The organism is Streptomyces sp. NPDC107765, assembly GCF_055657085.1.
The window spans coordinates 1-84573 of the sequence record NZ_JBVKBL010000026.1 but is presented as its reverse complement, the minus strand read 5'-3'; the positions used below and the strand labels follow the sequence as shown (position 1 = coordinate 84573).

General features: G+C 72.8%; 68 protein-coding genes and 1 pseudogene. 33 read left to right on the top strand and 36 right to left on the bottom strand.

Going from position 1 to position 84573, the window contains the following annotated elements; genetic code table 11:
* Nucleotides 1–489: 489 nt before the first annotated feature.
* Nucleotides 490–1497 (bottom strand): stage II sporulation protein M, encoded by a 1008-nt coding sequence (locus ACZ7MX_RS38310; protein WP_472139142.1) that lies wholly within the window; start codon nt 1495–1497, stop codon nt 490–492.
* A gap of 115 nt (nt 1498–1612) precedes the next feature.
* Here ACZ7MX_RS38310 and ACZ7MX_RS38305 point away from each other — a divergent pair, with 115 nt between their 5' ends.
* Nucleotides 1613–2719, top strand: a complete 1107-nt coding sequence (locus tag ACZ7MX_RS38305; RefSeq protein WP_472139140.1) for an RDD family protein — start codon at nt 1613–1615, stop codon at nt 2717–2719.
* Between the two features lie 21 nt (nt 2720–2740).
* On the opposite strand, the gene ACZ7MX_RS38300 is transcribed toward ACZ7MX_RS38305, so the two are convergent.
* Together ACZ7MX_RS38300 and ahcY are read right to left on the bottom strand one after the other, a co-directional pair.
* Nucleotides 2741–3355, bottom strand: coding sequence for a hypothetical protein (locus ACZ7MX_RS38300; RefSeq protein WP_472139138.1), 615 nt, complete (start codon nt 3353–3355; stop codon nt 2741–2743).
* A gap of 134 nt (nt 3356–3489) precedes the next feature.
* On the bottom strand, nt 3490–4947 hold the full coding sequence (ahcY, locus tag ACZ7MX_RS38295; RefSeq protein ID WP_030816232.1) for an adenosylhomocysteinase: 1458 nt from the start codon (nt 4945–4947) through the stop codon (nt 3490–3492).
* Nucleotides 4948–5639: 692 nt separating this feature from the next.
* Here ahcY and ACZ7MX_RS38290 point away from each other — a divergent pair.
* Entirely contained in the window at nt 5640–7754 is a 2115-nt protein-coding gene (locus ACZ7MX_RS38290) for a fructose-specific PTS transporter subunit EIIC (protein WP_472139152.1), read from the top strand.
* 538 nt (nt 7755–8292) lie between these two features.
* Here the strand turns inward: ACZ7MX_RS38290 and ACZ7MX_RS38285 are convergent.
* From ACZ7MX_RS38285 to ACZ7MX_RS38260, 6 genes are all read right to left on the bottom strand, one after another.
* A complete protein-coding gene (locus ACZ7MX_RS38285) occupies nt 8293–9252 on the bottom strand; it encodes a cation diffusion facilitator family transporter (protein WP_472139136.1) in 960 nt (319 codons plus the stop codon).
* 283 nt (nt 9253–9535) lie between these two features.
* Entirely contained in the window at nt 9536–10765 is a 1230-nt protein-coding gene (gene manA / locus ACZ7MX_RS38280; protein WP_472139135.1) for a mannose-6-phosphate isomerase, class I, read from the bottom strand.
* A 109-nt stretch (nt 10766–10874) separates the two neighbouring features.
* On the bottom strand, nt 10875–12017 hold the full coding sequence (locus ACZ7MX_RS38275) for an SIS domain-containing protein (protein ID WP_472139134.1): 1143 nt from the start codon (nt 12015–12017) through the stop codon (nt 10875–10877).
* 78 nt (nt 12018–12095) lie between these two features.
* Complete coding sequence (locus ACZ7MX_RS38270) at nt 12096–12278, bottom strand: Trm112 family protein (protein ID WP_472139132.1); 183 nt, start codon at nt 12276–12278, stop codon at nt 12096–12098.
* A 120-nt stretch (nt 12279–12398) separates the two neighbouring features.
* The gene (locus ACZ7MX_RS38265; protein ID WP_472139130.1) at nt 12399–13757 is read right to left on the bottom strand and encodes a phosphomannomutase/phosphoglucomutase; all 1359 of its coding nucleotides are present in this window, start codon (nt 13755–13757) and stop codon (nt 12399–12401) included.
* A gap of 517 nt (nt 13758–14274) precedes the next feature.
* Nucleotides 14275–14715, bottom strand: coding sequence for a DUF3499 domain-containing protein (locus ACZ7MX_RS38260; protein ID WP_472139128.1), 441 nt, complete (start codon nt 14713–14715; stop codon nt 14275–14277).
* Nucleotides 14716–15043: 328 nt separating this feature from the next.
* Between ACZ7MX_RS38260 and ACZ7MX_RS38255 the strand changes: the two genes are divergently transcribed.
* Nucleotides 15044–15430, top strand: a complete 387-nt coding sequence (locus ACZ7MX_RS38255; RefSeq protein WP_472139126.1) for a metallopeptidase family protein — start codon at nt 15044–15046, stop codon at nt 15428–15430.
* Nucleotides 15431–15454: 24 nt separating this feature from the next.
* On the opposite strand, the gene ACZ7MX_RS38250 is transcribed toward ACZ7MX_RS38255, so the two are convergent.
* The 3 genes from ACZ7MX_RS38250 to ACZ7MX_RS38240 form a co-directional block, all read right to left on the bottom strand.
* Complete coding sequence (locus ACZ7MX_RS38250) at nt 15455–17017, bottom strand: DUF5719 family protein (protein WP_472139124.1); 1563 nt, start codon at nt 17015–17017, stop codon at nt 15455–15457.
* Nucleotides 17014–20775 (bottom strand): glycosyltransferase, encoded by a 3762-nt coding sequence (locus tag ACZ7MX_RS38245; RefSeq protein ID WP_472139122.1) that lies wholly within the window; start codon nt 20773–20775, stop codon nt 17014–17016. The genes ACZ7MX_RS38250 and ACZ7MX_RS38245 overlap by 4 nt, the downstream gene beginning before the upstream one ends.
* 317 nt (nt 20776–21092) lie before the next feature.
* Nucleotides 21093–21356 (bottom strand): WhiB family transcriptional regulator, encoded by a 264-nt coding sequence (locus tag ACZ7MX_RS38240; protein ID WP_003983763.1) that lies wholly within the window; start codon nt 21354–21356, stop codon nt 21093–21095.
* 704 nt (nt 21357–22060) lie between these two features.
* Here ACZ7MX_RS38240 and ACZ7MX_RS38235 point away from each other — a divergent pair.
* From ACZ7MX_RS38235 to ACZ7MX_RS38225, 3 genes are read left to right on the top strand one after another with little or no spacing between them, the layout of a single operon-like run.
* Nucleotides 22061–22558: a cysteine dioxygenase gene (locus ACZ7MX_RS38235; protein WP_472139120.1), complete on the top strand. Its 498-nt coding sequence runs from the start codon at nt 22061–22063 to the stop codon at nt 22556–22558.
* 42 nt (nt 22559–22600) lie between these two features.
* A complete protein-coding gene (gene cofD / locus ACZ7MX_RS38230) occupies nt 22601–23557 on the top strand; it encodes a 2-phospho-L-lactate transferase (RefSeq protein ID WP_472139118.1) in 957 nt (318 codons plus the stop codon).
* Complete coding sequence (locus tag ACZ7MX_RS38225; RefSeq protein ID WP_472139116.1) at nt 23554–24879, top strand: coenzyme F420-0:L-glutamate ligase; 1326 nt, start codon at nt 23554–23556, stop codon at nt 24877–24879. The genes cofD and ACZ7MX_RS38225 overlap by 4 nt, the downstream gene beginning before the upstream one ends.
* A 33-nt stretch (nt 24880–24912) precedes the next feature.
* Here the strand turns inward: ACZ7MX_RS38225 and ACZ7MX_RS38220 are convergent, their stop codons facing one another.
* The 3 genes from ACZ7MX_RS38220 to ACZ7MX_RS38210 all read right to left on the bottom strand — a co-directional run bounded on the left by ACZ7MX_RS38220 (nt 24913) and on the right by ACZ7MX_RS38210 (nt 28518).
* Entirely contained in the window at nt 24913–25818 is a 906-nt protein-coding gene (locus tag ACZ7MX_RS38220; protein ID WP_472139114.1) for a DNA-3-methyladenine glycosylase family protein, read from the bottom strand.
* A 64-nt stretch (nt 25819–25882) separates the two neighbouring features.
* Nucleotides 25883–26965 carry a mannose-1-phosphate guanylyltransferase gene (gene manB, locus ACZ7MX_RS38215; protein WP_472139112.1) on the bottom strand — a complete coding sequence of 361 codons (1083 nt, stop codon included), beginning with the start codon at nt 26963–26965 and terminating at the stop codon, nt 25883–25885.
* A 212-nt stretch (nt 26966–27177) separates the two neighbouring features.
* Nucleotides 27178–28518 (bottom strand): N-acetylmuramoyl-L-alanine amidase, encoded by a 1341-nt coding sequence (locus tag ACZ7MX_RS38210; protein WP_472139110.1) that lies wholly within the window; start codon nt 28516–28518, stop codon nt 27178–27180.
* Between the two features lie 129 nt (nt 28519–28647).
* Between ACZ7MX_RS38210 and ACZ7MX_RS38205 the strand changes: the two genes are divergently transcribed.
* From ACZ7MX_RS38205 to ACZ7MX_RS38190, 4 genes are all read left to right on the top strand, one after another.
* Entirely contained in the window at nt 28648–29412 is a 765-nt protein-coding gene (locus ACZ7MX_RS38205) for a TIGR03089 family protein (protein WP_472139108.1), read from the top strand.
* A gap of 188 nt (nt 29413–29600) precedes the next feature.
* Nucleotides 29601–30836 (top strand): LCP family protein, encoded by a 1236-nt coding sequence (locus tag ACZ7MX_RS38200; protein WP_472139151.1) that lies wholly within the window; start codon nt 29601–29603, stop codon nt 30834–30836.
* A gap of 238 nt (nt 30837–31074) precedes the next feature.
* Nucleotides 31075–32844: an LCP family protein gene (locus tag ACZ7MX_RS38195; protein WP_472139106.1), complete on the top strand. Its 1770-nt coding sequence runs from the start codon at nt 31075–31077 to the stop codon at nt 32842–32844.
* Between the two features lie 70 nt (nt 32845–32914).
* A complete protein-coding gene (locus ACZ7MX_RS38190) occupies nt 32915–34615 on the top strand; it encodes an LCP family protein (protein WP_472139104.1) in 1701 nt (566 codons plus the stop codon).
* A 92-nt stretch (nt 34616–34707) separates the two neighbouring features.
* On the opposite strand, the gene ACZ7MX_RS38185 is transcribed toward ACZ7MX_RS38190, so the two are convergent.
* On the bottom strand, nt 34708–35742 hold the full coding sequence (locus tag ACZ7MX_RS38185; protein ID WP_472139102.1) for a glycosyltransferase family 2 protein: 1035 nt from the start codon (nt 35740–35742) through the stop codon (nt 34708–34710).
* 216 nt (nt 35743–35958) lie between these two features.
* On the opposite strand from ACZ7MX_RS38185, the gene ACZ7MX_RS38180 reads away from it, so the two are divergent.
* From ACZ7MX_RS38180 to ACZ7MX_RS38170, 3 genes are read left to right on the top strand one after another with little or no spacing between them, the layout of a single operon-like run.
* Nucleotides 35959–37410, top strand: coding sequence for an LCP family protein (locus tag ACZ7MX_RS38180; protein ID WP_472139100.1), 1452 nt, complete (start codon nt 35959–35961; stop codon nt 37408–37410).
* A gap of 22 nt (nt 37411–37432) precedes the next feature.
* A complete protein-coding gene (locus ACZ7MX_RS38175) occupies nt 37433–37888 on the top strand; it encodes a hypothetical protein (RefSeq protein WP_472139098.1) in 456 nt (151 codons plus the stop codon).
* A gap of 43 nt (nt 37889–37931) precedes the next feature.
* A complete protein-coding gene (locus tag ACZ7MX_RS38170) occupies nt 37932–38513 on the top strand; it encodes a VanZ family protein (RefSeq protein WP_472139096.1) in 582 nt (193 codons plus the stop codon).
* Here ACZ7MX_RS38170 and ACZ7MX_RS38165 read toward each other — a convergent pair.
* Nucleotides 38464–39009 (bottom strand): acyl-CoA thioesterase, encoded by a 546-nt coding sequence (locus ACZ7MX_RS38165; protein ID WP_472139094.1) that lies wholly within the window; start codon nt 39007–39009, stop codon nt 38464–38466. The two genes, ACZ7MX_RS38170 and ACZ7MX_RS38165, sit on opposite strands and share 50 nt — an antisense overlap.
* A 1011-nt stretch (nt 39010–40020) precedes the next feature.
* Between ACZ7MX_RS38165 and ACZ7MX_RS38160 the strand changes: the two genes are divergently transcribed.
* The gene (locus ACZ7MX_RS38160; RefSeq protein WP_472139092.1) at nt 40021–41304 is read left to right on the top strand and encodes an LCP family protein; all 1284 of its coding nucleotides are present in this window, start codon (nt 40021–40023) and stop codon (nt 41302–41304) included.
* Nucleotides 41305–41377: 73 nt separating this feature from the next.
* Here the strand turns inward: ACZ7MX_RS38160 and ACZ7MX_RS38155 are convergent, their stop codons facing one another.
* Nucleotides 41378–42553 (bottom strand): acyl-CoA dehydrogenase, encoded by a 1176-nt coding sequence (locus ACZ7MX_RS38155; RefSeq protein ID WP_472139090.1) that lies wholly within the window; start codon nt 42551–42553, stop codon nt 41378–41380.
* Between the two features lie 205 nt (nt 42554–42758).
* Here ACZ7MX_RS38155 and ACZ7MX_RS38150 point away from each other — a divergent pair, with 205 nt between their 5' ends.
* On the top strand, nt 42759–44099 hold the full coding sequence (locus tag ACZ7MX_RS38150; RefSeq protein WP_030416066.1) for a UDP-glucose dehydrogenase family protein: 1341 nt from the start codon (nt 42759–42761) through the stop codon (nt 44097–44099).
* A 627-nt stretch (nt 44100–44726) separates the two neighbouring features.
* On the opposite strand, the gene ACZ7MX_RS38145 is transcribed toward ACZ7MX_RS38150, so the two are convergent.
* Complete coding sequence (locus tag ACZ7MX_RS38145; RefSeq protein WP_472139088.1) at nt 44727–45272, bottom strand: CGNR zinc finger domain-containing protein; 546 nt, start codon at nt 45270–45272, stop codon at nt 44727–44729.
* Nucleotides 45273–45344: 72 nt separating this feature from the next.
* Here ACZ7MX_RS38145 and ACZ7MX_RS38140 point away from each other — a divergent pair, with 72 nt between their 5' ends.
* Nucleotides 45345–45713, top strand: coding sequence for a VOC family protein (locus ACZ7MX_RS38140; protein ID WP_472139086.1), 369 nt, complete (start codon nt 45345–45347; stop codon nt 45711–45713).
* A 9-nt stretch (nt 45714–45722) separates the two neighbouring features.
* Here the strand turns inward: ACZ7MX_RS38140 and ACZ7MX_RS38135 are convergent, their stop codons facing one another.
* Genes ACZ7MX_RS38135 through ACZ7MX_RS38125 form a run of 3 tightly spaced genes read right to left on the bottom strand, consistent with a single transcriptional unit; the run spans nt 45723 to nt 48636 of the window.
* Nucleotides 45723–46910 (bottom strand): dipeptidase, encoded by a 1188-nt coding sequence (locus tag ACZ7MX_RS38135; protein ID WP_472139084.1) that lies wholly within the window; start codon nt 46908–46910, stop codon nt 45723–45725.
* Nucleotides 46907–47446 carry a 5-(carboxyamino)imidazole ribonucleotide mutase gene (gene purE, locus ACZ7MX_RS38130; RefSeq protein ID WP_472139083.1) on the bottom strand — a complete coding sequence of 180 codons (540 nt, stop codon included), beginning with the start codon at nt 47444–47446 and terminating at the stop codon, nt 46907–46909. Before purE ends, ACZ7MX_RS38135 begins: the two co-directional genes overlap by 4 nt.
* Complete coding sequence (locus tag ACZ7MX_RS38125) at nt 47443–48636, bottom strand: 5-(carboxyamino)imidazole ribonucleotide synthase (protein WP_472139081.1); 1194 nt, start codon at nt 48634–48636, stop codon at nt 47443–47445. Before ACZ7MX_RS38125 ends, purE begins: the two co-directional genes overlap by 4 nt.
* A gap of 175 nt (nt 48637–48811) precedes the next feature.
* On the opposite strand from ACZ7MX_RS38125, the gene ACZ7MX_RS38120 reads away from it, so the two are divergent.
* The gene (locus tag ACZ7MX_RS38120; RefSeq protein WP_472139079.1) at nt 48812–49228 is read left to right on the top strand and encodes a protease inhibitor I42 family protein; all 417 of its coding nucleotides are present in this window, start codon (nt 48812–48814) and stop codon (nt 49226–49228) included.
* 114 nt (nt 49229–49342) lie between these two features.
* The gene (locus tag ACZ7MX_RS38115; RefSeq protein WP_472139077.1) at nt 49343–49873 is read left to right on the top strand and encodes a GtrA family protein; all 531 of its coding nucleotides are present in this window, start codon (nt 49343–49345) and stop codon (nt 49871–49873) included.
* 42 nt (nt 49874–49915) lie between these two features.
* Here ACZ7MX_RS38115 and ACZ7MX_RS38110 read toward each other — a convergent pair whose 3' ends face one another.
* Both ACZ7MX_RS38110 and ACZ7MX_RS38105 read right to left on the bottom strand, forming a co-directional pair.
* Nucleotides 49916–51163, bottom strand: coding sequence for an ATP-binding protein (locus ACZ7MX_RS38110; RefSeq protein ID WP_472139075.1), 1248 nt, complete (start codon nt 51161–51163; stop codon nt 49916–49918).
* Between the two features lie 6 nt (nt 51164–51169).
* Nucleotides 51170–51850 carry a response regulator transcription factor gene (locus ACZ7MX_RS38105; RefSeq protein ID WP_030416075.1) on the bottom strand — a complete coding sequence of 227 codons (681 nt, stop codon included), beginning with the start codon at nt 51848–51850 and terminating at the stop codon, nt 51170–51172.
* Nucleotides 51851–52357: 507 nt separating this feature from the next.
* Here ACZ7MX_RS38105 and ACZ7MX_RS38100 point away from each other — a divergent pair.
* Nucleotides 52358–53863, top strand: coding sequence for a peptide MFS transporter (locus tag ACZ7MX_RS38100; RefSeq protein WP_472139073.1), 1506 nt, complete (start codon nt 52358–52360; stop codon nt 53861–53863).
* Between the two features lie 83 nt (nt 53864–53946).
* Here the strand turns inward: ACZ7MX_RS38100 and ACZ7MX_RS38095 are convergent, their stop codons facing one another.
* The 5 genes from ACZ7MX_RS38095 to ACZ7MX_RS38075 form a co-directional block, all read right to left on the bottom strand.
* Complete coding sequence (locus ACZ7MX_RS38095) at nt 53947–55440, bottom strand: hypothetical protein (RefSeq protein WP_472139071.1); 1494 nt, start codon at nt 55438–55440, stop codon at nt 53947–53949.
* The gene (locus ACZ7MX_RS38090; protein ID WP_472139149.1) at nt 55440–56438 is read right to left on the bottom strand and encodes a hypothetical protein; all 999 of its coding nucleotides are present in this window, start codon (nt 56436–56438) and stop codon (nt 55440–55442) included. The genes ACZ7MX_RS38095 and ACZ7MX_RS38090 overlap by 1 nt, the downstream gene beginning before the upstream one ends.
* Nucleotides 56439–57499: 1061 nt before the next feature.
* Nucleotides 57500–58213, bottom strand: a complete 714-nt coding sequence (locus tag ACZ7MX_RS38085; RefSeq protein ID WP_472139069.1) for an LPXTG cell wall anchor domain-containing protein — start codon at nt 58211–58213, stop codon at nt 57500–57502.
* A 231-nt stretch (nt 58214–58444) separates the two neighbouring features.
* On the bottom strand, nt 58445–58948 hold the full coding sequence (locus ACZ7MX_RS38080) for an ATP-binding protein (RefSeq protein ID WP_030416080.1): 504 nt from the start codon (nt 58946–58948) through the stop codon (nt 58445–58447).
* 173 nt (nt 58949–59121) lie between these two features.
* Nucleotides 59122–59490, bottom strand: coding sequence for an STAS domain-containing protein (locus tag ACZ7MX_RS38075; protein ID WP_030416081.1), 369 nt, complete (start codon nt 59488–59490; stop codon nt 59122–59124).
* 262 nt (nt 59491–59752) lie between these two features.
* Between ACZ7MX_RS38075 and ACZ7MX_RS38070 the strand changes: the two genes are divergently transcribed.
* Complete coding sequence (locus tag ACZ7MX_RS38070; protein WP_472139067.1) at nt 59753–60691, top strand: RNA polymerase sigma factor SigF; 939 nt, start codon at nt 59753–59755, stop codon at nt 60689–60691.
* 119 nt (nt 60692–60810) lie between these two features.
* Here ACZ7MX_RS38070 and hutI read toward each other — a convergent pair whose 3' ends face one another.
* The 4 genes from hutI to hutU are packed head-to-tail and all read right to left on the bottom strand — an operon-like array spanning nt 60811 to nt 66258.
* Complete coding sequence (gene hutI / locus ACZ7MX_RS38065) at nt 60811–61992, bottom strand: imidazolonepropionase (protein ID WP_472139065.1); 1182 nt, start codon at nt 61990–61992, stop codon at nt 60811–60813.
* Between the two features lie 17 nt (nt 61993–62009).
* Nucleotides 62010–63368, bottom strand: coding sequence for a formimidoylglutamate deiminase (locus ACZ7MX_RS38060; RefSeq protein WP_472139063.1), 1359 nt, complete (start codon nt 63366–63368; stop codon nt 62010–62012).
* Nucleotides 63359–64576 carry an allantoate amidohydrolase gene (locus tag ACZ7MX_RS38055; protein WP_472139147.1) on the bottom strand — a complete coding sequence of 406 codons (1218 nt, stop codon included), beginning with the start codon at nt 64574–64576 and terminating at the stop codon, nt 63359–63361. Before ACZ7MX_RS38055 ends, ACZ7MX_RS38060 begins: the two co-directional genes overlap by 10 nt.
* A 17-nt stretch (nt 64577–64593) precedes the next feature.
* Nucleotides 64594–66258 carry a urocanate hydratase gene (hutU, locus tag ACZ7MX_RS38050; RefSeq protein WP_472139061.1) on the bottom strand — a complete coding sequence of 555 codons (1665 nt, stop codon included), beginning with the start codon at nt 66256–66258 and terminating at the stop codon, nt 64594–64596.
* Between the two features lie 216 nt (nt 66259–66474).
* On the opposite strand from hutU, the gene ACZ7MX_RS38045 reads away from it, so the two are divergent.
* The 5 genes from ACZ7MX_RS38045 to ACZ7MX_RS38025 all read left to right on the top strand — a co-directional run bounded on the left by ACZ7MX_RS38045 (nt 66475) and on the right by ACZ7MX_RS38025 (nt 70809).
* Nucleotides 66475–66996, top strand: a complete 522-nt coding sequence (locus ACZ7MX_RS38045; RefSeq protein WP_472139059.1) for a hypothetical protein — start codon at nt 66475–66477, stop codon at nt 66994–66996.
* Nucleotides 66993–67376: a transcriptional regulator gene (locus tag ACZ7MX_RS38040; protein ID WP_472139057.1), complete on the top strand. Its 384-nt coding sequence runs from the start codon at nt 66993–66995 to the stop codon at nt 67374–67376. The genes ACZ7MX_RS38045 and ACZ7MX_RS38040 overlap by 4 nt, the downstream gene beginning before the upstream one ends.
* Before the next feature lie 74 nt (nt 67377–67450).
* On the top strand, nt 67451–68338 hold the full coding sequence (locus ACZ7MX_RS38035; protein WP_472139146.1) for an ABC transporter ATP-binding protein: 888 nt from the start codon (nt 67451–67453) through the stop codon (nt 68336–68338).
* Nucleotides 68339–68379: 41 nt separating this feature from the next.
* Nucleotides 68380–69345, top strand: a complete 966-nt coding sequence (locus tag ACZ7MX_RS38030; protein WP_472139055.1) for an ABC transporter permease — start codon at nt 68380–68382, stop codon at nt 69343–69345.
* Between the two features lie 141 nt (nt 69346–69486).
* Nucleotides 69487–70809, top strand: a complete 1323-nt coding sequence (locus tag ACZ7MX_RS38025; protein WP_472139053.1) for a type III PLP-dependent enzyme domain-containing protein — start codon at nt 69487–69489, stop codon at nt 70807–70809.
* Between the two features lie 737 nt (nt 70810–71546).
* On the opposite strand, the gene ACZ7MX_RS38020 is transcribed toward ACZ7MX_RS38025, so the two are convergent.
* Both ACZ7MX_RS38020 and ACZ7MX_RS38015 read right to left on the bottom strand, forming a co-directional pair.
* Complete coding sequence (locus ACZ7MX_RS38020) at nt 71547–72494, bottom strand: MurR/RpiR family transcriptional regulator (RefSeq protein ID WP_467698452.1); 948 nt, start codon at nt 72492–72494, stop codon at nt 71547–71549.
* Nucleotides 72495–73092: 598 nt separating this feature from the next.
* Entirely contained in the window at nt 73093–74577 is a 1485-nt protein-coding gene (locus ACZ7MX_RS38015) for an aromatic amino acid ammonia-lyase (RefSeq protein ID WP_472139144.1), read from the bottom strand.
* A 207-nt stretch (nt 74578–74784) separates the two neighbouring features.
* On the opposite strand from ACZ7MX_RS38015, the pseudogene ACZ7MX_RS38010 reads away from it, so the two are divergent.
* The 4 genes and pseudogenes from ACZ7MX_RS38010 to ACZ7MX_RS37995 form a co-directional block, all read left to right on the top strand.
* Nucleotides 74785–75891, top strand: a pseudogene (locus tag ACZ7MX_RS38010) (ABC transporter ATP-binding protein); the annotation flags it as partial.
* 218 nt (nt 75892–76109) lie between these two features.
* Nucleotides 76110–76805, top strand: coding sequence for an ABC transporter permease (locus tag ACZ7MX_RS38005; protein WP_472139051.1), 696 nt, complete (start codon nt 76110–76112; stop codon nt 76803–76805).
* Between the two features lie 7 nt (nt 76806–76812).
* Nucleotides 76813–77484 (top strand): ABC transporter permease, encoded by a 672-nt coding sequence (locus ACZ7MX_RS38000; RefSeq protein ID WP_472139049.1) that lies wholly within the window; start codon nt 76813–76815, stop codon nt 77482–77484.
* 48 nt (nt 77485–77532) lie between these two features.
* Nucleotides 77533–78456 (top strand): ABC transporter substrate-binding protein, encoded by a 924-nt coding sequence (locus ACZ7MX_RS37995; RefSeq protein WP_472139047.1) that lies wholly within the window; start codon nt 77533–77535, stop codon nt 78454–78456.
* Between the two features lie 733 nt (nt 78457–79189).
* Here the strand turns inward: ACZ7MX_RS37995 and ACZ7MX_RS37990 are convergent.
* Nucleotides 79190–80227: a LacI family DNA-binding transcriptional regulator gene (locus ACZ7MX_RS37990; RefSeq protein WP_472139045.1), complete on the bottom strand. Its 1038-nt coding sequence runs from the start codon at nt 80225–80227 to the stop codon at nt 79190–79192.
* Nucleotides 80228–80584: 357 nt separating this feature from the next.
* Here ACZ7MX_RS37990 and ACZ7MX_RS37985 point away from each other — a divergent pair, with 357 nt between their 5' ends.
* The 4 genes from ACZ7MX_RS37985 (at nt 80585) to ACZ7MX_RS37970 (ending at nt 84174) form a co-directional block, all read left to right on the top strand.
* Nucleotides 80585–81556 carry an amidohydrolase family protein gene (locus ACZ7MX_RS37985; protein ID WP_472139043.1) on the top strand — a complete coding sequence of 324 codons (972 nt, stop codon included), beginning with the start codon at nt 80585–80587 and terminating at the stop codon, nt 81554–81556.
* Nucleotides 81553–82149 (top strand): cysteine dioxygenase, encoded by a 597-nt coding sequence (locus ACZ7MX_RS37980; protein ID WP_472139041.1) that lies wholly within the window; start codon nt 81553–81555, stop codon nt 82147–82149. The genes ACZ7MX_RS37985 and ACZ7MX_RS37980 overlap by 4 nt, the downstream gene beginning before the upstream one ends.
* A gap of 146 nt (nt 82150–82295) precedes the next feature.
* Nucleotides 82296–83717 (top strand): purine-cytosine permease family protein, encoded by a 1422-nt coding sequence (locus ACZ7MX_RS37975; RefSeq protein ID WP_472139040.1) that lies wholly within the window; start codon nt 82296–82298, stop codon nt 83715–83717.
* Between the two features lie 40 nt (nt 83718–83757).
* Nucleotides 83758–84174 (top strand): hypothetical protein, encoded by a 417-nt coding sequence (locus tag ACZ7MX_RS37970; protein ID WP_472139038.1) that lies wholly within the window; start codon nt 83758–83760, stop codon nt 84172–84174.
* Nucleotides 84175–84573 lie beyond the last annotated feature (399 nt).

The window sequence follows — 84573 nt, the reverse complement described above, 5'->3', positions numbered from 1 at the left end:
CGCTTCCCTTCGGTCTTGCGTTTCCGACTCTATCAGATCCTTGCGGCTCCGATTTTCGCCGGTGCGTTTCGGCCTTTCGGCTTCTTCGCGGTTCCAACCTTACCAGATCCGTTTCCGTCTCCGGCGCCCTGTTGGAGCGGGCTCGGCCGTTCGGCTTTCGCTTTTCGGCCTTTCCGACTCTATCAGATCTTGTTCGTTCCGTTTACCGGTCCGAATTCGTTTCCGATTCCCCGTCGGAGGGGGCGCCTTTTGGCTTTTCCGACTTTATCAGAAGCGTTTCGGGCGAAATGAATCGGCCGGGGCTTCCGGTAAGTGGTCGGTTGCGCTTCGTCGAATTCAGGATTCTGGGCGAAGCGGAGAAGAGACTAACCGTCGCTGATGAACTTGTCCAGTTCGTTGCAACCGTTCGAATCTACCTCCCCCGACTGCTCGTGTCAACGGTCGCCGGGGCGAAGAGGAGATTAGCAGGTCAGCGGGGCTGCGCGCACATCAGGCGGCGGTGGGGAGCGTGGCGTCGCGGTCGGCGGGGTCGATGTCCCCGGTGGCGCCGGCGCGTACCGCGCGGCCGCCCAGCACCTGCACGTAGAGCAGGAACGCCAGCTCCGTGGCGGTACCGATGCCGATGCGTGCCCAAGTGGGCAGGCCGGAGGGAGTGACGAAGGCTTCGAGTGCGCCGGAGACGAAGAGAACAGCGGCGAGTCCTATGGCCACGCCGAGGGCCGAGCGGCCTTCCTCGGCGAGCGCCGTGCGGCGGGTGCGGGGGCCCGGGTCGATAAGGGTCCAGCCGAGGCGGAGGCCGATGCCGGCGGCGATGAAGACGGCGGTCAGCTCCAGGAGGCCGTGCGGAAGGATCAGGCCCAGGAAGGTGTCGAGGCGGCCCGCCGAGGACATCAGGCCGATGCCGACACCGAGGTTGAGCATGTTCTGGAAGAGGATCCAGAGGACCGGGAGGCCTAGAAAGGCACCGAGTACCAGGCACATGGCGACGGCCTGGGCGTTGTTCGTCCATACCTGTGCGGCGAAGGAGGCTGCGGGGTGGCTGGAGTAGTAGGTCTCGTACTCACCACCGGGGCGGGTCATGGCGCGGAGGTCGTCGGGGGCGCCGATGGCCGCCTGGACCTCGGGATGGGCGGCTATCCACCAGCCCAGGAGGGCGGCCACCACGGTGGAGAGGACCGCGGTGGGGATCCACCAGTGGCGCAGGCGGTAGACCGCGGCCGGAAAGGCGGTGGTGAAGAAGCGCGCGGTGTCCCGCCAGGAGGCTTTGCGGGCGCCGGTGACCGTACTGCGGGCGCGGGCCACCAAGGAGGTCAGGCGGGTGGTCAGCGCGGGATCGGGGGCGCTGGAGAGGAGGAGGGAGAGGTGGGTGGTGGTGCGCTGGTAGAGGGCGACCAGTTCGTCGGCCTCGGCACCGGTGAGGCGGCGCTTGCGGTGCAGGAGTGCGTCGAGGCGGTCCCATTCGGCGCGGTGTGCCGCGACGAAGACATCGAGGTCCATACGGGGTCGCTCCTCGTAGCGCCGTGGTGGGTGAGTGCGGAGTCAGCTTGGCAGACTGGCCGGGCCCGGCGCGGTGCGGGCGGGGTTTCGGGGAGCGAGAGGGAGTGGGCGCGGCGTGAGTGAACTCGTCACGGGTGAAGCGGTGGTGCTGGGGCTGCGGCCGGCAAGGTTGCCGACCCGGGGGCTGGCGATCGCGGTCGATGTGGCCGTCGCCTGGAGTGTCTACATCGCGGTGACGATGCTGCTGGTCAGCGCGACGTCGTCGATGGACAGTGCGGCGGTGGCTGCCGTGTCGGTGGCGACGTTCCTGTTGGTGCAGGTCGGGATTCCGATCGTGATCGAGACGCTGAGCCACGGGCGGTCGCTGGGCAAGGTGATCTGCGGGCTGCGGGTCGTACGGGAGGACGGCGGGCCGATCCGGTTCCGGCATGCGCTGGTGCGGGGTGCCATGGGGGCCATCGAGATCGTGCTGACCATGGGGGTGGTGGCGGCGATCGCCTCCCTGGTGTCCGCGCGGGGGCGCCGGGTGGGGGACGTGTTCGCCGGGACGCTGGTCATACGGGAGCGGATGCCGGCGGCCGAGGTGGGGACGGCGCTGCTACCGCCTCCTGCGTGGCTGGTGGCGGAGCTCGGGGCCCTGGATCTGTCGCGGGTGCCGAACGCGTGGTGGCTGACCGTCCGGCAGTACCTGGCGCGGATGGGGCAGCTGGACGCGCAGGTCGGGGCGGCGATGGCGGGGCGGCTGGCGGAGGATCTCCGAGGGTTCACCGGGGTACCGGTGCCGGACGGGGCGCATCCGGCGGCGTACCTGGCGGCGGTGGTCGGGGAGCGGCAGGGGCGGGAGTCGCGGCGGGCGTTCGGAACGGCGGCAGCGAGTCATGGGCCGGTCGGTACGGCCGGTGAGGGCGCGGCGGCTTACGGGGCCGGGCCGGGGGCCTCGGTGTCGTATGCCTCGCCGTATGCCTCGGCCCAGGGGCCGTCGTACGCCTCGCCGTATGCGCCGTCGGGGGCTCCGGCTGGGGCTTCGCCGGGGGCTTCTTGGTCGTCGCCGTCCTCGCCCTCGTCTCCCGTTCCCCCTTCGGCTCCCTCGTCCCCTCCTTCCTCCCCTTCTTCCGCTCCTTCTTCGCCGGCGCCTTCCGGGTCGGCTCCTTCGGCGGCTGCGGGGCCGGCTTCCTCGGCGGAGTCACGGCCGCCGCGTAGGGGCTTCGCGCCGCCGATGTGAGGGGCGGGGGCGGCGGCCCGCTCAGGCGAAGGTGGACGGCGGGGAGTCGAGGGATTCGAGTTCGATGCCGGGGGCGGAGAGGACCACGTCGCCGGTGAGATGGACGGAGTGCTGTTCGCCGGTCTCCAGGTCGTTGACCTGGTACTCGTCCGCGATGAGGGGGGCGTTGTCAGTGGCGTGTGGTGTGCTGTTGAGCAGGGCCCAGGACTGATCGAGGGTGCGGGGGGCGAGGACGGGGGGTGTGAAGGCGACGAGGCGGGCGCGGACGGCGCCGGCGCCGAGGGCCGGGCGCAGCAGCCGGGCGGTCGCGACGAGGAAGGCGGGGGACGCGCCGGTGAAGGCGTGGGCGCGGACGTTGCCTTCGGTGGCGTGGGTGCCGGTCGGGTCGGTGCGTACCCAGGTGACGCCGTCCAGGGCGGCGCCGCGGACCTGCCAGGCGGAGGCGTGGAGTTCGAGTCGGATGGGGCGGCCGAGGTCGTCGAGGGTGAGGTCGACGGAGCCGATGTGGTCGCCGGAGGGGTTGGTGATCTGGGAGACGTAGCGCCAGCCGGAGGGGCCGGTGGCGCAGTGGAAGTGTTCTTCGCCGAGGGGGGTGTGATCGTGCGGGTCGTGGAGCGAGTAGTGGCCGCGGGGCATGAGGGGTGCAGTCCTTCGAGCGGCGACGGTTGGGTGCGTCGGGGGCGGTGCGGTAGGGGGCCGGTACGGGCCAGGCCCCCGCCGTGAGTGGCGAGGGCCTGGATCAACCGGCTGCTGGAGCGTGGTGCTCGGTATCAGTAGCGGTAGTGGTCGGACTTGTACGGGCCCTCGACGGGGACGCCGATGTAGGCGGCCTGCTCCGGACGGAGCTCGGTGAGCTTGACGCCCAGCGCGTCGAGGTGGAGACGGGCGACCTTCTCGTCCAGGTGCTTGGGGAGGACGTAGACGTCGGTCGGGTACTGCTCCGGCTTGGTGAACAGCTCGATCTGGGCCAGCGTCTGGTCCGCGAAGGAGTTGGACATCACGAAGGACGGGTGACCGGTGGCGTTGCCCAGGTTCAGCAGGCGGCCCTCGGACAGCACGATCAGGACCTTGCCGTCGGGGTGGGTCCAGGTGTGGACCTGCGGCTTGACCTCGTCCTTGACGATGCCGGGGAGCTCCGCCAGGCCGGCCATGTCGATCTCGTTGTCGAAGTGGCCGATGTTGCCGACGATCGCCTGGTGCTTCATCCGCGCCATGTCGGACGCCAGGATGATGTCCTTGTTGCCGGTCGTGGTGATGAAGATGTCGGCGGTCTCGACGACCTCGTCGAGGGTGGTGACCTGGTAGCCGTCCATGGCGGCCTGCAGGGCGCAGATCGGGTCGATCTCGGTGATGATGACGCGGGCGCCCTGGCCGCGCAGGGACTCGGCGCAGCCCTTGCCGACGTCGCCGTAGCCGCAGACGACGGCGGTCTTGCCGCCGATCAGGACGTCGGTGGCGCGGTTGATGCCGTCGATGAGGGAGTGCCGGCAGCCGTACTTGTTGTCGAACTTCGACTTGGTGACGGCGTCGTTCACGTTGATCGCGGGGAAGAGGAGCTCGCCGTCGCGCTGCATCTCGTAGAGACGGTGCACGCCGGTGGTGGTCTCCTCGGTGACACCGCGGATCTCCGAGGCCAGCTTGGTCCACTTCTGCGGGTTCTCGGCGAGGGTGCGGGTGAGCAGCTCCAGGATGGCGCGGTGCTCGTCGCTCTCGGCGGTCTCGACCGCGGGGACCTTCCCGGCCTTCTCGTACTCGACGCCCTTGTGGACGAGGAGGGTGGCGTCGCCGCCGTCGTCCAGGATCATGTTCGGACCGCCGGTGGGCGAGTTCGGCCAGGTCAGCGCCTGCTCCGTGCACCACCAGTACTCCTCGAGGGTCTCGCCCTTCCAGGCGAAGACCGGGACGCCCTGGGGGTTGTCCGGGGTGCCGTCCGGGCCGACCGCGATGGCGGCCGCGGCGTGGTCCTGGGTGGAGAAGATGTTGCAGGACGCCCAGCGGACCTCGGCGCCGAGGGCGACCAGGGTCTCGATCAGGACGGCGGTCTGCACGGTCATGTGCAGCGAGCCGGTGACACGGGCGCCGGCCAGCGGCTGCGCGGCGGCGTACTCCTTGCGGATCGCCATCAGACCGGGCATCTCGTGCTCGGCGAGGGTGATTTCCTTACGGCCGAAGGCGGCGAGGGACAGGTCGGCGACCTTGAAGTCCTGGCCGGTGGCTGCTGTCGTCATGCGGGCTGCTCCTAGAAGCGTCGCGTGGTTTCGGGCTGGGCAGTCTGCGGCGCGGGCTGGGGTTCGTCAGCCGTAGCTGACAGGCGGTAGCTGACAGAAGGAGCGTACGCAGAGGTCGAGTCGCCTCTCCGGACACACCTGTCCCCTGGCCGCAGCGCAGTCCGTCGGAGGCCCTCTCTCCCTCGGCCGGTCCGCGGGGCGGGCCGACCGACCGCCATCAGCAGCGACGTCTGGCACTGGTCACGAATCTACACCGATCGGCCCAGTGAACCCCAGCCCGGAGGGAGCCGGGAGGGCTGGTTCCGTGCGGTCCCGGCCAGGACGGGGGTGGGTGACTGGGGGGTGGTGCGCGTGGTGCGGGTGGGCGGCGGGGGCGGTAGCGGGGGACGCATGGTGGCGGGGCCGTGCGGGGTGGGCCGGTGGCGGTTTGGCGGGGCAGGGTCGGGTGCAGCAAGGCTCGTAGGGGTGTGGAACGGGGTGTGGAACGGGCTGCGGGAGGGGGCGTGAGGGGGGACGGAAGGTGGGGCCGGAGGGGTTTGCGGCGGCGGGGTCGTCATGCAGGATGCCTGGAGCGCGGGAACCAGAACGTCTGCACGACCGCGCATGTTCGTGAGGAGAACCACGTGACCACGAGTCCAGCTGATCCCCCCAAGGGTGCGGGGACGGACGGGCAGGGGCTGAAGCTGCTCGCAGTGACGGCCTGCCCGACCGGGATCGCCCACACGTATATGGCCGCCGAGAAACTGACCCAGGCGGCCCGGTCGCTCGGCCATCAGATCAAGGTGGAGACCCAAGGTTCCATCGGGGCTGAGAACGTACTGTCTGACAACGATGTCAGAGATGCGGACGGGATCATCATCGCGGCGGACAAGGACGTCGACCGCAGCCGGTTCGCCGGCAAGAGGGTGCTGGCGGTCGGGGTCGCCGAGGGGATCCATCACCCCGAGCGGCTGATCGAGCGGGTGCGGAGCGCGCCGGTGTACGGGGGCGGGGACGGCGATGCCGCCGGTGCCGGTGACCGTGCGGCGGCCGGTTCGGCGACGGCGTCCGGGAGCGGCGGCAAGGAGCGCAGCGTCGCGTACAAGGCGCTGATGAACGGGGTCAGCTACATGATCCCGTTCGTGGTGGTCGGCGGGTTGCTGATCGCGATATCGCTGGCGCTGGGCGGGCATCCGCAGGCGGACGGCGGTCTGGTGATTCCGGACGGCTCGTTCTGGAAGCACGTCAATGACGTCGGAGTCATCGGCTTCACGCTGATGGTGCCGATCCTGTCCGGCTACATCGCCTACGCGATCGGCGACCGGCCGGCGCTGGTGCCGGGCATGATCGGCGGCTGGATCGCCAATACGGGCGCGCTGTACGACTCCAAGGCGGGCGCGGGTTTCATCGGCGCGATCGTCACCGGTTTCCTGGCCGGCTATCTGGTGCAGTGGATCAAAAAGGTCAGGGTCCCGAGGTTCGTCCAGCCGATCATGCCGATCATCGTGATCCCGATCGTGGCAACCACGGCGCTCGGGCTGTTCTTCATCTACGTGATCGGCAAGCCGGTCGCCTGGGTGTTCACGCACCTCACGGGGTGGCTCGGCGGGATGACCGGGTCGAGCGCGATCCTGCTCGGCGCGATCCTCGGGCTGATGATCGCGTTCGACATGGGCGGTCCGGTCAACAAGACCGCGTTCCTGTTCGGCGCGGGACTGATCGCGTCCGGCAACCAGACGGTGATGGGCATGTGTGCCGCGGCGATTCCGGTCATGCCGTTGGGGCAGGGGCTGGCCACGCTGGTCCGCCGTCGGCTGTACTCCGAGCAGGAGCGTGAGACCGGCATGGCGGCGCTGTTCATGGGGCTCTTCGGGATCTCGGAGGGTGCGATTCCGTTCGCCGCGGCCCGGCCCGCCCAGGTCATTCCGGCGAACATGCTCGGTGGCGCGGTGGCCGGTGCGGTCGCGGGGATGACCGGGGTGACGGACGCGGTGCCGCACGGTGGGCCGATCGTGGCGGTGCTGGGGGCGGTCGGCGGGGTGCCGGCGTTCTTCCTCGCCGTGGTGATCGGGGCGGTGGTCACGGCTCTGACGACGGTGACGCTGGTCGATCTTTCGGAACGGCGGAAGGGCGGGGAGGCCGTCGCGGCGAGCCCCGCTTCAGCGGCTGGGGACGGGTCGGCCGGAGTGGACGAGTCGGGTGTGGTGGATGAGGTGGCTGTGGTGGGCGAGCTGGTCGCGACCGGCGGGGCCGGAGTGACTGGGGTGGCTGGGGTGGCTGGCGGGACCGGTGGCGCGTCTGCTGGAGCTGCTGTTGCGGGTGCCGTTGCAGGGTCGTCGGAGGCTGCGGGTCCGGAGGGTCCAGCGGGTCCGGAGGTGCTTTCGGGGTATCTCACCGAAGAGACCGTCAAGACGGAGCTCGCCGCCGACAGCAAGGAAGCGGCGATCCGCGAGATGGCGGAACTGGTGGCGGGCACCGGCCGAGTGACGGACGTGGCCGAGCTGGTGCGGGTGGCGCTGGCCCGGGAGGCGCAGGGCACCACCGGGCTCGGTGAGGAGATCGCCATTCCGCACGCCAAGACGGACGCGGTGAGTGCGCCGGTCGTCGGATTCGCGCGCTCCGCGGAGGGGATCGACTGGGGTTCGCTGGACGGCACGCCGGCCCGGCTGGTTTTCCTGATCGCGGTACCGGAGGCGGCGGCCGGGGACGAGCACCTGCGGATCCTGGCGCTGCTGGCGCGGAAGTTGATGGACGCGGACTTCCGGACGCGGCTGCAGGAGGCGGCGGACACGGAGGCGCTGCTGGGCGTTCTCGGGGAGATCCAGTAGGGGATTTGAGGGCGGAGGTCGGGGAGGTCCCGTAGGGCGGGGTCGAACAGATCCCGTAAGGGGTGCGCGGGCCCCCTCGGGGCCGCCAACGCGGCGGCGACGGGGCGGTATTCCCGGTGTCCGCTGGGGAGTTACCCCCGTCTCTGCCGGGAGGTCATTCCTGGTCTCCGCTGGGCAGTTGTTCCCGCCCCCGCCGGGGAGCTGTTCCCCTCCCCGCCGGGGAGCTGTTCCACCCGCCACGGAGCTGCTCCCGGTCTCCGAGTAAGCCGGCGTCGGGGTCTCGAGGGCAAGCCGGCGTCGGGACCCCGGTATGCGGGTCTCGTTCCCTGGAGTAAGCCGCCGTCGGGGACCCAGCAGGACGTGGGCGAACAGATCCCGTAGGGCGGGGTCGAACAGAACCCGTAAGGGGTGCGTGGGCCCCCTCGGGGCCGTCAACGCAGTGGGGGCGGGGCAGTATTCCCATGGGTGGGCCCCCGCGCTCCGGGCGAGTGGAGTGTGGGGGCCCGTTCGTTGTCACGTTGCAGGCAGCGCCTGGGGGTCAGTGGCCGCCCGGGGTCTTCGTCGGGTCGGGGCCCTTGGCGGCGGTGGCCTCGTGGTAGATGTCCGGTTCGAGGTAGATGACGCGGGCGATCGGGACGGCCTCGCGGATGCGGGCCTCGGCGGCGTTGATGGCGTCGGCGATCTGGACGGCGGTGTCGTCGTGCTGGACCGCGATCTTGGCGGCGACCAGCAGTTCCTCCGGGCCGAGGTGGAGCGTGCGCATGTGGATCACGCGGGTGACGACGTCACCGTCGACCACCGCGGCGCGGATCGCGGCGACCTGCTCGGGACCGGCCGCCTCGCCGAGCAGCAGCGACTTGGTCTCGGCGGCCAGGACGAGCGCGATCAGCACCAGCAGCGTGCCGATGCACATGGTGCCGATGCCGTCCCAGATGCCGTTGCCGGTGAGGAGGGTGAGGCCGACGCCGCCCAGGGCGAGGACCAGGCCGACCAGGGCGCCGAAGTCCTCCAGCAGCACGACGGGCAGCTCGGGGGCCTTGGCGCGACGTACGAACTGGGGCCAGGTCTGCTTGCCGCGCAGCTCGTTGGACTCCTTTATGGCCGTGCGGAAGGAGAAGCCCTCGGCGACCACGGCGAAGACCAGGACGCCGATCGGCCAGTACCAGGCCTCCAGCGGGTGCGGGTCGTGGATCTTCTCGTAGCCCTCGTAGAGGGCGAAGACGCCGCCGATGGTGAACAGGACGATGGAGACCAGGAAGCCGTAGATGTAGCGCTCCCGGCCGTAGCCGAAGGGGTGTTCCTCGGTGGCCGCGCGCTTCGCCTTCTTGCCGCCGAGCAGCAGCAGGCCCTGGTTGCCGGAGTCCGCGATGGAGTGCACGCCTTCGGCCAGCATCGAGGACGAGCCGCTGAAGGCGAAGGCCACGAACTTCGCTGCGGCGATCGCCAGGTTGGCGCCCAGCGCCGCAACGATCGCCTTTGTCCCGCCTGATGCGCTCATAAGTGCCGCATGTCCCTTCCGTCGACGGGGCTCGCCGCTTTACCGCCCCTTTAATGCTGTGCGGCGGTCATTGTTGCAGCCCGGCGTCCGGCGGACGCGAGGAGGCCACCTGGCGGACGGACTCCGCGTGCGGTTCCGGACGGACTCCCATGTGGTTCCGGGAGGTAGTCCGTGCGACCCCCGGGCGAACTCACCGTACGGCCCCCGTCGCGCTGTGCCACCACGGGGTCCCGGGTCCACCAATCCCGCACCCCCTACGGGCGCGCGATCGGCCCCGCCCGCCCTATGCCACCACCGTCGCCCGGAAGAGCGTGCCCTCGCCGGTGAGGGTGAGGGGCTCGGCGGCCGGTACGAAGGCGGATTGGCCGGGGGCCAGGGTCAGTTCGGCCGGTGCGTCGGCCGGTCCGTCGGCCGGTTGTCCGGTCGGGTCGGTGCGGAGGTGGACGGTGCCCGCGGTGCACAGCAGGATCTGCGGGGTGGCGGAGGCGAGCGGGTGCGGGGCGGCGCCGGGGGCGAGGACGAAGCGGGAGAGCCGGAACTCGTCGACGGGGGTGTCGTAGACCTCTTCGCCGCCGATGTCCTCGGGGCGGAGGACGCCGGCGTCACCGGCTTCGAAGCGGACCACCCGCAGGAGTTCGGGGACGTCGACGTGCTTGGGGGTCAGCCCGCAGCGCAGCACGTTGTCGGAGTTGGCCATCAGCTCGACGCCGAGGCCGCTGATGTAGGCGTGCGGGATGCCGGCGCCGAGGAGGAGGGCCTCGCCGGGCTGGAGCCGGACGTGGTTGAGGAGCATGGCGGCGAGCACGCCGGGATCGCCGGGGTAGTGGTGGGCGAGGCCGGCGTAGGCGGCGTAGGCGTCGGCGTGTGGTCCGCCCTTGGCGGCGAGTTGGCCGGCGGCGACGGCGGTGCGTTCGACGGTGCCGGCGATGGCGTGGTGTTCGGCGCTCAGGACGGCGGTGAGGACCTCGCGCAGCGCGTCCGCCTCGGGGCTCGCGCGGAGGATGTCGACGTACGGCGTGAGGTCGTCGACGCCGAGGTCTTCGAGGAGGTCGGCGGTCTGTGCGGGGTGCCGGAAGCCGCACAGGCCCTCGAAGGGGGTGAGGGCGCAGATCAGCTCGGGCTTGTGGTTGGCGTCCTTGTAGTTGCGGTGGGGGGCGTCGATCGGTACGCCGCGCCGTTCCTCTTCGGCGAAGCCCTCGCGGGCCTGGGTCAGGTCGGGGTGGACCTGGAGGGAGAGCGGTGAGCCGGCGGCGAGCAGCTTGAGCAGGAAGGGCAGCCGGGGGCCGAAGGCGCGGACGGCGGCGGGGCCGAGTTCGGCCTCGGGGTCGGCCTCGATGATCTCGGCGAGGGAGCGGGGGCCGGTGCCGCGGTCGAGGCGGGAGGGGGCGCCGGGGTGGGCGCCCATCCACATCTCGGCCTGGGGTTCGCCGGTGGGTGCGGTGCCGAGGAGCTCCGGGATGGCGGTGGTGGAGCCCCAGGCGTAGGGGCGCACGGTATTGGCGAGGCGGTCCATGGGGTGCTTCCTGAGGTCGTCCGGGGCGGCGGGCGGGCTCGCGGGGTGCGGCGCGCGGGCCCGCGGGTGCGGGCCAGCCGGTCCGTGTGGGCGGACCGGCCGTCAATGATCACTCGGTGCCGGCGAGCGCCAGGTAAACGGCGCCGAAATCTGCGATGGCGAGTAGTTCCGCGGCCACCTCCAGGTCGCTGCCGGGCCCGGGCTGGAGTTCGGTGAGGGCGATGTCGCGTTCCTCGGCGAGGGTCTGGGCGGCGCGGGTGGCGGACAGCGTGCCGGGTTCCTGGTCCCGCAGCAGCACGACGCGGGCGTGCAGGGTGGTCGCCGTGGGCTGTTCGACGCGATCGCGGAAGAAGTCGTCCGGGTCGGTGCCGGGGGCGAGGGCGCCGGCGAGCAGGGTGCGGTGGGTGGTGAGCGCCTCGGGGAGTTCGGCGGCGAGGGCGGGGCGGCCGGCGAGGCCGGCGAGTTCGGTGGCGAAGTGCCGGCCGACGGCGTGCGCGAGGGTGCCCTCGGTCCAGATGAGCGGGAGCGCGTCGGCGAGGTGGGCGGCGAGGGCCTTGCCGGGGTTGGAGTAGGTGGGGATGGCCGGGCCGCAGCGTTCGGCGAGGTGGTCGAGGCGGTCGGCGAGTTTGCCGAGGGCGTCCTGCGGGGCGCTGATCAGGCCGGTCCGGTCGGCGAGCGAGAGCAGCGGGATGAGGACGGACCAGAGGGTGCCGGGGGCGGCCGGCGGGGCGCCCTCGACGTCGAACTCGGCGTCGTAGGAGGTGGTGGCGAGCGGTACGGCGAGGCCGCGGGCCTGGATGACGGCGTCGGCGAGCGGGCCGCCGGCGGGGGTGACGGCGACGACGGCGCAGCCGCGGCGGTAGGCCTGTTCGACGAGTTCGGCGAGGCCGGGGTCGGCGGCGTCCGGGCCGGCGAGGAGCAGCAGGTCGAGCGGGCTGGCCCAGCCGGGCAGTGTCCAGCGCAGCGCTCCGGGCAGCGGGGCGACGCCGGTGGGCTGGATGAGGCTGACCGGGCAGCTGCCGCCGCTGAGGGCGCGCAGCAGGTCGGCGACGCCGGCCGCGGCGGGGCCGGGGCCGGCGACGAGGACGGCGCGCGGCCGGCCGTCGGGGGTCAGTTCGGGGATGCCGGATTCGGCGGCGCTGCGGGCTGCGGTGCGGGCCCGGGCGCCGGCTTCGGCGACGCCGCGCAGCAGGCCGAAGCGGTCGGCCCCGGCCAGCGCGTCAGGGGTGTCGAGGAGGGACTCGTCGAGCATGGTGGGCGCGGCCTCCGATCGCCGGTGCGGGCGGGTTGTGCCGGGCGGTGCCGGGCCCGCGGACCCGGCGGGCCCGGGTCAGGCGGGGCGGCGTGCTTCGTCGACGAGGAGTACGGGGATGCCGTCCCGGACGGGGTACGCGAGGCCGCAGTCGCCGGAGGTGCAGATCAGCTCGGCCGGGTCGGTGGCCGTGCGGTCCTCCAGGGGGGCGTGGCACGCCGGGCAGGCGAGGATCTGGATCAAGCTGGCGTCGACCGGCATGGGCGCTGCTCCTTCGGGTGGTTGCGGCGTGGCCAGCGTACCGCCGGTGGGGCGGCGGCGGCCTGCTCGGCGGGGTGTGGCGGCCACGGGCGGGGTGGGTGCCCCGCCCGTGGGAGGGCGTCAGCCGCGGATGATCGCCAGGGCCTCGTCGCGGACCCGGGCGACGGTGTCGGCGTCGCGGGCCTCGGCGTTCAGGCGCAGCAGCGGCTCGGTGTTGGAGGGCCGGACGTTGAACCACCAGTCGTCGGCGGTGACGGTCAGGCCGTCCAGTTCGTCGAGGGTGATGCCCTCGCGGCCCTCGTAGGCGGCCTTGATCGCGGCGAGCCGGCCGGCCTGGTCGTCGACGGTGCTGTTGATCTCGCCGGAGGCGGCGTAGCGGTCGTACTCGGCGACCAGCTGCGACAGCGGGCGGTCCTGGCCGCCGAGGGCGGCGAGGACGTGCAGGGCGGCGAGCATGCCGGTGTCGGCGTTCCAGAAGTCGCGGAAGTAGTAGTGCGCGGAGTGCTCACCGCCGAAGACGGCGCCGGTCTTGGCCATCTCCTCCTTGATGAACGAGTGCCCGACGCGGGTGCGTACCGGGGCGCCGCCGTTCTCCCTGACGACCTCGGGGACGGACCAGGAGGTGATGCAGTTGTGGATGACGGTGGAGCCGGGGTGCTTGGCCAGCTCGCGGGCGGCGACCAGGGCGGTGATCGCGGACGGGGAGACCGGGTCGCCGTTCTCGTCGACGACGAAGCAGCGGTCGGCGTCGCCGTCGAAGGCGATGCCGAGGTCGGCGCCGGTCTCGCGGACCCGGGCCTGGAGGTCGACGATGTTCTTCGGGTCGAGCGGGTTGGCCTCGTGGTTGGGGAAGGAGCCGTCCAACTCGAAGTACAGGGCGTCGAGTTCGAGCGGCAGGCCGGCGAAGACGGTGGGGACGGTGTGGCCGCCCATGCCGTTGCCGGCGTCCACGACGACCTTCAGGGGGCGGATCGCGGTGAGGTCGACCAGGCTGCGCAGGTGGGTTCCGTAGTCGGCGAGCACGTCGCGTTCGCCGATGGTGCCGGGGGTGGCGGCCGGCTCGGGGGCGCCCTCGTCGGACCAGCGCTCGACCAGGGCGCGGATGTCGGCGAGGCCGGTGTCCTGGCCGACGGGGGCGGCGCCGGCCCGGCACATCTTGATGCCGTTGTACTGGGCCGGGTTGTGCGAGGCGGTGAACATGGCGCCGGGCAGGCCGAGGGAGCCGCTGGCGAAGTACAGCTCGTCGGTGGAGCACAGGCCGATCAGGGTGACGTCCGCGCCGCGGGCCGCGGCCCCGCGCGCGAAGGCCCCGGCCAGGCCCGGCGAGGAGGGCCGCATGTCGTGTCCGATCACGATCGCGTCCGCGCCGGTGACCTCGACGAAGGCCGCGCCGAACAGCTCGGAGAGCGGTTCGTCCCACTGGGTGGGAACGACACCGCGTACGTCGTATGCCTTGACGATGTGCGACAGGTCGGTCACGAGTGGTCCTCCTGGGGTGTTCGGGGCACCCCAACCTACCGGGGGCCGCTGTGCGGCGCCTCCGCACGTACCCGTCTCTCCCGCCGTCGGGGTTTCTCGCCGTTGCGCTTTGCGGCGCCCCGTACGTGGCTGTCTGCGGCGCCGCGGGTCGTCTCGCCGTTGCGCCTGCGGCGGGCGGGGTTGTTGTCGGGTGCGGTGACGGGCCTCCGGGGCCGGTTGTGTGGACTGCTGACGCTTTACGTCCACACAACCGGCCCCTCCGGCCCGTCCCCTCCCGTTGGGGAGGAAGTTGAGGCCGGTGGGGATGCAGGTGATGCCTACGCGCGTGCAGACAACGGATCAGGCGCGCCCCCAACCAGCCAACTCCCCCACTCACGGGAGGGGCTGGACCGGAGGACGAAGTCTGGAGGGCCGGCACCGCACCCGAAAACACCACGCCCGCCGCCAGGCGCTACGGCGAGCAACAACCGCGGCGGGACAGACGGGTACGTGGGAGGAAAGCCAAGCGCAGCGGAATTCAGGAGTCCGGGGACCGGAGCACGCGGAGGTGGCCGCGGCGGGCCACTTCCATGGGGGCGCGGTTGCCCGCAGGAGCGTCCGCGCCCGCGGCGCGTTCGCGTTCCTGGGGGCGGGCGGCCTCGCGGACCGCGTTCGCCAGGGCTTCGAGGTCGTCGCCGCTGGGGCGGGCCGGGCCGGAGTCGATGGCGAGGCGGACGACCTCCCAGCCGCGGGGGGCGGTCAGGCGCTCGGAGTGCTCGGCGCACAGGTCGTAGCAGTGCGGTTCGGCGTAGGTGGCGAGCGGTCCGAGCACGGCGGTCGAGTCCGCATAGACGTACGTCAGCGTTGCGACGGCGGGGCGGCCGCACGCAGTGCGCGAACAGCGACGTACAGGGCTCACGACGTTGGACGGTACCGCACTCTTGAGCGGGCCGCGACGACTCTCCCCCGGCTCACCCAACCGTGTCGTCCCGCTTCGTCCGATGCGTCTGACCTGCACCCGCTCGGCCCGTCCTGGGGCGGGCGGGGCGGGACGGTCGGTGTGCGGGAGGGAATACCCTCATGAGTTAGTGCATTTCCGGCCATTCGGCGGGAGTTCCGCGATCTGATGTGGGGAGGGAAACGAAACCGATCCGGACCGGTCCGGTCAGCCTGCGACATGCCGCATCTTGTGGCGGTCTGCGGTTTCCGGCGGTCCGTGACGGCTACGCTCGATGCTGATGGACAGGCCCGTACCTCCCCGACCGGCGGAGCCGCGGCTCCGCCGCCGCGACCGTCACGGCCGCGGCATGCGCGGTCCGATCGCGCCGCCCCAGGTGCCGCTGTCGGTGACCCGCGCGGACGCCTTCGTGGATCTCGTCTACGACTCGCGGGACCGGCTGGAGCGGCGCTGGCCGCAGCTGGCCCAGGTCGACTTCCTGGTGGTCGAGGTGCCCGGGTTCGGACCGGACGGCGCGGAGGGGCCGGTCGACGAGGAGAGCGTGCCGCTGGGGCGGGTACTGCCGGCGGCGGGCGGACATCGCGACCGGATCGTGATCTACCGGCGGCCGGTGGAGATCCGTACGAAGAGCCGGGACGAGCGGGCGCTGCTGGTGCACGAGGTGGTCGTCGAGCAGGTCGCCGATCTGCTGGGGCTGGCCCCGGAGTCGGTGGACCCGCGCTACGGGCAGGAGTAGGCCCGTAGCGCGGGTCCGGTGTCCTCAGTCGGTGAGCAGGGACAGGTCCTGGCCGGCGGTGGGGACGACGACCGAGCCGCGGTCGTCGGGCAGCGGCTGGACGGTGAAGGCGGGGACGCCGCCCTGGGGGCGGGCGAGTGTCCGGGCCGCGTAGACGGGGCCGCTGCCCGGCTCGGGCTCCACGGTGAGGGCGTAGCCGCCCTTGAGGCCCTGCGGGCGGGGCGGGTCGATGTCGAGGGTGGTGCCGCCCTTGACCGTGTACGTCTTGGTGACCGGGGTGCCGCCGCCGCTGCCCGCGGAGGCGGTGACCTTCACCTTGGCGTCCTTGCCCTTCTCGGGGGCGGCCAGGGACAGGGTGCTGCCCTTGGCGCCGTTGTCGGCGGCGGTGGCGCGCTTCTCCACCGGGCGGGTGGCGGGGATGAAGGCCATCTCCTGGTTGCCGCCCTTGCCCCGGGTGACCCGCAGTGCCGCCGAGACGGGGGCCTTGGCGCCGGGGTCGGTGGGGGTGAGCACCAGGGAGCCGGCCTCGCCCTTGGTGACGTCCTTGAGGTCCACCGCGGTGGTCATGCCGCTCTTGAGGTGCAGCGTCTCCAGGCCGGCCGGGGTGATCAGGCCGGTGGGGGTGGCGAGTTGCACCTTCAGGTCGGCGTCGGTGTCGCCGGGGGCGAGGGCGACCAGCCGGACGGAGATGGCGTCCTTGGGGATGCCGGGGAGGACCACGCTCGGGGCGGGGTCGGCGGCGGCCGGCAGCCAGTCGCTGCCCAGCTTGCTGTCGGTGGCCTGGACGGCGGCGCCGACCCGGCCCTCGCGGGCGAGGACGTGCAGGGTGGCGTTGGTGGCGGGGCGGGTGGTGAGGGTGGAGAGCAGGACGGGGACGGTGGTGTGCGGGGGGACGGTGATGTCCTCGCCGGCCGAGCCGCCCAACGAGCCGTCCTTGCCGTGCAGTTCGAGGTCGACGACGGCGGGGGTGGTGTCGGGGTTGGTGAGGTGCACGTAGTCCTGGCGTTCGGTGGCGGTGCTGACGCCGGGGAACCAGAACGTGGTGTCGGGGGTGGGGCAGCTCAGCCCGAGCAGGCCGCGGCCGGCGCCGGCCGCGACGGTGGTGGTCTGCTGGACGGTCCAGCCGGGCGCGAGGGTGCCGTCGGCCGCGCCCACGAGGGCGGGGGCGTCGGCCCGGTCGGTGGTGGTGGTGACCGGCTTGCCGGCCTGCCGGAGGGGGACGACGGGCGTGGTGTCGGCGGGCGGGACGGTGGTGCGGCCGGTGTCCGCGGACGTGGACCTGCCGCCCTTCTTCTTGCCGTTGCCGGCGCCGGCGTCCTTGACGGTCCCGGCGGGCAGCAGCTTCGCGGTGCCCTTCTTGGTGTCGGCGCCGGCTGCGGCGCCCTGGGGGACGAAGGCGGTGTAGGTGGTCTCGCCGACGTCGGAGGAGGTGGGCGGGGGGCAGAGCAGCGCGGAGCGCTGGACGGGCAGCCGGGCGGCGCCGCCGGGGGTTTTCGGGGTGCCGCCGGGGGCCGCGACGGCGGCGATGCCGGTGACGGCGGCCAGCGCGGCGACCGCGCCGATCAGGGACGTCATGGTGCGCTTCACTGCTGGTCGCTCCCGTCACGGCGCGGCTCGGGATAGGAGCCGGGGGGCCCGGAGTACCCCGGGTACGCGGTGCCGTCGTCGTAGGGCTGTTGCTGGGGCTGCGGCGTGCCGTCCGGGTACGGCTGCTGGGCGTAGCCGTACGGGTCGTAGGCGCCGGCCTGGTAGGGGTCGCCGGTGTAGGTGCCGGTCGGCTGGTAGGGGTCCGCCTGCGGGTACTGGCCGCCGTACTGCGTGCCCTGGTACGGGTCGTAGGGCTGCTGCTCGGCGACGTGCTGGCCGGGGGCGGCCGGCCAGTCCTCGTAGGAGGGCTGCTGCGGTACGGCGGCGTACGGGTCGCCGGCCGCGGCGGGTTCCTGGGGGGCCGCCGGGTCGGCGGGCGGGGCGGGCGGCTCCTCGCCGGTGCGGGCGGCCGGGATGCCGGCGTCGGCCGCTTCGGAGGTGCCGGCGGCCTCGGCCTGGGCGCGCAGCCGGCGGGCCCGGCGGCCGTCGCCGGTGGCCGCGGCGGCCTGTGCGGCGACGTCGTCCTCGGGCAGGTCGTCGTCGATCTCGCGGCGGCGGCCGGGCAGGGCGAGGACGACCAGGACGACGGCGAGCAGGCCCTGGGCCCACAGCCACAGGGTGTGGCCGAGCGGGTTCTCGTGGGTGAGGTCGAGCCGGCCGCCGTTGGAGGGCAGGGTGAAGCCCTGGGCCCAGCCGTCGACGGTGACGGGCTTGAGCGGGGTGCCGTCGAGGGTGGCCTGCCAGCCCTCGTCGGCGGCGTCGGCGAGGCGCAGCACCCGGCCGGCGGGCCCGGCGGGCAGCTTGGTGTGCGCCTCGACGGGTCCGGCGGCCACGGCCGTGGGCGCGGCGGCCTCGCCGGCGGTGGTGCCGTCCTGGGCCTGGGGCGGGACGATCGAGACCCGGGAGACCCGGCGGTCGACGCGCCACAGGGCGCTGCCGTCCTCCTGGCTGAGGCGGGTCAGGCCCGGGGTGGCGTCCAGGACGCGGCCCATCTCGCGCGGGGCGCCGTTCCTGACCAGGACGTAGCGGACCGCGTAGCCGCCGAGCTGGTTGGTCTGGTCGGCGCCGGAGCCGGCGACGAGGTTGGCGACGATGCTGCCGAAGCGCTTGTCCTCACCGGCCTCGGCGGCCAGGTCGGCGTCGCCGAGGCGGGCGCCGGAGCCGCGGACGAGGGTGTAGGAGACGTGGCCGGGGGTGCCGTCGAGGACGAGGGTGCGGGGCTGGTCGGCGCTGCCGGACTCCTCGGCGACGAACGCCGGGACCTGTTCGGGGCCGCGCCGTTCCAGCGGGCCGGCCGCGCCGGTGATCATCCAGCTGACCGCGGCGTAGAGCGGGGCGAGCACGGACGCCAGCGCGATCAGCACGGCGACCGGTTGCTTCCAGCCGAAGCCGAGGCTGGCCATGCGGGTGCGGATGCCCTCGGCGCCGAGGGCGGCGGCGCAGAGCAGGGCCAGGCCGTAGACGAGGACGGCGGGGCCGGTCCAGCCGGAGCCGTTGCCGAGCGCGGCGAAGAGCAGGCCGGTGAGGGCGACGGCCCAGGCGGTGCGGATGGCGAGCTGGCGGGCGTCGCGCAGGGTCGCGGCGAGTGCGGCGAGGACGATGCCGAGGAGCAGCAGTCCGCCGGTGGCCTTGGGGCCGCCGGGGCTGAGGCCGATGAGGTCGAGGACGGAGGCGGAGCCGGTGCCGTAGGCGAGGCCGGCCTCCTGGAAGAAGCGGGACGGGTGGGTCAGCAGGGACAGCGACCAGGGGGCGAGCACGACGAGCGGGGCGAGGACCACGGCCAGGAACCGCAGCCCGTAGCCGACGATCTGGTCGCGGCTGCCATCGACAAGCCGCAGCACCAGCAGTCCGATGCCGAGCAGGACGGCCATCGGCCAGACCACCGGGGTGAAGGCCGTGGTGAAGGTGATCAGCAGGGCGTACGCCCAGGTGGCGCGCCAGCTGGGGCGGGTGCCGGCGGGGAGCCGGAGGCCGCTCGCGGCGATCGCGGCGCGCGCCATGAGGGGCAGCAGGATCGCGAGGACGGCGGTGCCCAGCCGGCCGCCGGCCAGTGCGCCGGCCGCGGCGGGCAGGAAGGCGTAGGCGATGCTGCCCCAGGCCCGCAGCAGCCGGGAGGTGACCAGCGGGCGGGAGGCGAAGTAGGCGGTGAGGCCGGCCAGCGGGACGGAGCAGACCAGCAGCAGGGTCAGCGTGAAGCCGGTGGAGCCGAGGAAGACGCTGGAGACCAGGGCGACGACGGCCAGATAGGGCGGTGCGGCGGCGCTGTCGCCGGTGCCGACCGCGTGCCAGCTGTCGAGGTAGGCCGACCAGAGGTCAAAGACGCTGCCGGGGGCGGGCAGCAGTGCGCCGCCGGTGAGGGCACCGGAGCCGAGCAGCCCGCGACAGGCGACCAGGGAGACGACCAGCAGGACGAGGAAGAGCACCGGGGCCGGTTTGCGGGCGATCCGCTTGAGCCGGGCGAACTGCTCGATCTCCAGGAAGTCGGCGTCGTCGCCGCCGGGTCCGGATTCGACGGCGCCGTGCCGGCCGGCCGAGGCCACGTCGGGGGCGGCCCGGCCGGCGAGGTTGCCGGCGATCTGCTCGACGGTGGCCCGGACGGTCGCGCCGGGCGGCGGGAAGAGCGGCCGCAGCTCGCTCGGGTCCACCGCGGGGCGGCCTCTGCGTTTGCGGGCGGCGAGGATCTTGCCGGGCCGCAGCAGGGTGCCGAAGAGGCCGGCGAGTTCGTCGATGGCCTGGCCGGGGACCTTGCCGACGAGGTAGGCGAGGACCCGCAGGAGGGTGCCGAGCAGCAGCCGCAGCAGGACGTACGGCAGGATCCGGCCGCGGGTGTTGGTGAGCAGGGTGTAGACGGCGCCGGCCTTGTCGACGCGGTGCGGGTTGGCCACGCTGCGGCCGACGCAGTCGATGGGGCGGCGTTCGCGGGCGGCGGCCTCGGCGTGCCGGAGAACGGCGTCCGGGGCGACGAGGACCTGGTGGCCGGCGGCCTGGGCGCGCCAGCACAGGTCGACGTCGTCGCGCATCAGGGGCAGCCGGCGGTCGAAGCCGCCCAACTCCTCGTAGACGTCGCGGCGGATGAGCATGCCGGCGGTGGAGACCGACAGCACCGGGCGGACCTGGTCGTGCTGGCCCTGGTCCTGTTCGCGGCGGTCCAGGCCGGTCCAACGGCGGCCGCTGCGGGCGATGCTGACACCGGTTTCGAGGAGCTGGCGGCGGTCGTACCAGCTGCGCAGCTTGGGGCCGACGATGACGGCCGAGGGGCTGGCGTCGGCGACCCGCAGCAGTTCGGCGAGGGCGTCGGGCTCGGGGGCGCAGTCGTCGTGCAGCAGCCACAGCCACTGGACCGGTTCGCCGTGCGGCAGTTCCGGCATGTCGTAGGCCTCGTCGCGCCAGGTGCGGCTGACCGGGTCCCAGCCGCTGGGGCGGCGCAGGTACGGCAGGTCGTCCGGGCCGAGCAGGGGGGCGGTGCGGACCGCCTCGTCGACGGCGGTGCCGAATCCGGAGCGGCGGGCGAGGTGCAGGACGCGTTCGTCGCCGAGGGATTCGGTGAGCAGCTGGGCGGAGTGGTCCGCGCTGCCGGTGTCGGCGCCGATGGCGTTCTGCACCGGGCGTTCCTGGCCGAGCAGGCCGGTGAGCGCGTCGGGCAGCCAGCGGGCGCCGTCGTGGGAGACGATCACGGCGGTGACGACGTGCCGCGGGAACTCTGGCGTGGCGGCTGCATATGAGGCGGCCTGCGCCGCCGACTGGCTGTGCACGGACATCGAGGTACGGGCCCTCCGGACCCGGGAGTTCGAAGGCCCGCGGCGAAGTCGCTTTCAGGCCCCGCCCCCGGAAGACACTGCGACGGACTACGAGGCGACGCGCGCGCCCCGGTGGGCGGCGGCGCATCTCGGACGGGGCCCCACACTAATGGTTCGCGCCGGTGCCCCGACCGGGCCCGTACACAGCAGTCCGCCTCCGGCGCCCGGTGCGCTGGAGGCGGAGTGGTCGCTATAGGGGGATATGGGGAGTTGGGGCGGTGCGGCGGCGGGGTCCGAGAGACCGCGCGCCCTGGGCGGGGGTGGCTGACTCGTCACGGTCAGACGGCGGCCTTCTTGAGCCGGCGCCGCTCGCGCTCCGACAGACCGCCCCAAATACCGAAGCGCTCGTCGTTGGCGAGGGCGTATTCGAGGCATTCGGACCGGACTTCACAGGCGAGACAGACCTTCTTCGCCTCGCGGGTGGAGCCACCCTTCTCCGGGAAGAAGGACTCGGGGTCGGTCTGGGCGCACAGTGCGCGCTCCTGCCAGCCGAGCTCCTCGTCCGCCTCCTCGACCAGCAATTCCTGGAACAGCTCGGTCATGTGCGCCCCTCGTCTGTCTTTACGTCCCCGTGATCAAGCCGTGATCGATTTCGGCTGAACGACACGAGTGAAATTACAAGTGTGGTGATCCGGGCCAGTCAAGCCGAGATCTGCTATTGAGCCTCTTATTCACTCGGCGGAACCAAGCGGATGCGGAAAGTGTTCAAATCAGTAAAAACCAGGACACTTCCCCGGGCGTGCCCCCCGGCACGTCCGCGTCATCGATGAAGACGTGCTCAGGCGGCGTTCGCGTTGCACCCCGCGGGCCGAAGCGGGGAAGATCACAGACGGATCACGGGACCGCAACGGCGTTTGGAGCAGCGGTTGCCGGTCGATGTCTCCGCGTCCGGGGCTGCACAAACCTTTCTCCGGCCGGAGTAACCGGATGCGGTGAAAGATTCGCGGCAAACCAGACGTCCGGTTGACATTGCGCCGGGAACCCGGTCTCCTTGACCCCATGCCAGTGACTGCCGCGCCCCGACTGACCCGTGCCTACGGGTCGCTCTGCGCTGCGCAGGCTCGCTGTCGCTGTTCCAGCTGTTGATGCCACCGAGCTCCGGCTTCTCCGCTCGCACCACCCCGCAGCGCCCCGCATTTCCCGCCCGCGCCGCGCACCCCACAGGGACCGCCCGCGCCGGCCACCCCCCTCCCCCGGCCACGGCGGGGAGGTCCCCCCAGCTCTTCCGCCGAGGAACCCGAAACCGATGAACAGCGACGTCCAGATCGCCGGCGACCCGCTCGCCGTCCCCCACCTCCTGCCGCCCGTCCCCGCGCACCCGGACACCGTCGCCGGCTTCGCCGGGCTCGCCCGCACCATCGCCGCGGACCGCGCCGCATGGGCCCCACTGGTCCGCTACGACGCCACCACCCGCTGGTACCACCGGCTGCGCACCGGGCCCGGTTACGAGGTGTGGCTGCTGAGCTGGCTCCCCGGCCAGGGCAGCGGACGGCACGACCACGGGCCGTCCTCCGGCGTACTGACCGTCCTGCAGGGCGAGTTGACCGAACACGGCACCACCGGACCGCGCCCCCTGACCGCCGGCACCCAGAAGGTCTTCGCCCCCGGCTACGTCCACGAGGTCGTCAACGACTCCCTGACGCCCGCGGTCAGCCTGCACGTCTACTTCCCCGGTCTGACCGAAATGCCCATGCACGACACGGCCCACTGCGCCACGGCGGCACGGCAGACCACCGGGGCCTGACGCCCCGGGCCGTGGGCCTCCTCCGGCTGACACACTGTCTTTATGCGAATCGTGGTTCTGGCCGGCGGTATCGGCGGCGCCCGCTTTCTGCGGGGACTGAAGGCAGCGGCTCCGGACGCGGACATCACCGTCATCGGCAACACCGGTGACGACATCCACCTGTTCGGCCTGAAGGTGTGTCCCGACCTCGACACCGTGATGTACACGCTCGGCGGCGGCATCAACGAGGAGCAGGGCTGGGGCCGCGCCGACGAGACCTTCCGGGTCAAGGAGGAACTGGCCGCCTACGGCGTCGGCCCCGAGTGGTTCGGGCTCGGCGACCGGGACTTCGCCACGCACATCGTGCGCACCCAGATGCTGGCCGCCGGCTACCCGCTCAGCGCCGTCACCGAGGCGCTCTGCGCGCGCTGGCAGCCCGGCGTGCGGCTGCTGCCGATGTCCGACGACCGGGTCGAGACCCACGTCGCGATCGAGGAGGACGGCGAACAGCGGGCCGTGCACTTCCAGGAGTACTGGGTGCGGCTGCGCGCCTCGGTGGACGCACAGGCCGTCGTACCCGTCGGCGCCGAGCAGGCCAAGCCCGCCCCCGGCGTCCTGGAGGCCCTCGGCGAGGCCGACGTCATCCTCTTCCCGCCGTCCAACCCCGTCGTCAGCGTCGGCACCATCCTCGCCGTGCCCGGGATCCGCGAGGCGATCGCGGACGCCGGGGTGCCGGTGATCGGGCTCTCGCCGATCGTCGGGGACGCGCCGGTGCGCGGTATGGCGGACAAGGTGCTGGCGGCGGTCGGCGTGGAGTCCACCGCGTCGGCGGTCGCCCGGCACTACGGTTCGGGGCTGCTCGACGGCTGGCTGGTCGACTCCGTCGACGCCGGCGCGGTGGCCGAGGTCGAGGCGGCCGGGATCCGCTGCCGCGCCGTACCGCTGATGATGACCGACCTGGACGCCACGGCCGCGATGGCGCGCGAGGCGCTCGCGCTGGCCGAGGAGGTCCGGGCGTGACCGGCGACGCCGACGTACCGGCGTACCGGGTCCGGGCGCTGCCCGGGATCCCCGAGGTGCGGCCCGGCGACGACCTGGTGAAGCTGATCGCGGCCGCGGCGACCGCCGACGGCGGGCTCCAACTCGCCGACGGCGACGTGCTGTTGGTGACGTCGAAGATCGTCAGCAAGGCCGAGGGGCGGATCGTCGAGGCCACCGACCGGGAGGCGGCGATCGACCGGGAGACCGTGCGGCTGGTCGCCCGCCGCGGCCCGCTGCGGATCGTCGAGAACCGGCAGGGCCTGGTGATGGCCGCGGCCGGCGTCGACGCCTCCAACACCCCGGCCGGAACGGTCCTGTTGCTGCCCGAGGACCCGGACCGCTCGGCGCGGGCCCTGCGGGACGGACTGCGCACCGAACTCGGCGTGGACGTCGGCGTCGTCATCACCGACACCTTCGGGCGCCCCTGGCGCAGCGGTCTGGCCGACGTCGCCATCGGGGCGGCCGGCGTGCGGGTGCTGGACGACCTGCGCGGCGGCACGGACGCGTACGGCAATCCGCTCAGCGCGACCGTGGTGGCCACCGCGGACGAACTGGCCGCGGCGGGCGACCTGGTGAAGGGCAAGGCGGCCGGGCTGCCGGTCGCCGTGGTGCGCGGACTGGGGCACGTCGTCGAGGAGACCGGTGACGGGGCGCGGGCGATGGTGCGCGGCGCCGCGGACGACATGTTCCGGCTGGGCACCTCCGAGGCCGTACGGGAGGCGGTGACGCTGCGGCGTACGGTGCGGGCCTTCACCGACGACCCGGTCGACCCGGGCGCGGTGCGGCGCGCGGTGGCCGCGGCGGTCACCGCCCCGGCGCCGCACCACACCACGCCGTGGCGGTTCGTGCTGCTGGAGTCCGCCGGGGCGCGGGAGCGGCTGCTGGACGCGATGCGGGACGCCTGGATCGCGGATCTGCGCGGCGACGGCAGGTCGGAGGAGGCCATCGACCGACGGGTGCGGCGCGGCGATGTGCTGCGCAACGCGCCGTATCTGGCGGTGCCGTGCATGGTGCTGGACGGTGCGCACAGCTATCCGGACGCGCGGCGCAACGCGGCGGAGCGGGAGATGTTCGTCGTCGCCCACGGGGCGGGGATCCAGAACTTCCTGGTGGCGCTGGCGGGCGAGCGGCTGGGGTCCGCCTGGATCTCCTCGACGATGTTCTGCCGGGACGTCGTACGGGAGGTCCTGGGCCTGCCCGGCGACTGGGAGCCGATGGGGGCGGTGGCCATCGGCCGGCCGGCCGGGGCGCCGCGCCCGCGGGCGGCGCGGAGCGCGGACGACTTCGTGGTGGTGCGCTGAGGCGAGGAGGCCCGCGGGGCGGTCCCGCCGGCCTCAGAGGCGGGCGATGTCGCCGACCGGGAACCGGGGGGCGCGCCGCGGCGGGGTGATCCCGGAGAGCAGGATCAGCCGGGCGGCGCGGTGCCGCTGCCCGGCGTACGGCGCGAGGAGTTCGAGCATCTCCGCGTCGGTCGTGCCGCGGCGGCCGGTGAGGGCGTAGCCGATGATCTTCGGGAGGTGCAGATCGCCGACCGTGACCGCGTCCGGGGCGCCCAGGGCGCGCTGGAGCGTCTCCGCGGCGGTCCACGGGCCGATGCCGGGTATCGCCGTCAGCCGGCGGGTGGCGTCGGCCAGCTCCATCGCCGCGGCCTCCTCCATCCGGCGGGCCACCCGAACGGCGCGCAGGATCGCGGACGAGCGCTTGGCGTCCACGCCGGCCCGGTGCCACTCCCACGAGGGGATCAGCGCCCAGCCGCGCGGATCGGGCATCACCCGCAGCCGCTCCCAGGGGCCGGGCGCGGGCTCGCCGTGCCGCTGGAGCAGCAGGCGCCAGGCGCGGTACGCCTCGTCGCTGGTGACCTTCTGCTCCAGGATCGAGGGGATCAGCGATTCCAGGACCAGGCCGGTGCGGGCGAGCCGGACGCCGGGGTGGCGGCGGCGCGCCTCATGGACGATGCGGTGCCGGGCGGTCAGCTGCGCCGGGTCGTCGTCCTCCCCCAGCAGTCGGGGCAGCCGGTCCAGCAGCCACTCGGCGCCGGGCCCCCAGGCTTCGGCCGCCACCTCGCCGACGGCCGGGCGGGCCGTGACGCACAGCGTGCCGGGGCCCTGGGGCGTACGGCAGGCGCGCCAGATCTCACCGCCGCGCACCGCGAACGCCGGGTCGCCGGGGCCGCGCTGCAGCACCCCCAGGGTGCGGTGCAGGTCGTACGGGCCGGGCGGGACCCAGGTGCGGGCGGGCATGCGGCCAGATTAGGCGATGCGACCGACAGCGGGCCGGCAGCGGGGTGCGGGGCCCTGGTGGGGGCTACTGGTCGGACGAGAACCGTACCGACCCGGCCGGGATCTGTGCGTCGCACCAGATGCGGATGCCGTCGCGGAGTTCGTTGTCGGCGCCGATGCGGGCGCCGTCGCCGATGACCGCGCCGTCGAGCACCGTACGGGCGCCGATGCGGGCGCCCGCGCCGATCAGGGAGTCGCGGATCACGGCGCCGGGTTCGACGACCGCGCCCTCCAGGACGGCGCTGCCGTCGAGCTCGGCGCCGGCGCCGATGACGGTGCGCGGGCCGACGACCGTACCGCCGGTGAGCTTGGCGTCCGGGGCGACCTCGGCCGTCGCAAGGACCAGGCGGTCGCCGCGGCGGCCGGGCACCGCCGGGGACGGGGCGCGGCCCAGGACCAGGTCGGCGGAGCCGCGTACGAAGGCCTGCGGGGTGCCGAGGTCCAGCCAGTACGTGGAGTCGACCATGCCCTGGAGGTGTGCGCCGTCGGCGAGCAGCCCGGGGAAGGTCTCGCGTTCGACGGAGACCGGGCGGCCGGCCGGGATGGTGTCGATGACCGACCGGTTGAAGACGTAGGCGCCGGCGTTGATCTGGTCGGTGACGATCTCCTCGGGCGTCTGCGGCTTCTCCAGGAAGGCGGTGACCCGTCCGGTGGCGTCGGTGGGGACGAGACCGAAGGCGCGCGGGTCCTCGACCCGGGTGAGGTGCAGGGAGACGTCGGCGCCGGAGGTACGGTGGGTGTCGACCAGGGCCTTGATGTCCAGGCCGGTGAGGATGTCGCCGTTGAAGATGAGGACCGGGTCGCCGGGGGCGGAGTGCAGCCGTTCGGCGACGTTGCGGATGGCGCCGCCGGTGCCCAGCGGCTCCCGCTCGGTGACGTACTCCAGGTGCAGCCCGAGGGCCGAACCGTCGCCGAAATATGGCTCGAAAACCTCGGCGAGGTAGGAGGTGGCCAGGACGATGTGCTCGACGCCGGCGGCCCGGGCGCGGGCCAGCTGGTGGGTGAGGAACGGCACACCGGCCGCCGGGACCATGGGCTTGGGCGTGTGCACCGTCAGCGGGCGCAGCCGGGTGCCCTTGCCGCCGACCAGGAGGATCGCTTCTGTCACCTGTCGTCTCTGCTTCCTGCTGGGGTCGGCCGGTCGGCGGACCAGTGTAGGCAGACGGGCCCCCGGCCGGCCCCGGCGGAGGGCCGGGCCGGCCGGGGCGGACGCCGTGGTCCACGTCGTGGTCCCACGTCCTGGGGCCCATCGTGGTGCCAAGTCGTGGTCGCTAAGACGTGCCTGGTGCAGGAACGGTTCAGTGGTGCCCGGTTCCCCGGTCAGCGCCCCTGGAGTTGTGCGGCGGCGAGCCGGGTGGCGGCGAGTTTGTTGTAGAGGTGGTTGCCGGGGCAGTCGGTGGTGAAGCCGTCGCGGTGGCCGGAGATGACGTGCAGCGGGACCTTGGTTCCCTTGGGATAGCGGTTGCCGCCGGTGGAGACCATCTGTGTGGTGGCGCGCGGATCGGCGTGGGACAGGCCGAGCTTCCAGGCCGTCAGGCGGGCGACCGCGTCGAGGGCGGGCTTGGGCGGTTCGGTGTCGGTGTAGGTGCCGAGGACGGCGATGCCGGTGGAGGCGTTGTTGAAGCCGAGGGTGTGGGCGCCCATGACGGGCTTGGCGACGCCGCCGGCGCGGCCCTCGTAGACCGTTCCGCACTTGTCGATGAGGAAGTTGTAGCCGATGTCCCGCCAGTGGTTGCTCCTGACGTGGAAGCGGTACATGGCGCGGATCAGCTTGGGGGCCTCGGCGCAGGTGTAGTTGTTGCCGGAGCCGCTGTGGTGGACGAAGGCGGCGCGCACCGCGTGGGTGTAGAGGAAGGACTTCTCGCGCAGTTTCTCGTTGGCGCCCCAGCCGGCCCGGGTGACGATGCGGGGGCGCGGTCCGACGTAGGTCGGGCCGGCGGGCCGGCCGCCCGCGGCGGCGATGTCGGCCTGGGACGCGGCACGGTCGAGGGCGGGGATCTCGGTGGCGCCGACCGGGGCGAGGGCGGCGTTGGCGGCGGAGGCCGCGGTGGCGTCGGGGCCGAGCGGGGTCGGCGGGCCCTGGATGCCGCGGCGGGCGGGCGGTGCGCTGCCGGGGTCGACGAGTTCGAGGCGCAGACCGCGCGGGACGGCGACCGGGGCGCGGTTGCGGGTCTGCGGGGTGATGCGCAGCTGGACGGCGTCGGAGTCGCCGACCCACAGGGGCGCGGTGCTGCCGCGGACGTCGCTGTCGTGGCGTTCGGCGGCGTCGAGGTCGGGCGCGTCGTCGTTGTGGGTCAAGACGTCCTGCCAGCCGGTCCAGGCGCCGGTGCGGGCGGCGCGGGTGCGGACCTGGACCCGGCCGTGGAGTGCGGCGCCGGCGTCGTCCCAGACGACGCCGAGCAGGGAGAACGGCCGGACGCTGCGGGCCGGCAGGCCGAGGGTGCGGGGGGCCGGCGCGGTGGCGGTGTCGCGGTCGGTGGGGCGGGGCGCGCCGGGGCCGAGGGCCGCGACCGGCAGGGACTGGGTGCTGCCCGGGAGGTCGGCGGTGCGCGCCGCGGCGGGGCCGGGTGGCCGGCCGGCGGCACCGGCGTCCGGCGCGAAGGGCAGGGCGAGGGCGGCGGTGCACGCCGCGCCGAGACAGCTCGCGAGGAAGGGGCGCATGGACAGCATCGTGAACACGGGCACCGGCAACGCGCCAACGGTGACCTGACGGGGCATCGGCCGATCCGGTGGCCCGGGCCGGCCGGGCCCGACCCGCCGTCAGCGGCCGCCGCGCGTACCCTGGCCGCGATGAACGCCATCGATCGCACCCCCGCCGACCTGCTGGGTTCCGCGCTCGCCGCGGACCCGGCCCGCCCGCTGGTGACCTTCTACGACGACGCCACCGGCGAGCGCGTGGAACTGTCCGTCGCGACCTTCGCCAATTGGGTGGCCAAGACCGCCAACTATCTGCAGGGCGATCTGGCCGCCGAGCCCGGTGACCGGCTCGCGCTGCTGCTGCCCGCCCACTGGCAGACCGCCGTCTGGCTGCTGGCCTGTTCGGCGGTGGGCGTGGTGGCGGAGGTCGGCGGGGATCCGGCGGCCGCCGACCTGGTGGTGGCCGGGCCGGACCGGCTGGCACAGGCGCGGGCCTGTTCCGGGGAGCGGGTGGCGCTGGCGCTGCGTCCGCTGGGCGGACGTTTCCCGCAGCCGCCGGAGGGGTTCGCCGACTACGCCGTGGAGGTGCCGGGGCAGGGCGACCGGTTCGTGCCGTTCGTCCCGGTGGCGGCGGATGCGGTGGCGCTGGTGGTGGCCGGCGAGGAGCTGACCGGTGCCCAGGTCGTGGACCGGGCGCGGGCCGATGCGGCCGCGGCCGGGCTGCCCGCGGCGCCCCGGGTGCTGTCGGGGCTGCCGTACGACACCTGGGAGGGCCTGTCGTACGGGCTGTACGGGCCGCTGGCGGCCGGCGGCTCGGTGGTGCTCTGCCGGCACCTGGGCCGGCTGGCCGCGGAGGCCGAGGAGGCCCGGGAGACCAGCGAGAAGATCACGTTCCGGGCGCCGCGGGCGGCCGGGTAGGGGTGGCGCGGGGGCCGGCCCGGGGTGCCTGCGGGGCCGCTCCCCCGTCCGGCGGACCGTGGGGGCCCAGCGCAGGCCCGGGCGCCGGTTTCCGTTCATGCTCGTGAGATACGTGCGGCCCGGCGCGGGTTCCGTCCGTCCGTCGTGACGCGGGGCCCGCGCGCGGGCGCTACGCCGACTCCGTGAGGATGGACGCAGAGGTGACCGAGACCCCTGAGCCGCCCAGGTTCACCGGCTGGGCCGAGCGCCCGGGCAGGGGGCCGGGGCCGCGGCGCACCCCGCCGGACGGGCGCTGGCGGCGCCGGCTCGCGCTCGGTGCGGCCGGGGTGCTGCTGGCCGGGGCAGGGGCCGGCGGGGTGGTGTACGCCAAGCTCAACGGCAACATCCACACCGACGGCGACGTCGAGGCCGAGCTGCGCAAGTGGGAGTCGGAGCGGCCGCCGGCGGGCCCGCCGAACGCGCAGAACCTGCTGATGATCGGTTCCGACAGCCGGACCGGCGGCAACAGCGCGTACGGCCGGAGCAGCGGCCAGCGGTCGGACACCACGATGCTGCTGCATCTGGCGGCGGACCGGAAGAGCGCCACCGCGGTGAGCATCCCGCGGGACCTGGTGGTGCAGGTGCCGCACTGCAAGGGCACCGACGGCCGGGAGACCGGTCCGCAGACGACCCAGTTCAACTCGGCGTTCGCGTACGGCGGGGCGGCCTGCACGATCCGGACGGTGGAGAAGCTGACCCGGATCCGGATCGACCACTACATGATCATCGATTTCGTGGGTTTCAAGCGGATGGTGGACGCGGTGGGCGGGGTCGAGGTCTGTCTGCCGCGGCCGGTCCGGGACGACGAGGCGCACCTCAGGCTGCCCGCGGGCCGGCAGACGCTGCAGGGCGAGGCCGCGCTCGGGTACGTGCGGGCCCGGAAGAGCCTGGGTGACGGCAGTGACACCGAGCGCATGGAGCGCCAACAGCGATTTCTTGGTGCTCTCGTGAAGAAAGTGCAGAGCAATGGTGTCCTGCTGAATCCGACCCGGCTGTATCCGGTTCTGGATGCCGCGACGAGTTCGCTGACCACGGACGGCGGGCTGGCTTCGCTGCGGGGGCTGTACGAATTGGTGCGCAGCACTCGTGGCATTCCGACCGGCCGGGTGCAGTTCCTGACCGTGCCGCGCCGGGAGTACCGCTTCGATCCCAACCGCGACGAGCTGGTGGAACCGGATGCCGACCGGCTCTTCGCGCGGCTGGGCAGGGATCTTCCGGTGACCGTGCGGCCGGCGCCGGACGGTGCGGAGCGACCGGCCCGGTCCGGGGGCGGTTCGCCGGACGGCGGGACACCGGACGACAAGCCGGGCCCCGGACCCTCGCCTTCGGCGGGTTCAGGGCCTACCTTTCCCGGTACGACGGCGGAACGCGGGACCTGCGAATAAAGATGCCGCAAAGTACGCTCGGCGACTCGAATGGATTGGGCGGATTGCCCAGTTGTAGGGAAGTGGAATTTGTCACGCGCGTCGCGTGGCGCTGAACTGGGCGGATAGTGTGAGCGATCCGGTCCGCACATTGCCGGACCGATGACCATGCACCTTTGACCATGCACTGCACGATCGACCTACCCGAGCGCCTTGAGGGGATGGCGCCGCGTGGCACCGACGGAGGATTCAAGGCACCGTGGACGCGCAAGGCCGTGGGCAGGCGGGCGACAACAACGTGGACCCCGCCGATCAGTGGGTGTTCGATCCGGACACCGGCAATTACGAGCTGCGGCTTGACCCGGCCGGTCAAGCCCCCGCCCGGCCCTCCGACCCCAAGGCCCCCAGGTCGAGACGCGCCGCGCGGCGGCCGGGTGGCGGGGACGACACCGACACCCGGCCGCTGCCGACCCAGCGCGGGCGCCGTGGTGAGCGGGCCGAGGACGGTGCGGACGGGCGTCCGGCCGGCGGCCGGGCGGCGGCGCGGCGGGCGGCCGGACGTACCGCGACCGGCTCGCCCTCGGTGGCGGGTCCGGCGAGCCGCCGCAAGCGGAAGCCGAAGGCGTCCGGGAAGAAGAAGGCGCTGTACTGGACGGCCGGCGTGGTCGGCTTCGTCCTCGTCGCCGGCTGCGGCGGCGCGTACTACCTGTACCAGCAGCTGGACGGGAACATCTCCAAGGTCGACGTCGGCGTGGAGAACCCGGCGGTGTCCGACGGCCCGGTCAACGTGCTGATCATCGGGACGGACGCCCGCTCCGGCAAGGGCAACTCCGGCTACGGCGACGCCGGGAGCGTCGGACACGCCGACACCACGCTGTTGATGCACATCTCCAAGGACCGGTCGAACGCCACCGCGCTGAGCATCCCGCGCGACCTGATCACCGACATCCCGAACTGCACGACCAAGGGGAAGAACGGCTCGGAGAAGCGCATCCCCGGCGAGCACGGGGTGCGCTTCAACACCAGCCTGGGCCAGGAGGACCGGGACCCCGGCTGCACCTGGCGCACCGTCGAGAAGCTCACCGGCCTGAAGATCGACCACTTCATGATGGCCGACTTCAACGCGGTCAAGGAGCTGTCCGAGGCGGTGGACGGTGTCGAGGTCTGCGCCGGCAAGGACATCGACGACCCCAAGTCCCACCTGCACCTGAAGGCGGGCCGGCACGTCGTCAAGGGTGAGCAGGCGCTGGCGTTCGTCCGCACCCGGCACGCCGTGGGGACCGGCAGCGACCTCAGCCGCATCCAGTTGCAGCAGCAGTTCCTCAGTTCACTGATCCGCAAGCTGAAGTCGAGCGCCTTCTCCAGCCCCGGCAAGCTCTACGACGTCAGCCAGGCGGCGACCCGGGCACTCACCGTCGACACGGGCATCGGCACGGTCAGCAAGATGCTGGACTTCGGCAACGACCTGAAGCGGGTCAACATCGACAAGATCACCTTCGCCACGGTGCCGGTGCTGGACAACCCCAACGACCCGGCGACCGTCATCCTGGACAAGGCGAAGGCGGACCCGCTGTTCGCGATGGTCCGGGCCGACCACCAGCTGGCCAAGAAGCACAAGGCCAAGAAGAGTTCCGGGTCCGTCAAGAAGGCCCCGCCGGGACTGGTGCGGGTCGATGTGACCAACGGCGGCGGGCCGATCGGCTCGGCCCAGGAGACCGTGGACTGGCTGCAGAACTCCAAGGGCGCCCGGCTGTCCACCAACGCCGGCAACGCCCCGCAGAAGCTGGCCGCCACGCGTCTGGAGTACGCGCCCAACCAGGCCGACCAGGCTGCCGCACTGGCCGACTGGATGGGCCTGCCCAAGAGCGCGCTGAAGAAGTCCGGGCAGGACGCCGGTGACCGGGTGCCGATGAAGCTGGTCCTCGGCAAGGACTTCACGGCACCGGGCACACCGATCGCGGCGCCGACCGAGATTCCGGACAACGTGCAGAACGTCAACGCGGACGACAAGAACGTCTGCGCCAAGTAACGAGCGGGACCCGGCCGCCCTGTACGGCGGCCGGGGCGCACCACCGGACTGACAACGGGGAGAGGGCCCAATGCGGCAGAGCAGTGCGCGTGGTGAACGATCACGCCGGCGACGACAGCCGGACGCACAGGAGTTGGGCTGGGACGACAGCCTCTACGACAACAAGGGGCTGCCCCCGGACGCGCCCGGCTGGACGCCGCCGGAGGGCGGTGAGGTGCCGCCCGGCGACGAGGACGGGACCGAGGCGGGCGGCGGCCACCGCAAGGGCGGCCGGCCGCGCCGCAAGCAGGGCGGCAAGGGCCGCAAGGCACTCCGCTGGACCGCGATATCCCTCGCCGTCCTGATAGTGGGCACCGCGGGCGCCGGCTACTGGTACTACGAGCACCTCAACGCCAACCTCCGCAAGGCCCCGCGGTCCCTGGGCGACAGCGCCCTGAAGAAGCCGGACCCCAACGCGTTCGGGCAGACCCCGCTGAACATCCTGCTGCTCGGCTCCGACGGCCGGAACAGCAAGAAGAACATCGAGCTCGGCGGCGCCCGGCAGGACGCGGACCGCAAGCCGCTGGCCGACGTCCAGATGCTGGTGCACGTCTCCGCCGACCGCAGCAACATGTCGGTGATCTCCATCCCGCGGGACACCCGGGTGACGATCCCGAAGTGCACCGACCCGAAGACCCACGAGAAATATCCGCAGACCACCGCGCCGATCAACGAGTCGCTCCAGCACGGCGGCCCGGGCTGCACCCTCGCCACCTGGCAGGAGCTCACCGGCATCTACATCGACCACTTCATGATGGTCGACTTCTCCGGTGTGGTGGACATGGCGGACGCCATCGGCGGCGTCCCGGTCTGCGTCCGGGCCAACGTCTACTCGCACGACAGCAAGGGCCACGGCAGCGGCCTGAAACTCACCAAGGGCACCCACAACGTCAAGGGTGTCCAGGCGTTGCAGTGGCTGCGCACCCGCTACGGCTTCGAGGACAACACCGACATCGGCCGGGCCAAGGCCCAGCACATGTACATGAACTCGATGATCCGCCAGCTGAAGCAGGGCACCAAGCTCTCCGACCCGGGCCAGCTGCGGGACCTGGCGGAGGCCGCCACCAAGGCGCTGACCGTCGACGACGGGCTGGACACCGTCAAGAAGCTCTACGACCTGGGCGGTGACCTCAGCCGGGTGCCGACCAAGCGCATCACGATGATCACCATGCCCTGGCAGTACGGCCCCGGTGAGCGCTACGTCCTGCCCAAGCCCGGCGACGCGGACGCGACGTTCGCGATGCTGCGCAACGACACCGCGCTCGACGGCAAGGACGCCAAGAAGAAGCCGGCGCCCGACCCGAAGCCGTCAACTCCCAAGGACCAGCTGAAGGTCGTCGTGCAGAACGGCACCAACAGCACGGTGACCGGTCCGGCCTCCGGCCGCGCCTCCGACATCCAGCAGCAGCTGGCCGGGCTCGGCTGGACCGCGGCCGGCACCACCACGGTGCTCACCAGCCAGGCCGACACCACCCTGACGTACCACGGCACGGACCGGCGCGGCGATGCGCTGGCCGTCGCCAAGGCGCTCGGGCTGCCCAAGAGCGCGGTGCGGGAGTCGAGTTCGGTGACCGGGCTGCAGCTGGTGGTCGGCAACGACTGGCGGTCGGGCACGACGTACCCGAAGACGGCCGGCCACGACAAGCCCGCCGACAAGGCTCCCGCCAGCGCGGACGCCCAGAACGGCGAGGACAAGGGCTGCATGCAGGTGAACCCGGACTACACGTTCTAGGGCTTCGGAGCCCTTCGACATGCGAGCGGCCGCCGCTCCACCGGCTGGATCCGGTGGGGCGGCGGCCGTTGCCGTTGTTCCGTCGGCCGGGGTCAGTCCGTGCTCGTCGCCGCCGGGGCGACGACCGCCGGGCGGCGGCTGGCGATGACCTTCCTGGCCAGCGAGCGGGGGCTGGTCAGGAAGCCGAAGCCCCAGGACATGTGCATGGTGGCCAGCGCCACGGGGATCTGGGCGCGGGCCTTCAGGGAGAGCCCCTTGCCGGCGGGCAGCGAGCCCGCGGTGATGGCCGCCAGATAGCCGGCCGGGACGACGAAGCCCCACGGGGTGACGGCGGCGCCGACCACCAGGCCGGCGGCGATCGCGCAGACCGCGGTCGGCGGGGCGAGGTAGCGCAGGTTGATCGAGCCGGCGTGGTAGCGGGCCACGACGTGGCGCCACTTGCCGTAGTCCTTGTACTGCTTCGCCAGCGCCTTGATGCTCGGCCGGGGGCGGTACTGGACCTTCAGCTCGGGCGAGAACCAGATCTGGCCGCCGGCCTCGCGGATGCGGAAGTTCAGCTCCCAGTCCTGGGCGCGGATGAACTCCTCGTTGTACCCGCCCTGCTGTTCCAGGGCTTCGCGGCGGAAGACACCGAGGTAGACGGTTTCGGCGGGGCCCGCCTCGCCGCCCGTGTGGAAGGCGGCGTTGCCGACGCCGATCCGGGAGGTCATCGCGGCGGCCACCGCGTCCTCCCAGGCGTTCTCGCCCTCGGCGTGCATGATCCCGCCGACGTTCGCGGCGCCGGTCTCCTCCAGGAGGCGGACGGCGGTGGCGATGTAGTTGCGGGAGAGCATGCCGTGACCGTCGACCCGGACCACGATCGGGTGCCGGGACGCCTTGATCGCGGCGTTCAGGGCGGCGGGGGTGCGGCCGGTCGGGTTGGGCACGGTGTGCACCCGGGGGTCCTCGGCCACCAGCTCGGCGGCGATCTCGTCGGTGCGGTCCGTGGAGGGGCCCAGGGCGATCACCACCTCCATCTCGCCGGCGTACTCCTGCTCCAGGATGTGCCGGACCGAATTGCGCAGGTGACGTTCCTCATTGAGCACCGGCATGATCACGGAGACGGCCGGGGGCGGCTGCTGCGGCATGGTTCCTCGGGGGTACGGCCCGTGGCGGAGCCGCCGGGGACGGCAGCGCCCGCCGGGAGACTGCAGAATCGCGCCTCACGTTACCGCGAATGGAGGACCGCCCCGGACGCAGCCGGGTGGCCGGCCGGCCGATGCCCGGCGTGTGGTGCTTTGCAGCAGATCGTATGGACCTACGGTGTTCTCGCCGGTTCCGTCCGTACCGCGGAGGTGTCCCCCGTGACCGCGCCGTTCCGCTCCGCCCGCCGGGCCGACCGCTCCGGCGCGCACCGCCGCCCGGCGGGCCCGCGCTGGGGGCTGCGGATCGGCGCGGCCACGTCCCTGCTGCTGCTGTCGGCCAGCGGCGTCGGGCACGCCATGGTCACCGGCGTCGAGACCGGCATCGGCCGGGTGGACGCCTTCCAGGGGATGAGCAACCGGCCCGGGGGCGGCGACGGGCTGAACTTCCTGGTCGTCGGCACGGACGGGCGCGACAAGCTCACCCAGGAGGAGAAGGAGAAGTACCACCTGGGTGGTCAGCCCTGCCACTGCACGGACACCCTGATGCTGGTGCACCTGTCGGCCGACCGGGACCGCGCCAGCATCGTCAGCCTGCCCCGGGACTCCTACGCCGAGGTGCCCGCCCATACGGACGCGGCCACCGGCCGGGCCCGCGCCGCACATCCGATCAAGCTGAACGCGGCCTACGCCGAAGGCGGCCCCAACCTGACCGTGCGGACCGTCGAGCACATGACGGGCGTGCACATCGACCACTACCTGGAGGTCGACTTCACCAGCTTCATGCGGACCGTGGACGCGGTCGGCGGGGTGGAGATCTGCACCGTACGGCCGCTGCGCGACAGCTACACCGGGCTGAACCTGCCGGTGGGCAAGGCGCAGCTCAACGGCGGGCAGGCGCTGCAGTACGTGCGCTCGCGCCATATCGACGGCTCCGCGGACCTCGGCCGGATGCAGCGCCAGCAGCGCTTCCTGGCCGCCCTGATCCACAAGATCACCTCCTCCGGGGTGCTGATGAACCCGATCCGCTTCAAGGACGTCGCCGACACGATGCTGGCGTCCGTCCGCGCGGACCCGGGATTCGAGGCGAACGACCTGGTCGACCTCGGGCAGGCGATGCGCGGCTTCACCCCCTCGTCGTCGGAGTTCACCTCCGTCCCGCTGGGCAATGTGGCGCAGCCGGTGCCGGGCGTCGGCTCGACCGTGCGGTGGGACCCGGTGCGGGCGCCGAAGCTCTTCGAGGCGATCCGCGAGGACCGGCCGCTCGCGGAGCACCGGGACCGGCACCGGCCGCGCGCCGCGGTGGTGGACGTGCCGCCGGGCCGGGTGCAGGTGCAGGTCGACAACGGCGGCGACCGGGCGGGGCCGGCCACGGCGGTGGCCCGGGAGCTGCACGCGACCGGGTTCACGACGGTCGGCACCCCGGGCGACTCCACGCTCGGCCGGCCGGCCCGTACGGTCATCGCCTACGACCCGCGCTGGGACCGCTCGGCCCGCTCGCTGGCCGCCGCGCTGCCGGGCGCCGTGCTGCGGCCGGTGACCGGGCAGGGGCCGGTGATGCGGGTGACGGTCGGGCAGGGCCACCAGGCGGTGCGCCGGGTGCGGGCCGAGGAGCCGGCGCCGCCGGCGGGCGCGGTGGCGGCGGTCACCGGCGACCAGGCGGTGTGCCCATGAGCGAGCGAAGCGAGGCCCCGGCATGAGTGTCCCCGCACCCCGCCGCACCCCGGCCGCACCGCCGGCGCACCGCCCGGATGCCCGCCGCCGGGTCCGCCGCGCGTTCGTCGCGGCGGCCGCGCTGTGCCTGGTCGCGGCGACCGCCGCCGCGGCACCGCCGGCGCCCGCCGCCCCGACCGGCTGCGGGGACCTGGTCCGCGGCCAGCTGTGCCTGCGCGGCCCGGTGGGCTCCGACGGGACGTACACCGCCACCTACCGGCGGCACGGCGCGGCCGGCCTCGGGGAGATCTCGGTACGGCTGGGCTACCAGCGCAAGAACACCCGGATCACGGCGTTCCCCGGCTGGTTCGGCACCCGGCGGACCCGGCACGGCGCGGTCACGCTGAGCGGCCGGGTGGAGATGCTCGCGGACGAGTGCATCCGCGGCGTCATGGAGCACGCGGAAACGGTCTACGTCACCAAGTGGAGCTGCAGCTGACGCCCGCCGGGCGCCACGGACCTCCTCGGAAAAGGGGCACCTCGTGTGGCAGGTTGTGCTGGGCATCACCCCCACCACGGTGGCGCTGTTCCTGATCGCGGCGCTGGCGCTGGCGGCGGGGTTCGCCCTGTGGACCGCGCGGGCCCCGGCCGGCCCGGCACCGCGCACCACCGCCCGGGTGCTGCTGGCCGGCTGGCTGCTGCTGCTCCTGGTGGCGACGCTGGCACCGGCCCAGCCGATCGGCTCGGGGGACGCGACGGTGTGGTGGCGGCCCGGTGAGGGGCTGTTCGAGCTGGGCGCCCGGATGGAGCCCGGGGAGCTGGCGATGCTGGTACGGCGGCAGACCGCCAACGCGGCGCTGTTCGTCCCGGTGCCGCTGCTGCTGCGGTTCGCCGTGCCGCGGGTCCCGGCCTCGCTGGCGTTCCTGCTGGGGGTCGGGCTGTCCCTGGTGATCGAGACGGCGCAGCTGCTCATGCGGGCCGGGCGGATCGCCGACATCGACGACGTGCTGTGCGCGGCGGTCGGCACCGTGATCGGGGCGGGGCTGGCGCTGCTGGGGCAGCTGGCGGTGGCCGCTATGCGTCGTCGAGGCCTTCCGCGGCGCGCCGTTCGCGCAGCTCCTTGATGGCACGGCGCCGGGCGAGCCGGTGCGTACGGCGGATCTGCGCCTCCTGGTAGCGGCGCTTGTCCCGCTCGGTCTCGGGGAGCACCGGCGGCACCGGGCGCGGCTTGCCGTGTTCGTCGACGGCGGCGAAGACGAGGTAGGCGGAGCCGACCTGCTGGGCCGGACTGGACTCGTTCCAGCGCTCGGCCAGGACCCGTACGCCGACCTCCATGGACGAGCGGCCGGTCCAGTTGACCTGGGCGCGGACGTGGACCAGGTCACCGATCCGGACCGGCTCCAGGAAGGCCATCTCGTCCATCGAGGCGGTCACCGCCGGCCCACCGGAGTGCCGGCCGGCCACCGCGCCCGCGGCGTCGTCGACCAGCTTCATGATCACGCCACCGTGCACCGTCCCGAGGAGGTTCGTGTCGCCGGCCGTCATGATGTGGCTGAGCGTGATGCGCGACACGGAGGTGGGCTTGCCCACCGGTTCACGGTCGGTGACGAGTTCATTCATGCTCCCCAGCGTAAACGGGGGCTTCCCACGTACTCGGCCGTCCCGCCGTCGGGGTTGCTCGCCGTTGCGCTTTGCGGCGCGCCGCACGTGGCTGTCTGTCCCGCCGCGGGTGTTTCTCGCCGTTGCGCTTTGCGGCGCCCCGCACGTACTCGTCTTTCCCGCCGCGGGGCTGGGTCGCCGTTGCGCCTGCGGCGGGCTGGGTGGGTGTCGGGTGCGGTGACGGGCCTGCGGGGCCGGTTGTGTGGACTGCTGACGCTTTACGTCCACACAACCGGCCCCTCCGGCCCGTCCCCTCCCGTTGGGGAAGAAGGAATGCGGTGCGTGGGGGCGGGCGTTGAGGCATGCAAGGGGACCTGGGGACCCCTACGGGACGGTCGAACAGAACCCGTAAGGGTTACGAGGGCCCCCTGCGGGGCCACAACCAACCGGGCCGGGCAAGGCATTCCCAAAACCCCACGCCACCAGGTGCTCACTCAACGACGCGCGCCCCCACAAACCCGCACACTCCCCCAACGGGAGGGGACGGGCCGGAGGGGCCTTGTTCGTGGACGTAAAGCGCCAGCAGTCCACGAACAAGGCCCCGCAGGCCCGTCACCGCACCCGACACCCACCCAGCCCGCCGCAGGCGCAACGGCGAGCAACCCCGACGGCGGGACGGCCAGGTACGTGCGGCGCGCCGCAAAGCGCAACGGCGAGACGACCCGCGGCGGGACAGCCAGGTACGTGGGCGGCACCGCAAAGCGCAGCGGAACGGCGGGACAGCCAGGTACGTGGGAGGAAAGCCAAGCGCAGCGGAACGTGGGCAATGCCACAAACCCCCACGGCGGGAAAGTCGGGTACGTGGGGAGCATCCGGAATCGTAGATTCCGTTCTCGCAGGTCGGAATGGTCATGGGCCCTTGCGATATGCGGCGGAACGCCGCCGTCGCTTTGCATCAGGTCTGCAACAGGGCTGGCCCGATCCGGCACCTGCCCTATGGGACGGGGCCCTGCGCCGTGCACACTGCCGGGTATGAATGAGTGGCCCAACGGATGGTCCGGCGACCGGAGCGGCAACGGATACGGGCGCGGCAGCGGTGCCGACCCGGAGGGTGCGCGTGCCATGCCCCAGGTGCGGCGTGACGCGGCCCCCGGCTATCAGCGGCAGGAGCCCCCGCTGCCGCCGTCGATGTCCCCGCGCAGGGGCGCGACCGTGCCGCCGCAGCAGTCCCAGGGCTACGACGACGCGTACGACGGTTACAACACCGGCCAGGTCTACGGAGGCGGTGGCGGCGGTGGCGGCCGCCACGACGACGGGTACGGCGGCGGGCGGCCGCGGCCGCGCTGGGGGCGGCGCATCAAGTGGACGATCATCACCGTGGTCGTCGTCCTGGCGGTCGCCTCGGTCGCCACGTACTTCTGGGCCGACGGCAAGCTCCGCCGCCAGGTCGACCTCAGCAAGGTCATCGACCGGCCGGAGACCGGCGACGGCACGAACTACCTGATCGTCGGCTCGGACAGCCGCGAGGGCATGTCCGCCGAGCAGAAGAAGAAGCTGCACACCGGCTCCGCCGAGGGCAAGCGCACCGACTCGATGATGATCCTGCACGACGGCAGCAACGGCCCCACGCTGATCTCGCTGCCGCGTGACTCGGACGTCGAGATACCAAGCTACGTCGGCAACGAGTCCGGCAAGAAGTACCCGGGCACCGGGCGGCACACCAAGCTGAACGCGGCCTACGCCGAGGACGGCCCGACGCTCCTGGTCCGCACCGTCGAGGCCAACACCCACCTGCACATCGACCACTACGTCGAGATCGGCTTCGCCGGCTTCGCCAACATCGTGGACGCCATCGGCGGTGTGGAGATGGACATCCCCAAGGCGTTCAAGGACAAGTGGTCCGGCGCCGACTTCCCGGCCGGCAAGCAGACCCTCAACGGCCAGCAGGCGCTCGCCTTCGTCCGCACCCGGCACGCCTTCGCCGGCAGTGACCTGGACCGGACGAAGAACCAGCAGAAGTTCCTGTCGTCGCTGGCCAGCCAGACGGCCACGCCGGGCACCGTGCTCAACCCGTTCAAGCTCTACCCGGTGATGGGTGCCGGCCTGGACACGCTGATCGTCGACAAGGACATGAGCCTGTGGGACCTGGGCGAGATGTTCTTCGCGATGAAGGGCGTGACCAGCGGTGACGGCAAGTCGATGAACATGCCGGTCTCCGGCTCCACCGGCGGCAACCTGGTGTGGGACAAGGCCAAGCTGCAGCAGCTGGTCCAGCAGCTGAACAACGACGAGAAGGTCACCGTCAGCAGCAACTGACGCAGGGGGCCGGACACGGGAAGGGGCCCGGACCGCAGTCGCGGTCCGGGCCCCTTCCCGTGTGCCGTGGGGCCTACTGGGGCAGGTTGCGCGCCATCACGATGCGCTGGACCTGGTTGGTGCCCTCGTAGATCTGGGTGATCTTGGCGTCCCGCATCATCCGCTCCAGCGGGTAGTCGCGGGTGTAGCCGTAGCCGCCGAGCAGCTGGACCGCGTCCGTGGTGATCTCCATGGCGGCGTCCGAGGCGTAGCACTTGGCCGCGGCGCCAAAGAAGGTCAGGTCCTCGCCCTTGCCGCCGGCCGATATCCGCTCGGAGCGGGCCGCCGCGGCGTAGGTGAGCTGGCGGGCCGCCTCCAGCTTCATCGCCATGTCGGCGAGCATGAACTGGACGCCCTGGAAGTCGCCGATCGGCTTGCCGAACTGCTTGCGCTCCTGGACGTAGCCCTTGGCGTAGTCCAGCGCGCCCTGGGCGATGCCGAGCGCCTGGGCCGCGATGGTGATGCGGGTGTGGTCCAGGGTCTTCATGGCCGTGGCGAAGCCGGTGCCCTCCTCGCCGATCATGCGGTCGGCGGGGATGCGGACGTTGTCGAGGTAGACCTCGCGGGTCGGGGAGCCCTTGATGCCGAGCTTCTTCTCCGGGGCGCCGAAGGAGACGCCCTCGTCGCCCTTCTCGACGACGAAGGCGGAGATGCCCTTGGAGCGCTTCTCCGGGTCGGTGACGGCCATCACCGTGTAGTACTCGCTGACGCCGGCGTTGGTGATCCAGCGCTTGACGCCGTTGAGGACGTAGTGGTCGCCGTCCCGGACGGCCTTGGTCTTCATGCCGGCCGCGTCGGAACCGGCGTCCGGCTCGCTCAGGCAGTACGAGAACATCGCGTCGCCGCCGGCGAGCGGGCCCAGGTACTTCTTCTTCAGCTCCTCGGAGCCGGAGAGGATCACTGGCAGCGAACCGAGCTTGTTGACGGCCGGTATGAGCGAGGACGAGGCGCAGACCCGGGCGACCTCCTCGATGACGATGACGGTCGCCAGCGCGTCGGCGCCGGCACCGCCGTAGTTCTCCGGTACGTGGACGGCGTGCAGGTCGTTGGCGACCAGCGCGTCGAGCGCCTCCTGCGGGAAGCGGGCCTCCTCGTCCACCGCGGCGGCGAACGGCGCGATCTTCGCCTCGGCGAGCGAGCGCACCGACTCGCGGAGCATGTCGTGCTCCTCGGACGGCCGGTACAGATCGAAATCAGCGGTTCCCGCCACTAACTCTCACTCCCCTGAGCTCCGGCAGTGCTAACTACCGTTAAGTAACCCTTTACCTCTCCGGATTCTAGGCTCCGGGCCCGGCCTGCGGATACGTGAGGTTGCCGACAGTTACGGTCCTGCCCGCCGCGCGACTGGAGTAGGCCATTCCCCTCGCGACTATGCTCGGTCCGGCCGTCTTCGTCAGCATGCGTCTGGAGCACCCATGGCCCTCAAGATCACCGTGATCGGCACCGGCTACCTCGGCGCCACCCACGCCGCAGCCATGGCCGAGCTCGGCTTCGAGGTGCTGGGGCTCGACGTGGTCCCCGAGAAGATCGAGATGCTGCAGCGCGGCGAGGTCCCGATGTACGAGCCGGGCCTTGCGGAGCTGCTGCGCCGCCACGTCGCCGGCATCGAGGGCTCCACCGGGCGGCTGCGCTTCACCACCTCCTACGAGGAGGCCGGCGCGTTCGGCGACGTCCACTTCGTCTGCGTGAACACCCCGCAGAAGCACGGCGAGTACGCCTGCGACATGAGTTACGTGGACAGCGCCTTCGACGCGCTCGCGCCGCATCTGACCCGGCCCACGCTGGTGGTCGGCAAGTCGACGGTGCCGGTGGGCAGCGCGGCCCGGCTCGCCGAGCGGCTGGCGGCCGCCGCCCCGGCCGGCCCGGCGGCCGAGCTGGCCTGGAACCCGGAGTTCCTGCGCGAGGGCTTCGCCGTCCAGGACACCCTGCACCCGGACCGGATCGTCGCCGGTGTGGCCGGCGAGAAGGCCGAGGAGCTGCTGCGCGAGATCTACGCCAAGCCGATCGCCGAGGGCTCGCCGTTCATCGTCATGGACTACCCGACGGCCGAGCTGGTCAAGACCTCCGCCAACTCCTTCCTGGCGACGAAGATCTCGTTCATCAACGCGATGGCCGAGGTCTGCGAGGCGGCCGACGGCGACGTGCTGAAGCTCGCCGAGGCGATCGGGCACGACGAGCGGATCGGCAAGAAGTTCCTGCGGGCCGGCATCGGCTTCGGCGGCGGCTGCCTGCCGAAGGACCTGCGGGCGTTCATGGCGCGCGCCGGTGAGCTGGGCGCCGACCAGGCACTGACCTTCCTGCGCGAGATCGACTCGATCAACATGCGGCGCCGCGGCCACATGGTCGAGCTGGCCCGCGACGCGGTCGGCGGCGGCTTCCTCGGCAAGCGGGTCGCGGTCCTCGGCGCGACCTTCAAGCCGGACTCGGACGACGTCCGGGACTCCCCCGCCCTCAACGTCGCCGGCCAGATCCACCTCCAGGGCGGCCAGGTCACCGTCTACGACCCCAAGGGCATGGAGAACGCCCGCCGGCTCTTCCCGACGCTGGCCTACGCCGACACCGCACTGGAGGCGGTACGCGGCGCGGACGTGGTCCTGCACCTGACCGAATGGCGCGAGTTCCGCGAGCTGGACCCGGCGGCCCTGGCCGAGGTCACCGCCGAGCGCCGCATCCTGGACGGCCGCAACGCGCTCGACCCCCAACTCTGGCGCAAGGCAGGCTGGACCTACCGAGCGCTGGGGCGCCCTCGCGCCTGATTCCCACGTACCCGTCCGTCCCGCCGCGGGGCTTTCTCGCCGTTGCGCTTTGCGGCGCCGCGTACGTAGCTGTCTGTCTCGTCGCGGGGCGTCTCGCCGTTGCGCCTGGCGGCGGGCGTGGTGTTGTCGGGTGCGGTGACAGCCCTACAGACTTCGTCCTCCGGTCTGTCCCCTCCCGTTGGTGGGGGGTGGAAGGCCGGTGGGGGTGGGCGTCGTCGTTCCGGGTGTACCTCGCGTTGGGGGCGTGGGGGGTGTGCGGAATGCCGCCCCAGCTCGTTGCGTTGAGGCCCTGCGAGGGGCGCTCGTAACCCTTACGGGTTCTGTTCGACCAGCCCGTAGGGGTTCCCAAGCCCCCTTGCATGCCTCAACGCCCGCCCCCACCACCGCATTCCTTCTCCCCCAAACGGGAGGGGACGGGCCGGAGGGGCCGGTTGTGTGGACGTAAAGCGACAGCAGTCCACACAACCGGCCCCGGAGGCCCGTCACCGCACCCACCACAAACCCAGCCCGCCGCAGGCGCAACGGCGAGACGACCCGCGGCGCCGCAGACAGCCACGTACGCGGCGCCGCAAAGCGCAACGGCGAGCAACCCCGACGGCGGGACGGCCAAGTACGTGGGCGGCACCCCTAAGCGCGCTTTGCGCGATACGTGCGCATCTTCGCCCGGCTTCCGCATACCGCCATGTCGCACCAGCGGCTGCGGGCGGCGGGGCTGCGGTCGTAGAAGGCCCAGTGGCAGTCGTGGGCCTCGCAGGCCTTGAGCCGGGTCCAGGTGCCGTCGGCGACCGCGGTCGCCATCGCGGCGGCGATGTGGGCGGTGAGGTGGGCGGCGCCCTGGAGGCCGTCGGCGGGGCGGAGCGCGGGGCGGCCGTCCGCTCCCACGGCCAGCACCAGGGGTGCTTCGGCCAGCAGCCGGTTCAGGGTGCGGGCCGCCGGGGCGGGGAGCGGGGTGCCGGTGGTGTGGGTCAGGCAGGCTGCGCGCAGTGCCTCTCGTAGCTGCTGGAGGTTGGCCAACCCGTCGTTTTCCAGGGTGAGTTCAGGGAATCCGTGGTCACGCAGGAAGGCGCGGGAGCCGCCGTCGGCGCACAGCGTGTCCGCGCCGGTCTCGATGTCGAGGGTGTTGACCAGGTCCTGTACGAGGAGCAGGGAGTCCGGGGCCGTTCGGGATGCCACCTTGCAATGTTACCGATAGCTGCCATCATGCAGTAATGAAGTTACCGGTTGGACGCGTATGGAGGTAACGCCATGATCTCGTTGGGTGTCACCGTGCTGGACTGTCCCGACCACGCCGCGCTCGCGGAGTTCTACGCGCAGATGCTCGGCTGGCAGGTGACGCGGGGCGACGAGGACGACTGGATCGAGGTCGCCGGGCCCCACGGCCGGGCCCTGGCCTTCCAGCGCGTGGAGAGCGGCTACCGGCCGCCGCAGTGGCCGGGCCAGGACGTGCCGCAGCAGCTGCACCTGGACTTCGACGTGGCCCGGGCGGACATCGACGAGGCCGAGCGCAAGGTCGTCGGGCTGGGCGCGAAGCTCGTGCAGCACGACGAAGGGGTGCGCGACTTCCGGGTCTATCTCGACCCCGCCGGGCACCCCTTCTGCCTCTGCCTCAAGTAACGGCCGCGGTCAGCCGTCCAGTTGCTCGATCGTCGCGTGGGACGGGCCGCGCCGCTGCCGCTCGGCGCGCGCCACGTCCTCCGCCGCGCGCAGCGTGCGGACCGCGTTCTGCCAGGTCAGCTTGGCCAGGTCGGCCTCGGACCAGTTGCGGTCCAGCAGTTCGGCGATCAGGTTCGGGTAGCCCGCGACGTCCGCCAGGTCGTCGGGGGTGAAGGCGGTGCCGTCGAAGTCGCCGCCGAGGCCGATGTGGTCGACGCCGGCGACCTCGCGCATGTGGTCGAGGTGGTCGGCGACGGTCGCCGCGGTGGCCCTCGGCCGCGGTTCGGCGGCCTCGAAGGCCCGGTGGACGGCCATGCCCTCCTCCGTGGTGTCGAGGTGGTGCAGGCCGTGGGCGCGCATGTTCTCGTCGGCCCGCCGGGTCCATTCCACCGCCTCGGGCAGCACGAACTTCGGCACGAAGGTGGCCATCGCGATGCCGCCGTTGGCGGGCAGCTGGGCCAGCACGTCGTCGGGGACGTTGCGCGGGTGGTCGCAGACGGCCCGCGCGGAGGAGTGCGAGAAGATCACCGGCGCGGTGCTGACCCGCAGGGCGTCGCGCATGGTGTCCGCGGAGACGTGCGAGAGGTCGACCAGCATCCCGCAGCGGTTCATCTCCCGGACGACCTCCTCGCCGAACGCGGACAGGCCGTCGTGGCGCGACTCGTTGGTCGCCGAGTCCGCCCAGTCGATGGTGTCGTTGTGGGTGAGGGTCATGTAGCGCACGCCCAGCTGGTGCAGGGTGCGCAGGGTGGCGAGCGAGTTGTTGATGGAGTGGCCGCCCTCGGCGCCCATGAGGGAGGCGATCCGGCCCTCGGCGCGGGCCGCCTCCATGTCGTCGGCGGTGTGCGCCAGGCGCAGCGCGTCGGGGTAGCGGGCGACCAACTGCCGTACCGCGTCGATCTGTTCGAGGGTGGCGCTGACCGCGGTGTCGCCCGCGTAGTCGGCGCGTACGTAGACCGACCAGAACTGCGCGCCGACGCCGCCGGCCCGCAACCGCGGCAGGTCGGTGTGGAGGGTGGCGGACTGGTCGGTGGCGATGTCGCGCCGGTCGAGGTCGTAGCGGACCTGCTCGCGCAGCGCCCAGGGCAGGTCGTTGTGGCCGTCGACGACGGGCCAGCGGGTGAGCAGGTCCCGGGCGGCGTCCCGGGAGGTGCTCACTTGGCGCCGCCGAAGCCGAAGCCGCCCGGGGTGGCGACCTTGTTGCGCAGCCGGCGGCCCTTCTCGGTGGCCTGTTCGTTGAGTTCCTGCTGGAACTCCCGCATCCGGGCCAGGAGTTCGGGGTCGTGCGCGGCGAGCATCCGGGCGGCGAGCAGTCCGGCGTTGCGGGCGCCGCCGACGGAGACGGTGGCGACCGGCACACCGGCGGGCATCTGCACGATGGAGAGGAGGGAGTCCATCCCGTCCAGGTACTTGAGGGGGACCGGGACGCCGATGACCGGCAGGGGGGTGACCGAGGCGAGCATCCCGGGGAGGTGGGCCGCGCCGCCCGCGCCGGCGATGATCACCTTCAGGCCGCGGTCGGCCGCGTCCTCGCCGTACGCGATCATCTCGCGGGGCATCCGGTGGGCCGAGACGACGTCGACCTCGTGGGGCACCTCGAACTCGGCGAGGGCCTGGGCGGCGGCCTCCATGACGGGCCAGTCGGAGTCGGAGCCCATGACGATGCCGACCAGAGGGCTAGCAGCGGAAGTCATTCGGTGATCGTTCCTCGCAGGTAGCCGGCGGCGTGCGCGGCGCGCTCGCGCACATCCGCCAGGTCGTCGCCGTAGGTGTTCACGTGTCCGACCTTACGGCCGGGCTTCACGTCCTTGCCGTACATATGGATCTTCAGCTGCGGGTCCCGCGCCATGCAATGCAGGTACGCGTAGTACATGTCGGGGTAGTCGCCGCCGAGGACGTTGGCCATCACCGTCCAGCGGGCCCGCGGGCGCGGGTCGCCGAGCGGGAGGTCGAGCACGGCACGGACGTGGTTGGCGAACTGCGAGGTGATCGCGCCGTCCTGGGTCCAGTGGCCGGAGTTGTGCGGGCGCATGGCGAGCTCGTTGACGAGGATCCGGCCGTCGGCGGTCTCGAAGAGCTCGACGGCCAGGTGGCCGACGACGCCCAGTTCCTTGCCGATCCGCAGCGCGAGTTCCTGTGCCTGGCCGGCGAGTTCGGGGTCGAGGCCGGGCGCCGGGGCGATCACCGTGTCGCAGACGCCGTCGACCTGGATGGACTCCACGACCGGGTAGGCGACGGCCTGGCCGTGCGGGGAGCGGACGATGTTGGCCGCGAGTTCGCGGGCGAAATCGACCTTTTCCTCCGCAAGGACGGGCACCCCGGCACGGAACGGCTCGGCGGCCTCCTTGGAGGATCGTACGACCCAGACGCCCTTGCCGTCGTAGCCCCCGCGGACGGTCTTGAGGACCACGGGAAAGCCGCCCGACCCGTCGCCCGGCCACCGCCCCTCACCGAGGCGCTGCGCGCCGCCCCCGCTGATTTCCTCCGCGAACCGCACCACGTCCTCGGGGTCCGAGACGATGCGGTGGCGCGGGCAGGGCGCGCCGATCGCGTCCAGCTTCGCCCGCATCACGCCCTTGTCCTGGGCGTGTACCAGCGCGTCGGGACCGGGGCGGACGGGGATGCCGTCGGCCTCCAGGGCCCGCAAGTGCTCGGTGGGAACGTGCTCGTGGTCGAAGGTGATCACGTCGCAGCCGCGGGCGAAGGCGCGCAGGGTGTCGAGATCGCGGTAGTCGCCGATGACGACTTCGCTGACCACCTGGGCCGCCGAATCCTGCGGGGTGTCACTGAGGAGCTTGAACTTGATGCCGAGGGGGATACCCGCCTCGTGGGTCATACGGGCGAGCTGACCGCCGCCGACCATGCCGACTACCGGGAACGTCACGCCCCCAGGGTATCCGTAAGCCGTCGTTCCGCCTGACCCGGCTTGGATGATCCTCCGAGTTCGCACGTTCGAAGATCGCCGGTGGAAGATCACCGCGGTCGTCGGTCCCGGGCCGGGGCAGCCGGTACGGGGGGATGCCCGGTGCCCGTCCCGGGCCCGGCGAAGGGGAGACCGGATGGAGAACAGCGACATATCCAGGGGCGCCAGGACGCTGGTGATCGTCATCGCGATCGCCGCGCTGCTGATCGCCCTGCACTCCGTCGTCAGCCAGCTGTCCGCGCCGAAGGTCTACGGCCCGGACGACACCGAGATCGCGGTGTCCGCCGGCGACCGTTTCAGCGTGCAGGTCGCCGGCGAACCCGCCGGCGGCTTCCGCTGGATCGTCGCCGCGCCCCGGCCCGACCCGGCCGTCCTGCGGCCGGCCGGCGCCCACGAGGCCCGCGGCAGCACCGGCCCGGCCCGCTACCTCGACTTCGAGGCGCTCCGGCCGGGGCGTACGGACCTCCGTCTGGTGCGCTGTCGGCGCTGCTCGGCGGGGGCGGCCGACGAGCCGGGGGCCCGCACCCTCAACTTCCGCGTCACGGTCGGCTGAGCGGTCGACCGAGCGGTCGACGGGAGCGCTTGGGGCGGGCGTGGTTAGCATGAGGGTGCGGACCAAGGTTGACGGCCGCGCACACCGCCCACGACGGGGAGCTGAACGAGCACCATGAGTGAACGGAGCGCACTGCGGTCGAGGCTGGAGGCGCTCACCCGCGAAGTGGTGAAGTTCGGTGCCGTCGGGGGCGCGGGCGTCGTGGTCAACTTCGTGGTCTTCAACCTCGTACGGCATCTGACCGAGGTGCCCGTGGTGCGGGCGAGCATCATCGCCACGGTCGTGGCGACCGGCACCAACTACATCGGCTACCGGTACTTCACCTACCGCGACCGCGACAAGCAGGGCCGCACGAAGGAGCTGACGCTCTTCCTGCTGTTCAGCGCGGTCGGCCTGGTGATCGAGAACGGTCTGCTCTACATCGCGACGTACGGCTTCCACTGGGACACCCCGCTGCAGAACAACGTCTTCAAGTTCCTCGGCATCGGGCTCGCCACGCTCTTCCGCTTCTGGTCGTACCGCACCTGGGTCTTCCGCACGCTGCCGGCCCGCGAGGCGATAGAGACGGCCGAGTCCTTCCTCGCCGACGGCGCGGAGGCGCCGCACCGTGCCCCGCACGCGCGGCGGCCCGCCTCCCGCAAGTAGCCCCAAGTAGCCCGCCGGCGGCGCCCGCAGCGCCGGCCGGCGTCACTCCTCGACGGGTTCGGCCTCCCGGGCCAGGAACAGCGCGAAGACCGGCGGATGCTGCTGCAGCAGTTCCAGCCGCCCGCCGTCCGCCTCCGCCAGGTCCCGGGCGACGGCCAGCCCCAGCCCCGTCGAATTGCGGCCGGAGACGGTCCGTTCGAAGACCCGCGAGCCGAGGTCCGCCGGCACTCCGGGGCCGGCGTCGGTGACCTCGACGACGGCCTGGTTGCCGGTGACGCGGGTACGCAGCGCGACCGTGCCGTCGCCGTGCATCAGCGAGTTCTCGATCAGGGTGGCCAGCACCTGCGCGACCGCGCCCGGTGTGCCGACGGCCCGCAGGCCCTTCTTCCCGGAGCGGACGATGGCCCGCCCGGCGCTGCGGTAGGCCGGCCGCCATTCCTCGATCTGCTGCTTGACGACCTCGTCCAGGTCGAAGGCGACCGCGGAGCCGCTGCGCGGGTCGCGGGAGTTGGTCAGCAGCCGCTGTACGACGTCGGTCAGCCGCTCCACCTGGGCCAGCGCGATGGTGGCCTCTTCCTTCACGGTGTCCGGGTCGTCGGTGAGGGTGATCTCCTCCAGCCGCATCGACAGCGCGGTCAGCGGCGTCCGCAGCTGGTGCGAGGCGTCCGCGGCCAGCCGCCGCTCGGCGGTCAGCATCCGCGCGATCCGCTCGGCGCTGGCGTCGAGCACGTCGGCGACCCGGTCCAGCTCCTGCACGCCGTAACGGCGGTGGCGCGGGCGGGGGTCGCCGGAGCCGAGCCGCTCGGCGGTCTCGGCGAGGTCGGTCAGCGGTGCGGTCAGCCGGCGGGCCTGGCGGACGGCCAGCACGACGGCCGCGAGGATCGCCAGCAGCGCGACGGCCAGGATGACCAGCAGCGTCCGGCCGATCTCCGAACTGACCGTGGACCGGGACTCCTGGACCGTGACGGATTCGCCGCGGTCGCCGCGCACGGTCGACTGGATGACGCCGCCGGCGGGGCGCTGCCCGATCTCGATCGGCGGTTTGCCGGGCACCTTGATCTCGGCGTGCCGCTTGGCGGTGATCTGCTCGGAGAGCACGTCGGGGGTGATCTTCTCCCCGCCGCCGAGCCGGCTCTCCACTATCCCGACCAGCCGGACCGCCTCGGACGCCACGCTCTCCTGCGCGCCGGCCTGGATCGTCCGGGTCTCGACGATGACGAGGGAGACGCCGAAGACGGCGATCACGACGAGGACCACGGCGAGCGTGGAATTGATCAGGCGGCGGCGCACGGGCCCCTAGCTCTTTTCGAAGCGGAAGCCGACACCGCGGACGGTGGCGATGTAGCGGGGGTTGGCGGCATCGTCCCCGAGCTTCTTGCGGAGCCAGGAGATGTGCATGTCCAGCGTCTTCGTGGACGACCACCACGTGGTGTCCCAGACCTCGCGCATGAGCTGGTCGCGGGTGACGACCCGGCCGGCGTCCCGCACCAGGACCCGCAGCAGGTCGAACTCCTTCGCCGTGAGCTGGAGTTCCTCCTCGCCCATCCAGGCGCGGTGCGATTCGACGTCGATGCGGACGCCGTGGGTGGCCGGCGGCTGCTGGGGCTCGGCGGTGGAGCCGCGGCGGAGCAGGGCCCGTACCCGGGCGAGGAGTTCGGCGAGCCGGAACGGCTTGGTGACGTAGTCATCGGCGCCGGCGTCCAGGCCGACGACGGTGTCCACCTCGTCGGCGCGGGCCGTCAGGACCAGGATGGGGAAGGAATGGCCTTCGTTGCGCAGCCGGCGGGCGACCTCCAGGCCGTCCATGCCGGGCAGTCCCAGGTCCAGGACGACGAGGTCGATGTTGCCCTGGATACCGGCGTCCAGCGCCGTCGGTCCGTCCTCGCGCACCTCGACTTCGTAACCCTCGCGGCGCAGGGCGCGGGCGAGCGGCTCCGAGATGGACGCGTCATCCTCGGCGAGCAGTACACGGGTCATGGGCCGATGGTAGTCCGATGTATCCGGCCCGAGGGGCGGACCAGCACGGATGGCCGACGGCGGACCGTTCCTGCAGCGTGACCTGCGGCGCGCCCGCGCGGGGCGGCGCGCGCGGTCGCCCGGAGGGGCGCGCATGGTTCCCCACTTCAGTGTGAGCGTTGTCTCACGAGCCCCATCGGGGGCGGATCGAGTCGTATGGTGAATACAACGTCCAACGCACAACCACCGGGACCGTGACGCTCAACTGACGTCACCGGTCCCTGTTGTGTGCGGGGCTGGTACGACCAGCCCCGGTACACAGTGATCGACCTGTCGACCGGGTCCACCGCGCGAGCAGCACGGGGGGCGTGGATCCCGGTGTGGACCGTCCTGCCGGTGCTGCCTCGATGACCGCGTGCGCACCGAACCCCCCGGGCGTGGGGGGCGGAGGGGCCCACACCGGTGCCGGTCATCCCCCACCGGGCGCGTCACGGCCTTCGCCAGCGTCCCGAGCAGCAAGGAACCATCATGGCGTCCAGCCTGACGAAGGGCGCTGCCCAGCAGGGAACCCCTGTGAACGGCGGCAAGACCTTCTTCGGCCACCCGCGCGGACTGGCCACGCTCTTCATGACCGAGATGTGGGAGCGCTTCAGCTTCTACGGCATGAAGGCCCTACTCCCGCTGTACCTGATCGCCCCCGGCGGCATGCACATGCAGGCCACGACGGCCACGGCGATCTACTCCGTGTACATGGCGATGGTCTACCTGCTCGCCATGCCGGGCGGCTGGATGGCCGACCGTTTCTGGGGGCCGCGCAAGACGGTCGCCATCGGCGCCGTCGTCGTCATCGCGGGTCACATCACGCTCGCCCTGCCCACCGCGGCGACGTTCTTCGCCGGCCTCATCCTGGTGGCGCTCGGCTCCGGCCTGCTGAAGGCGAACATCTCCACGATGGTCGGCCACCTCTACGACGGTCCGCAGGACCCGCGCCGTGACGGTGGCTTCACGCTCTTCTACATCGGCATCAACCTCGGCGCCTTCCTGGCCCCGCTGTCGATCGGCACCGTCGGCGAGAGCGTCAACTGGCACTTCGGCTTCACGCTCGCCGCGGTCGGCATGGCCCTCGGCCTCGCGCAGTTCCTGCTCGGCACCCGCCACCTGAGCGCCGAGAGCGATGTCGTCTCGCAGCCGGCGACGGCCCAGGAGAAGACGTCGGTGCTGCGCAAGGGCCTGATCTGGCTGGTCGTCGCGGGCGTGTTCTACACCCTGCTCGGCGTGACCGGTAACTTCGCCAACTGGGCGCTGCTGCCGATCACCATCGCCGGTCTGATCATCCCGGTCGCCGTGCTGTTCCGCATGAAGCGCGACAAGGAGCTCTCGGAGCTGGAGCAGTCCAAGCTCTCCGGCTACATCTGGTTCTTCGTGGTCGCCGCCGTCTTCTGGATGATCTACGACCAGAACGGCTCGACCCTGTCGATCTTCGGTGAGAACTCGACCACCAACGACCTGCTGGGCTTCCACTTCCCGACGTCGTGGTACCAGTCGCTGAACCCGGTCTTCATCATGGCGCTCGCCCCGGTGGTCGCCTCCGGGTGGCTGTGGCTGAACAAGCGCGGCAAGGAGCCGAGCACCGCCGTCAAGTTCGCGTCCAGCCTCGCGCTGATCGGCATCTCGTTCGCCGTCTTCCTCTTCCCGCTGCTGGACACCGCGGCCAACGGCGGCAAGGTCAGCCCGATGTGGCTGGTGGCGATCTACTTCATCCAGACCATCGGTGAGCTCTGCCTCTCCCCGGTCGGCCTGTCGGTCACCACGAAGATGGCACCCGCCAAGTACAGCTCCCAGATGATGGGTGTCTGGTTCCTCGCGGTCACCGCCGGTGACTCCGTGGCGGGCCTGCTGACCTCGCCGCAGCTGAACGTCGACCTGAACACCTCGGGTTCGGTCGCCGTCGAGGCCGCCCTCGCGGTCGTCGCCGGCATCGGCATCTGGACGTCCCGCAAGCGGGTCAAGGAGCTGATGGGCGGCGTCAACTGACGCCTGCCGGCCCCGGACGGTGAAAAAGGGGGCGTCGCACCGACGGTGCGGCGCCCCCTTCGTCGTGCGGTGGACCCGCCGGATCAGCGCAGCCGTGCCCGGCGCCGCGGCAGGACCGTGAACACCGCGCCGCCCAGCAGGACGGCGGTGCCGGCCAGCAGGCCGAGCGCGGTCAGTGCGCCCCGTCCGCCCTCGCCGGTGTGGGCCAGCTCGCCGCCGCTGCCACTGCTGCCCGGGCCGCCGGCCGATCCGGTCGCGCTACCGCCGGACGCCGTGCCACCGCCGGACGCCGTGGTCCCGCCCGTGGCCCCGCCCGACGAGCCGCCGGAGGTGCCGCCCGGCTGCGCCGCGGTGTCGAGGGTGAGCGAGGCGCCGGGATCCTTCTCCGGGGTGCAGGTCGTCGTCGTGCCCAGGGCGTTGACCGTGAGCACGCCCGGGCTCAGCGTGGCCTTGCCGGTGGCGCCCGGCGTGTAGGTGCCCTTCAGATCGGGGATCGCGATCGGGTCGCCCGACTTGATGGGCGCGGGGTTGGCCGGGCCCGTCACCTTGACCGTTCCCTTGTCGGCGCCGCCCACCTTGACGTCCATCGACGGCTTGACGGAGTCCTTGGGGATGTCCGCCGGGCTGTTCATCACGGACTTCTTGAACTGCACCGTCAGGTCGTAACCGCCGCCCTTCTTCACGGCGCTGATCTGCACCGGCGAGGTCGCCTTCTTGTCGCCGATGGGCGTCTTGCAGGCGTAGGGGACCTGAATCTCCTGGCCCTTGTACGCGGTGCCGTCGGGGTCACCGCCGGAGCCGCCGGTCGAACCGCCGGTGATCGAACCCCCGGTGGTGCCGCCGCCGGTGGAGCCGCCGGTGCTGCCGCCCGCGGTGCTCCCGCCGGTGCTGCCCCCGCTGGTGCCCGCGGTGGTCCCGCCCGTCGTGCCGCCCGTCGTGCCGCCCGTGCTGCCGCCCGTCGTGCCGCCCGTGCTGCCGCCCGTCGTGCCGCTCGTGCTGCCGCCGGTCGTTCCGCCGGTGGAGCCCCCGCCGTCGGTGACCTTGATCGTCACCGCGGGCTTCACCTGCTCCTTGGGCGAGCACTTGGTGTCCGTGGAGATCGGCCGGTTGACGTTGATGTTGTAGAAACCGGGGGTCAGCGTGACCTCACCGGGCCGGGTCAGCTTGAGCTTGCCCGTCATGTCGGACAGCTTCATCGGGGCGCCCTTGGGGATCGGCGGGTTCTGCCGCGGCCCCTGCATCGCCAGGTCCCCGGTCTGCGCCCCGGCCACCTTGATCGTGCCGGTCGGCTGCACGGTGTCCTTGCCCAGATCGAGGATGTCGGGGTTCTTGGACGCGCCCTCGACGGTCTTCCAGACCACCGCGATCTCGTCCCCGACCTTGGCCGTGGCGGGCGCGCTGACATCCACCTTCGTGGTGCCCTCGATCGGCGGCAGCCCCGATATCGGCGGCGGCAGACACTCCGTCTTGTACGAGACCTCCGCCGCCTCGGCGGCACCGGCCGCGGCCAGCATGCCCGCTCCCGCGAGCGCCAGCGCGGCCACCGAGGCCACCGCGGCTCTCCTCCGTTGCCTCATCACGTAGAACCTTTCGACGTCGGTCGTTTCGTGGATGTGGTGGTGGACGGTGCGGTGTCCGGGGTGAACCACGGCAGCGCGGCACGGTCGCCGGCCGGCGTGGTACGACGGGTGCGGATGCGGGGGCGGGCGTGACCCGCCGGGCGGCGCGGGCGTAGCCGGTCCACGAGCGCCATGCCGAGACGGAACACGGCGGTCGGGACCACGACGCACAGCAGCACCCAGAAGAGCGTCACGCCCCAGGGCCGGCCGACGCCCCACGGCTGCTCGGCCAGCACCTTGCCGCCGTACCGGAGGGAGACCAGATAGTCCCCGTGGGCGCCGGCCGCCAGCTCGACCGGCAGCTTGACCTGGACCTTCCTGCCGGGCGGTACGGTCCCCCGCCACTGCTGCTCCTCCCACCGGGGGGCGAAGACGCCGTGCGAGGTGCCGACCTCGAAGACCGGGTTCCGGGCCGGCGCGGAGCCGAGATTGCCGACCGTGACGGTCAGTTCACGCTGCGGCGGGGCACCGAACCAGGTGAGCAGTCCGCTGCTGCCGGCCAGCCGCGGCGGGGACAGCACCGCCAGCCGGCCGCCGGTGCGCTCCCTCGGCAGCGGCGCCACCGGATGGCCCGCCACCTTGAACGCGGCGTCCGCGGCGGCCGCCGCCCCGGTCACCGTCGCCACGTGCACCACGCAGGGGCAGGGCTTGGGCGGTTCGGCGACCGGCAGGCGCCTGCGGAAGGCGCCGTGCGCGTCGGTGGTGACCGCCCGGCCGTCCCCGTTGGCGCAGGAGTTGGTCCCGGCGATCATGTTCTGTCCGCAGATCAGCAGGGTGAGCAGGGCCTTGGGCCGCCAGCCGCGCCCGGTCACGGTCACGGTGCCGCCCTTGCCGGCCTCCTTCGTGGAGAGCTGGACGGTCCGGTGGCCACCGGGGGCCTCGGCCGGCGACGCGGCCCGCGCGGTACCGGCCGCCGGCGGGACCAGGACGAGGGCGGCGGCGAGGGCAGCGACCAGGGCGGTGGCGACGGCCGCGGGAAGGACAGCCGTCGTCGCGGGCCGCCCGTTGCTGCCACCCCTGCCCCCTCCCCCGTCCCGCCGCTCGTCCCGCTCGTCCCCGCGCCGGCGCCGGCGTCGCCGCCGTACGGCCACCAGGCCGGCCGCGCCCGCCACCGGGACCAGTGCCGCCCCGGCCGCGACGCCCCAGGGGAGGGCGGTGTACGAGGCCGTGACGGCGTCCTGCGCACCGCCGGCCGCGGTCACCGTGAGCCGGAGGCGCACCGCGTCCAGGGCCGGCGGATCGGGCCAGTCCTCCGTCAGACGGGCCCGCCGGCCGGGCTCCAGCGTGAGCGGCAGGGTGCGTGCGGCGCGCCGCAGCACCGGCCCGAGGACGCCGTCGGCGCGCACCGCCAGCCGTGGGGTGAGCACCGTGTTCCCGCGGTTGACCAGCGTGTACCTGATGACCGCCGCACTCCCCCGCCGGTGCACCGACACGTCCTCGGCGGTCAGCGCGGAGAGCGTCGGGCCGGCCACCCGTAGGTGGACCGGTACGGTGCGCCGAACCGCGGACCCGCCGTGCCGCGCCGGTCCGCCGGTCGCCGTGATCGTGGCGGGGTGGTCGCCCGGGGCGGCGTCCCGCGGCAGCGTCACCGTGAACGGCACGCTCGCCCGGGTGCGCGGCGGGACCGTGACCCGCCCCGCGGCGAACCGGAGCCAGGAACCGGTGCCGCCGGCCGTCCCGCCGCCGGTGCCGCGCAGCCGTACGGTGACGGCCCGGCGGGTGGGGTTGCCGAGGGACAGCCGGTCCGCCAGCACGGTGCCCGGCGCCCCCTCCAGGTAGAAGTACGGGCGGTCCTGCGCGCTCGGTTCGGCGCCGCGACCGGGGGCGGGCGCGGCGGACCAGCCCGGCCCGGCCGGCGCGGCGGGGCGGGCCTGGGCCGCGGCGGGGCACAGCAGTACCGCTGCGGCCGCGAGGAGCGCACCGCTGACCGCGGGGCGAGGACGGAACGGCATCGGCGGCTCCTGGTACTCGTGGTGCACAGGCTGCACGTGGTGCGCAGGCGGCGGTCCGGATGCGGTCAGGCGCGCTGGTGACGGCGGGTCAGCCAGAGCACCCCGGCCGCGCCGGCCAGCAGCACCGTGCCGCCCAGGGTGCCCAGTGCCACCGCGGAGTCCGCCGGTCCGGTCTGCGGCAGTCGTCCGCCGGAGGAGCCGCCCGTACCGCCGCCGGACGCGCTGCCGCCGCTGCTGCCACCGGAGCCCTTCACGTCGAGCGTGAGCGAGGGCTTGGGGTGGTTGCTGGGGGTGCAGGTGGTCGTGGTGCCGAGCGCCTTGATGGTGAGGGTGGAAGCGGTGAAGGTGACCTTGCCGCTCGCCTTGGGGGTGTACGTCCCGCTCAAGTCACTGATCTTGATGGGGGTGTTGGCCGGAATCGCCCGGTCGTTGGGCGGCCCGGCGACCGGGACCGTACCGCTCTCCGCGCCGCCCAGCTTGATCAGCGCGCTCGGCTTCATGGCGCCCTTGCCCAGCTCGACGGGGCTGGAGGAGACCCCCTTCCGGAAGGACATCACCAGCTTGTACGCGCCGCCGCTGGGGGTGCCCTTGATGTCGATCGGCGAGACCGCGCCCTTGTTCCCGATCGGCGTTCTGCACTGGTAGTTGACGTCGACGACGTCGGCGTGGGCGGCCGGTGCGGTGAGCCACACCGCGGACCCGGCCGTCATCGCCACGGCGGCGGCGAGGCCGGCCGCCCGGCGCGGTCGCCGGCCGTGCTGTGCGTAGAAGCGGGCCACTGTCCGTTCCCCTTCTCCCGGTGGGCGCACCGCCGACTGTTCCTGACGGCACATCAGATTGGCGGCTCAAGGTACGCCGGGGACCTTGCCGAGGGAAGGCACAGCACAGCCCCGATCGGTGCGGGGCCGCAGCGGCGGGCACATCCGGCCGCCCGGCGGTGGCGAGCACGCGCCCGGGAACGGCGAAGCGCGGGTCCGCGGACCCGCGCTGCTCTTCTCCCGCCGCCCTGGTCAGGCCGGTGCGGCGAGCTCCGCCCAGACGGTCTTGCCGGTGCCGTCGGGGTTGCGCACCACGCCCCAGTCCAGGCAGAGCCGCTGCACGATGAACATGCCGTGGCCGCCGGGGCGGCCGGGGCGGTGCGGGCTGCGCGGCGCCGGCGAGCCCGCGCCGAGGTCGGTGACCTCCAGCCGCAGCATCTTGGAGGTGCACCGCAGCCGCAGCTCCTCGGGCCCCTCGGCGTGCAGACAGGCGTTGGTGACCAGCTCCGACACGACGAGCAGCACGTCCTCGGCCGCGGCCCGCTGGTCGGCGTTGGCGGCCGGCAGCCAGCCCCAGTCGTGCAGGGCCTGCCGGGCGAAATCACGGCCACGTGCCACGGCGCCCCGGGTGCCCGCCAGGCGCAGCCGGCGGATCTGGCCCGCCGGCATGGCAGCGGACGGAACGGCGGCGGAAGCACCGGCGCCGCCCGGCTCCGGGCCGAGATCGCCCGGCGGGTACGGCCGGGTGGTGCTCATCAGCGCTTCACCTCACCGATTCGCCTATTCACGGAGAACAGATAGCGGACTGCTTGCAACGGATTCAGATGTCTCCTGCCCGACCGGACCGTGAGAACACCCACTTCTTGGGTACGGAAGTTGTGACACGGACTACGCGCCCGGAACAGATCGTTCCGGACACCGTCGTCAGGTCACTCGGCCAGGGCCGCATCGACGGAATCGTGCACCGTGAAGACTGCCTCAGCGCCGGTGATCTCGAATACCCGGGCAACCACCGGTTGCATCCCGGCCAGGTGGACCCCGCCCCCCTCGGCCTCCGCCTTCAGGCGCGCGCCGAGCAGTACGTTGAGGCCGGTGGAGTCCATGAATTCGAGCTGTGAGCAGTCGACCACCAGGCGTGCATACCCGTCGTCCACACAGCCTTCGAGTGATTCCCGCAACAGATCCGCGGTGTGGTGATCGAGCTCACCTGTGACCGTCACAACGGCACTCGCGCCGTGATGGCGGATCTCGACGTGAAGCCGGCCCCGGCTTGCACTGCCGACCGTCCCGCGGTCCATGCGATGCGCACCCCTTTTGCTGTCTAGATGCCTGGATTGCTTGCGACTGCGCTCGTCGAACCCTACGCCTTCCTGACGCGCGCCGGTAGCCGAACAATCCGCATATTGCCCAATATACGGACAACGCTTACTTGCCATCTTCCGGCAAAGACAGGTAGGCGTAGAACAACACATTCGCAACGGCCGGCTTTGGAGGCGCCGCACACCGAAGGCTTCACGGAGAGGCATCGGCAGCCATATGCCGAGAACGATGGAGGAGACCATGTCACCCCGGCTCGACGAACTGCGTACCGACGACCCCCGGCAGTCCGCATCGTCGACACCCCTGTCCGACCCGACCGGGCACATCCCTTCCCAGCCGATCGCTGTCGAATCCGATCCGGCGGTTTTTGCCGAGATCGACGATCTGCCCGAGATCCCGCCGTTCGACGAGGTGGGTCCGGTGGACGCGAGGGCGCTGTCCAAGACCCTCTTCGAGCGGCTCGAATCGCTTGAGGAAGGCACCCACGAATTCGCTTACGTCCGCAACACCCTGGTCGAGCTCAACCTCGCCCTGGTGAAGTTCGCGGCCTCCCGCTTCCGCTCCCGCAGCGAGCCGATGGAGGACATCGTCCAGGTCGGCACGATCGGCCTGATCAAGGCGATTGACCGCTTCGAGCTGTGCCGCGGGGTGGAGTTCCCGACGTTCGCGATGCCGACCATCGTCGGCGAGATCAAGCGCTTCTTCCGTGACACCAGCTGGTCGGTGCGCGTACCGAGGCGTCTGCAGGAACTGCGTCTGGACCTCGCGAAGGCGGGCGACGAACTCGCCCAGAAGCTGGACCGCGCCCCCACGGTGCAGGAACTCGCCGAACGCCTCGGCATCACCCGGGACGAGGTCGTCGAGGGGATGGCCGCGAGCAACGCGTACACCGCGAGCTCGCTGGACGCCCAGCCCGAGGAGGACGACAGCGAAGGCGCCCTGGCGGACCGGATCGGCTACGAGGACCACGGGCTCGAAGGCATCGAGTACGTCGAGTCGTTGAAGCCGCTGATCGCCGAACTCCCGTCGCGCGACCGGAAGATCCTGTCCCTGCGCTTCGTGGCGAACATGACGCAGTCCGAGATCGGCGAGGAGCTGGGCATCTCCCAGATGCACGTCTCCCGTCTGCTCTCCCGCACGCTCGGCCGGCTCCGCAAGGGGCTGATGGTCGAGGAGTGAGGCCGCGGTCGCTCCCGCCGGCCCCCGCGGCCGGCACCGCCCGCGCGGAGGAGGGCCCGCCCCGGATCACCGGGACGGGCCCTCCTCCGCGTCCGACGGCCTTCGGCGGCCGTGCGGGGTCAGACCAGAACGCCCTTGTGCCACACGGCCGAGACGAGCGGGACGCCCGGGCGGTAGGCGAGGTGGACATGGCTGGGGGCGTCCAGGAGGGCCAGGTCGGCGCGGGCGCCGGGGGTGATGCGGCCGACGTCGGTGCGGCGCAGCGCGCGGGCGCCGCCCGCGGTGGCCGACCAGACCGCCTCGTCGGGGGTCATGCCCATGTCCCGGACGGCCAGGGCGATGCAGAACGGCATGGAACTGGTGAAGGACGAGCCGGGGTTGCAGTCGGTGGACAGCGCGACGGTGGCACCGGCATCGAGCAGCGGCCGGGCGTCGGGCCACCGGGCGCGGGTGGAGAACTCGGCGCCGGGCAGCAGCGTGGCAACGGTGTCGGACTGGGCGAGGGCGTCGATGTCCGCGGGGCCGAGGTGGGTGCAGTGGTCGGCGGAGGCGGCGCCGAGCTCGACCGCGATCTGCACGCCGGGGCCGTGCCCGAGCTGGTTGGCGTGCACCCGCGGTACCAGGCCCCTGGCCTTGCCGGCGGTGAGGATCGCGCGGGCCTGGTCGCCGTCGAAGGCGCCCTTCTCGCAGAAGACGTCGATCCAGCGGGCGTGCGGGGCGCAGGCGTCCAGCATCGGGCCGGTGACCAGGTCGACGTAGCCGGCCGGGTCGTCGGCGTAGTCGGGGGAGACGATGTGGGCGCCGAGGAAGGTGACCTCGTCGGTGTGCGCGGCGGCGATGCGCAGCGCCCGGGCCTCGTCCTCGACGGTCAGGCCGTAGCCGGACTTCGTCTCGAACGTCGTCGTGCCCTGGCGGAGGGCCTCGGCGAGGTGGCGGGTGAGGTTGGCCTCCAGTTCCCCGTCGGTGGCGGCGCGGGTGGCGGCGACGGTGGTGCGGATGCCGCCGGCGGAGTAAGGGCGCCCGGACATCCGGGCGTTGAACTCCTCGGTGCGGTCGCCGGCGAAGACGAGGTGGGAGTGGGAGTCGACGAAGCCGGGGATGCCGGCCCGGCCGGCGGCGTCGACGGCGTTGTCGGTGGCGGGTGCTTTGCTGGAGGGACCGACCCAGGCGATGCGGTCGCCGTCGATGACGACCGCGGCGTCCTGGATCAGACCGAGGGGGCCTTCACCGAGGGAGGGGTCGTTGGTGACGAGCTGGGCGATGTGGGTGATGGCGGTGGTCGGCGCGGAGGTCGTCGTCATCGCGGGGGTGTTCTCCTTCAGCCGCGTACGGCGGCGATGGACTCGGCGAGGGCTGCGGGCACGTCGGGGACAAGAGTGTGCACACCGTCCCGGACGATCTGCCGCCCGCCGACGATGGTGTGTCGCACGTCCGCCGCGGAGGCGGCGAATACTGCCGTTTCGGCGGCCAGCCGGGGCAGTGGTCCGGCGGTGCGTACGGAGTCCAGTGCGATCGTGGTGAGGTCGGCGAGCGCGCCGGTCTCCAGGGTGCCGGCGTCGTGCCAGCCGAGGGCGGCATGGCCGTCGGCGGTGGCGGCGCGCAGCAGGGCGGCCGCGGTCCAGTGCCCGCGGGTGCGGGTGCGCAGCCGCTCGTCGAGCTCCATGGCGCGGGCCTCTTCGAGCAGGTCGATGACGGCGTGGCTGTCGCTGCCGAGGGACAGCGGGCTGCCGGCGCCCTGGACCCGGGCGGCCGGGCCGATGCCGTCGGCGAGGTCGCGCTCGGTGGTGGGGCACATGCACACGCCGGTGGTGGTGCCGCCGAGCAGGGCGATGTCCTGGTCGGTGAGGTGCGTGGCGTGCACGGCGGTGGTGCGCCGGCCCAGCGCCCCGTGGTCGGCGAGCAGTTGGGTGGGGGTGCGGCCGTGGGCGTCGCGGCAGGCGTCGTTCTCGGCGGTCTGCTCGGAGAGGTGGACGTGCAGCGGGGCCTGCCGTGCGCGGGCCCAGTCCGCGACGGTGCCGAGCTGGCCGGCGGGCACGGCGCGTACGGAGTGGATGGCGGCGCCGATGCGGACGTGCTCGCGGTCCTCCTTGAGCGCGTCGGCGCGCTGCGCCCAGCGGTCCGCGGTGCCGTCGGAGAAGCGCAGCTGGTGCCGGTCGGGCGGGGCGCCGAAGCCGGACGAGAGGTAGGCGGTGTCGAGCAGGGTGATGCGGATGCCGGCGTCCGCGGCGGCGGCGATCAGCGCCTCGCCCATCGCGTTGGGGTCGTCGTAGCGGGTGCCGCCGGGCGCGTGGTGGAGGTAGTGGAATTCGCCGACGCAGGTGATGCCGGCCAGCGCCATCTCGGCGTAGACGGCGCGGGCGAGGGCGAAGTAGCTGTCCGGGGTGAGCCGGTCGGCGACGGAGTACATGATCTCGCGCCAGGTCCAGAAGGTGCCGCTGCCGACCTGGACGGTGCCGCGCAGCGCGCGGTGGAAGGCGTGGCTGTGGGCGTTGGCCAGGCCGGGCAGCGTCAGGCCGCGCAGGACGGTGGCGCCGGGCGGCGGGGTGGCGTCCCCGGTGCGGACGGCCGCGATCCGCCCGTCCGCGGTCTCCAGGGTCACGCCCGGCTCGACGTGGCTGCCGAGCCAGGCGTGTTCGAGCCAGTACGTCGTCGGTGTTGCCTGCGTGGTCAGCGGCACGCCAGCCCCTCCAGTACGTCGGCGAGTGCGAGGACCCCGGCGGTGCAGTCGTCCTCCTCCGCCGCTTCGGCGGGTGAGTGGGACACACCGGTCGGGTTGCGCACGAACAGCATGGCGGTGGGGACGGTTCCGGACAAAATACCGGCGTCATGGCCCGCGCCGGTGCCGAGGACGGGCACCGGGCGCTCCGCCGTCTTGCCCAGGAGGGTGCTCAGTTCGTCCCGCAGGGCGTGCCCGAACTCCACGACCGGGGTGAAGGATTCGCGGACGACGGTCAGGTCGACCCCGTCGCGTGCGGCGCGTTCGGCGGCGGCCTGCTCGATGCCGTGGACCACGGTGTCCAGGGTGTCCTGGTCGGGGGCGCGGGAGTCCAGCCAGCCGCGGACGAGCGAGGGGATGGCGTTGACGCCGTTCGGCTCCACGCTGATCTTCCCGAAGGTGGCCAGGGCGCCGGCCAGCCGGGCCTGTTCCCGGGCGGCGAGGACGGTCGCGGCGTAGCTGAGCATCGGGTCGCGCCGGTCTTCCAGGCGCGTGGTGCCGGCGTGGTTGGCCTCGCCGTGGAAGTCGAACCGCCAGCGGCCGTGCGGCCAGATGGCGGAGGCGACGCCGACCGGGTCGCCGGAGAGGTCCAGGGCGCGGCCCTGCTCGACGTGGAGTTCGACGAACGCGCCGATCGCGGCGAGCCGTTCGGGGTCCGGGCCGATGGCGTCGGGGTCGTATCCGGCGCGCTCCATGGCCTGCGGCAGCGAGATGCCGTCGGCGTCGCGGAGTTCGCGCGCGGCCTCGGGGGTCAGGGCGCCGGCGGTGAGCCGGGAGCCGACGCAGGCCAGACCGAAGCGGGCGCCTTCCTCGTCGCCGAAGTTGACGATCGCCAGCGGCTTCGCGGGGTCGGCTCCCCTGCGGCGGAGTTCGTCGAGTGCGGCGAAGGACGAGACGACGCCGAGGGGGCCGTCGAAGGCGCCGCCGTCCGGCACGGAGTCCAGGTGGGAGCCGGTGACGACGGCCTCGCCGGGGGCCACGTCCTGGTGGCCGGTGGCGCCGAGCCAGGCCCACTGGTTGCCGTTGCGGTCGAGTTCGTAGGCGAGTCCGCGGGCCTCGGCCTGCGCCCGGAACCACGCGCGGCAGTCGGCGTCCGCGCCGGTCCAGGCGTAGCGGCGGTATCCGCCGGTGGCGGAGTTGCGGCCGAGCGGCCGCAACTCCTGCCACATCTCGTGGAACGAGGCGGTCACGCGCCCTCGCCCTCGCGCATCGGGATGCGGACGCCGCGCTCGGCGGCCACCTCGTCGGCGCGCTCGTAGCCGGCGTCGACGTGGCGGATGACGCCCATGCCGGGGTCGTTGGTGAGGACCCGGCGGATCTTCTCGCCGGCCAGCGGGGTGCCGTCGGCGACGGTGACCTGCCCGGCGTGGATCGAGCGGCCCATGCCGACGCCGCCGCCGTGGTGGAGCGAGACCCAGGAGGCGCCGGAGGCGACGTTGACCATGGCGTTGAGCAGCGGCCAGTCGGCGATCGCGTCCGAGCCGTCCTTCATGGCCTCGGTCTCGCGGTAGGGGGAGGCGACGGAGCCGCAGTCGAGGTGGTCGCGGCCGATGGCCAGCGGGGCGCGCAGGGTGCCGTCGGCGACCATCTCGTTGAACCGCTCGCCGGCCTTGTCGCGTTCGCCGTAGCCGAGCCAGCAGATCCGGGCGGGCAGGCCCTGGAAGTGGACCCGCTCGCCGGCCATCTTGATCCACCGGGCGAGCGACTCGTTCTCCGGGAAGAGGTCGAGGATCGCCTTGTCGGTGGCGGCGATGTCCTGGGCGTCGCCGGACAGCGCGGCCCAGCGGAACGGCCCCTTGCCCTCGGCGAACAGCGGCCGGATGTAGGCGGGGACGAAGCCGGGGAAGGCGAAGGCCCGTCCGTAGCCGGCGAGTTGGGCCTCGCCGCGGATGGAGTTGCCGTAGTCGAAGACCTCGGCGCCGGCGTCCATGAAGCCGACCATGGCCTCGACGTGCTTGGCCATCGACTCGCGGGCGCGGGTGGTGAAGCCGGCCGGGTCCTTGGCGGCGGCGTCGGCCATGTCCTCGAAGGCCATGCCGACCGGCAGGTACGCCAGCGGGTCGTGGGCGCTGGTCTGGTCGGTGACGATGTCGATCGGCGCGCCTTCGGCGAGCATCTGCGGCAGCAGTTCGGCGGCGTTGCCGAGGAGGCCGATGGAGAGCGGTTTGCGCTGGTCGCGGGCCTCGACGGCGAGCTGGAGGGCGTGCTGGAGGCTGTCCGCCCGCACGTCCAGGTAGCGGTGCTCGATCCGGCGCTCGATGGCGCGCGGGTCGCAGTCGATGCAGAGGGCGACGCCGTCGTTCATGGTGACGGCGAGCGGCTGGGCGCCGCCCATGCCGCCGAGGCCGGCGGTGAGGGTGATCGTCCCGGCGAGGGTGCCGCCGAACTTCTTCGCCGCGACGGCGGCGAACGTCTCGTAGGTGCCCTGGAGGATGCCCTGGGTGCCGATGTAGATCCACGAACCGGCGGTCATCTGGCCGTACATGGTCAGGCCGAGGGCCTCCAGGCGGCGGAACTCCTCCCAGTTGGCCCAGTCGCCGACGAGGTTGGAGTTGGCGATGAGCACCCGCGGCGCCCACTCGTGCGTCTGCATCACGCCGACCGGCCGGCCGGACTGGACGAGCATCGTCTCGTCCTGCTTGAGCGTGGTGAGGGTGCGCACCATCGCGTCGAAGGAGCGCCAGTCGCGGGCGGCCTTGCCGGTGCCGCCGTAGACGACGAGCTGGTCCGGGTGTTCGGCCACCTCCGGATCGAGGTTGTTCTGCAGCATGCGCAGCGCGGCTTCCTGCTGCCATCCCCGAGCACTCAGCTCCGTACCGCGCGGTGCCCGCACGGGTCGCGGTCCCGACATGGGCCGTGCCTCCCTGAACATCGAATGGATTGAGCTATTCACATCTTGGGGTCGATGAATAGCGCTAGTCAACAGGATGCGGTGAAGGTTTTCCACAGCCCGCCCGTTCGACTTGCCCGGCAGGAAAGCCGGTGTTAGCTTTCCCAGTAGGAAAGTTGAGGCGGGGTGCCGGCACGGACCCCGCCCGTCTGAAACGCCAACGGGGAGGCGAAGGACATGACCACACCGGTGGACGCCGAGCGGGCCTGGCAGGATCTCCAGCGCATCCGGGTGCCCCAGGAGCGGGTGTACGACGAGGTCGAGCGCTGCGCACAGGACGACCGGCGGGGCACATACGTCACGGGGGCCCTCATGTGGCTCTTCGTCGCCAGCTGGGGACTCGACCTCCCGGAATGGGGCGCCTTCGTGCTCCTCGGCGCCTATGTCGCCGTCCTGGTCACGCTGGCCGTCGTCTACAGCCGCCGCAGCCGGATGCGACTGCACCGGTCGCGGTACGGCTGGCGCAGCGTCATCACCCTCTTCGCGGGCATGGTCCTCGGCGGCGGCACGATCATCCTCACCGGGCGCCTGACCGACTGGCTGACGCTGCCCTACGGCAGCCTGATCCAGGCCACGCTCTCCGCCGGTGCCTTCGTGCTCTTCGTCGGCCCGGCCAACCGCTGGGCGGTCAGCCCGCTGCGCGGCCGGGCCCTGAGCGACCCCGACGAGAGAACCGCCCCCGAGGAGGCGCGCCGATGAGCACTCCATCGGGCTTCGACGAACTGATCCACCCCTCCACCCGGCTGTCGGTCGTCGCCCTGCTCGCCGCGACGGAATGGGCCGACTTCTCCTTCATCCGGGACAGCCTCTCGCTCAGCGACTCAGCGCTGTCCAAGCAGCTGCACACCCTGGAGGAGGCCGGATACCTGGAGATCCACAAGGAGGGCGGCGGACGCAAACGCCGCACCAAGGTACGGCTGACGAGCCGGGGCCGCACCGCCTTCGAGGGGCATGTGGCCGCGCTCCGGGCGATCGTCGAGGGCGCCGGCCCCACCGCCGCCCCCGCGGCCCCTCCCCCCGATGCGGGACAGACCTCGGACCAGACCACTCAGCAACAGCACGCGGAGGCACACCGATGACGATCACCGAGGGCGCACCCGTGCCCCCGACCGCCGACGCCGCACCGCCGGTCATCCACGTGAGCGGCCTGCGGATGTCCTACGGCAGCACCGATGTGCTGCACGGCGTCGACCTGGAGGTCCGGCGAGGCGAGGTCTTCGCGCTGCTCGGTCCCAACGGCGCCGGCAAGAGCACCACCGTCGAGATCCTGGAGGGCTTCCGGCAGCGTTCCGCCGGGACGGTCCGGGTGCTGGGCACGGACCCGGCGCGCGGCGGCGACGCCTGGCGCGGCCGGATCGGCCTGGTGCTGCAGTCCTGGCGGGACCACCGCCGCTGGCGGGTGGCCGAGTTGCTGACGCACTTCGCCACGTACCACGAAGCACCGCGCGACCCCGCTGAGCTGCTGGCCCTGGTCGGCCTCACCGGACAGTCCGGCAAGCAGGTGGACCAGCTCTCCGGCGGGCAGCGCCGCCGCCTGGACGTGGCGCTCGCCCTGGTGGGCCGCCCCGAGCTGGTCTTCCTGGACGAACCGACCACCGGCTTCGACCCGGAAGCCCGCCGCGACTTCCACGAGCTGATCGAGCGGCTGGCCCGCGACGAGGGCGTCACGGTCCTGCTCACCACGCACGACCTGGTGGAGGCCGAGCGGCTGGCCGACCGGATAGCGATGCTGGTCAACGGCCGGATCCGGGCCCACGGCACCCCGGCGGAACTGGCCCGCAGTGCCGCCGCCCAGGCCGAGGTCCGCTGGACGGCGCCGGACGGCACGGCCCGGCGGGAGCGCACCGCGGACCCCTCCCGGCTGGTCTGGGAGCTCCACCGCGAGATCGCCGGCCCGGTCACCGACCTGGAGGTGCGCCGCCCGACGCTGGAGGACACCTACCTGCAGATGGTGCACCAGGAAGAGGTGCCACAGTCCGCGGCCGGACCGGTGACGGACGCCCTCGACAGTGGCGCCGGCAAGCAGAACCGCGCCGCCTGAGGGCCCGGCGGACAGCAGCACAGACCACAAGGGGGACGGACATGACAGCGGTCACCACGGTGACGGAAGCGACGGACGCGGACGGGGCGAACGGCATGGCGGGCAAGGGAGTTGGCGAGGACGGTCGGATCCCGGGCGGAGGCGGGTCCGGTTCCCGCCGGCGCTACTGGCGGGCCGGCTGCCTGCGCGGCGGGATCGAGGTACGGCACCTGTTCCGCAACCGCAAGGAGCTGGGCAGCCATCTGATCAACATCGTGGTCGCGCTGGTGGTCGTGAGCAATCTGCACGACGACGTACCGGGGACGCATGTCCCGATGACGCACCTGGCGCTCTGCGGTTTCGCCGCCTATCTGCTGTTCCAGATAGGGCTGGTGAACCTCCCGCAGATCCTGGTGACCGAGCGGGAGGAGGGCACACTGCTGCGCCTGCGGACCACCCCCGGCGGCATACCGGCGTACCTCATCGCCAAGTCGGTGCTGGTCGTCGTCATGGCACTGGCCACCCTGGTCGTCCTGCTGAGCGCCGGCGCGCTGGTGGCGAACGGACCGCTGCCGCACAGCGTCGACGGCTGGCTGACACTGCTGTGGGTCAGTGCGCTCGGGCTGCTGGCCGTGGTGCCGCTCGGTGCGGCCATCGGCGCCGTCCTGCCCAATCCGCGCGAGGCGCTGGCGCTGATCATGCTGCCGGCCATGGGCCTGCTGGTGACGTCCGGGGCCATGTTCCCGCTCACCTCGCTGCCCGTGATCGTCCAGAAGATCGCCTCCGTCTTCCCGCTGAAGTGGATGGCCCAGGGCGTGCGCTCGGCGCTGCTCCCGGACGCCGCCCGGGCCGCGGAGCCGGCCGGCTCCTGGGAGCTGCCGACGGTCGCCATGGTCCTGGCCGCCTGGGCCGTGGTCGGCTTCCTGCTCGCCGTACCCCTGCTGCGCCGTGCCGCCCGCCGCGAGTCCGGCTCCCGCCTCGGCGAACGCCACCGCAAGGCCAACCTCGGAACGGCCCCCGCAGCCTGACCGGGCGCGCCCGGCCGGCCCCGGCCCGGCCGGTGCCCGTCCACCCCCGGGACGGCGCCGGCCGGGCCCCTTCCGCCCACCACGGCCGCCCCACCCGGTAAGCGATGGCGCCGGACCCCCGGGCGATGATGGAGTGGCCCCATGACGAACACGGACCGAGACCGTGCCGTACAGGCAGCCGTTGCGCAGGGGCTGGTGGGGCCCGAGGAGCCGGTGGCGGGGCTGCTGGACATCTCAGGCGTCCGACGATCCGCGGCCGAACTCCACGCCGCCTTCGAGGAGTTCGCCACCCCCGGCACACCGGTGCTGCACGCCTTCGCCGTCAAGGCGGCCTCACTGGTGCCGGTGCTGAGGCTGCTGGCGCAGGAGGGGCTCGGCTGCGAGGTGGCCAGCCCCGGCGAACTGGCACTGGCCCGGGCCGCCGGGGTACCGGCCGATCGCACGGTCCTGGACTCGCCGGCCAAGACGCCCGCCGAGCTGCGGGAGGCGCTGGCCCTCGGGATCGCCGTCAACGCCGACAACCGCGAGGAACTCGCCCGGCTCGACCGCCTGAGGGAGTCCGTGCCGAGCACCGCGCCCGTCGGCCTACGGGTCAATCCACAGATCGGCGGCGGCCGCATCGGGGCGATGAGCACCGCCACCGACACCTCGAAGTTCGGTATCGCGCTGCGCGACGAGGGTGCCCGCGACTGGGTGGTCCGGGCCTGTCTCGACCGCCCGTGGCTGACCCGGCTGCACGCCCACGTCGGTTCTCAGGGCATGCCGCTGGAGCTGATGGGCGCCGGGGTGCGCACCCTGTTCGACCTCGCCGAGGAGATCAACGAACGGGCCGGCCGGCAGCAGATCGACACCCTGGACATCGGCGGCGGCCTCCCCGTCAACTTCTCCTCCGACGCCACCACCCCCACCTACCGCGAGTACGCCGCCCTGCTCCGCTCGGCCGTCCCCGGGCTGCTCGCCGGGCGGTACGACCTGATCACCGAGTTCGGCCGCTCCCTGCTGGCCAAGCACGGCACGCTCCTCGCCCGCGTCGAGTACGCGAAGTCGGCCGGCGGCCGCCCGATCGCGGTCACCCATGCCGGCGCCCAGGTCGCCACCCGTACGGTCTTCGTCCCCGAGGCCTGGCCGCTCCGGGTCGCGGCCTACGACGCCGACGGGCACCCCAAGACGGGCACACCGGTCGCCCAGGACATCGCCGGCCCGTGCTGCTTCGCCGGCGACCTGATCGCCGAGAACCGCCCGCTCCCCCTCCTGCAGTCCGGCGACCACGCCGCCCTGCTCGACACCGGCGCGTACTACTTCTCCACGCACTTCGCCTACAACTCCCTCCCCCGCCCCGGCGTCTACGGCTACGCCGCCTCCCCCGACGACGTCCGCTTCGCGGTCATCCGCACGCCGCAGAGCCTGTCGGAACTCACGACGGAGAGCGGAGGCGCCCATGTGCGGGCACTGGACGCGCTTTAGCTTGTAGGCCCACGTACTCGGCTGTCCCGCCGCGGTTGTTGCTCGCCGTTGCGCTTTGCGGCGCCCCGCACGTAGCTGGCTGTCCCGCCGCGGGGCTTGGTCGCCGTTGCGCTTTGCGGCGCCGCGTACGTACTTGGCTGTCCCGCCGTGGTTGCTTCTCGCCGTTGCGCCTGGCGGCGGGCGGGTGTTTGTCGGGTGCGGTGCCGGCCCTCCAGACTTCGTCCTCCGGTCCAGCCCCTCCCGTGAGTGGGGGTTGGGAGGCCGGTGGGGGCGGGCGTCGTCGTTCCGGGTGCACCTCGCGTCGTGGGAAGGGGTGGGGTGGGTGTCGGGAATACCTCCCCGGGCCGTTGGGTTGAGGCCCTGCAAGGGGCGCTCGTAACCCTTACGGGTTCTGTTCGACCATCCCGTAGGGGTAGCCAGGTCCCCTTGCATGCCTCAACGCCCGCCCCCACGCACCGCATTCCTTCTCCCACAACGGGAGGGGACGGGCCGGAGGGGCCGGTTGTGTGGACGTAAAGCGTCAGCAGTCCACACAACCGGCCCCGGAGGCCCGTCACCGCACCCGACACCCACCCAGCCCGCCGCAGGCGCAACGGCGAGAAACAACCGCGGCGGGACGGCCAAGTACGTACGCGGCGCCGCAAAGCGCACAACGGCGAGCCCCGCGGCGGGACAGACAGCCACGTGCGGCGCGCCGCCAAGCGCAGCGGACCGGCGGGACAGACAGCTACGTGGGGCTATTCCACGAAGAGGCCCCGCGCCGCGGCCCGCGCGTCGAATTCTTCGAGGCGCGCCTGCGCTTCCGGTAGCGCGTCGCACATCGCCTCCAGGAGGACGCGGCCCAGGAGCATCGGGGCGCAGGCGGTGTCGAAGGCCAGGCCGGTGCCGACCGCGGCGGGCAGCAGCAGGTCGGTGTGGCGGGCGACCGGCGCGAAGGCACTGTCGGCGACGGTCACCACGGTCAGCCCGGCGTCCTGGGCGTAGGCGAGGGCCTCGACGACCTCGCGGGGATGCCGGGGCAGCGCGAAGCACAGCAAGGTGGTGGCGCCGGCCCGCACCGCGGCGTCGATCCGGTCGGGGAGCATCGTGCCGCCCTCGTCCAGCAGCCGGACGTCGGGGTGGACCTTGCGGGCGAAGTACGTGAACCCGGCGGCCTGGGCGGTGGCGGCGCGCAGGCCGAGGACGGGCAGCGGCCGGGAGGCGGCGAAGAGGCGGCCGGCCTCGATCACCGGCGAGGGGTCGGCCAGCGCGGCGGCCAGGTGCCGGAGGTTGTCGATCTCCGCCTGGACCGCCTGCTGGTACTCGTTGGCGGTGCCGTCGTCGCCGGTCTTCTCGGCGGGCGCGACCTCGCGCAGGTGGCGGCGGAGCGCCGGGTAGCCGTCGAAGCCGAGTGCCACCGCGAAGCGGGTGACGGACGGCTGGCTGACGCCGGCCAGTTCGGCCAGTTCGACGCTGGAGAGGAAGGGCGCGTCGGCGGCCCGGCGCACCATGCAGTGCGCGATCCGGCGCTGGGTGGGCGTCAGCCGGTGGCCCTCGAAGAGCTTCTGGAGGCGGGCGGCGGTGCCGGTGTCCGCGTCCGTGACCCGGCCGGCCGTCGCGTCCCGTGCCTCCTCGGCCCGGACCTCCGCGGCCTGCTCCCCCGGCGCGCCGCCGGTACCGCGGCCGTTGTCCCCGTCCCCGCTCATCGCCTCTTCTTCCCGGCCCGGTGCGGGCCTTGTCCTGTGTCGACCGACTGTACGGAATTCCTGGCTCGGGACGGCGCCCGGTACGCCTGACGGCCCGCCCGTACGGGAGCGGTCCGGTCGCCGTCCGCCGGGGCTCGGGCCCCCGCACGCCAAGGCCGACCCACCACCCGGCCGACCACACGCCCGGCCACACATCCGCCCCACGGCACACCGTCCACCCGGGCCGTCCGTACGAGGTACGCCCGACGAACCGCCCGTACGGGATCGCGCCGGCCACCGCCCGCCGGAACGCAAGCCCCCGCGCCCCCACAAGGCCGGCCCATCCCCCACTCAGCCACACGCCCGCCCCGGGGCCCGGTCCGCCGCCCGCCCGGGTGCACGGCCGCGCGGTGGGATGCCGGTCCGCCGGCGCGTCCGGTTTCGGCTGCGTTCGCGGCTGGGGTCATGACTGCTGCGTTCGCGGCTGGGGTCATGACGGCGTTCGTGGCTGGGGCCATGGCTCCGTTCATGGCTGGGTTCATGGCTGGGGTCATGGCTGGGGTCATAGCCAGGTCCAGGACTGGGTTCATGGCTGCGTTCATGACGGGGTTCATGCCGCTCACACCTCCGCCAGTTCGTCGAGCAGGTCGGCCGCCACCGCCACGTCGTCCGTCAGGGGGCGGTCCTCCATGCGGGGGTCGAGCGCCTCGGCGGCCCGGGCGTAGGCGGTGGTGAGGGGCAGGCCGGGTTCCGGTTCGAGCGAGCGCATGCGCAACGCCCGTACGGCGGCGACGAGTTCGCAGGCGAGGACCTGGCGGTAGTACGTGGCGGCGCGCAGCGTCTGGCGGGCCCCGAGGGAGGCGAAGCTGGCCTGTTCCTCGACGCCGCGGGAGAGGACGGCGTGGCCGAGGGAGGCCGGGTGGGAGACGGCGCGCATCTCGCCGAGGGCCGCGCCGGCCGCGTATTCGAGGATCATGACGCCGGAGCTGGCGGGGGCGGCGTCGCCCAGGAAGGGGCGGAGCCGGGTGAGGTCCGGTTCGGAGAGGGCGGCCAGGCGGGCGGTGGAGAGCCGGGCGGTCTGCAGGACGGCCAGCCGGAAGGCGTCCAGGGCGAGGGCGACATGGGCGGCGTAGAAGTTGCCGTGGTGGTAGGCGGCCTGGTCCTCGATGCTGATCAGCGGGTTCTCGCCGGCGGCGTTGAGCTCGACGGTCAGCACGGATTCCAGGGTGTCGGCGGCGTCCAGCGCCGGGCCGTGGATCTGGGGGAGGCAGCGGAAGCTGTACGGGTCCTGGATGCGGCCCAGCGGCGGGCTGGGCCGCGGCGGCACGCCGGAGAGGGCGCGCAGCCGGGCGGCGGCGGCCGCGGAGCCGGGGTGCGGGCGGGCGCGCATGACCGGTTCGGCGAACGGTTCGTAGGAGCCGCCGACCGCGAGCAGGGAGAGCGCGGCGACCGGCAGCGACGCGGCCAGCAGCCGGCGCAGTGCGTCCAGGGCGAGCGCGGACTGGCCGAGGGTGAGGGCGTTGCTGCTGATCAGGGCGAGCGCGTCGTTGTTGTCGAGGGCGACGGGGGCCGGGGCGCGGCCGCCGGGGGTGCCGTGCCAGGGGTGTTCGCCGGCCAGTGCCAGGCCGGTCTGGGCGAGCGCGGCGAGGTCGCCGGTGCCGACCGCGCCGTGTTCGTTGACGACCGGGTGGGCGCCGGCGTCCAGGGCGGTGACCAGGGCCGTGATGACCGCGGGGTTGAGGCCGGCCCCGCCGGCGAGCAGCTGGTTGGCGCGGACCGCGAGCATCGCCCGGACCTCGCGGCCGGGCAGCGGGTCGCCGATCGCACCGGCGTGGCTGCGCAGCAGGCGCAGGCCGTGGGCGGCGTCGGCGGCCTCGACGTCCTCGGTGCGGTTGGCGCCGACGCCGGTGCTGCGGCCGTAGACGCGTCCGGTGGCGGCGAGCCGGCGGGCGGTGTCCCAGGATTCCGCGGCGCGGGCGAGGGCTTTGGGGTCGGGTGCCGCGGGGCGGGCGGTGCGGTCCGCGAGGGCGGCGACATCGGCGGTGCGCAGCGCGGTGCCGTCGAGGGTGACGCGCCTGCCGGACCCGCGGGCGGTGTCCAGCATGTGGGAAATCAAGGGGCTCAACTCCCTCTTATAACGCACTTTGTGGGCCGAATTCCGATACCTGGTTCCGTACGGTGGCCGAGCGGAGAGCTGGAAGAACTCTCGGGTAACCCGCGTTGTCACACAGGGTTTACTCCCACCCATTGACTTCTATTCACACGCCTAAGACTCTGCATGACACTATGCAGGCCGGGCAAGGGGCAGCGGATGATCAAATTCGACGCAGTCAGCAAGCGGTACCCGAACGGCACCACCGCGGTGGACGATCTCTCCCTCGATCTCCCCGAGGGCGGCGTCACCGTCCTCGTCGGATCGTCCGGATGCGGCAAGACGACGACCCTGCGGATGGTCAACCGCATGGTCGAGCCGACCTCCGGCACCATCAGCGTCGGCGGCCGCAACGTCCTGGAGGCGGACGCCGCCGAGCTGCGCCGCGGCATCGGCTACGTCATCCAGCAGTCCGGCCTCTTCCCGCACCGTACGGTCCTCGACAACATCGCGACCGTCCCGCTGCTGCTCGGCTGGGGCCGCCGCAAGGCCCGGGCCCGCGCCGCGGAGCTGCTGGAGCTGGTCGGCCTGCCCGCGGACACCGGCAAGCGCTATCCGCACCAGCTCTCCGGCGGCCAGCAGCAGCGCGTCGGGGTGGCCCGGGCGCTCGCCGCCGACCCCCCGGTGCTGCTGATGGACGAGCCGTTCGGCGCGGTCGACCCGGTCGTCCGCAGCCAGCTCCAGAACGAGCTGCTGCGGCTCCAGGAGGAGCTGCGCAAGACCGTCGTCTTCGTCACCCACGACATCGACGAGGCGGTCCGCCTGGGCGACCGGATCGCGGTGTTCCGCACCGGCGGCCGGCTGGTCCAGTGCGCCGAGCCCGCCGAACTCCTGGCCCGTCCCGCCGATGACTTCGTCGCCGACTTCCTCGGCGCCGAGCGCGGTCTGAAGCTGCTCTCGCTCACCACCCTCGCCGACGTGCCGCACGCGCCCGGCCGGGCGATACGCGCCGACGAACCGGTCGGCGCGATAGGCCGCGACGGCGGACGCTGGCGCCTGGTGACCTCCCCGCGCGGCGAACCGCTGGGCTGGCTGGACACCGACGCGCTGCCGGCCGGCGGTACGGCCGGCGAGGCGGAGCTGGCCGCGGTGCGGCCGCTGCGGGACACCGATTCGCTGCTCTCGGCCCTCAACGAGGCGGTCTCCTCACCGGCCGGGGCGGTCGCCCGGGTCACCGCCGACGGCGTCCTGACCGGCGTCACCTCCCGCGACGCCATCCACGACCGGGCCGGCCGCAGCCACGCCGACGCCACCCGCGCGGCCGCTCCGGCGGCACCGGGCCGGACCACCACCGAGAGGAACGAGAAGACCGAGAAGACCGAAAAGACGCGGTCCACCGCCGAGAAGCCCCACGGGCCCGCCGGCGAGGGCCTCACCCCCGACGCCCCCGCGCCCGACGGCCTCGCGCCGGACGACCCCGCACCGGACGACCCCGGGCCGGACGACCCCGGACCCGAGGCCGCCGCCCCCGCGGAGCGCCCCGCATGACCGTCGAATGGGGCTGGTTCCCCGATCACGTCGGCGAACTGACCCGCCTCACCGCGGACCACCTCGCCACCGCCGTCCCCGCCGTCCTGTTCGGCCTGCTGATCGCGCTGCCGCTGGCGGTCCTCGCGCACCGCGTCCGCCCGCTGCGCGGCTTCGTCCTCGGTGCGTCCAACATCCTCTACACCATCCCCTCGCTCGCCTTCTTCGTCCTGCTGCTGCCGGTCACCGGGCTGACCCGCACCACCGCGATCACCGGCCTGACCGCGTACACCCTGGTCGTCCTGGTGCGGAACACCGTCGAGGGCCTGGACGCGGTCCCGGAACGGGTGCGCGAGGCGTCGAAGGCGATGGGGACCCGGCCGCTGCGCACCCTGCTCACCGTCGAGCTGCCGCTCGCCCTCCCGGTGATCATGGCGGGCGTACGGGTCGCCACGGTGATGTCCATCTCCCTTGTCAGCGTGGCGAGTTACATCGGATACGGCGGGCTCGGCCAGCTCTTCACCGACGGCTTCCAGCGCAACTTCCCCACCCCGGTCATCGCCGGCGTGGCCCTGACCCTGCTGCTCGCGCTGGCCGCCGACGCCCTGCTGGTGACCGTCCAGCGGCTGTGCACCCCCTGGCGGCGCGGCACGCCCCGGTCCACCCCCAGCGGCACGCCCCGGTCCGCCCCCAAGCTGTGGAAGCGAGCGTGACGGCCCAATGCTCGAACTCCTGAAGAACCTCGCGGCCTGGCTGACCGGCCCGGCACAGTGGGCGGGCCCGGACGGCATCGCCACCCGCGTCCTGGAGCACCTGGAGTACTCGGTGCTCGCCACCCTCGCCGCGGCCCTGATCGCGCTGCCCGTCGGGCTGCTCATCGGGCACACCGGCCGCGGCGCCTTCCTCGCCGTCAACCTCTCCTCCTTCGGCCGGGCGCTGCCCACCGTCGGCCTGGTCACCCTGGTCTTCCTCGCCGGCGGGCTCAGCGTGTGGCCGGTGTACGTCTCGCTGGTCGCGCTCGCCGTGCCCGTGATCATCACCAACACGTACGCCGGGATGGCGGCCGTCGACCCGGAGGTCAAGGACGCCGCCAAGGGCGTCGGGCTGCGCGGCCGCCAGATCCTCTGGCAGGTCGAGGTGCCGCTGGCGCTGCCGCTGATCATGACCGGCATCCGGCTCGCGACCGTCCAGGTCGTGGCCACCGCCACCATCGCCGCCTACGTCAGCTTCGGCGGGCTGGGCCGCTACGTCTTCGACGGCCTGGCCCAGCGCGACCTGGTGCAGGTGCTCGGCGGTGCGGTGCTGGTCGCCGTGCTCGCCGTCGTCGCCGATCTGGCCCTGGGCGGGCTGACCCGGCTGCTGTTCCGCGGCCGCCCGGCCGCCGCCCGCTGAACCGCCACGCCCCGCGCCCCGTACGCCGCCCCTCCCCAGGAGCCAGCCATGAACCGCCGCACCGTCCTGACCACCCTGCTCGCCGGCGCCTCGGCCCCGCTGCTGGCCGCCTGTTCCTCCGGCATCACCTCCCTCAAGGGGGACGGCGCCGGCGGCGACAGCGGCAACAGCAGCGGTGGCCTGGTCATCGGCACCGCCAACTTCACCGAGAACCAGATCCTCGGTTACCTCTACGCGGGCGTCCTGTCCACGGCCGGCGTCAAGGCCACCGTCCGGCCCAACCTCGGCTCCCGCGAGATCGTGGTTCCGGCGCTGCGCTCCGGCGACATCGACCTGCTCCCCGAATACCAGGGCAGCCTGCTGCTCTACCTCGACAAGAAGGCCACCGAGACCGAGGCCGGCGCGATGCAGAACGCGCTGGCCACGGTGGTACCGGACGGCCTGGAGGTCCTCCCGTACGCGGCCGCCGAGGACCGCGACAGCTTCGCCGTGACCCGCGAGACCGCCGACCGCTACGGCCTCACGTCGCTCGACGACCTGCGCAAGGTCAGCGGAAAGCTGGTGTTCGGCGCGGCCGCGGAGATGAAGAAGCGGGTGGTCGGGCTGGTCGGCCTCAAGGACCGGTACCGCGTGGAATTCAAGGAGTTCAAGGCACTGGACTCGTCCGGCCCGCTGGTCAAGGGCGCCCTGAAGAAGGGCGACATCGACGTCGCCAACGTCTTCACCACCGACGTCGACATCAAGGAGAACGGCTGGGTGCTGCTGGCCGACCCCCGCCACCTGGTCCCCGCCCAGCACATCGTCCCGCTGATCGCCGCCCGCAAGGCCGACACGAAGGTGCGCCGGGCGCTGGCGACCCTCGGCAACGCCCTGACCACCGCCGACCTCACCGAACTCAACCGCAAGGTCGACAAGGACAAGCAGGACCCGGACCGGGTGGCGGCAGCCTGGCTGGCCAAGCGCAAGCTGTGACTTCCCACGTACCCGTCTGTCCCGCCGTTCCGCTGCGCTTGGCGGCGCGCCGCACGTAGCTGTCTGTCCCGCCGCGGGTCTTGTTCGCCGTTGCGCTTTGCGGCGCCCCGCACGTACCCGTCTTTCCCGCCGCGGGGCTCGTTCTCCGTTGCGCCTGCGGCGGGCTGGGTGGGTGTTGGGTGCGGTGACGGGCCTGCGGGGCCGGTTGTGTGGACTGCTGACGCTTTACGCTCCGCTGCGCTCCGCCTTCGCTCTTTATCGAGTCCTCGGAAGCGAAGCCCACACAACCGGCCCCTCCGGCCCGTCCCCTCCCGTTGGGGGAGGGGAATGCGGTGTGTGGGGGCGGGCGTTGAGGCATGCAAGGGGCCCTGGGAACCCCTACGGGACGGTCGAACAGAACCCGTAAGGGTCGCGAGGGCCCCCTGCAGGGCCTCAACGCAACGGGCTGGAGCGGTATTCCTCAAACCCCCCAACGCAAGGTGCACCCGGAACGACGACGCCCACCCCCACCGGCCTCCCAACCCCCACCAACGGGAGGGGACAGACCGGAGGACGAAGTCTGTAGGGCTGTCACCGCACCCGACACACAAACGCCCGCCGCCAGGCGCAACGGCGAGAAGCAACCACGGCGGGACAGCCGACAACGTACGCGGCGCCGCAAAGCGCAACGGCGAGAAGCAACCACGGCGGGACAGACAGCTACGTGGGAGGCGGCGCAAAGCGCAACGGCCAGCTACGTGGGCCGAGTCGCCGAACCCCGTTCGGCAAGGCGCGGGGCGCACAGGATGCGCTTGCGGCGGACGCGGCGGCCCTCTATCGCCGCGACCGCCAGGCGGGCGGCTTCCTTGGCGATCTCGCCGAGGCCCCAGTCGACGGTGGTCAGCGGTGGGGTGAGGACGCGGGAGACCGGGTGGTCGTCGAAGCCGACGACGGACAGGTCCCGGCCGACGGTCAGTCCGGCCTCGGCGGCGGCCGCGTAGACGCCGTAGGCGATGGAGTCGGAGAAGCAGAAGACCGCGGCGGGCGGCGGGAGCGCGCCGGCCGGGCGGCGGCCGTCGGGGGTGTCGGTGAGCACCCGCCGGGCCACCGCGGTCGCCTCGCCCAGTTCCTGGGGGCAGGGCAGGACCTGGACGTCGATGCCGAGGCGGTCGGCGGCCTCGCGGACGTAGACGTCGGCGGGGCGGTCGGGGGTGGAGGGGCCGGTGGGGGTGAGGACGGTGACCTGGCGGTGGCCCAGGCCGCGGAGGTAGTCCAGGACCGCGTCGATGCCGGCGCGGTTGTCGAAGAGCACCTCGCCCGCCGTACGGGCCCGGCTCAGCGCGTCGCCGATGGAGACCACCGGCACCCCCTCGGCGATCGCCGCCCAGCCCTCGGCCGAGGGGTCGACCGGGGAGACCAGCAGACCGTCCACCCGCTGGTCGCGCAGTTGCTTGGCGAGGACCAGTTCCCGCTCGGGGTCGCCGCCGGCGTCGAGGATCAGCGCATAGCGGTCGCCGGCCAGCAGTTCGCGCCCTATGGCGGCCATCAGCTGCTGCTGCCAGAGGTCCTGGAGGTCGCCGGCGAGCACCCCGACGGTGCTCGTGCGGCCGCTGGCGAGGGCACGGGCGATCGGGTCGGCCTCGTAACCGAGTTCGGCGGCGGCCTTGCGCACCCGCTCCTCGGTCTCCTTGGAGACGTGCTTGCCGCGCAGTGCGTAGGAGACGGCTGCGGTGGAGAGTCCGGTGGCCTCGGCCACCTCGCGGAGGGTGGTGCGTTTGTTGGGCCTGGCCATGCCGGAAGCCTACCCAAGGCGGCCGGGTCGGCCGGGCCTTGCGCCCCACGCCCGGATCGGCCCCGCCGGTCCCACGTCCTAACGGGCCCCGCCGCCCCACGCCCGGATGCGCCCCGCCGGTCCCACGCCCTGCCGGCCCCCGCCAACCCCACGCCCTGACGGTGCCCGCGGCCGCCGCGTGGCGCGGTCGCGTGGGCGCGGTCGCGTGGGCGCGTGGGCGCGGTCGCGTAGGGGCGGTGGGGCCCCGCAGCGTCCGGGCTCCAGGGCGAGGGCCTTGACACCCCGGCTGGTTAAGCGTTTCACTTAAGCGCATCAGTTAACCGGTTAAGTGAAGCGGTTGAGGAGGCTCCCGCCGCCGTGCCCACCGATGTCCACCAGCACCTCTGGCCGCCCGCGTTCGTGGCGCTGCTGCGGGAACGCGGTGCGCCGCCGCGGCTGGACGGCTGGACGCTGGAGCTGCCCGGTGAGCCGCCGTATCCCGTCGATCCGGCCGACCACGACGTCGCGGCCCGGGTCCGGCTCGCCCGGGCGGACGGGCTGGACCGGGCGCTGGTCTCGCTCTCCAGTCCGCTCGGCATCGAATACCTGCCGCCAGGCGAGGCCGCACCGCTGCTCGCCGCGTTCCACGACGGGGCGCTGGCGCTGCCCGCCCCCTTCGGCGTCTGGGCCTCGGTCCGCCTCACCGTGCCCGAACCGGACACCGGGGCGCTCCGCCGCGAGCTGCGGCGCGGCTGTGTGGGCCTCCAACTGCCCGCCACCGCCCTGCTCGATGCCGCCGGCTGGGCCCGCTGCGCGCCCCTGCTGGACGTCCTCACCGCGCTGGACAAGCCGCTGTTCGTACACCCCGGCGCGGCCCCGCCCGCCGGGGGCACGGCGCCCGCCTGGTGGCCCGCGCTGGTCCCGTACGTCCAGCAGATGCACGCCTCCTGGTTCGCGTTCCGGGCCTTCGGCCGGCCGCGCCACCCGGGCCTGCGGGTCTGCTTCGCGGCGCTGGCGGGTCTGGCGCCGTTGCACGGGGAGCGGCTGGTGGCGCGGGGCGGGGGCGAGGAGCGGGGCCGGGTGGACCCCGACGCGTTCTACGAGACGTCCTCGTACGGGAGCCGGGCGGTGGACGCGCTGGTACGGGCGGTCGGCATCGACGTCGTCGTCAACGGCAGCGACCGCCCGTACGCCCGCCCCCTCGTCCGCCACCGTCCTCCGCGGGAGGCGCTGCGCGCCGCACCCCTGGATCCGGTGATCCCCGGCCTCGGTGGCGAGGCCGCCGTGCACTCTCTGTGCACCGCCAATCCGGCCCGTCTGCTGGGCCCGTCGAAAGGAGTCCGACCATGACGCACGCCGCCTCCCGGACCGAGGCCGCCGCCGTCGCTGCCGCCGGTCCGGCCGTGGACGCCGGGCAGCCGTTCGCCGCGTTGCCCGAGCGCGTTCTCGGCAAGCGTGAACTGCGGGAGCTGGTCGACGGGTTGGCGGGCCGTCCGGACCTGTGGCGCGGGCAGGTCGCGTTCTCCGACACCGAGCGGCACTACGCGTCGCTGTACCGCGACGAGTTCGTCGACGTCTGGCTGCTGTGCTGGACCCGGCGGAACGACACCGGCTGGCACGACCACGACCTCTCCTCCGGCGCCGTCCGGGTCGTGCAGGGGGTGCTGACCGAGTCCAATCCGCGGATCGGCGGGGAGCATGTGGTCACCGCCGTCGGCGCCGGCTCGTCGTTCTGCTTCGGCCCGGACCACATCCACCGGCTCACCGGGGCGACCGACGACGCGGTGTCGGTGCACGCCTATTCGCCGCCGTTGTGGCGGCTGGGTCAGTACGACATCACGGAGGACGGGCTGATGCGCCGGGTCTCGGTGTCGTACGCGGACGAGCTGCGGCCGATGGGCGACCCGGCGTCGCCGGCCGACCCGGGGTCGCCGGCCGTGTGAGCCGTCGGCCGGCCGTCGGCCGGCCGACCGTTCCCACCGGTTCCGTCACCGCGAATTCAGCGCTTTCCCGCTCCCACCTATTGACCTGCCATTCATCGACCCGGATCCTGCATGAATCCATACAGGCAACGAACCGGGGCGGATGCATGGCAGGTGTGGTGGAACGGCGCTCGATCGATGTGGTCCCCGACGACGAACGGCACGGCAGCCCGGTCAGTCAGTTCACGCTCTGGCTGGGCGCGAACCTCCAGATCACCGCCGTGGTCACCGGCGCGCTGGCGGTCGTCTTCGGGGCGAACGCCTTCTGGGCGGTGATCGGGCTGCTGCTCGGCAACCTCCTCGGCGGGGCGGTGATGGCGCTGCACTCCGCCCAGGGCCCGCGGCTGGGCCTGCCGCAGATGATCACCTCGCGGGCCCAGTTCGGGGTGCGCGGGGCGGTGGTCCCGCTGGCGCTGGTCATCGTGATGTACATCGGGTTCTTCGCCAGCGGCAGCGTGCTGGCCGGGCAGGCGGTCGGTGAGCTGACGCACCTGGGCGAGACGCCGGGGATCGTGCTGTTCGCGGCGGTCACCGCGCTCGCCGCGGCCGTCGGCTACCGCCTCATCCACACCCTGGGGCGGATCGCCGGCCTGGTGTGCGCGCTGGCCTTCGTCTACCTGGGCGTCCGGCTCCTGCAGCGCGCCGACCTGGGCACGCTGCTGCACGACCACCGCTTCGGGCTGCCGGTCTTCCTGCTCGCCGTCTCGCTCTCGGCCTCCTGGCAGCTGGCGTTCGGCCCGTACGTCGCCGACTACTCGCGCTATCTGCCCCGGCACACCTCGGCCCGCGCCACGTTCTGGTGGACGCTGTCCGGCTCGGTGCTCGGCGCGCAGTGGTCGATGACCTTCGGCGCGCTGGCCGCCGCCGCGGCGCCGGACGCGTTCGTCGGGCACGAGGTGGGTTACGTCGTCGGGCTGGGCGGCGCCGGGCTGATCGCCTCGTTCCTGTACTTCGTCATCGCGCTCGGCAAGCTGACCATCAACGTCCTCAACACCTACGGCGGCTTCATGTCGCTGGTCACCAGCGTCAGCGGGTTCCGGGGGCAGCGGGTGCTGTCGCCGCGCGGCCGGGCCGGGTACATCGCCGGGATCATGCTGGCCGGGACGGCCGTCGCCCTGCTGGGCAAGGACTCGTTCCTGACGTCCTTCAAGGACTTCCTGCTGTTCCTGCTGACCTTCTTCACGCCCTGGTCGGCGATCAACCTCACCGACTACTACCTGATCTCCAAGGAGCGCTACGACATCGCCGCGCTCAGCGACCCGGCCGGCCGTTACGGCGCCTGGAACACCCGGGCGCTGACCGTCTACGTCCTCGGCGTGCTCGCCCAACTCCCCTTCCTGGCCACGCACTTCTACACGGGCCCGCTGGTGGCTCCGCTCGGTGGCGCCGACGTCTCCTGGCTCGTCGGCCTCGCCGTACCGGCCGTGCTGTACGGGCTCGCCGCCCGCCGCGGCGCCGCGGCCGTCCCGCACCCCGAAGCGGCCCGGGACGGGCAGGGGCAGCAGAGCCCGGCCGGATCGGGGGGTTAGCCCTACCGTGCCGCGTGCGGGCGGTCCGTACGCTCGCACCATGGCGACACACGACCCCGATCTGCGCAAGGAACTCGACGCGACGCTCCAGACGCGCAAGGAGCTCGGGCCCGAGTACGAGGCGGAGCTGGTGGAGTCCTTCCTGGAGAAGCTGGACCACACCGTCGACCGCAGGGTGCGGCGGCAGCTCGCCGAGCAGCAGGTCCAGGTGGCGCGCGGCGGCCGCCCGCCGCGCCCGCAGGGCGGCAAAGGCGGCTTCTGGGAGCGGTTCGGGGTCGCCGCCCTGTCCCTGGTGCTGGCCGTCCCGCTGACCGCGATCGGCGTGGTCAACGCCGGGATCCCGGGGCTGCTGGTGTGCTGGGCCGGCATCGTCGGCGTCAACGCCGTGCACAGCGTCGGCGTGCGGAAGCTGCTTCCGGGCGGACGCGGGGAGCAGCGTGACGGGGAGTGGGACTGAAAGCCCGGGAAGGGAGTTGTGGCGGGGACCGCCGCACCCCGGACGGGCCGGGGGCGGGACGACGGCGGTCCCCGCCAGGGACGCGAGCCGGGTCAGGGCCGACCGTCGCGTCCGGGTGACGATCCGAGAGGTCCGGGAGCCGCTCCGGAGGTCCGTATCGCCGTGCACATCAATGTGCCGGACGAGTGTTAAGCCCGTGCTGCCAGCACGTGACGCATACGTACACCTTGCGCCGACGGACCGTTTCCTGACGGCGACCTGACGCCGCGACGGGTACGGCGTGCCGCGGCGGCCGCCCCCGGGGGCGGCCGCCGCCAGACGAGGTGATCTTCCGGTCTCCGGGGAAAGGAAGAACGCCTGCTCTCACTGCTCCCCCCCCCCTCCTGATTTTCCCCTGCC

Coding starts and splice junctions, on each gene's coding strand:
- ACZ7MX_RS38070 (WP_472139067.1), top strand. CDS start 59,753: ATGTCACCCCGGCTCGACGAACTGCGTACCGACGACCCCCGGCAGTCC.
- ACZ7MX_RS38185 (WP_472139102.1), bottom strand. CDS start 35,742: ATGCCGCAGCAGCCGCCCCCGGCCGTCTCCGTGATCATGCCGGTGCTC.
- ACZ7MX_RS38270 (WP_472139132.1), bottom strand. CDS start 12,278: ATGCCGGTCGACGCCAGCTTGATCCAGATCCTCGCCTGCCCGGCGTGC.
- ACZ7MX_RS38015 (WP_472139144.1), bottom strand. CDS start 74,577: ATGCTGGACACCGCCCGCGGGTCCGGCAGGCGCGTCACCCTCGACGGC.
- ACZ7MX_RS38150 (WP_030416066.1), top strand. CDS start 42,759: ATGGCCCTCAAGATCACCGTGATCGGCACCGGCTACCTCGGCGCCACC.
- cofD (WP_472139118.1), top strand. CDS start 22,601: ATGCGAATCGTGGTTCTGGCCGGCGGTATCGGCGGCGCCCGCTTTCTG.
- hutU (WP_472139061.1), bottom strand. CDS start 66,258: ATGTCGGGACCGCGACCCGTGCGGGCACCGCGCGGTACGGAGCTGAGT.
- ACZ7MX_RS38245 (WP_472139122.1), bottom strand. CDS start 20,775: ATGTCCGTGCACAGCCAGTCGGCGGCGCAGGCCGCCTCATATGCAGCC.
- ACZ7MX_RS38300 (WP_472139138.1), bottom strand. CDS start 3,355: ATGCCCCGCGGCCACTACTCGCTCCACGACCCGCACGATCACACCCCC.
- manA (WP_472139135.1), bottom strand. CDS start 10,765: ATGGACCGCCTCGCCAATACCGTGCGCCCCTACGCCTGGGGCTCCACC.
- ACZ7MX_RS38255 (WP_472139126.1), top strand. CDS start 15,044: ATGCGCGGTCCGATCGCGCCGCCCCAGGTGCCGCTGTCGGTGACCCGC.
- ACZ7MX_RS38040 (WP_472139057.1), top strand. CDS start 66,993: ATGAGCACTCCATCGGGCTTCGACGAACTGATCCACCCCTCCACCCGG.
- ACZ7MX_RS38080 (WP_030416080.1), bottom strand. CDS start 58,948: ATGAGCACCACCCGGCCGTACCCGCCGGGCGATCTCGGCCCGGAGCCG.
- ACZ7MX_RS38140 (WP_472139086.1), top strand. CDS start 45,345: ATGATCTCGTTGGGTGTCACCGTGCTGGACTGTCCCGACCACGCCGCG.
- ACZ7MX_RS38030 (WP_472139055.1), top strand. CDS start 68,380: ATGACAGCGGTCACCACGGTGACGGAAGCGACGGACGCGGACGGGGCG.
- ACZ7MX_RS38285 (WP_472139136.1), bottom strand. CDS start 9,252: ATGAGCGCATCAGGCGGGACAAAGGCGATCGTTGCGGCGCTGGGCGCC.
- ACZ7MX_RS38220 (WP_472139114.1), bottom strand. CDS start 25,818: ATGCCCGCCCGCACCTGGGTCCCGCCCGGCCCGTACGACCTGCACCGC.
- ACZ7MX_RS38205 (WP_472139108.1), top strand. CDS start 28,648: ATGAACGCCATCGATCGCACCCCCGCCGACCTGCTGGGTTCCGCGCTC.
- ACZ7MX_RS38020 (WP_467698452.1), bottom strand. CDS start 72,494: ATGAGCGGGGACGGGGACAACGGCCGCGGTACCGGCGGCGCGCCGGGG.
- ACZ7MX_RS37995 (WP_472139047.1), top strand. CDS start 77,533: ATGAACCGCCGCACCGTCCTGACCACCCTGCTCGCCGGCGCCTCGGCC.
- ACZ7MX_RS38275 (WP_472139134.1), bottom strand. CDS start 12,017: ATGCTCGACGAGTCCCTCCTCGACACCCCTGACGCGCTGGCCGGGGCC.
- ACZ7MX_RS38160 (WP_472139092.1), top strand. CDS start 40,021: ATGAATGAGTGGCCCAACGGATGGTCCGGCGACCGGAGCGGCAACGGA.
- ACZ7MX_RS38210 (WP_472139110.1), bottom strand. CDS start 28,518: ATGCGCCCCTTCCTCGCGAGCTGTCTCGGCGCGGCGTGCACCGCCGCC.
- ACZ7MX_RS38310 (WP_472139142.1), bottom strand. CDS start 1,497: ATGGACCTCGATGTCTTCGTCGCGGCACACCGCGCCGAATGGGACCGC.
- purE (WP_472139083.1), bottom strand. CDS start 47,446: ATGACTTCCGCTGCTAGCCCTCTGGTCGGCATCGTCATGGGCTCCGAC.
- ACZ7MX_RS38055 (WP_472139147.1), bottom strand. CDS start 64,576: ATGTGGCAGGAGTTGCGGCCGCTCGGCCGCAACTCCGCCACCGGCGGA.
- ACZ7MX_RS38000 (WP_472139049.1), top strand. CDS start 76,813: ATGCTCGAACTCCTGAAGAACCTCGCGGCCTGGCTGACCGGCCCGGCA.
- ACZ7MX_RS38190 (WP_472139104.1), top strand. CDS start 32,915: ATGCGGCAGAGCAGTGCGCGTGGTGAACGATCACGCCGGCGACGACAG.
- hutI (WP_472139065.1), bottom strand. CDS start 61,992: ATGACGACGACCTCCGCGCCGACCACCGCCATCACCCACATCGCCCAG.
- ACZ7MX_RS38095 (WP_472139071.1), bottom strand. CDS start 55,440: ATGAGGCAACGGAGGAGAGCCGCGGTGGCCTCGGTGGCCGCGCTGGCG.
- ACZ7MX_RS38120 (WP_472139079.1), top strand. CDS start 48,812: ATGGAGAACAGCGACATATCCAGGGGCGCCAGGACGCTGGTGATCGTC.
- ACZ7MX_RS38105 (WP_030416075.1), bottom strand. CDS start 51,850: ATGACCCGTGTACTGCTCGCCGAGGATGACGCGTCCATCTCGGAGCCG.
- ACZ7MX_RS38200 (WP_472139151.1), top strand. CDS start 29,601: ATGGACGCAGAGGTGACCGAGACCCCTGAGCCGCCCAGGTTCACCGGC.
- ACZ7MX_RS38005 (WP_472139051.1), top strand. CDS start 76,110: ATGACCGTCGAATGGGGCTGGTTCCCCGATCACGTCGGCGAACTGACC.
- ACZ7MX_RS38175 (WP_472139098.1), top strand. CDS start 37,433: ATGAGTGTCCCCGCACCCCGCCGCACCCCGGCCGCACCGCCGGCGCAC.
- ACZ7MX_RS38025 (WP_472139053.1), top strand. CDS start 69,487: ATGACGAACACGGACCGAGACCGTGCCGTACAGGCAGCCGTTGCGCAG.
- ACZ7MX_RS38115 (WP_472139077.1), top strand. CDS start 49,343: ATGAGTGAACGGAGCGCACTGCGGTCGAGGCTGGAGGCGCTCACCCGC.
- ACZ7MX_RS38100 (WP_472139073.1), top strand. CDS start 52,358: ATGGCGTCCAGCCTGACGAAGGGCGCTGCCCAGCAGGGAACCCCTGTG.
- ACZ7MX_RS38035 (WP_472139146.1), top strand. CDS start 67,451: ATGTCCTACGGCAGCACCGATGTGCTGCACGGCGTCGACCTGGAGGTC.
- ACZ7MX_RS37990 (WP_472139045.1), bottom strand. CDS start 80,227: ATGGCCAGGCCCAACAAACGCACCACCCTCCGCGAGGTGGCCGAGGCC.
- ACZ7MX_RS38075 (WP_030416081.1), bottom strand. CDS start 59,490: ATGGACCGCGGGACGGTCGGCAGTGCAAGCCGGGGCCGGCTTCACGTC.
- ACZ7MX_RS38240 (WP_003983763.1), bottom strand. CDS start 21,356: ATGACCGAGCTGTTCCAGGAATTGCTGGTCGAGGAGGCGGACGAGGAG.
- ACZ7MX_RS37980 (WP_472139041.1), top strand. CDS start 81,553: ATGACGCACGCCGCCTCCCGGACCGAGGCCGCCGCCGTCGCTGCCGCC.
- ACZ7MX_RS37970 (WP_472139038.1), top strand. CDS start 83,758: ATGGCGACACACGACCCCGATCTGCGCAAGGAACTCGACGCGACGCTC.
- ahcY (WP_030816232.1), bottom strand. CDS start 4,947: ATGACGACAGCAGCCACCGGCCAGGACTTCAAGGTCGCCGACCTGTCC.
- ACZ7MX_RS37975 (WP_472139040.1), top strand. CDS start 82,296: ATGGCAGGTGTGGTGGAACGGCGCTCGATCGATGTGGTCCCCGACGAC.
- ACZ7MX_RS38235 (WP_472139120.1), top strand. CDS start 22,061: ATGAACAGCGACGTCCAGATCGCCGGCGACCCGCTCGCCGTCCCCCAC.
- ACZ7MX_RS38045 (WP_472139059.1), top strand. CDS start 66,475: ATGACCACACCGGTGGACGCCGAGCGGGCCTGGCAGGATCTCCAGCGC.
- ACZ7MX_RS38165 (WP_472139094.1), bottom strand. CDS start 39,009: ATGAATGAACTCGTCACCGACCGTGAACCGGTGGGCAAGCCCACCTCC.